Source organism: Cupriavidus oxalaticus (assembly GCF_004768545.1).
GTDB lineage: Bacteria > Pseudomonadota > Gammaproteobacteria > Burkholderiales > Burkholderiaceae > Cupriavidus > Cupriavidus oxalaticus_A.
The window spans coordinates 2942249-3055094 of the sequence record NZ_CP038635.1 but is presented as its reverse complement, the minus strand read 5'-3'; the positions used below and the strand labels follow the sequence as shown (position 1 = coordinate 3055094).

The following is a 112846-nucleotide window of genomic DNA, read 5'->3' as shown; positions in this document are numbered from 1 at the left end:
CGCTATGCCGATCCGCTCAACACCGTGACGCTGCCCGGCTACGTCACCGCCGACGCTATGGCCTGGTACCGGCGCGGCGCCTTCGAGGCGCAGCTGAACGTGTACAACCTGTTCGACAAGGGCTACATCGTGTCGGCGCACGGCACCAGCCCTAACCTGAACATGCCGGGCGCCCCGCGCAGCGTGATGGCGACGCTGCGGTACCGGATGTAAAGCGCAGCATCGAGGACAAAAAAACCGGGCGGTGAGAATCGCCCGGTTTTTTTTCGCCAGCCGCGTCGCCGCGCCATCGCATGCTGCCGGCGGTTGCGGAGAAACCCTGAGTCACATGAGCCGTCGCACGCTCAGTGATCGCGCTCCCAGGTCTGGGTGCGGCCGATCAGGCTGATGCCGATGAAGCCGCGCACGTTGAGCTTGCTGCCATCCTCGGCGAGCGACATCTTGCTCTTGTAGACCTTGCCGTTCTCGGGGTCGAGGATCTCGCCGCCGCTCCACTCGTTGTCGCCGGTCTTGCGCAGGCCGGTCAGGATGGTCATGCCGATCAGCGGCTGGTCCTTGCGCGCGTCGGTGCACTTGTCGCAGACCCTGGGCTTGCCGTCGCCTTCGACGAAGGTCTTCACCAGGCGTCCGCTGTAGACGCCGTTCTTCTCGCTGATCTCCACCAGGCCGCGCGGCTTGCCGGTGCTGTCGTCGATGGTCTTCCACATGCCGCTCGGCGAGGCCTGCGCCATCGCGGCGGCGCTGCCGAGCAGGGCGGCGGCGAGCACCGCGGCACGCAGTGCCGGACGCACCAGCGGACGGACAGCGGCGAGGTGGGATGGATTGCGCATGATGTCTCCTTTGAGGTTCGTTGCCCACCGGCAGGGTGCCGGTGCGATGCGCCGCGTGGCGATTGCCGCCTGCGTCGAAGCAGCGGAGCCTGGGCGGCGGGCGCGCACGCCAATCTACTGTCGCAGCAGCGGCACTGCAATCGCCCGGCATGCTGCGCCGGTCCCCGCGGCGGCCTGCGCGCACGCCTTGCATGCTCCCCGCAAAGCCGCATGCAGCCGTTGTTTGCGGGTTATTGTGTTGCAGCAAATCGGGCCGCCGAGCGCGCTGCCGAAGCATTCCTCTAAGCGGACGTGCGGCGCATCGCCGGGCTCTCGCGGCGAGATCGGCAAGCCTGTGGCAAGCGCTGCGAAGCGTGCCGGCACGCTCGGCATCGCGCGATGCGCGCAGCGATCTGTGGTGCGTGATCGGAGTCATCCGAATGGATGAGAGCGGCGATCGCGATGCTGTCGGCGCAGCTGTGTCCCGACAAACGATCGAAGTGTTGCCGCGATGCTTCGCACGCGTCGCCGCTTTGCTCAATCGCAACGCTTTGATGTCCTCGCGCTGTTGCTTCGATGCAAACCGTTGCGTTCGCGCATCACTCTTCGTGGGCTTGTTCGGCGTGCTTTCGCGAGGTGAGTGGCGCGAGTCGTCGCAGTCAGCCGGACGCCCTTCGCGCGTGCGCGCTGACGACTGTGTAACGCATGCAGGCGACGAAGCGCGCCACCCGTTTCCGGCGCGAGCGCTTACGTGCTCGCGCACTGCCGCGCAGGTCGCGCGCGTATCGGTGCATCGCCCGCAAAGCCTTTGTCCATGCGGCTTTTCGGAAAGCGCGATGACGTGCGCAGCAGGGCGCGCGCAATCCTGCGATGCGCGTTGCGCGGGTTGTAATCGGGTGCCGTGCGGGTGTGTAAAAGCTGCGCGTGCGCGGGTCGGGATGGAGGGCCGCGACGCGTGTGCGAACGAGCGAAGCGCGTGTTCGCATCAGCGTGCGCGCGATGCATTGCGATGCCATCGGCAACGTCTTCGTGACGACGCGCGAGAGAACTAGTTTGAGTAATGCATGCAGGCAAGTTTTTTTGCACTTTTTTCTTAACATCATCGTGCAAACGAATTATGATTCGCCTTGACAAGAGTCTCACTTCATTGCAGAGAAGCAGGAAGCAAGATTGGAACGACGAGCGCGATGCGCGCTTCGATGCAGTGATGAAGGTTGTAGCTGAGGAGCACGAGAACTTTGACGCAGACCTGGCCGAGCCGGCTTCTTAAAACGCGTGCAGTCTCCCTTGGTCCATTGACGGGTTGGACCAGCTACCACCGAATGAATGCCGCTTGCCGTGCGCGAGGCCATGCCCGCACCGCAGGCCTGCTGTCCGATATCTCCTCTTTTCAGGCCGCGCGCCGACCCGACTGGCGGGGCGGGCCGATCGAATATTCCAGGGCGCGGCAAGTGCCCCGGTCCCGCTTGCGGGTCCGCGACTGCCGCGAAGTCACCGCCATGGGCGGTGCGCCTGCAACCGAATTCATTAGCGTGCAGCCGCAGTCGGGCCGCGCGCCGATGAATCGCTCGCTCGACTGGGGCCGCGCTGTGGTATCGCGCCTCGGGTCGGTCGGGTCGCCTGACTTAGGTCATTCGATATTCACTCTCTAGTGAAGGAGTTATCCATGGCAACTGCTGCAAAGAAAAAGCCGGCGGCTAAGAAGGCCGCCAAGCCGGCCGCCAAGAAGGCCGCTCCGGCCAAGAAGGCCGCAACCAAGAAGGTAGCCGCCAAGAAGGCAGCACCGGCCGCCAAGAAGGCACCGGCCAAGAAGGCCGCCGTGAAGAAGGTCGCCGCCAAGAAGGCTGCGCCGGCCAAGAAGGCTGCGGCCAAGAAGGCCCCCGCCAAGAAGGCCGCGGTGAAGAAGGTCGCCGCCAAGAAGGTTGCAACCAAGAAGGTCGCCGCCAAGAAGGCAGCACCGGCCAAGAAGGCCGCAGTAAAGAAGGTCGCCGCCAAGAAGGCAGCACCGGCCAAGAAGGCTGCAACCAAGAAGGTCGCCGCCAAGAAGGCTGCACCGGCCAAGAAGGCTGCTGCCAAGAAGCCGGCTGCCAAGAAGGCTCCTGCCAAGAAGGCTGCTGCGAAGAAGCCGGCTGCCAAGAAGGCTGCCGCGAAGCCTGCCGCTGCCCCTGCCGTTGCTCCCGCTTCGGCTGCCAAGACCGCGCTGAACCCGGCCGCTGCCTGGCCGTTCCCGACGGGCAACCGTCCGTAAGCTGCGCCGCCACGGCGTGGGACTTACGCGTTCCGTACGGAACCACATCGGCACGCAGTGCGTGCCAGCATGACCGGATACTGCGTATCCGGTCAGCAAGACGCCAGTCTTGCAGACCCGCCGATGGCCGCTGGCCCGGCGGGTTTTTTCATTGGTGCGCGAGCAAAGAAAAAGCGCCGCGGCCCTTGCGGGCGCGGCGCCTGGATGCGCTGCATGCTGGCGCCCGCCCGGGCGCAGCGGTTCAGTGCGTGACGCGGGTGACGCCGCCCGAGGACAGCAGCCGCACGCGCTCGCCCGGGCGGAAAACCTCGTCGGCCTCCTGCGTGATCGCGCGCATCTCGCCGTTGTCCAGGCGCACGGTGATCTCCAGGCCGCGCCGCTCGTTGACCTTGTTCTCGGCAGCGCTGCCGGCGATGCCGCCCAGGATCGCGCCGAGGATGCCCGCCGCCACCGCGCCGTTGCCGCTGCCGATGGTGCTGCCAGCGGCGATGCCGCCGATGGCACTGCCGGCGAGCGTGCCCGCGCCGGTCTGGCTGCGCTGGATGGCAACTTCGCGTATGCCTTCGACCACGCCATAGCGTACGGTCTGCTCGCGCTGCGCCTGCCCGGTGCTGTAGACGCTGTTGGAGTTCGACTCCGTCGCACAGCCGGCGACCAGGGCCGCGATGGCAATGACGGCAAGCGCGCCGCCACGGAGCTGGTGGTTCATGTCAAATCCCGAAGAGGCCACGCACTGGCCGCAGGTCAGGCGTAGCGGTACCCGAATGCAGACTGGAACCGGTTGCCGATTTCCTCGCGCGACAACCAGTGGTTCTGCGGACCCTGCTGCGCGATCTTGACCGACCCCATCAGCGATGCCAGGCGGCCGGTCGTTTCCCAGTCTAAACCGTTTTCAATGCCGTAGAGCAGGCCGCCGCGGAAGGCGTCGCCACAGCCGGTCGGGTCGACGATGCGCTCGGCCCGCACGGCCGGGATCGCGTACTGCTGGCCATCGGCATAGATGCTGGCGCCGCGCTCGCCGTGCGTGACGATGAAGGCACGAACCTTGGCGGCAACCTCGGCGCTGGTCCATGCGGTACGGGACAGCAGCACCTGCGCCTCGTAGTCATTGACTGTCACGTAACTGGCGAGTTCAACGAACTCCCGCAGGTCTTCGCCGTTGAACAGCGGCATCGCCTGGCCCAGGTCGAAGATGAACGGAACACCCGCCTCGGCGAACTGGCGCGCGTGGTGCAGCATGCCTTCGCGGCTGTCCGGGGCCACGATGCCGAGCGCGGGCGCCTTGCCGCTGCCGAGCGCGTCCTTGACGTTGTTCAGCTGCGACTGGCTCATTGCGCCAGGGTGGAAGGCGGTGATCTGGTTGTTGTCCAGGTCGGTGGTGATCATGGCCTGCGCCGTGAAGCTCTCGGGCAGCACGCGGATGTGGCTGGTGGGAATCTCCAGCTTGCGCAGGTATTCCAGGTAGGGCTCGGCATCGGTGCCGACGGTGGCCATCACCACCGGATCGCCGCCCAGCATCTTCAGCGTGTAGGCGATGTTGCCGGCGCAGCCGCCGAACTCGCGGCGCATGCCGGGCACCAGGAACGAGACGTTCAGCATATGGATCTGGTCCGGCAGGATGTGTTCGCGGAAGCGTCCGTCGAACGTCATGATGGTGTCGTAGGCGACGGAGCCGCAGATCAGGCTGGCCATGCTCTCTCCAGGTGGTAGGTTGTTGGTGGATAGGTCAGATAAAGCAAAAACGGCCGCCCCGGTTGCGCGGGCGGCCGCTGCCGTCAGGCGGTGCGGATTACTTCAGCGCGGCCAGGGCGGCTTCGTAGTCCGGCTCGGTCTTGATTTCCGGGACCAGCTGGGCGTACTTGACGGTGTCGTTCTCGTCGAGCACCACCACTGCGCGCGCGGTCGCGCCGGCCAGCGGGCCGCTCTTGATGTCCACGCCGTAGTTGCCCTTGAACTCGGCGCCGCGCATCGTCGACAGCGTCACCACGTTGGCCAGGCCTTCGGTGGTGCAGAAGCGGCCCATCGCGAAGGGCAGGTCGGCCGAGATCGTCAGCACGACGGTGTTGGCCAGGCTGTTGGCGGCCTCGTTGAACTTGCGGGCCGAAGCCTGGCACACCGGCGTGTCCAGGCTCGGGACGATGTTCAGCACCTTGCGCTTGCCGGCGAAGTCGGCCAGCGTGACGTCCTTCAGGTCCTTGCCGACCAGCGAGAAGGCGGGCGCCTTGTCGCCGGCTTGCGGGAACTTGCCTGCGACTTCGATCGGGTTGCCGCCGAGGGTAACGCTGCTCATGTCTGCTCCTTGATGTCTGATGGTTTCCGGTTCAGTTTCCGGCGCCTGGCCGGCCAATGCCCCGGTGGGGGGCGCTGCCCGCCGCCGGACTCGGATTCGGTCCGGCGGCAGGCCGCGGAATTCAGGGATAAAAAATCAGCACGCGGTAGTTGGATGGCGCCTGCTGCGTCCGGAATCGTACCCGAACCGGCAGCTCCATGCCGGCGCGAAGCCCCTCTGTCGCGAAGGCCTTTTGCGAAGGGTCCAGGTAATCCGCCGGTTGCAGCACACGCCTCAGCAGCAGCTGGTCCTGCAGGTCGGTCATTACCAGCTCGATCGCTGGCAGCGCGGTGGTGGCGCGGCCGAGGTTGCGCAGCGTGACGGCGAGCATGTAGGCATCGCCGCCTTCGTCCAGGCGCTGCAGCTGCGAACTCTCGATGCGCAGTGCGTCGATGTCGCGCCACGGCGGCACGTCGCAGCCGAACGGGGCGCATGCGGCTTCCAGTGCCGGGCGCAGCATCGGGAACTGTCCGGCCAGCGGGCTGCGCGCGAGATACACGGCCTGCACCGTCGCGCCCAGGGCGAGCACCGCTGCCGCGGCGTACCAGAGCGTGCGCGGCGCCGGCGCGCGGCTGCGCGCGGGGGCACGCTCGCGCTCGCGTTCGCGGGCGTGGCGCAGGAAGTCGGGAGCGAAGACCGGGCCGGCCGGGGCTTCGGCGCGGGTCCAGCGGCGCGTGGTCTGCTCGCGTGCGACGGCTTCGCCAGTGATGCTGGCGGGCGCGCCAGTGTCGGGCGCGGGCCCGGCGTCGCGGCCGTAGCGCGTATCGCTGGTGTCGGTGCGCTCGGCAGCCTTGCTCTCGGACGGCTCGGCGGCGGACTCGGGCGTGTCTGCCGGCGCCGGATGGATCGCCGGTGGCGGGCCGATATCCGCCGACGCCGCGCGCAGGAATTCGCTGGCACTCGGGATTGCCGCGGGTGCGGGCACAGCGTCCGGCTGGGGCGCCGGCGCTTCCGCTTTCCCTCGCGCTTCTGCTTCGGGCTCCCCGGCCTTGCCGATCCGTGCCGGCTCTTCAAGCGCAGGATGATCGAGTGCGTTGTGGTTCAGTGCGGGCCATGCCGGCGCTGCAACTTCGGGTTCGGCCGGCTGAGGCGCCGCGTGCGTCGCCGTGGCCTCTGCGTCGTGCGTGGCTTTGCGCTCTGGTTCAGGCTGCGCTTCGGGTTCCGGTCCTGGTTTTGCCTCTGGCTCCGGTTCCGACTCCGCCATGGGTTCCGCTTCCCGCGCGGTCTCCGTGGCAGGCGTCTGCTGCGGCACGGGCTCGACGTCCGCCTGCCGCTCCGCATCGCGCGCGTCGCGCTGGGCGACGGCATCGTTGGCCTCGCGCAGCGCCCGTTCGATCTCGTCCTCATGCACGTCCGCGTGGGGCGGTGCCGCGACGTCGAGGTCCGCGGGCGAGGTCATGAGCATGGTAGGCGCGTCCAGCGCCGGCACGTCATAGCCGGGATCGGTGGTGGGCGTGAAGGGCGTGAAGGGGGCAGGGGCTGGCTGCGATGCCGGGGCAGACTCGCCGGGGCGCGCAGCTTCAGCTGCCGGTGCGGGCGTGGCCGCGGTCGGCGTGGTCGTTGCCGGTACGGCGGACGCCGGCGGCGTGGCACTGCCTGCCGGCACGGGGATTTCGATCAGGTGCTCGCGCGCATCGAACACCGTTTCGCAGTGGCCGCAACGCACCAGCCCCTGGCGCAGGCGCAACTGGTCGGCGACCAGCCGGAAGGCGGTGCGGCAGGCCGGGCAGCGCGTGACGAGCTTGACGGCGGCCATCTGGACTGGTCAGGGACGGGTGCCGTGCAGGCACACCCAGCCTTCCTCGGCGCGCCATACCGTCAGCGGCAGCCACGGTGCATAGGCGGCGGCAACTTCATCCGCCTGGCGCTCCAGCACGCCCGACAGCACCAGCCGGCCGCCGGGGCGCACGCGGGCGCTGAGCATGGCGGCCATCAGCTTGAGCGGGTTCGACAGGATATTGGCGACCACCAGGTCATAGGTGGCCTCCGACACCGACTCGGGCAGCGCGAACGACGCCTCGACCTGGTTGCGCTCGGCGTTGTAGCGCGACGCTTCCACGGCGTTGGGATCGATGTCGATGCCAACGGTAGCGCCCGCGCCGAGCTTGCGCGCGACGATCGCCAGGATGCCGGAGCCGCAGCCATAGTCGAGCACGGTCTCGCCCGGCACCACATGTTGCTCCAGCCACTGCATGCACAGCCGCGTGGTCGGATGGCTGCCGGTGCCGAAGGCCAGGCCGGGGTCCAGCTCCAGCACCACCGCATCGGGCTCGGGGGCGTCGTGCCACGACGGCACCACCCAGATGCGCTCGCCGATGCGGATCGGTTCGAACTGCGATTGCGTCAGGCGCACCCAGTCCTGGTCTTCCACCGCGCGCAGTTCGTATGCCGGCACCGGATCGATGCCAAGCTGGTTGGCGGCAGCGGCCACCACCACGGCGGGATCGGCATCGTCGCCGAACAGCGCCACCACGCGCGACCGGTTCCACGCGAGTTGCTTGGGTTCGAGCCCGGGCTCGCCGAAAAGCGGTTGCTCATCGGGCGTATCGGCATCGGCGTCTTCCACCGAGACCGACAGCGCACCGAGGTCGAACAGGGCCTCGGACCAGGCTTCGGCCTGGTCCTGCGCCACTTCGATCACACATTCCTGAAATGCCACGGGCTTCCTTGCTTGCTGCTTGGGGTTGCGGGTAAGTCGCGTCAGGCCTTCGCGCGCTCCGCCAGGCGATGCTCGAGATAGTGGATGCTGGTGCCGCCTTCGACGAAGTTGGCGTCCATCATGAGCTCGCGGTGCAGCGGCACGTTGGTCTGGATGCCGTCCACAACCATTTCGGACAGCGCGATGCGCATGCGGGCGATGGCCTGCTCGCGCGTGGCGCCGTATGTGATGATCTTGCCGATCATCGAATCGTAGTTGGGCGGCACGAAGTAGCCATCATACGCGTGCGAGTCCACGCGTACACCAGGGCCCCCCGGCATGTGCCAGGCGGTGATGCGGCCGGGCGACGGGATGAACTTGAACGGGTCCTCGGCATTCACGCGGCATTCGATCGCGTGGCCGCGGAATTGCACGTCCTTCTGGCGGAAACGCAGCTTCTCGCCGAAGGCGATGCGGATCTGTTCCTGCACGATGTCGATGCCGGTGATCATCTCGGTGACCGGGTGCTCCACCTGCACACGCGTGTTCATCTCGATGAAGTAGAACTCGTTGTTTTCGTACAGGAACTCGAAAGTGCCGGCGCCGCGGTATCCCATCTTCTTGCAGGCCTCGGCGCAACGGTCGCCGATGCGCTCGATCAGGCGGCGCGGGATATGCGGCGCCGGCGCTTCTTCGATCACCTTCTGGTGGCGGCGCTGCATCGAGCAGTCGCGCTCGCCCAGCCAGATCGCCTGCTTGTGCTGGTCGGCCAGGATCTGGATCTCCACATGGCGCGGATTCTCCAGGAACTTCTCCATGTAGACCTCGGGATTGCCGAAGGCGCGGCCGGCTTCCTCACGCGTCATGTTGACGGCGTTGATCAGCGCCGCTTCGGTGTGCACCACGCGCATGCCGCGGCCACCGCCGCCGCCGGCGGCCTTGATGATTACCGGGTAGCCTACGCGGCGCGCGGTCGCCAGGATTTCCTTGGGGTCGTCGGGCAGGGCGCCGTCAGAGCCCGGCACGCACGGCACGCCGGCCTTGATCATGGCCTGCTTGGCCGAGACCTTGTCGCCCATCAGGCGGATGCTGTCGGCGGTCGGGCCGATGAAGACGAAGCCGGATTTCTCCACGCGCTCGGCGAAGTCGGCGTTCTCCGACAGAAAGCCGTAGCCCGGGTGGATGGCCTGCGCATCGGTCACTTCGGCGGCCGAGATGATGGCCGGCATGTTCAGGTACGACTGCGGCGACGGGGCCGGGCCGATGCAGACGGCTTCGTCGGCCAGGCGCACGTACTTGGCCTCCTTGTCGGCCTCGGAATACACCACCACCGTCTTGATGCCCAGTTCGCGGCAGGCGCGCTGGATGCGAAGTGCGATTTCGCCGCGGTTCGCGATCAGAATTTTTTCAAACATGGTCTCTCTCTGCGAGAACGGGAGCGGTCCCGCTGCGTGCCGCCATGGCACGTCGGGCGCGCGGCCGTCAGGCTGGCCGCCGGGCCGCACGCCGGGCCGCACTAACGCGCGGAACTGCATGGAACTGCACGGAACGGGTCGCGATGCCCACAACGTCCCTGGCGTCCTGAAACGCCATAGAGGGCCGCGCCGGTGCTGTGCCTGCCGCCGCAAGGGCGGTCGTCGGCAGCGCTGGGCGCGGCATGCCTTTCAGGCTCAGCCGATGACGAACAGCGGCTGGCCGTATTCCACGGCCTGGCCGTTCTCGACCAGGATTTCCTTGATGACGCCGGCCTTGTCGCACTCGATTTCGTTGAGCAGCTTCATGGCTTCGATGATGCAGACGGTCTGGCCTTCCTTGACCGAATCGCCGACATTGACGAACGGTGCGGCGCCCGGCGACGGCGCGCGGTAGAACGTGCCCACCATCGGCGAGGTCACGATGTGGCCGGCGGGCAGTTGCGCAACCGGCTCGGCGGCCGGGGCGGCGGTGCCGACCGGGGCAGCGGCCGATGCGGCCGGCAGTGCCTGCAGCTGCGGCATGGCCATCGGCGCGGCGACGATTTGCGGCGGTTGCTTGACGATGCGTACCTTGCCGTCGCCTTCGGTGACTTCCAGCTCGGAGATGCCGGATTCGGCCACCAGGTCGATGAGCGTCTTCAGCTTGCGCAGGTCCATCTTCTTATCCTCCTGAATCAGGTTGTCCGGCCGCGGCCCCGCTGGGCTGCGGCGGAAGAAATCGTTTGGCGCCCACCACGGAGCCGCGCCCGCCGCGCCGTGCCGCAGCACGTGCAACGGGCGCGGTCCGCCGGGCGGCGCGCGCAGGTTCGTCAAAAAAATTCTGGCAGGGGTCAGCGCCCCGGGCTTCCTGGCGGCGGCTGTTCCTGGGCGAGCGCATAGTCGAGTGCCAGCAGGTATCCCTGCCAGCCCAGCCCACAGATCACTCCGACAGCGATATCGGAGAAATAGGAGTGGTGACGGAAGCTCTCGCGGCGGTGCACGTTGGACAGGTGGACCTCCACAAACGGGATGGCCACGCCGGCCAGCGCATCGCGCAGGGCCACGCTGGTGTGCGTGTAGGCCGCCGGGTTGATGATGATGAAATCGACGCCTTCCTCGCGCGCGGCGTGGATGCGATCGACCAGTGCCCCCTCATGGTTGGACTGGAACGAAGCCAGGGAAATACCGGCCTTGGATGCATGGTCGGCCAGCGCTGCGTCGATATCGGCCAGGGTGGTGTGCCCGTAGGTCTCCGGTTCGCGCGTTCCCAGCAGGTTCAGGTTAGGCCCATGCAGGACCAGCACCTTGCGGTAGCGGGCTGAGCGACGGATGGAGCGGGTTGCAGTCACGGCGGCTCGACCAGATCAACGAAATTGCGCGGAGATTACCGTAGCTTAGAGGGATTTGTCTAGCGCGGGATACAAGGCGCGGCGGCATCGGGACGATACGGCGGCGCTTTCGGCACTTTCTCGGGCCTCACATACGGAAACGGAACAAATCGCGCGAGAAATCCGAAATTGACCGGAGATACCGAAAGAACTTACTCAGGTGCGAGGCAGCACCGCGCGCAGCTCTTCCGCGGTGACGCGGCCCATCTTGCGGTACTTGACGCTGCCGTCGGGGTTGATGACCACGGTATAGGGCAAGCCGCCGGCGCTGTTGCCGAAATTGCGCGACAGCTCGGTGCCGGCGAAGCCTGCCACCGCGAGCGGATAGGCGACCGGTACCTTCCTGGTGAACTGCTGGATATTACTGGCTGAATCGATGCCGATGCCGACAAACTCGACTTGCCGGTTCTTGTATTCCTCGTGCAGCGCGGTCAGCTCGGGCATTTCTTCGACGCAGGGGCCGCACCACGGCGCCCAGAAGTTCACCACCAGTGTCTTGCCCCGCAGCGTGCCCAGGTCAAGCTCGGTGCCCGCGGGGTCCGGCAGCCGCGTCTGGAAGAACGCCTCGACGGCCTGGTCGCTGGCCGGCTTGGGCGAGAACACGAAATGGCCGGCAATCGCGCCGGCGGCGCATGCCGCCACGGCAACTGCGATCCACAGCCAGAGGCGGGAGCGGCGGACGGTCGAGGAGACGGTATCAGTCATTGGATTAGGTAGCGTGAGCGGGGCGGGCGCGGGCCGTGATTCAGGACGGCCCGGTGCCGGCATCTTCGCCGATCAGCGCGCGTACGGCCTGCAGGTCCGCGCGGGTGAGCCGCCCGGAGGCGTCGGCGCGCACGGCGCCGCGTTCGTCGACGGCATCATACAGCGCAATATGGATGCCGACCGGCGCACCCAGTTCCGCGCGCACCTCGCCGGCCAGCTGGCGGGCCGCGCGGCGGTCGGGCCACTGGCCCTTCCACAGGAAGCTGAGGGTCTCGACATCGCCGCGGCCGCCGAAGTGACGGCTTTCGCTGGTTTCGAAGTCGACCCCGGCGTTCAGCAGGTGCAGCGTGGCGTCCTTGGCGCTGTCGCAGAAGCACTGCAGGTAGATATCCGAGTGCTCGGTGGCGGTGCCGTTCAGCACGGCGCCCACCAGGTAGGGCCGGAACGGCGCGAGGTCCTCCATGGCCAGCACGGCCACGCGGCGCAGCAGGGCCAGCACGCGCGGCTGGGTGTCGCCATGGAACAGCGCCTGGTAGGCGCGCACTTCGGCCTCGACCTGGTCGTTGTCGGGCAGCCATTCGCCGGGCACGCGCTGCTCGCCCAGCACCTGGCGCGCGGCCTTGCGCTTGGCGGTGGCGTAGTCGGCGCCGTCCTCGGCGATCATGCGGGCGGCGGCCTGGGCGATTTCCTCGCGCAGGCGGGTGGGGTCGGGCGGGGTACGTCGGCTCATTGCCCCATGATACCGGAGCGCACGCGGGGCGCCGCACGCACGTGGCCGCCGGTGCCGCGGTGCAGCGAAGGCCGCCGGCGCTCGGGTACAATCAGTGGCTTCCTGCCCGGCCTGCCATCACCATGCGGCCACGCTGCCGCCGCGCGAGCGCCGGGTGCCGAGTCCCCAAGCCTGCGGGCTTCATGTCTTCCCGGGAACCCATGCATATTCATATCCTTGGCATCTGCGGCACCTTCATGGGCGGCCTGGCGGTGCTGGCCAAGCAGGCCGGCCATCGCGTCACCGGCTGCGATGCCAATGTCTATCCGCCGATGAGCACCCAGCTGGAAGCGCAGGGCATCGAGCTGATCGAAGGCTTCGACCCCGCCCAGCTGGCGCTGGAGCCTGACCTGTTCGTGATCGGCAACGTGGTTTCGCGCGGCAATCCGCTGATGGAAGCCATCCTCGATCGCAACCTGCCCTATGTGTCCGGCCCGCAATGGCTGGGCGAACACGTGCTGGCGCGCAAGTGGGTGCTGGCGGTGGCCGGCACGCACGGCAAGACCACCACCACGTCGATGCTGGCCTGGATCCTGGAGGATGCCGGCTACAACCCGGGCTTCCTGGTGGGCGGCGTGCCGCAGAACTTCGGCATCTCGGCGCGCGTGACCGAGTCCGATTTCTTCGTGATCGAGGCCGACGAGTACGACACCGCGTTCTTCGACAAGCGCAGCAAGTTCGTGCATTACCGCCCGCGCACTGCGATCCTGAACAACCTGGAATACGATCACGCCGACATCTTCCCGGATCTGGCGGCGATCGAGACGCAGTTCCACCACCTGGTGCGCATCGTACCGGGCCAGGGCCGGCTGGTCGTCAACGGCGTCGAGGAAAGCCTGGCGCGCGTGCTCGAGCGCGGCTGCTGGAGCGAGGTCGAGCAGTTCGGCGTGGGCGACTGGCGCGAGAGCGATGCCGCCCACACCGCCCACACCGCCCACACCGCCCACACCGCCCACACCGCACAGCCGGGCAAGGATGCCTTCGACGTCTGGTTCGAGGGCGCCGTGGTCGGCACCGTGGTGTGGGACCTGCAGGGCACGCATAACCGCATGAACGCGCTGGCGGCAATCGCCGCGGCGCGCCACGTGGGCGTGCCGGCGGAGCAGGCGATCGCTTCGCTGTCGCGCTTCGCCAACGTCAAGCGCCGCATGGAAGTGCGCGGCGAGGTCGGCGGCGTGACCGTCTACGACGACTTCGCCCACCATCCGACCGCGATCCAGACCACGCTGGAAGGGCTGCGCCGGCGTGTCGGCAATGCCCGCATCCTGGCGGTGCTGGAGCCGCGCTCGAACACCATGAAGCTGGGCGTGATGAAAGCCCAGCTGCCGGCAAGCCTGGAGCAGGCTGACCTGGTGTTCGGCTACGGCGCCCCGGCCGGCAAGGACGCGCTGGGCTGGGACCTGGCCGAGTCGCTGGCGCCGCTGGGCGACAAGGCTGGCGCATTCCAGGACCTGGGCGCGCTGGTGCAGGCCGTGTGCGCCGCGGCACAGCCGGGCGACCACGTGCTGGTGATGAGCAACGGCGGCTTCGGCGGCGTGCACCAGAAGCTGCTGGACGCGCTGGCCGCGGCGGCCTGAGCCGCAGGGGGCTGCCATGCTGCTGTACCTGCACGGATTCCGCTCCTCACCGCAGTCGTTCAAGGCGCGCCTGGTGCAGGAGCGCATGCGCGAGTGGGGCGTGGGCCGCTACTACGCCTGTCCGGAGCTCAATGTCTCGCCGGCGCTGGCGATCGCCCAGGCCGACGCCGCCATCCGCGCCGCCCAGGCCGGCGGCGACCAGGAAGTTGCCATCGTGGGCTCGTCGCTGGGCGGCTTCTATGCCCGCTGGCTCGGCGAGCGCCACGGCTGCAAGACCGTGCTGCTGAACCCGGCGGTCCATCCGTGGACCGACCTGGAGCAATACCTCGGGGAGCAGCCGCTGTGGCACGGCGGCGGCTCGGTCACGGTCGAGCGCCGCCACCTGCTGGAGCTGCTGGCCCTGCGGGTGGACGCCATCACGCGCCCCGAGCGCTACTACCTCCTCGCCGCCACCGGCGACGAGGTGCTGGACTACCGTGAAATGGTGGCCGCCTGCCCCGGCGCGAATATCCGCGTGATCGAGGGCAGCGACCACGGCATCAGCGAATTTGCCGACTACGTCGACGAAGTGCTCGCTTTCTGCGGCTATGGCCCGGGCGGCAAGGTGCCGGCAAGCGCGGGCGCGGCATGAGCGCGCAGTCCGCGCGCCGCTGCGGCTGGAGTTCGCACCTGGCATTCGATGCGGCGATCACGCCCAACCTGCGGCGCTGGGTCACCGGCGACGACGGTTCGCTGACCGCGCGGCTGGTGGCCGCGTCCGAGCGCTTCCGCGTGGCGCAGCTGCTGCAGCGCCCATTGCGGCCGCTGGCCGATGAATGGCAGGTGCTGGGCCAGCACGACCGCGTCCCGGCGCTGACGCGCGAAGTGCTGCTGATCTGCGACGATATCCCCGCCGTCTTCGCCCACACCGTGGTGCGGCTGCGCCATGCGCGGCGCGACTGGCCGTTCCTGCGGGGGCTGGGCGCGCGCCCCCTGGGCGGGCGGCTGTTTATCGATCCGGCCGTGACGCGCGACCCGTTCCAGTTTGCCCGGCTGCTGCCGCACCATCCATTGCGCCATGCGCTGCAGCGCGTGCTGCCGGCGATGGCGCCGCTGCCCATGCTGCCTGCGCGACGCTCCGTATTCCGGCGCGGCGACGGCGTCATGCTCGTGACAGAGGTCTTCTTGCCGGACCTTCTGGCACGGCCAGCCCCGGGGACCAAGGCGATTGCGCTACCGATGTTCCGGCGCACCACAGACCGCGGCCCCATCACTTCACACACTACCGAAATCAAGAGATAACAAGATGAAACTGCAGGGTCGGGTTGCCATCATCACCGGTGCCGCCGCTGGCATCGGCTTTGCCACCGCGCAGCGCTTCGCCGCCGAAGGCGCCGTCGTCGTGCTGTGCGACGTCAATGAAGCGCGCGTGCGCGAAGCCGCCGGCAAGCTTGCCGGCGCCGGCGCCAGCGTCTCCGCCTACCGGGTCGACGTGACCCGCCGCGAAGACGTCGATGCCATGGTGGCTGCGGTGCTGGCCGTGCACGGCCGCATCGACATCCTGGTCAACAACGCCGGCATCACCAAGGACGCGCGCCTGGCCAAGATGACCGAGGCGCAGTTCGATGCCGTGATCGACGTCAACCTGAAGGGCGTCTTCAACTGCGCCCAGGCTGTCGCCACGATCATGACCGAGCAGGGCAAGGGCGTGATCCTGAACGCTTCCAGCGTGGTCGGCCTGTATGGCAACTTCGGCCAGACCAACTATGCCGCCAGCAAGTTCGGCGTGATCGGCTTCACCAAGACCTGGGCGCGCGAGCTGGGTCCCAAGGGCGTGCGCGTCAACGCCGTTTGCCCCGGCTTCGTCAATACCGAGATCCTGCAGACCGTGCCCGACAAGGTGCTCGACGGCATGAAGTCGTCGTGCTGGCTGCGCCGGCTGGCCGAGCCGGCCGAGATCGCCAGCATCTACACCTTCCTGGCCAGCGACGACGCCAGCTATGTCAACGGCGTGGCGATCGAAGCCAGCGGCGGCATGTCGCTCTGACCCTTCCGGTTATTTCCGGCCCGGTCCCCGGCGTCCTGCGGCGCGCACCGCCCCGGGGCGCACGCCCGGGGCCGCAGCGCCGGTGCGGTATCATTCCGGGTCTGCGGCCTGGCCCTCGTGGCCACGGCGCGGCGTGCAGCGCGCCGCCGGCCGGGGCCGTTTGCACCATTTCTCCCACAGGATCCACCGCTGCGCCCGCTCCGTGGCGCCCCGAAGCGGATCCGCGCATTTCTGAAAGTACCGATCGATGCAGTTGCTGTTCGAAGAAGGCGGCGAGATCCGCGCCGGCACCGTGCTGAACCAGCAGGGCGAGGCTTACCAGGTGGAGCTGCCGGCCGGCAAGCGCACCAAGGTCAAGTCGCGCGACGTGCTGCTGCAGTTTGCGCAGCCGTCGGCGATCGAGCTGGTCCGCCAGACCGGCGACATGGTGGCCGAGATCGACCTGGACTTCCTGTGGGAATGCGCCCCCGAGGCCGAGTTCGGCTTTGCCGAGCTGGCCGCCGAGTATTACGGCGCCGAGCCTGGCGCGGTGCAGCAGGCGGCGCTTGCGATGGCGCTGCACGGCAACCCGGTGTACTTCCGCCGCAAGGGGCGTGGCCGCTACCAGCGCGCGCCCGAGGACCAGCTCAAGGCCGCGCTGGCCGCGCTCGAGCGCAAGCGCCAGCAGGCGCTGGTCCAGGCCGAATATGAAGAACAGCTCAAGGCGCTGACGCTGCCGGAATCGTTCCGCAACAAGGTGCTGCAACTGCTGTTCAAGCCGGACAAGAACAGCCTGGAATACAAGGCCATGGACGCGGCCTGCACCGCGCTCGGCATGACGCCGATGCGGCTGATGGTGGCCGTCGGCGGCGTCGCCAGCGCACGTGCGCTGCACGAGGCCAAGTTCCTCGCCGAGTGCTTTCCGAAGGGCACCGGCTTCCCCGATACCGACGTGCCCGAGCCGCCCGCCGACCTGCCACTGGCCGAGGTCGAGGCGTTCTCGATCGACGACGTCACCACCACGGAGATCGACGATGCGCTGTCGGTGACGAAGCTGCCCGATGGCAAGCTGCGCATCGGCATCCATATCGCCGCGCCCGCGCTGGGTATCCGCCGAGGCGAGGCGCTCGACGTGATCGCGCGCCAGCGCCTGTCTACGGTGTACTTCCCGGGCGACAAGATCACCATGCTGCCCGACCCGGTGGTCGAGCGCTACACGCTGCAGGAAGGCCGGGTTTGCCCGGCCCTGTCGCTGTATGTGACGGTGGACCCGACGGTCTGGCTGATCACCGGCAGCGAGACCCGCGCCGAGATGGTGCCGATCTCCGCCAACCTGCGCCACAACCTGCTCGACGATGTCATCACCGAGGCCTCGCTCGCCGACGGCACCGGCGACTACCCGTTCCGCGAGGCGCTGACCCAGCTGTGGCACTTCGCCGGCTACCTGTACGATGAGCGCCAGAAGGCGCGCCTGGCCAGCGGCCTGCGCCCCGAGACACACAACCGCGCCGACTTCAACTTCTACCTCGACGACCAGGACGACGGCAGCCAGCGCGTGCGCATCGAGCAGCGCAAGCGTGGCTCGCCCTTGGACAAGATCGTGGCCGAGCTGATGATCCTGGCCAACAGCACGTGGGGCAAGCTGCTGGCGGACAACGGCGTACCGGGCATCTACCGCACGCAGAAGGCGTGGGGCATGCACCGCACCCGCATGCAGACCTACCCGGCGCCGCACGAAGGCCTGGGCGTGCAGCAGTACGCGTGGAGCACCTCGCCGCTGCGCCGCTACGTCGACCTGGTCAACCAGTGGCAGATCCTGGCGGTGGCGCAGCACGGCGTGACCGCCAAGCTGGTGGCGCCGTTCAAGCCCAAGGACGCCGACCTGCTGGCTGCCGTGGCCGACTTCGAAGGCACTTATGCCGCCTATGCCGACCACCAGTCGACCATGGAGCGCTACTGGTGCCTGCGCTGGCTCAAGCAGGAGAACCGCGAGCGCCTGGTCGCCGCAGTGCTCAAGGAAGGCGCGGTGCGCTTTACCGAGATCCCGCTGGTCACGCGCGTACCCGAGCTGGTCCAGGCGCAGCGCGGCACCCAGGTGCTGCTGGAGATCGGCGAGACCGACGAGATCACGCTGGAAGTCTCGTGCCGCGTGCTGGAAATCTTTGCCGGCGAGGGTGTGTTGCCTGAAGAAGAGCTGGAAAGCGACGAGGAAGCCGCTGAAATGTCAGCCGAAGCCGCTGCCGAGGCTGCTGCGGAAGACGCTGCCGAGCAGGCCGCGGGGGCCTCGGAAGAGGCTGCCGCAGAAGCCCCCGCAGAAGCCGGTGGCAACGTGCCGGCGGAGCCGTCGGCTGAGCGCGACACCGGCGGCACCGCCGCGGGCTGAAGCCTTCGGAAATCGGCGGGGCTCACTTACAATGCCTAGCGGCATTCCCGGCTGGCCGGGAATGCTCGTCAACCAGTCGCCTCGCACCTTCCGAGCCAAATTCCCGCCATCGTGAACGCCGCATTCGCCGCTCCCCGCCACTGGTGGCACGCCAGGTGGCACAACAGCAGTACGCTGGCCAAGGCGCTGGCCATTTCCCTGGTTGTGCATGCGCTGCTGCTGATGGTGCGCGTCGCCGCGCCCGAGGTGTTCGAGATCAAGCGCGCCGACTCGCCGCTTGACGTGGTGCTGGTCAATGCCAAGTCGGCGCAAAAGCCGCGCAACCCGACCGCGCTGGCGCAAGCCAACCTCGACGGCGGCGGCGACCACGACCTGCAGCGCGCCACCACGCCGCTGCCCGCGCAGACCGTGACGCAGGAGGGCGACCTTGTGCGCCAGGTGCAGCGCCGCGTCGAGCAGCTCGAAATGGAGCAGCAACGCCTGCTGACACAGGCGCGCGAGGCCGCGCCCGCGGTGCACAGCCAGCCGCTCAAGCCCGGCGAGAAGCGCCAGGACAATCCCCGGCGCGGCCAGGACGAGCGCACCTCGGCCGACGAGATGGCCAAGCTCGAAGCCGAGATCGGCCGCAACCTGGACCACTACGCCAAGCGGCCCAAGCGCTTCCAGCTGACCGCGACCAGCGCGCAGGCGGTCGACTACGCGCAGTACTACGACCGGCTGCGCCGCAAGATCGAGGCGCGCGGCACCACCGATTTCCCGCAGCGCAATGGCAAGCCGCTGTACGGCCAGCTGATCCTGGTGATCAACGTGAACCGGCTCGGCAAGCTCGGCTACAACCGCGACGGCTACAACATCGACGCCATCGACGTGGTCAAGAGCTCGGGCGATCCCGCGCTGGACCGACAGGCCGTGGCGATCGTGCGCGCGGCCGCGCCGTTCGGCGCCTTCACCGCGGAAATGGCGGCACGCCAGGACATCCTGGAAGTCATTTCCACCTTCAAGTTTTCGCGCAGCGGGCTGGAAACCCGGCTGCAGGCACGCTGATGACAACTCCAGACACTACGCCCGACAGCACCCAGAACACGCCGGACCAGTATGTGGTGATCGGCAATCCGATCGCGCACAGCCGTTCGCCGGCGATCCACGCCGCCTTTGCGCGCCAGACCGGCGAAGCGGTGCAGTATGACCGGCTGGAAGCGCCGCTGGACGGGTTTGCCGATACCGTGCGCAAGTTCTTCGCCGACGGCGGTTACGGCTGCAACGTGACGGTGCCGTTCAAGCTGGAGGCCTATGACCTGGCCGACCGCCTGACCGAGCGTGCCGAAGCCGCCGGCGCGGTCAATACGCTGTGGATCGAGGATGGCCTGATCCACGGCGACAACACCGATGGCGTGGGCCTGGTGCGCGATATCCAGGACAACCTCGACACGCTGGTCGAAGGCAAGCGCGTGCTGCTGCTTGGCGCGGGCGGCGCGGCCATGGGTGCGATGCTGCCGCTGATCGAGGCGCGTCCGTCGCGCATCGTGGTGGCCAATCGCACCGCGTCGCGCGCGTCCGACATGCTTGAAGAATTCGTCGAAGCGGCCGACCAGTTCGGCGTGGAGCTGTGGGGCGGCGGCCTCGATGCGCTCGAAGGCCTGTCCGAGGACGAGGCCTGCGACATCGTGATCAACGCCTCGTCGAGCAGCCTGCATGGCGAAGTGCCGCCGCTGCCCGAGTTCCTGCTGGGCGAAGGCGTGCTGGCCTACGACATGATGTACGGTGCCGAGCCGACCGTGTTCCTGCAGTTCGCCGCGCGCTGCGGCGCGCGCACCAGCGACGGCCTGGGCATGCTGGTCGAGCAGGCCGCCGAGGCCTTCTATATCTGGCGCGGCGTGCGTCCCCGCACCGCTCCCGTGCTGGCCGAGCTGCGCGAAGCGCTGCAGGCCGAACGCAAGGGCTGAGCGGGGCGCCGCCAGCCGTGGCCATCCGCAACCGCACGGCCGGCGCTGCCCGCGGCGCTGCTTCCGCCGGCTCGGCGCTCAATCCGCTGCGCTGGCTCGGCTACCTGCTGGGCTGCGTGGTCGCGGGCGTGCTGGCGATGCAGCTGTATTTCTTCGTGCAGATTGCCAGCTGGCAGTACGTCAATCCGTCGAGCACGACCTTCATGCGAGCCGAGCGCTGGCGGCTGTGCGGCTTCAATTTTTGGAGCTGCGGGCTGGAACGCGACTGGGTGCCATACGAGCGCATCTCGCGCAACCTCAAGCGCGCGGTGATCGCCAGCGAGGATGCGGGCTTCGTCAACCATCCCGGCTACGAACTCGACGCCATGCTCGATGCCTGGGAGCGCAACAAGAAGCGCGGCCGCATCGTGCGCGGCGCGTCGACCATCACGCAGCAGCTGGCCAAAAACCTGTTCCTGTCGTCCGAGCAGCATTACCTGCGCAAGGGGCAGGAGCTGGCGATCACGTGGATGCTGGAGTTCTGGCTGGACAAGCAGCGCATCTACGAGATCTACCTGAACTCGGTGGAGTGGGGCGAGGGCGTGTTCGGCGCGCAGGCCGCGGCACAGCACTACTTCCGCACCAATGCCGACAAGCTCAGCATCGGCCAGTCCGCGCGGCTGGCGGCGGCGCTGCCGGCGCCCAAGTGCTTCGACAAGAAGGAGTACTGCGCCAACGTGCGGGTGAATTTCCGCGCCAAGGCGGGGATCATCGCGCGCCGGATGGGCGCGGCGACGCTGCCGGACTGAGGCCCGGCGGGCCTCCGGGACTCAGCTCAGCCACCCCTTGCGGCGGAAATACACCAGCGGGATCGCCGCCGACACCGCCATCAGCGCGATCGCCCACGGATAGCCCGCGGCCCAGTCCAGTTCCGGCATCACCTTGAAGTTCATGCCGTAGATACTCGCGATCAGCGTGGGCGGCATCAATGCCACCGACACCACCGAGAACAGTTTGATGATCTTGTTCTGGTTGATGTTGATGAAACCGACGGTCGCATCCATCAGGAAGTTGATCTTGTCGAACAGGAACGCGGTGTGGTTCTCGATCGAGTCGATGTCGCGCAGGATCTGGCGCGCTTCGTCCTGCTGCTCGGCCGACAGCAGCTGGCTGCGCATCAGGAAGGACACCGCACGGCGCGTGTCCATCACGTTGCGGCGGATGCGGCCGTTCAGGTCTTCCTCGCGGGCGATGGTTTCCAGCACGTCGGCCGCGGCGGCATCGGTCACGTTCTCGGCCAGCACGCGGCGGCTGGCTTCTTCCAGGCGCTCGTAGACTTCTTCGATCGAGTCGGCCGAGTATTCCGCATCGGTCGCGTACAGGTCCATCAGCACATCCTTGGCGTTGCGCACCGAGCCCGGTCGCATGCGCGCGCGCAGCCGCACCAGCCGGAACACCGGCAGGTCTTCGTCGTGGATGGAGAACAGGACGTCCTTGGTCAGCACGAAGGCCACGCGCACGTTGCGCGAGACCTCTTCCTCGGCGAGCAGGAAGTCGGTGCGGATATGGATATTTTCGTCCTCGCCCTCGAAATAGCGCGCCGACGCCTCCAGGTCGCCCAGGTCTTCCAGCTCGGGAAGGGCGACGCCGTAGGCTTCCTTGATCCAGTTCAGCTCTTCGTCGTCAGGGTTGACGACATCGATCCAGATCGGCTTGTGCTGCAGCAGCTCATTGCGCTCGTCGACTTGCTCCTGGGCAAGCCGGCCTTTCTGCAGGACGAACAGGTTGATCATCCCCGGGATTCCTTATTGCTGATTTGCGACGAAAAACAATGACAAGCGCGAAGACAAGCGCAGGCGGCTCGCCGCATCCCAGGTATTGCGTCATGCCCCGTCATGGCCCAGCGGCAAGCCGCGAAAGGCCGGGCCACGGGCAAGCGTGATCGCGCTGTCCCGCGGCTGCGCGAGAGCAGGGCGGACAAGGCGATGGCGTTTGCCTGGGTTGGCTGGCTAGCCGGGAGAGGGAAGATCCGCCACGGCAGGGCGCGCATGGAGGCGCCGCCGGTGGCACGGAAAGACACTCGCCCGCAGTTCTGACTGCGGGCAAGGCCGACGAAGCGCGGAGCCGGGTGCTCCGGGCAGGTCGTCGTTACGCAGCCCGCAGTGACATGGCATTCGCAGTGGCCGCATGACTGCGCCAACTCGAACACCCGATGCTACTGCCCACGTAATTTCTCCGGGATTGTGATGGCCGCGAGTGTAGCCCAACGAAGGGGCGCTTGTTAAGTGAAATCTCCGCGAAGTCGGCGCGGCAGGCGGCGTGGCCGTTGTGCTCCGCCCCCCAGGCGGGCTCAGCCCATGGCACCCCGCAGCCGGCGCCACAACAGCGGCGCCAGCATCACCGAGGACAGGGCCATGAACATCAGCACGATGGCGGCGTAGTCCTGCCAGTGCGGCTGCTCGCCCAGCAGCCACATGCCCGAGAAGACGCCGACCACCGGGATGAACATGATCGACAGGCTCGACACCACCGGCGGCAGGCTGCGCGCCAGCCCGAACCAGACCAGGTGGCAGAAGGCGAAGACCACCACCGCGTTGTAGGCGATCGCACCCCATTCGACGGCGGTCGGCATGCGCCACCCGTGCTCCAGCAGCAGCGTGCCGGCGAGCAGGAAGGGCACGGTTGCCAGCAGCATCCAGAAGGTCATGGCGCCGATCGGCACGTCAGTCTGGGTGCGCTTCATCAACTGGGTGCCGAAGCCCCAGCCAGCCGCGGCCAGCAGCATCAGCAGCGTGCCGGCAGGGCTGCCGGTCAGCGCGCTGATTTCGCCCGACAGCAGCAGCACCGTGCCCGCCAGCGCGCAGCCGATGCCAATCCAGGCCCAGCCGCCGATGCGTTCGCGGAAGAAGACCAGGCCCCACACCACGGCCCAGATCGGCATGGTGTAGCCGAGGATGGCGGCACGTCCCGACGACAGCATCTTGACCGCGCAGATGGCGAACAGGTGCCACACCACCATGTTGGGCAGGGCAAGGCGGAACACCGTGCCCCATTCGCGCCGCGGCACCGCCAGCGAATCGCCGCGCAGGCGCAGCGCCAGGCCCAGCGCGACCACGCCGCCGGCCATGCACAGCAGGCGGAAGCCCATCGGCGGAAAATGCGCAACCCCGACCTTCATGATGGGCCAGTTGATGCCCCAGGCGAGGGTCAGAACGACAAGCAGGAAAATACCGCGGCGATCGAGAGACATGACTGCAGGATGGCGGCTGTGCGCGATGCCGCTCTTTGTTTTGAGAGGAAGCGCAAAACGATAGCACGCAGCGGGTAAAATTGCCGGAAACGACATATGCTGCAGGGATGAAAGGTTTTCACGCCGCTGCGGCCAACCGTGCCGGCCTGGGACTTGGATGTCCCATGAGGCGCCGGCGCCACCAGGAAATTTCGAGCATCCCATGACTTTCACCGAGCAGCTTGCTGCCGCCTGGCAGCGCAACGATTCCCTTCTGTGCGTCGGGCTCGACCCTGATCCGCATAAGCTGCCGCTGTCGCTGACCGGCACGGGCGGCGCCATCTTCTCGTTCTGCCGCGAGATCGTCGATGCCACCGCCGACCTGGTTTGCGCCTTCAAGCCGCAGATCGCGTATTTCCATTCGCAGCGCGCCGAAGACCAGCTCGAGCAGCTGATCCACTACATCCACGACGCCCACCCCGGCATCCCGGTGATCCTGGACGCCAAGCGCGGCGATATCGGCTCGACCGCCGAGCACTATGCGCTGGAAGCATTCGAGCGCTACCGCGCCGACGCAGTCACGGTCAGCCCGTACATGGGCTTCGATTCGATGCAGCCGTACCTGGCCTACCCGGACCGCGGGGTGATCGTGCTGTGCCGCACTTCCAACCCCGGCGGCTCGGACGTGCAGTTCCTGCAGGTCGAGGGCAAGCCGCTGTACCAGCTGGTGGCCGAGGCCGCGCGCGAGCGCTGGAACACCACCGGCCAGATGGGCCTGGTGGTGGGCGCCACCTTCCCCAACGAGATCGCGCGCGTGCGCCAGATCGTCGGCGACATGCCGCTGCTGATCCCCGGCATCGGCGCGCAGGGGGGCGATATCGAAGCGACGGTCAAGGCCGGGCGTACCGCGGATGGCACCGGCATGATGATCAACTCGTCGCGCGCGATCCTGTACGCCAGCCGCGAGAAGGATTTCGCGGCGGCGGCGCGCAACGTGGCGCTGCAGACGCGGGAGACCATCAATCGCTACCGCCACGGCTGACTGCCGCATGCGGCAGGTTAAAAAAAAACCGCGCCAGCTGGCGCGGTTTTTTGTTGGGCTGCAGTGTGGGCTGCGGTTGGGCACCCTGGGACGGCAGGAGCCCTCAGGCCTCATTGCGCAGCAACTCCAGCAACCCCCGCATCGCGTGCTCCGCCGCCTGGCGCCGGATCTGCGCCCGGTCGCCGGGAAAGCGCTGGGTTTCCACGATGGTGGTGATGCGGTTGCTCCAGCCAAAGCACACCATGCCCACCGGTTTTTCCGGCGTGCCGCCGTTGGGGCCGGCCACGCCGGTGATCGCCAGCGAGACCTGCGCGCGGCTGTTCAGCAGCGCCCCTTCCGCCATCGCGCGCGCGACCTCTTCGCTGACGGCACCGTGGTCGCGGATCAGCTTGGCCGGCACGCCCAGCATAGTGGACTTGGCTTCGTTGGAATAGGTGACGAAGCCGCGCTCGAACCAGCCTGAAGAGCCCGAGACATCGGTGATGGCGGCGGCGACCAGTCCGCCGGTACAGGACTCGGCGGTGGCCAGCATCAGGGATTTATCGGCAAGGGCGACGCCGGACTGGACGGCAAGCTGGTCGAGCAGGCGGCTGACTGACATGATGGATTTGGGGTTTGTTGGAAGGGGCGGGACTCAGAACGAGCGCCACAGCGCGAACACCAGCAGCGTGTAGAAGGCCGCGAAGATGTCGTCGAACATCACGCCGAAGCCGCCGCGCAGGCCGGGGCCCTTGAGCGTGCGGTCGTAGTAGCCAATCGGCGCGGGCTTGGCGATATCGAACAGCCGGAACCACAGGAAGGCGGCGAACTGCCCCCAGAATCCGGTCGGCGTGACAAAGGCCAGCACCAGCCAGAACGCGATGATCTCGTCCCACACCATGCTGCCATGGTCATGCACGCCCATGTCGCGCGCGGTTTTGGCGCAGGCCCAAAGGCCCAGCAGGAAGCCGCCGCCTACCACCCATAGCCAGGTGGTCGGCTCGATCCACAGCGACACCACCACGAACGACAGCCACGCGTAGAGCGTGCCGACCGTGCCGGGGCTGACCGGCGACAGGCCCGAGCCGAAGCCGAAGGCGATCAGGTGGGCCGGATGCGCCAGCATGAAGCGCGCCGTCGGGCGCGTGACCTTGACGGTCTGGCCGGCTTCCAGGGTCATGGCGGGATCGCGGGGTGCGGCCCCGGACGGGATGGTGGACATCAAGGTTGGCTCGTGTGATGCGGATGCTGCTTATGGTTATGGCCGGCTTGCTGCGGCAACTGCTGCTTTTAGTGCTGCAAAAGGCGGGACTCCGGTTCCCGCGCGGCGCGCCGATGCCGGCATCATGACACGCCTGTGCCCCGGTGTCAGGAGGAGGCGAAGTGGTCGAAGCTGGCGCCGGTGTAGCGCGTGGGGTTGCCGGCATGGTCGACCAGGCGCAGGCCCGGCTCCGATGTGATCGCCCCGACTCGCGTCAGCGGCAACGCCAGCCGTTCGCTGATTGCGGCGAGCGCATCGCGGTTGCCCGCCGGGGCGGTGAAGCACAGCTCGTAGTCGTCCCCGCCCGCCAAGACGCATTCACGCTGGATCGCCTCCGGCTGGCTGGCCAGCACCGCCGAGCGCGGCAGGGCGTCGACATCGACCAGTGCGCCCACCTGCGAGCGTGCCAGGATATGGCCAAGGTCGCCGATCAGGCCGTCGGAGATGTCGAGTGCTGCATGCGCTACGCCGCGCAGGGCCATGCCCAGTGCCACGCGCGGTGTCGGCGTGTCCATGCGCGGGCGTACCTGGGTGAAGTCGGGCTCGGGCAGCAGCCATTCTCCACGGCAGTCGCCCAGTGCAAGGCGCGCGTCGCCAAGCGTGCCGGAGATCCAGATATCGTCGCCCGGGCGTGCCGCGTCGCGGCGCAGCGCCGCGCGGTGCGGGACATCGCCGAACACGGTCAGCGACAGCGTCAGCGGACCGCGCGTGGTGTCGCCGCCGACCAGCTCGCAGCCGTGGGCGTCGGCCAGGGCCAGCATGCCGTCGGCCAGCTCGGCCAGCCATGCCGGGTCGGCCTCGGGCAGGGCTAGCGCCAGCGTGAAGGCGCGCGGCTCGGCCCCCATCGCGGCGAGGTCGGACAGGTTGACCGCCAGCGCCTTGTGGCCCAGCGCGCGTGGCGCCACGTCGGCAAAGAAATGGCGGCCGCTGACCAGCATGTCGGTGCTGATGGCGAGGTGATGGCCCGGGCGGCCTTCGATCAGTGCGCAGTCGTCGCCCACGCCGAGTGCGGCTTTGTGCACCGGACGCGTGAAATAGCGGCGAATCAGGTCGAACTCTGAAAGGGGAGCGGTCTGGGCGTCGGACATCGCGGCGAACTGGCAGTGGACAGGTGTTTGCCCGGCCGGCAGGCACCGGAGGGACGGAAGGACTCGGATGGGCGCATCAGGATGCGGCGCCGGCAGCGTTTCAGCAAGATACTGCCGCGCACGACAGCCATGACCGCAGCGAGTCACCAGCCATGCGCCGGGCGGCGCTACGCTTGCTGGTGTTGCCCCGCTGGATGGGGCATATTGTACCGAATAGCAAAGGTGCCCCAAGCAAAAGGCTTATTGTGAAATAGTATTTCACTATATAAAATGCTGGGTTCCAAAGGAAGAGAAGGGCGGACACGTGGAGCCGGTCCGCCGATCGTCCCCGCCAGTCAATGACGGCTCCACCGATTGGAAAATGCGCCGATGACCAGCCCTCAGCAGTCCCTGTCCCAAGACGATCTGAAACAGCAGCAGCGTGAGGCGCTGCGCAAAGCGGCGCTCGAGTACCACGAGTTTCCGACCCCCGGCAAGATTTCCGTCACCCCGACCAAGCCGCTGTCGAACCAGCGCGACCTGGCACTGGCCTACTCGCCGGGCGTGGCCGCGGCCTGTGAAGAGATCGTGGTCGACCAGGCCAATTCCTTCCGCTATACCGCGCGCGGCAACCTCGTCGCGGTGATCACCAACGGCACCGCCGTGCTCGGCCTGGGCGACATCGGCGCCGCGGCCTCCAAGCCCGTGATGGAAGGCAAGGGCGGCCTGTTCAAGAAGTTTGCCGGTATCGACGTGTTCGATATCGAAATCGACGAGAAGGACCCGGAAAAGCTGGTCCAGATCATCGCCGCGCTGGAGCCCACCTTCGGCGGCATCAACCTGGAAGACATCAAGGCACCGGAGTGCTTCTACGTCGAGCGCAAGCTGCGCGAGAAGATGAAGATTCCCGTCTTCCACGACGACCAGCACGGCACCGCAATCGTGGTGGCCGCGGCCGTGATCAACGGCCTGAAGGTGGTCGGCAAGGACATCAGCAAGGTCAAGCTGGTCGCCTCGGGCGCCGGCGCCGCCGCGCTGGCCTGCCTGGACCTGCTGGTCGACATCGGCCTGCCCATCGAGAACATCTGGGTGACCGACCTGGCCGGCGTGGTCTATGAAGGCCGTACCGAGCTGATGGATCCGGAAAAGGCCCGTTTCTCGCAGAAAACCGACAAGCGCAAGCTGGGTGAGGTCATCGACGGCGCCGACATCTTCCTGGGCCTGTCCGCCGCGGGCGTGCTCAAGCAGGACATGGTCCAGCGCATGGCCGACAAGCCGCTGGTGCTGGCGCTGGCCAACCCGAACCCGGAAATCGCGCCCGAGCTGGTCAAGGAAGTGCGCCCGGACGCCGTGATGGCCACCGGCCGCACCGACTACCCGAACCAGGTCAACAACGTCCTGTGCTTCCCGTTCATCTTCCGTGGCGCGCTGGACTGCGGCGCCACCACCATCACGCGCGAGATGGAGATCGCCGCGGCCAACGCGCTGGCCGAGCTGGCGCGCCAGGAGCAGAGCGACATCGTTGCCAGCGCCTATGGCATCCAGGACCTGTCGTTCGGCCCCGAGTACCTGATCCCGAAGCCGTTCGATCCGCGCCTGATCGTCAAGGTGGCGCCGGCCGTGGCCGAAGCCGCGATGAAGTCGGGCGTGGCCGCCCGTCCGATCGAGGACATGGACGCCTACCGCCTGCAACTGCAGCAGTTCGTGTACCACTCCGGCACGCTGATGAAGCCGATCTACGCCGCCGCGCGCAAGGTCGAGATGGAGAAGAAGCGCATCGTCTTTGCCGAGGGCGAAGAAGAGCGCGTGCTGCGCGCCGTGCAGGTGATCGTCGATGAAAAGCTGGCCAACCCGATCCTGATCGGCCGCCCGGCCGTGCTGCAGCACCGCATCGAGCGCTTCGGCCTGCGCCTGCGCGCCGGCGTCGACTTCACTGTGGTCAATCCCGAGCACGACGAGCGCTTCCGCGACTACTCCGACGCGTATTACCGCATGATGGCGCGCCAGGGCATCACGCCCCAGTACGCCAAGCTGGAACTGCGCCGCCGCACCACGCTGATCGGCGCCATGCTGGTCAAGCAGGGCGAGGCCGACGGCATGATCTGCGGTACCGTCAGCACCACCGCGGCGCACCTGCGCTACATCGACCAGGTGCTGGGCGGCACTGGCAAGGTCTACGCGGCCATGAACGGCCTGGTGCTGCCGGGCCGCCAGATCTTCCTGGTCGACACCCACGTCAACGTGGACCCGACCGCCGAGGAGCTGGCCGAGATCACGCTGATGGCTGCCGAAGAACTGAAGCGCTTCGGTATCGAGCCCAAGGTCGGCCTGCTGTCGCACTCGAACTTCGGCACGTCCGAGGCGCCTTCGGCCCGCAAGATGCGCGATACGCTCGCCATCCTGCGCGAGCGCGCGCCGGAACTCGAAGTCGACGGTGAAATGCACGGCGACAGCGCGCTCGACCAGAAGCTGCGCGACCGGCTGGTACCGGACAGCACGCTGCAGGGCGAAGCCAACCTGCTGGTGTGCCCGAACATCGACGCAGCCAATATCTCGTACAACCTGCTCAAGGTTGCCGCGGGCAACAACGTGGCGATCGGCCCGATCCTGCTGGGCGTGAACGCGCCGGTGCATATCCTGACGCCGTCGGCGACGGTGCGCCGCATCGTCAACATGACCTCGCTGGTGGTGGTGGACGCTGCTGCCAAGCGTTAAGCCGGCTGCGTTGCAGCGGTTGCGGAAAAGCCGGGTTCGCCCGGCTTTTTTGTCGCTTGGCGGTGACGGTTAGTATGCGCACACATACGCTTAACATATTGAAACAATTGAAGAAATCCCGCTGCGCCGGGGCCGGGATTGATTAATTGCGTGCATGCGCGTAACCTTACGCCTTTGATACAGGCGCTCGCCATGAGCGCCCCGGTGCGGTTGGCATCCGGCGCGTGAATTGAAAGGCGCGCAAGGTTTGCCGGCCAGGGTGGCCCGGACAGATCGTCTACCCAAACAGCGGCAGGCTCGATTTCCGGTTCAACCTAGACAAGCAACGTGGTTTCCCAAGTACCCTTGATGCAGCAGGCAGCGCGGATGCTGGCCCGGTCGATGACCGGCGCGGCGTTGGTGCTGGCCCTGGCGCAGCCCGCGCTGGCGCGCCAGGCGCAGACCGAAGGCATGGGAACCATTGCGGTGCAGCAGTTGCCCAACGAAGCACGGCAGACCCTGGAGCGCATCGAAGCCGGCGGCCCGTTTCCGTATGACAAGGACGGAACCAGGTTCGGCAACTACGAACGCCTGCTGCCGCAAAAAGAACGCGGCTACTACCGCGAGTACACGGTAAAGAGCGCCAGAAGCCGGAACCGGGGAGCCAGGCGGATCGTATGCGGCGGGGAACAGCGCGCTGCCAACGATTGTTACTACACGGAAGACCACTACAACAGCTTCAAACGGATACTCAAATGATGACTGACATTTTCGGATTGGGCGACGCCCTTGCCGCCCGCGAAGAGCGCGGCGCCGGAGATGGCTGGCAGCGGGCCCAGCAGCAGGCCCAGAACCTATACGACAACGTGCTGACGATGCCGCAGCGCCAAGAGCTCACGCACAAACTCCCGCCCGCGAACGCGCCCGTGGCCATGCCGGCCGGTGCAGGCTGGGCTGACGGCACCAGCGAGGGGGCCATGAACCTGTTCAAGACGGTGCGTCCGAACATCGTCCAGTCGATCCGCGCCTTCCGCGTGCCCGAGCTGGCCCAGGCGGCCGCCGATCTCGGCCAGCATTTCCTGTATGCCAACTGCGCGCATTGCGCCAGCAAGGCCGAGGTTCTGGAAACGATCGCAACGTCGTTTATCTTCCCCAAGCATTTCGGCAAGAACTTCGATGCGCTGGCGGACTGCCTGACCGACCTGATCTACAAGGCCGGCCCGCAGCCGGGCTTTGTCATCGTTCTGGAAGGCCTGCCGATTGCGCAGAAGTTCGACAAGGAAGGGCGCGAGGTGCTGCTCGACGTGTTTCGCGATGCCGCCGAGTTCTGGGGCGAGCGTAAGGTGCAGTTCCGGGTGTTCTACTCGTTCGCCTGAGCGCCGGTACCGTTCCATACAAGCAAAAAGCCCGCAATTGCGGGCTTTTTGCTTGTATGCGCGCGGCGCGTGCCGGCCTCACTCCTGCGCAGGGACATGCCCGTGCGGCGTCAGCCGGTCGATCAGCTCGGGCAGGCCCTCGCTCAGTTGCGCTGCCACGTCCTCCTGCGACATCCCGGTCGACTGTGCCAGCGAGTCCAGCGCCCCGGTCCCGCCCAGCGCGTCGCTCAGCGCCGAAGGCGTGACCGGCTGGTTGGCGCCGGTGCCGATCCACGAATCCACCTGCTCGCCCAGCCCCGCCTGCGCCAGGATCTGCTGCAGCGCGCCGATGCCGCCTGCGGCAGCGCCCAGCGCCTGGCTGTTGGCCGGGGCGCCACCCTGGCCGCCAAGCAGCCCGCCGAGCAGGGAGCCAAGGTCGAGCCCGCCGGTGGCGCCGGGCGCGCTGGCATTGCCGCCGATCATGCCGCCTAGCAGCCCGCCAAGGCTGCCCAGTCCACCGAGCCCATCGTCGACCGGCGCTGCGGAGCCGCTTTCCTGGCTGCGGTTGCGCATGGCCAGCATTGCCAGCAGGCCGAGCGCCATCATCAGCTTCGGATTGAGCCCGCCGGCGCTGCCTTCTTCGCCGCGGGCATTGCCCAGTTGTCCGAGCACGCCGCCCAGCACGCTATCGAGTAGTCCCATGGTCGACTCCTTCAGTCAAGGTTGGCGCTGGCCGGATGGCCGCCGCCGTCAGAATCCGCCAAGCAAGGCGTTGAGCGTGGAAAGGCAGGCCAGCCCGGCGGTCTCGGTGCGCAGGATGCGCGGGCCGAGCGACACGCCGGTGAAGCCGGCTTGCCGCGCCGCTTGTTCTTCATCGGGCGACAGCCCGCCTTCCGGTCCGATCAGCAGCGTGACGCCATCGGCGAGCAGGGCGTCGCGGTGCTCGGCAATATAGGCCGGCAGCGACTGCTCGGCCCGCGGCGATACCAGCAGCCGTGCACCGGCGCCGCTGCCTGACTGCGCCAGCCACGTCTCAAAGTTAGCGACCGGGGCCACTGCCGGCAAGCGATTGCGCCCGCATTGTTCGCAGGCGGCCTGCACCAGCGCCTGCCAGTGCGCCTGGCGCTTGTGCGCGCGGTCACCGGCGAGGCGCACCACCGAGCGGTTGGCCTGCAGGGGCTGGATCGCGGCGACACCGAGTTCTACCGCTTTCTCGATCAGCCAGTCCATCTTGTCGCCGCCGGCCAGCCCTTGCGCCAGCGTGACGCGGAAGGGCAGCTCGGCCTCGGCCGCGTCGTGCGCGCCGATGCGCGCCAGCGCATGGCGCTTGCCCAGTTCAAGCAGGGTGGCGGCGTGGCTGCCGCCGCGACCGTCGAACAGCGTGATGGCGTCACCGGGCGCCAGGCGCAGCACCTGGGCGTGGCGTACCACCGGCTCGGGCAGCGGAAATTCGGCTTCGGCGGCCAGGACCGTGTCCGTGCCGCCGACAAAGAAACGCGGAGCCATCAGCTTGCCTTGCCCCCGTTCGGATCGAGCGGCTTGCCGAAGCCCCAGCGGTACCCGTCCGGGTCCTCGACCATGCAGTAGCGGTCGCCCCAGAACTGGTCGGCGGGGGCCATCAGGCTGACGGCGCCGGCGTCGACCGCGCGCTGGTGCATCGCGTCGACATCGTCGCAGTAGACATAGAAGGTTTGCGGGCATTCCACGCCCAGCGAGCGGGGCGTGCGGGCGGTGCTGCCCCAGGCGCCTTCGGGTGCGAACATTACCACCAGGTCGCCCTGGTAGTGCATTTCGGCATGGGTCGGCACGCCGTTTTCATCGACCACGTTGCCGGCGGCAAAGCCGAAGGCGCGGCTGTAGAAGTCCAGTGCGGCGCGCCCGTTGGCGACGGTCAGGTAGGGGGTGAGCCAGGGGGTGTTGGCCGGTCTGCTCATGATCGTCTCCTGTCTGCGGGAAACCCGGCGCGGTCTGTCACTCGTCTATTGCCGAGCCGGCCCGCGCGGTGCGAGTGTGCATCTTACGCGCGTGGCGGTGCGCTGTCGAAGTGCGGCGCAGCGCTACGTGCACAGCCACCCGGGTGATCCCCGAGCCATGCCCGCTGCCGGTGTCCGGGAGTCCGGAAAACCCCTTAGCTTCTGTTAAAATTGCGGTTTTCCCGCCGACAGGCTCACGCCCGCCCGCGTCCAAGCTCACGTCCAAGACCGCACGAATGTCCGCCCTAGCCCATCCCGCCACGAGTCCCTTCGCTTCCCAGCCCGCCAAGCTGATGGCCGATGCCATCCGCGTGCTTGCCATGGACGCCGTCCAGCAGGCCAATTCCGGCCACCCCGGTGCGCCGATGGGCATGGCGGATATCGCCGTGGCGCTGTGGGGCCGGCACCTGAAGCACAACCCGGCCAACCCGCACTGGGCCGACCGCGACCGCTTCGTGCTGTCGAACGGCCACGGCTCGATGCTGATCTATTCGCTGCTGCACCTGAGCGGCTATGACCTGCCGGTCGAAGAGCTGAAGAACTTCCGCCAGCTGCACAGCAAGACCGCCGGCCACCCGGAATACGGCATCACCCCGGGCGTGGAGACCACCACCGGCCCGCTCGGCCAGGGCATCACCAACGCGGTCGGCATGGCGCTGGCCGAACGCCTGCTGGGCGAAGAATTCAACCGCCCCGGTTTCGATATCGTCAACCACCACACCTACGTCTTCCTGGGCGATGGCTGCCTGATGGAAGGCATCTCGCACGAGGCCTGCTCGCTGGCCGGCACGCTGAAGCTTAATAAGCTGATTGCGCTGTGGGACGACAACGGCATCTCGATCGACGGCGACGTCGTGCACTGGTTCAACGACGACACCCCGAAGCGCTTCGAAGCCTACGGCTGGAACGTGATCCGCGGCATCGACGGCCATGACGTTACCGCCGTCGACCTGGCGATCTCGCAGGCCAAGGCCAGCGACAAGCCGACCCTGATCTGCTGCCGCACCAAGATCGGCAAGGGCGCGCCCAACAAGGAAGGCGGCCACGACGTGCACGGCGCGCCGCTGGGCGGCGCCGAAGTGCTGGCCACGCGCGAGGCGCTGGGCTGGGCCCATGCCCCGTTCGAAGTGCCGGCCGACGTCTATGACGCCTGGGACGCCAAGGCCAACGGCCAGGCGCTGGAGCGTGCCTGGACCGCGCTGTTCGACGCGTACGCCGAGCGCCACCCGTATGAAGCCGGCGAATTCACCCGCCGCATGAAGGGCGAGCTGCCAGGTTCGTTCGACGCCGCCGTCGAGGCTTTCATCGCCAAGTGCGAGGAAAAGGCCGAGACCATCGCCACCCGCAAGGCCAGCCAGAACACCATCGAAGCCTTCGGCCCGGTGCTGCCCGAGTTCCTCGGCGGCTCGGCCGACCTGACCGGCTCGAACCTGACCAACTGGTCGGGCAGCAAGGCCGTGCGCGTGGACGCCTGGGGCAACCACATCAACTACGGCGTGCGCGAGTTCGGCATGAGCGCCATCATGAACGGCATCACGCTGCATGGCGGCTACATCCCCTACGGCGCGACCTTCCTGACCTTCTCGGACTACAGCCGCAATGCGCTGCGCATGGCGGCGCTGATGAAGATCCGCTCGCTGTTCGTGTTCACCCATGATTCGATCGGCCTGGGCGAAGACGGCCCGACGCACCAGTCGATCGAGCATGTCGCCAGCCTGCGCCTGATCCCCAACATGGACGTCTGGCGTACCGCCGACACCACCGAGACCGCGGTGGCCTGGGCCGAGGCGATCCGCCGCGAGAATGGCCCGAGCTGCCTGATCTTCAGCCGCCAGAACCTGCCGTTCCAGCAGCGCGACGACGCCACCCGCGCCAATATCGCGCGCGGCGGCTACGTGCTGCGCGACAGCGTCAACGCCAGCACCGGCCGTCCGGACGCCGTGATCATGGCGACCGGCTCGGAAGTGGGCCTGGCGGTTGGCGCGGCAGACGCGCTGGCAGCGGAAGGCGTGCATGTGCGCGTGGTCTCGATCCCGGCGACCACCGTGTTCGACAAGCAGGACACCGCCTACAAGGCCAGCGTGCTGCCGGCCGGCGTGCCGCGCGTGGCGGTCGAGGCGGGCGTGACGGACTTCTGGTGGAAGTACCAGGTCCAAGCGGTAGTGGGCATCGACACCTTCGGCGAATCGGCCCCGGCCGGCGTGCTGTTCAAGCACTTCGGCTTCACCGTCGACAACGTCGTGCGTACGGTGAAAGACACCCTTATCTAAGCATCCGGGCGCTGCAACCGCGCGGTGCGCCGCGCGGCAGCAGCGGCGCCCACCGGTTTTCATCGATCCTCAGGAGAGACAGTCATGACCATCAAGATCGGCATCAACGGCTTCGGCCGCATCGGGCGCATGGTGTTCCGCGCCGCCGCCGCCAACTTCAAGGACATCGAAGTCGTTGCCATCAACGACCTGCTCGAGCCCGACTACCTGGCCTACATGCTGAAGTACGACTCGGTGCACGGCCGCTTTGACGGCGAAGTGTCGGTCGACGGCAACACCCTGGTCGTCAACGGCAAGAAGATCCGCCTGACCGCGGTCAAGGATCCGGCCGAGCTGAAGTGGGGTGAAGTCGGCGCCGACGTGGTGATCGAGTCGACCGGCATCTTCCTGACCAAGGAAGGCGCGCAGAAGCACATCGATGCGGGCGCCAAGAAGGTGATCATGTCGGCCCCGTCGAAGGACGACACCCCGATGTTCGTGTACGGCGTGAACCACGAAACGTACAAGGGCGAAGCGATCATCTCCAACGCGAGCTGCACCACCAACTGCCTGGCACCGGTGGCCAAGGTGCTGAACGACAAGTGGGGCATCAAGCGCGGCCTGATGACCACCGTGCACGCTGCCACCGCCACCCAGAAGACCGTTGACGGCCCGTCCAACAAGGACTGGCGCGGCGGCCGCGGCATCCTGGAAAACATCATCCCGTCGTCGACCGGCGCCGCCAAGGCCGTGGGCGTGGTGATCCCGCAGCTAAACAAGAAGCTGACCGGCATGTCGTTCCGCGTGCCGACCTCCGACGTGTCGGTGGTCGACCTGACAGTCGAGCTGGAAAAGTCGGCTTCGTACGAGGAAATCTGCGCCGAGATGAAGGCCCAGAGCCAGGGCGCGCTCAAGGGCGTGCTGGGCTACACCGAAGACAAGGTTGTCGCCACCGACTTCCGCGGCGATGCCCGCACCTCGATCTTCGACGCCGAAGCCGGCATCGCGCTGGACGGCACCTTCATCAAGGTCGTGAGCTGGTATGACAACGAGTGGGGCTACTCGAACAAGTGCCTGGAAATGGCCCGCGTGGTGGCCAAGTAATCCGGCTGTCCTTGCAGCCAATAAAAACGCGCCTTCGGGCGCGTTTTTTATTGGGCGCGATGGCCGTTCAGGCGCCCTCGCGCGGCGCCAGCGGGCGCGCGTCGACCGCCGCGCCGTCCACCAGGAAGTGGCCGCCGGCGACATGGTGGATCGTACGCAGCGCGTCGTGGCCCTCGAAATGCCAGCGCCCATTGCTGAACACGCGCGAATCCGCATGCGCGGCTACCACCTCACCGAGGAACAGGTCATAGGTCTGCTGCGTTGCCGGTTCCGGCAGCAGCCTGCATTCGAGCCAGGCCGCGCTGCCTTCCAGCAGCGGCGCGCCGACGACGGTGCCGGCAAAGGTGCCCAGCCCGTAGGCATCGAACTTGTCGATCCCTTCCTGCTCCAGCAGGGCCAGCCCGGAGCTGGAGCCAAGCGCTTCGGTCAGGTCGACCTGGCTGACGGTGGGCACCTGCAGCACGAATTCGCCGCTCTCTTCCAGCAGGCGCCGGGTCCAGGTGCTCTTGTCCAGCACCACCGCAACCTTGGGCGGCGCGAAATCCAGCGGCATTGCCCACGCGGCGGCCATGATGTTGCGCTTGCCGCCCGCGGCCGCGCTGACCAGCACGGTCGGGCCATGGTTGAGCAGCCGGTAGGCCTTGGGCAGTTCGACAGGAAGGCGGTAATGGTCGGTGCGGGAGTCAGGCATGATGGCGGACGCGTTCGCGGCCTGGGAAAAGAATGACAAAAATGGGATGGTGACCCCCAATATACGCCGATGCCCAAGGCTCTGCTGCGGCACGGAAAGTATGCGTATATGAGACCAACTTCATAAAAATGACCTCATTTTTCAGAAATGTGACAAGGTTTGGCGCTCCGAAAATGCCGAATTTGCTTTCCGAGCTTGTTTTTTCCTCTTACACTATCAAGATGCCGTTGAACTCTGATGTGCAGCCAGTGCAAGTGGTGGGGCCATCTTTGCTAAGAAAAATCTGACCTGGGCCTGATCATGGTGAACGTAGACACAAAGCTTTTAGTGATCTTCACCGAGCTGCTGAGTAAGCGAAACGCCACCTACGTCGCGGAGAAGATGCACATGACCGCGCCGGCGGTATCGCATTCGCTGGGCCGGTTGCGCGAGATTTTTGATGATCCGCTCTTCATCCGCGTTCCCCACGGCCTGACGCCCACCCCCCGCGCGCTGGAGCTGGGCCCCAAGATCCGCGACATGCTGGACCTGTGGTCGTCGATCAACGAAGGCGACGCCGATAATTTCGATCCCGCGGTGGCCACCGGCACGCTGAGCATCGGCTTTGCCGCCGAGCTGGGCGACACGGTGTTCAACCGCTTCGTGCTGCGCATCAAGCAGCTGGCGCCGGACCTGCATATCAAGCTGGTCGAGTCCCATTCCTGGGAAGCCGACGTGGCCTCGATGCGCGCCAATGAGCTGGACCTGGCGTTTTCCCCGTTCCCGACCCGGCATCCGGAAATCGTCGAGGAAATGGTGACGTCGCTGAACCTGTGGGTGTGCGCGCGCAAGAACCACCCGGTGCTGAAGAACCACTGCACGCTCGAGCAATACCTGGACTGCGGCCATATCTTCATGGCGCATTCCGGCGGCGCGGGCCGCCCGGCGCCGTCGCTGATCCCGCTCGACTACGCGCTGCAGCAGCGCGGCCTCAAGCGCAATGCGACGCTGACGGTGCATTCGTGGCGGGCGCAGGCCGAGATGGCCGCGCAGACCGACATGATCTTCACTGTCAATGCGCTGACCAAGGACATGGCCTGCGAAACCTACGGCCTGAAGGCGTTCCCGCTGCCGGCTGAACTCAATACCACGGTCGGCCTGAACATGTTCTGGCACCGCAGCCGCAACACCCATCCGATGCTGGTATGGGCGCGCAACCTGTTCCGCCAGGTGGTGGCCGAGTTTGTCGGCCTGTCGGCGTCGCGCCCGTCGCGCGTGGTTGCTGCAGACGACCTGCAGGCGCTGCGCGAGCCCTGAACCAGGGCATTCCCATAAAAAAACCGGCGCCTGGCGCCGGTTTTTGTTTTGCCGGATGCGCTACGCGGTGCGTGCGCCGGCTTATCGTTTGGGTCTGTGGGGACAGTCGGTCTTCGTGCAGTTGCCGTACAGCGACAGTGCATGTTCCTGCAGGGTAAAGCCGCGCTCGCGCGCAATGCTTTGCTGGCGATGCTCGATCTCGGAGTCGAAGAACTCCTCGACGCGGCCGCAATCGAGGCAGACCAGGTGGTCGTGGTGCTTGCCTTCGTTGAGTTCGAAAATGGCCTTGCCGGATTCGAAGTTGTTGCGCGACAGCAGGCCTGCCTGTTCGAACTGGGTGAGCACGCGGTAGACGGTTGCGAGGCCGATATCCATATGCTCGTTCAGCAGGATACGGTAGACGTCTTCCGCGCTCAGGTGCCGCTGTTCGCTGGTCTGAAAAATTTCAAGAATCTTCAGCCTGGGCACGGTCGCCTTCAGGCCGATATTCTTGAGGTCCGCCGGACTCGGCATGGGCGTGACTCCCTAGAGTACAATGTCTGGATAGTTGAATCATAAGGGTTTTGACAGCAAAAGTCGCCCGCGGTGCCGCATGCCATGTGGGCAACGCGCCTCAGGCATTTGCCGTCGGTCCCATGTGGTTGCCGCGGCAGGCGCCCCGTCCGCATGTGGTGTAGCCGGCTCTTGCAGCGCTTGCTGCGCCGGTCTTCCGCGGTACTTTCCGTACTTTCCCTTTCCCTCCCGGAAGCGAGATACATGCGTTATATCCGTTCGTCCGCCATGCGCCCGACGCTGGTTGTCTCCCTGCTGGCCGCGGCTCTGCTGGCCGGCGCCTGCTCGGCCTACGATTCCACCTCGCGCAAGGTAGCCAACGCCATCACGCCGTACCGGATCAATATCGTGCAGGGCAACTTCGTGTCCCGCGAGGCCGCTTCGCAACTGCGCGAAGGCATGACGCGCGAGCAGGTCAAGTTCCTGCTCGGCACGCCGCTGCTGACCGATGTGTTCCACGCCAACCGCTGGGACTATGTGTTCTCGTTCCGCCGCGGCAATACCCCGGTGGTGCAGCAGCGCCGCTATACGGTCTTTTTCGATGGCGACCGCCTGGTCAAGTTTGGTGGCGACGAACTGCCGTCCGAATACGAGCTGATCGCCGAAATTGACGGCATGAAGAAGGCGCTGAAGGACCAGACCCCGGGCAAGGTGTCCACCAGCAGCACGGCCGCTGCCCAGGCTGAGCCGCAGACCACCGTGGAAAACTTCGTGCCGCGGCAGGCGGCCGAGCCGGCCGCCGCGCCGGCACAGGCGCCCGCTGCATCTGCCGCCCCCGCGGCTGAAGCGCCGCCGGCTGCGGCCCCCGCCCCCGCCCAGGCCACCGCGCCCGCCGAAGCGTCCAAGGCCAACTGAGCCGCCATCCGCGGCTTGCCATCTGTTCCCGGGCCGGTCAGCCATGACCGGCCCATTCACTTTTCGCGTATTGCGCACATTCCGCTGAGCCAGACACCATGAACATCGCCATCGCAGGCGCATCCGGCCGCATGGGCCGCATGCTGATCGAACAAGTGCTGAACACCGAGGGCGTGAAGCTGTCGGGCGCGCTCGACCTGCCGGGCTCGCCGGCACTGGGCCAGGACGCGGGCCTGTTCCTGGGCCGCAACACCGGCGTGGCGATCACGGCGGACCTGGAAGCCGGCCTGGCCGCTGCGGATTGCCTGATCGACTTCACCCGTCCGGAAGGCACGCTGGCGCACCTGGCCGTGGCGAAGAAGCTGGGCGTCAAGATGGTGGTCGGCACTACCGGCTTCGACGACGCCGGCAAGGCCGCGCTGGCCGAAGCCGCCAAGTCCATCGGCATCGTCTTTGCCGCCAACTTCAGCGTCGGCGTCAATGCCACCTTCAAGCTGCTGGAAGTGGCGGCCAAGCTGCTGTCGACCGGCTACGACATCGAAGTGATCGAGGCCCACCACCGCTTCAAGGTCGACGCCCCGTCGGGCACCGCGCTGAAGATGGGTGAAGTGATCGCCGATGCGCTCGGCCGCGACCTGAAGACCTGCGCCGTCTATGCCCGCGAGGGCCATACCGGCGAGCGAGATCCCAATTCGATCGGCTTTGCCACCATCCGCGGCGGCGACATCGTCGGCGACCACACCGTGATGTTTGCCGGCATCGGCGAGCGCATCGAGATCAGCCACAAGTCGTCCAGCCGCCAGTCCTATGCCGACGGTGCCGTGCGTTCGGCCCGTTTCCTGGCCGACAAGCCCAACGGCCTGTTCGACATGCAGGACGTGCTGGGCCTGAAGTAAGGCGCCCCCGGCGCGGCCAGCGCCGGCGCCACGGTTATAATCGATTGCTTTAGCATTGCTCGCCGGACGGGCGCCCCAGACGGGCGCCCGCCGCCCACATTCCAACGCTTCCCCGGCTGCCGGCAGGCCAGATGCCGCGCAGGCGCTGCCCTGATCGTTGCCCTGACTGCTGTCCCGACCATGCAAGACAAATACCTTCCTTCCGCCGTTGAACAAGCCGCCCAGCAGCACTGGCAAGCCATCGACGCCTACCGCGTGTCGGAGCATGCAGCGGGCCCCGACGGCAAGGAAAAGGCCAAGTTCTACGCCTGCTCGATGCTGCCATACCCGTCGGGCAAGCTGCACATGGGCCACGTGCGCAACTACACCATCAACGATGTGATGGCGCGCTACCTGCGCATGAACGGCAACAACGTGCTGATGCCGATGGGCTGGGACGCCTTCGGCATGCCGGCGGAAAACGCCGCGCTGAACAACGGCGTGGCGCCGGCCGCCTGGACCTACGACAACATCGCTTACATGAAGAAGCAGATGCAGTCGATGGGCCTGGCCATCGACTGGTCGCGCGAGGTCGCCACCTGCAGCCCGGACTACTACCGCTGGAATCAGTGGCTGTTCCTGAAGATGCTGGAAAAGGGCATCGCCTACCGCAAGACCGGAACCGTCAACTGGGACCCGGTCGACCAGACTGTGCTGGCCAACGAGCAGGTCATCGACGGCCGCGGCTGGCGCTCGGGCGCGGTGGTGGAAAAGCGCGAGATCCCGATGTACTACCTGCGCATCACCGAGTATGCGGAGGAGCTGCTGGGCGACCTCGACGGCCTGGGCTGGCCCGAGCGCGTCAAGGTAATGCAGCAGAACTGGATCGGCAAGAGCGTGGGCGTGCGCTTCGCCTTCACGCATGACATCCCGGGCGAGGACGGCAAGCCGATCAACGACGGCAAGCTCTACGTCTTCACCACGCGCGCCGACACCATCATGGGCGTGACCTTCTGCGCGGTCGCCGCCGAGCACCCGCTGGCCACGCACGCCGCGCTGAACAACCCCGAACTGGCTGCCTTCATCGACGAATGCAAGCACGGCTCGGTCATGGAAGCCGACATGGCGACCATGGAGAAGAAGGGCATGCCGACCGGGCTGCAGGTCACGCACCCGCTGACCGGCGACAAGGTCGATGTGTGGGTCGGCAACTACGTGCTGATGAGCTACGGCGACGGCGCCGTGATGGGCGTGCCCGCGCACGATGAGCGCGACTTCGCCTTCGCCAACAAGTACAGCCTGCCGATCAAGCAGGTGATCGACGTGAAGGGCCAGCCGTACTCGACCGAAGCCTGGCAGGAATGGTACGGCGACAAGGAAAACGGCACCTGCGTCCACAGCGGCAAGTATGACGGCCTCGGCTACCAGGCCGCGGTGGAAGCCATCGCCGCCGACCTGGGCGCGATGGGCCTTGGCGAGAAGAAGACCACCTGGCGCCTGCGCGACTGGGGCATCTCGCGCCAGCGCTACTGGGGCACGCCGATCCCGCTGATCCACTGCGACAGCTGCGGCGTGGTGCCGGTGCCTGAACAGGACCTGCCGGTGGTGCTGCCCGAAGACCTGGTGCCGGACGGCACCGGCAACCCGCTGGCCAAGGACCCGCGCTTCCTGCAGTGCACCTGTCCGTCGTGCGGCAAGCCCGCGCGCCGCGAGACCGACACGATGGATACCTTCATCGATTCGTGCTGGTACTACATGCGCTATACCTGCCCGGACGCGGCCACCATGGTCGATGCCCGCAACGACTACTGGATGCCGATGGACCAGTACATCGGCGGCATCGAGCACGCGATCCTGCACCTGCTGTACGCGCGCTTCTGGACCAAGGTCATGCGCGACCTGGGCCTGGTCAAGTTCGACGAGCCGTTCACCAACCTGCTGACGCAGGGCATGGTGCTGAACGAGACCTTCTACCGCGAAGACGCCTCGGGCAAGAAGCACTGGTACAACCCGGCCGACGTCGACGTGCAGACCGACGAGCGCGGCCGCCCGGTTGGCGCTGCGCTGAAGGCCGACGGCCAGCCGGTGGTGATCGGCGGCATCGAGAAGATGTCGAAGTCCAAGAACAACGGCATCGACCCGCAGGCGCTGATCGACCAGTACGGCGCCGACACCGCGCGCCTGTTCGTGATGTTCGCCGCGCCGCCCGAGCAGCAGCTGGAGTGGAGCGGCTCGGGCGTGGAGGGCGCCTCGCGCTTCCTGCGCCGTGTGTGGAACTACGGCTACGCCAACGCCGCCGCGTTGCGCGATGGCGCCGGCAGTGCGATCACGGCCGATGACGCCGAGCTGCGCCGCGAGATCCACGGCGTGCTCAGGCAAGCCAACTACGACTACCAGCGCATCCAGTACAACACCGTGGTCTCGGCCACGATGAAGATGCTGAACGCGCTGGAAGACGCCAAGACCGCTTCGCCGGCCGCGCGCCGCGAGTGCTTCGGCATCCTGCTGCGCGTGCTGTACCCGGTGGTGCCGCACATCACCCACGGCCTCTGGGAACAGCTGGGCTTCGCCGCCGAAGCCGGCGACCTGCTCGACGCCCCGTGGCCGCAGGTCGACGAAGCCGCGCTGGTGCGCAGCGAGATCGAACTGGTGCTGCAGATCAACGGCAAGGTGCGCGGCAGCATTACCGTGCCGGCCAGCGCCGACCGCGCCGCGATCGAGGCGGCCGCCGCCGGCTGCGAGACCGTGGCCAAGTTTGCCGAAGGCAAGGCGCCGAAGAAGATCGTGGTGGTGCCGGGCCGGCTGGTGAACGTGGTGCTGTAACGGGTCAGCGGCCCGGAACCTGACTGAGGAATCGCCAAGAATGAAGCGACTGAACATGGGCCGCCGCAAGGCGCTCGCGGCGATGCTGGCGGTGCCGGCAACGGGCCTGCTGGCCGGCTGCGGCTTCCACATGCGCGGCAATTCGGACTTCGCGTTCAAGCGGCTCTATATCGGGATCCCGCCCAACTCGCTGATGGGCGCGGACCTGCGCCGCGCCATCCGCGGCGGCTCCGACACCCAGGTGGTGGCCGACCAGAAAGAGGCCGACGCGCTGCTGGACGTGCTACAGGACACCCGCACCAAGTCCATCCTGTCGATCACGACCGAGGGCGTGGTGCGCGAATACCGCCTGACGCAGCGCTTCACCTTCCGCCTGCGCGATGCCGCCGGCAAGGAACTGATCGCGCCGTCGCAGCTGGTGCTGACGCGCGACCTGACCTACAACGAAGCCAACACGCTGGCCAAGGACTACGAAGAGCAGCAGCTGTACCGCGACATGCAGCGCGACATCGTGCAGCAGCTGATGCGCCGGCTGGCCGCGGTCAAGGCCATCTGAGCAGGGCAGAGTGACGGCATGCAACTCAAGCTCGACGGGCTCGACGCGCACCTGAAGCAGGCCAGGGCCCGCGGCCTGGCGCCGCTGTATGTGGTGCACGGTGACGAGCACCTGCTGGTGCTGGAGGCCGTGGATCGCCTGCGCGCCACGGCGCGCGAAGCGGGGTTTTCCGAGCGCGAGGTGCTGGTGGCCGAGCGCGGCTTCCACTGGGGCCAGCTGGTCGAGGCGCAGCAGTCGATGTCGCTGTTCGGCGACCGCAAGATCGTCGAGCTGCGCATCCCTTCGGGCAAGCCCGGCAAGGACGGCGGCGAGGCGCTGCGCGCGGTGGCGGCGCAGCCGTCGCCGGACGTGGTGATGCTGGTGACGCTGCCGCGGCTGGATTTCGCCACTTCCAAGTCGGCGTGGTTCCAGGCGCTGGAAGGCGCCGGCGTGTCGATCAAGGTCGACACGGTGGACCGCACCCGGCTGCCGGCCTGGGTCGGCGAACGGCTGGCACTGCAGCAGCAGCGCGTCGAGGGCGGCGAGCCTGGGCGGCGCGCGCTGCAGTTTGTCGCCGACAAGGTCGAGGGCAACCTGCTGGCGGCGCACCAGGAAATCCAGAAGCTGGGCCTGCTGTACCCGCCGGGGGAACTGAGCTTCGACCAGGTCCACGACGCGGTGCTGAACGTGGCCCGCTACGACGTTTTCAAGCTGTCCGAGGCGATGCTGTCGGGCGACGTGCCGCGCCTGGTGCGCATGCTCGAAGGGCTGCGCGGCGAGGGCGAGGCGACGGTGCTGGTGCTGTGGGCGCTGACTGAGGAAATTCGCGTATTATCCAAGGTCCGGCAAGGCCTTGCGGCCGGCAAGCCGGCGGGCGTGCTGATGCGCGAACTGCGCGTCTGGGGACCGCGCGAGCGGCTGGTGCCACAGGCCGCGCAGCGGCTCCAGCTGCCCCGGCTGGAAGCGGCGCTGGCACTGGCGGCGCGGCTGGACCGGCAGGTCAAGGGCCTGTACGACCTGCCGCCACCGGGCGGCGCGCCGCTGCCGGCCGAGCCATGGGACGGTTTGCAGCAGCTGGCGCTGATGATTGCGCGCTAGGGTTTGCTTCCCTGAGGGTTTGCTCCCCTCTCCCGCTTGCGGGAGAGGGGCCGGGGGAGAGGGCAGGCAGGCGGGAAATCTTGCGATATCGCCCGTTGATGCACCGGCCCGCTCCCCCAACCCCTCTCCCGCGCGCGGGAGAGGGGAGGAACACACACTGACGGCCTTCCCCCGGCCACTGACATGAACGAGCTCGACCTCAACCAATACATGGACCGCGTCGGCCGCCAGGCCCGCGCGGCGTCGCGCGCGATGGCGCGTGCCTCCACGGCGGACAAGAACCAGGCGCTGCTGACCATTGCCGCCGCCATCCGCCGCGATGCCGACAAGCTCAAGGCCGTCAATGCGCGCGATGTGGAACGTGCCCGCGCCAACGGCCAGGATGCCGCCTTCGTCGACCGCCTGACGCTGTCGGACAAGGCCATTGCCACCATGGCCGCCGGCCTGGAGCAGATCGCCGCGCTGGCCGACCCGATCGGCGAGATCTCAAACATGAAGTTCCGCCCGACCGGCATCCAGGTCGGCCAGATGCGCGTGCCGCTGGGCGTGATCGGCATCATCTACGAGTCGCGCCCCAACGTGACCATCGATGCCGCGGCGCTGTGCCTGAAGTCGGGCAACGCCACCATCCTGCGAGGCGGATCCGAAGCGATTGAATCCAACACCGCGCTGGCCGCGCTGGTGGCAGAGGGCCTGGCCGCCGCCGGCCTGCCGCCGGAAGCCGTGCAGGTGATCGAGACCACCGACCGCGCCGCGGTCGGCCGCCTGATCACCATGACCGAATTCGTCGACGTGATCGTGCCGCGCGGCGGCAAGAGCCTGATCGCGCGCCTGATGGAAGAAGCGCGCGTGCCGATGATCAAGCACCTGGACGGTATCTGCCACGTCTACATCGACGCCGCCGCCGACCTGGACAAGGCCGTGCGCGTCTGCGACAACGCCAAGACCCAGCGCTACGCGCCATGCAACACCATGGAAACGCTGCTGGTGTCGCGGGACATTGCCGCCACCGCGTTGCCGCCGCTGTGCCGCATCTACCAGGAGAAGGGCGTCGAACTGCGCGTCTGCCCGGCCACCCGCGCCACGCTGGAAGCCGCCGGCTTCAGCGGCCTGGTCGATGCCGCCGAGGAAGACTGGCGCCTGGAATACCTGGCCCCGATCCTCGCCATCAAGACCGTCGCCGGCCTGGATGACGCCGTCGCGCATATCAACGAATACGGATCGCACCACACCGATTCGATCATCACCGAGGACTACTCGGCGGGCATGCGTTTTATCCGCGAGGTCGATTCGGCCAGCGTCATGATCAACGCCTCGACCCGCTTCGCCGACGGTTTCGAATACGGCCTGGGCGCGGAGATCGGCATCTCCAACGACAAGCTGCACGCACGCGGCCCGGTCGGGCTGGAAGGGCTGACCTCGCTCAAGTACGTGGTCTTCGGGCACGGCGAGATCCGGACCTGAAGCTGGACCTGAGGCCGGACCTCAAGCCGGCCCGCCAACAACAATAACAACCGCAAGCCAACGTCTGTCCGCCGATGCTCTGGGTCAAAGCGCTGCATATCGTCTTCGTCGTTTCGTGGTTCGCCGGCCTGTTCTACCTGCCGCGCATCTTCGTCAACCTGGCGATGGAGACCGACGCCGCCAGCACCCAGCGCCTGCTGCTGATGGCGCGCAAGCTGTTCCGCTTCATGACCATGCTGGCGGTGCCGGCGGTGGTGTTCGGGCTGTGGCTGTACCTGGGCTACGGCATCGGCCGCGGCACCGGGCAGGGCTGGATGCATGCCAAGCTGGCGCTGGTGCTGGTGCTGATCGGCTACCACCACGGCTGCGGCGTACTGCTGCGCAAGTTCGAAGGCGGGCGCAATACGCGCTCGCACAAGTTTTATCGCTGGTTCAACGAGCTGCCGGTGCTGGTGCTGCTGGCTGTGGTGATCCTGGTGGTCGTCAAGCCGTTCTGAGCAGGGCGACCGCTCCACAAATTGCGAGATCGAGATGAGCAAGCTGGTTGACTACTACCTGACGCCGCAATCGCCGTTCGTCTACATGGGCCATGCGCGCTTTGCCGCCATGGCCGAACGCCACGGCGTGCAGGTGAACCTGAAGCCCTGCGACATGGGCAAGGTATTCTCCGTCTCCGGCGGACTGCCGCTGGCGCAGCGCCCGCCGCAGCGCCAGGCTTACCGGCTGGTCGAGCTCAAGCGCTGGAGCGCATTCCTGGACCTGCCGCTGAACCTGGAGCCAACCTTCTTCCCGGTCTCCGGCGACGCGGCCAGCAAGCTGATCATCGCGGCGCAACTGGCGCACGGCACCGCGCGCGCGATGCAGCTGACCGGCGCGATCGGCGCAGCGGTGTGGGCGCAGCAGCGCAATATCGCCGATGCCGCCACGCTGGCGCAGATCGCCGACGAGGCCGGCCTGGATGGCGCTGGCCTGCTCAAGGCCAGCGAGGCCCAGTCGGTCCAGGCGGCCTACGCGCAGAACACGCAGGATGCGATCTCGGCCGGCGTGTTCGGTGCGCCGTGGTATGTGTTCGACGGCCAGCCGTTCTGGGGCCAGGACCGGCTCGACTTCCTCGAGCGCGCGCTCGCCGCCGCTTGAACTAAGCTATCGGATATCTCCCGTCCGCTACGGCGGACGTTTTTGTTTGCAGGAAACCTGACCCATGACCCAAGCCTTTTTTGCCCCTTGCCCGCGCGGCCTGGAGGGCGCCCTCGCCGAAGAACTGCGCGAGATCGCCGCCCGGCCGGGCATGGCCGCGCTGGCGCCGTTCACGGTGCACCAGGAGGTGCCGGGCGGGGTCAATTTCTCCGGCGAGATGGCCGCAGCCTATGCGGTCAACCTGCATTCGCGCATTGCCAGCCGCGTGCTGCTGCGCGTGGCCGCGCGCGGCTACCGGCACGAGGACGACATCTACAACCTGGCGCGCGGCGTGCGCTGGGAGCAGTGGTTCTCGCCGGACGAATCGCTGCGCGTCGATATCACCGCGCACAAGTCGCCGCTGCGCAGCCTGAATTTCATCGCGCTGCGGGTCAAGGACGGCGTCTGCGACGCCATGCGCGAACGCCTCGGCGCGCGCCCGAGTGTCGATACCGTCAGCCCGGATGTGCGCGTCTATGCCCACCTGACCGAGCGCGACTGCACGCTGTACCTGGACACCACCGGCGAGCCCCTGTTCAAGCGCGGCTGGCGCACCGAGAAGGGCGAGGCGCCGCTGAAGGAAAACCTGGCCGCCGGCATCCTGCGCCTGGCGGGCTGGGTCCCTGGGCAGACCTTCCGGCCGTTCTACGACCCGATGTGCGGCAGCGGCACGTTCCTGATCGAAGCCGCCCAGGTGGCGCTGGGCATTGCCCCGGGCGGCAGCCGCAGCTTTGCCTTCGAATGGCTCAAGGGCGTCGACCGCAAGGCGTGGCAGAAGCTCAAGGACGACGCCCAGCGCGCGCGCATGCTGGCCTCGGCGGATGAGCTGCAGGTGGTGGGATCGGACATCTCAACCGACATGCTGGCCATCACGCAGGCCAACTGGCAGCGCGCCGGCCTGCCGGGCGAGGCGCGCACCAAGCAGGTCGATGCGCGCTTCGTGCAGCCGCCCTACGACGAGCCGGGCCTGCTGCTGATGAACCCGCCATACGGCGAGCGCATCGCGGTCCGCGGGCAGCGCCGCATGGCGGAGGAGGAGATGCCGCGCGACGAGGTGGAGGAGGCGGCCGCCAACCAGTTCGCCAACGCCTTTGCCACGACGCTCAAGCAGAACTTCGCGGGCTGGCAGGCGTGGGTCTTTACCGGCGACCTGGGCTTTCCGCGCCGGCTGCGGCTTAAAGAATCGCGCCGCACGCCGCTCTACAACGGCAATATCGAATGCCGGCTGTTCCGCTTTGACATGGTGCGCGGCACCAACCGGGTGCCGCAGGCGGACTGAGCGCCTCTCTGTCCTGGCAGTGCCCGGCCGGTGTCAGAGGCGCTTGCGCCCCGTCAAGGCCTCGGAATGGCGCGAAAAATCGGCCAGGAAGCCCTGCAGGCTGACCACCGGCTCCTGCAGCAGGTGGCGCGGCAGGTCGAACAGGGCGTAGAAGAACTCTTCGTTGCCCTCGCAGCGCTCGGCCGGCAGGCAGTATTGCTCCCAGTCGATGCAGGCGGGCGTGTACATGCCGTTGCCCGGCCAGAAAAACGGTATCAGGCGGCCCTCGCGCAGGCCTTCGATCAGCGCGGCGGGCGCATCGTAGGCTTCGGCCGATTCCACCTGGCTCATAAGGCCGGCGCGGGTCTCGATCACCATCAGCGTGGCGTGGCCTTGCGCAGTCAACAGCAGGATGCCGGCCGGGTTGGGGTACAGGTAGTACTCGACAAAGCCGTAGCGCGCCGTGAGCTGGCGCACCCGCTCGGTCATGGCCGGGTCGGACAGGAACGAGAACGAATGCCGCGTCAGCAGCTCGCGCAGCGTGCGCGACAGCGTGGCGAAGTATGCCTGCTGCATGGCCTCGATTTCCTGGTCCAGCCGCTCCACCATATTGCTGTCGTGCTTCTTGACGTAGCGGTCGATCAGCCCGTGGTTGAAGCCCTGCACGGCGATGCTTTCGTCAGCCGTGCCGGTCAGCAGGATGGTCTTGCACGGCAGGTCCTGCAGCGCCTGGCAGAACTCCAGTCCGTCCATTTGCGGCATCGAGTAGTCCACCACGATCACGCCCGGCTGCAGGAAGCGGTTGACATCGTGGATTTGGCGGTAAATCCGGTCGATGTCGAGCTGGACGGTGCGGCGCTCGGTCAGGAAGGTCAGGTCGTCATGCGTGACCCGCACCGGCAGGAAGCCGGGGAAGCGGGTGGCATAGGCCTCGCGGATCCATTGCAGTGCTTCACGCGGATCGGTAAAGGTGATGACCGCGCGCGAGGCATCCATCTGGAAGGCCAGGCTGTCGATGAACGATTTGCTGTCGTCGACCAGGACGGTCAGGACCGGGTGATGGAAGACCGACAGGTTCCGGTCATGCGGGTTGAAGGTCATGATGCGTTGGCGTCGGGGCCGGCGGGCAGGGGTTCGGCGCATTCGGCAAGCCGGCGTGCGCATTCGCAGGCCAGTATAGCGCGCCGTGGCTGCCTTGCAAGGCACGGCGCCGCAGGCGGCCGGGACGGCCCGGCCGCCTGCGGGCACGGCGGTCTTAGTCGACCGCCTTGAACATGTCCTCGACCACCTTCTTGGCGTCGCCGAACACCATCATGGTCTTGTCCATGTAGAACAGCTCGTTGTCCAGGCCGGCGTAGCCGGCCGCCATCGAGCGCTTGTTGACGATGATGGTCTTGGCCTTGTACGCCTCCAGGATCGGCATCCCGGCGATCGGCGACTTGGGATCGGTCTTGGCCGCCGGGTTGACCACGTCGTTGGCGCCCAGCACCAGCACCACGTCGGCCTGGCCGAACTCGCTGTTGATGTCTTCCATCTCGAAGACCTGGTCGTACGGCACCTCGGCCTCGGCCAGCAGCACGTTCATGTGGCCGGGCATGCGGCCCGCCACCGGGTGGATCGCGTACTTCACGGTCACGCCCTTTTCGGCCAGCTTTTCGGTCAGTTCCTTCAGCGCGTGCTGCGCGCGCGCCACCGCCAGGCCATAGCCGGGGACGATGATCACGGTCTCGGCGTTGCCCATCAGGAAGGCGGCATCGTCGGCCGAGCCGGACTTCACGTTGCGCTGCGCCTGCGCGCCGGCGGACGCGCCAGCCGACGCATCGCCGCCGAAGCCGCCCAGGATCACGTTGAAGAACGAGCGGTTCATCGCGCGGCACATGATGTACGAGAGGATGGCACCGCTTGAGCCCACCAGCGAGCCGGCGATGATCAGCATCGGGTTGTTCAGCGAGAAGCCGATGCCCGCCGCCGCCCAGCCCGAGTACGAGTTCAACATCGACACCACCACCGGCATGTCGGCGCCGCCGATCGGGATGATGATCAGCACGCCCAGCACGAACGCGATCGCCAGCATGATCAGGAACGGCAGCCAGTCCTGCGACATGAAGAAGATCACGCCGAAGCCGACCATCGCCACCGCCAGCAGCAGGTTCAGCCAGTGCTGGCCGGCGAACACCACCGGCGCGCCCTGGAACAGGCGGAACTTGTAGCGCCCGGCCAGCTTGCCGAAGGCGATCACCGAACCGGAGAAGGTGATGGCGCCGACGAAGCAGCCGATGAAGAGCTCGATGCGGTTGCCCAGCGGGATCAGGTGCGAGCCTGCCGGCGTGATGCCAAACGCGGCCGGCTCGGCCACCGCGGCCACCGCGATGAACACCGCCGCGAGACCGATCAGCGAGTGCATCGCCGCGACCAGCTCGGGCATCTTGGTCATCTGCACCTTGCGCGCCACGTAGGCGCCGATGCCGCCGCCGACCACCAGCGCGCCGAAGATCAGCGCCAGGCCGGAGCCCACCGACGACTGCGCCGTGCCGGCCGCCAGGAACTCATTCTTGAGCTTGATGATCAGGACCAGCGTGGTGACCACCGCGATCGCCATGCCGATCATGCCGAAGGCATTGCCCTTGCGGGCCGAGGCCGGGTGCGACAGCCCCTTGAGCGCCTGGATAAAGCAGACCGAGGCCACCAGGTAGAGCAGGGTGACGAGGTTCATGCTGACGAGGCCGGCTGCCATTACGCGCCCTCCCTGGCCAGTGCCTGCTTGGGTTCGGCCGCCTTGGCCTTCGGCTCCTTCTTCTTGAACATTTCCAGCATGCGCTGGGTGACCAGGAAGCCGCCGAACACGTTGACCGCGGCCAGTGCCACCGCCAGCGTGCCCATGATGCGGCCCGTGGCGCCTTCGGTCAGGCCCGCGGCGAGCATCGCGCCGACGATGATGATGGCCGAGATTGCGTTGGTTACCGCCATCAGCGGCGTATGCAGGGCTGGCGTGACCGTCCAGACCACGTGGTAGCCCACGTAGATTGCCAGCACGAAGATGATCAGGTTGATCACCGTGTGGTTCACCATCTCCATCGACTTCTCCTCCTTTGCTTTGAAACCGGGATGCTGCGTGTCGCTATGTTGTTCTTTGCAGTATTACGGTCAGGGCACGTCAAGGGCCAGTGGCTCTGGAAGACCGTTGCGTGCCCCCTCTCCCGCTTGCGGGAGAGGGGCGCAGACTCAAACCTTCTTGATTTCCTCGCGCGCGGCGCCCGCGGGCATTACGCAGCCTCGCGCACGACTTGGCCGTCCCGGCACATCAGGCAGGCGGCGACGATGTCGTCTTCGAGGTTGAGCGTGAACTGGCCATCCTTGTCGACGACAAGCTTGAGGAAATCCAGCACGTTGCGCGCATAGAGCGCCGAGGCGTCGGCCGCCACCATGCTGGCCAGGTTGGTATGGCCGATGAGGGTGACGCCATGGCGCTCGACCACTTCGTCGGCCACCGTCAGCGGGCAGTTGCCGCCCTGCGCGGCGGCCAGGTCGACCACCACCGAGCCCGGCTTCATCTGCTGCACGGTCGCTTCCTGCAGCAGCACCGGCGCCTTGCGGCCCGGGATCAGCGCGGTGGTGATGACGATGTCGGCCTGGATCGCGCGCTGGTGCACCAGCTCGGCCTGGCGCTTCATCCAGTCCGGCGGCATCGGCCGCGCATAGCCGCCCACGCCCTGCGCGATCTCGCGCTCTTCGTCGGTCAGGAACGGCACGTCGAGGAACTTGCCGCCGAGCGATTCGATCTGCTCCTTGACCGCGGGGCGCACGTCGGACGCTTCGATCACCGCGCCCAGGCGCTTGGCGGTGGCAATCGCCTGCAGGCCGGCGACGCCGGCGCCCAGGATCAGCACGCGTGCGGCCTTGACGGTGCCGGCGGCGGTCATCAGCATCGGCATGAAGCGCTGGTAGTGGTGCGCGGCCACCAGCACGGCCTTGTAGCCGGCGATGTTGGCCTGCGACGACAGCACGTCCATGCTCTGCGCGCGCGTGGTGCGCGGCGCGGCCTCGAGTGCGAACGCGATCACGTTGGCTGCCGCCATGCGCGCGTTGTTCTCGGCATCGAAGGGATTGAGCATGCCCACCAGTACGGCCCCCGGCTTCATCTGTGCCAGTTCCGCGTCGTCGGGCGCGCGCACCTTGAGCACCAGCTGTGCCCCCAGCGCTTCGGCAGCGGTGCCGATGGTGGCGCCGACCGCTTCATACGCGCCGTCGGGCTGGCTGGCGCGAACGCCGGCGCCGGCCTGCACGACCACCTTGTGGCCCTGGGCGACGTATTTCTTGACCGTCTCGGGGGTGGCGGCGACGCGAGTTTCGCCTGCCCGCGTCTCCTGCGGGATGCCGATGTACATCGTCGATTTCTCCTTTAGCTGGCGTCGTAATCTGGTTGGTCGGACCGACGTCTGGCCCGTTGCTCGCCGTGCCGGTTTGGCCGCAGCGCACAATTTTTTCGCAGCTTACAGCAATCTGACGCGCTATGGTGTGACCGCGCGGTCGGTTATTGCTGCACTGCGGTGCCGGATTTCCGGACAGTTCCGAACAGTTACGCAGCGCTGGGCGGCCGGCAAGCCCATGGCGCTGCACGATGGCCCGGCAACCGGTAGAATGCGAGATTGCCTAAAAATTGAGCATCATGCCACGTGATTGGAATGCCAGCGTGACCGTTGCCGCCGTGATCGAGCGTGGTGGACGTTTCCTGCTGGTCGAAGAGGAAACTGCGGACGGGCTGCGCCTGAACCAGCCGGCCGGCCACCTGGATCCGGGCGAGAGCCTGATCCGCGCCGTCATCCGCGAAACCCTGGAAGAAACCGCGCACACCTTCGAGCCGCGCGCGTTGCTCGGCTGCTACATGGGCCGCTCGCTGTCGTCGCGCACCGGTACGGATGTCACATACGTGCGCTTTGCCTTTACCGGCGACCTGGGCTCGCTCGACGCCGGCCGACAGCTCGACACCGGTATCGTCCGCACCGTGTGGATGAGCGCCGACGAGATCCGCGCCTGCCCGGAACGCCACCGCTCGCCGCTGGTGATGGCCTGCATCGACGACTACCTGGCCGGCAAGCGCTTCGCGCTGGACGCGCTGTACACGCACCCTTCGGCGTTGTCCATGGGAGCACAGCTGTGAGCGCGAACGGCAACGGAAGCGCGAACGGGAAGCGCGTGGTCGTGGGCATGTCGGGCGGGGTCGATTCGTCAGTGACCGCGTGGCTGCTCAAGCAGCAGGGCTACGAGGTCATCGGCCTGTTCATGAAGAACTGGGAAGACGATGACGACAGCGAGTACTGCTCCACGCGCCAGGACTGGCTGGACGTGGTGTCGGTGGCCGACCTGATCGGCGTCGACGTCGAGGCGGTCAACTTTGCCGCCGAGTACAAGGACCGCGTCTTTGCCGATTTCCTGCGCGAGTACTCGGCCGGCCGCACGCCCAACCCCGATGTGCTGTGCAATGCCGAGATCAAGTTCAAGGCCTTCCTCGACCATGCGATGACGCTCGGCGCCGAGACCATCGCCACCGGCCACTACGCGCGCGTGCGCCAGAACGCGGCAGGGCGCTTCGAGCTGCTCAAGGCACTCGACCACACCAAGGACCAGAGCTATTTCCTGCACCGGCTGAACCAGGCGCAGCTGTCGCGCACGCTGTTCCCGCTGGGCGAGATCCCCAAGACCCGCGTGCGCGAGATCGCCGCCGAGATCGGCCTGCCGAACGCGAAAAAGAAGGACTCGACGGGCATCTGCTTTATCGGCGAGCGGCCGTTCCGCGATTTCCTGAACCGCTACCTGCCGACCAAACCGGGCCCGATGAAGACGCCCGAGGGCAAGGTCGTGGGCGAGCATATCGGGCTGGCGTTCTATACGCTGGGCCAGCGCAAGGGCATTGGCCTGGGCGGCAGCCGCGACGGCAACGGCGATGCCTGGTACGTGGCACGCAAGGATATGGCGAATAACACGCTGTACGTGGTGCAGGGCCACGACCACCCGTGGCTGCTGACGCCGGTGCTGACCGCGTCGGACTTGTCGTGGGTGGCGGGCGAGGCACCGGCGGCGGGCGCGGCGATGGCGGCCAAGACCCGCTATCGCCAGAGCGATGCCGCCTGCACCGTGCAGGCGGCGGACGGCGACACGCTGCAGCTGGGGTTTGCCGAGGCGCAATGGGCCGTCACGCCGGGGCAGTCGGCAGTGCTGTATGACGGCGAGGTGTGCCTGGGCGGCGGCATCATCCAGTAGGCGCTGCCGTCGGCCGAATAAAAAACACCCACTGCGTGCGGGTGTTTTTTATTGAGGCAGGCGGGTTTCAGCCGCGCGGCGGCGCGGTATCGATGAACGACTGCCGCTTCGACAGCTTTTCTTCCAGCGCCGCCAGATTGGGATGGCGCTCGCGCCAGGCGATGTCGGGGAAGCGGAAATCCAGGTAGGACAGCGCGCAGCCTACCGCGACGTCGGCCAGCGAATAGTGCGTGCCGGTGCAGAACGGGCGGTCGGCCAGGCCCTGGGCCATGGCGGCCAGCGCCGTGTCGATCTTGCCGAGCTGGCGCTTGACCCAGCGCTCGCTGCGCTCGTGCGGCTCGCGCTGCGTCACTTCCAGGCGAGCCAGCAGGGCCGCGTCGAGCAGGCCGTCGGCCAGCGCTTCCCAGCAGCGCACTTCCAGCCGCTCGCGCCCGCCCTGCGGGATCATCCGGCTGACCGGCGTCAGCGTGTCGACATACTCGACGATCACGCGCGAATCGTAGATGGCACTGCCGTCTTCCATCACCAGGCAAGGCACCTTACCCAGCGGGTTGTACTGGACGATCTTCGATTCCGGCGACCAGACGTCCTCTTCAACCAGCTGGTAGTCGATCTTCTTTTCCGCCATCACCACGCGCACCTTGCGCGCGTAGGGACTGGTATGGGACGCATACAGCTTCATGTTCTCCCCTTGAGCTTGTTATGAAGTGCATCGCCTGCCGCGTGGCAACGGCGCCGGGGTGCGCTGCTGCCCGATGCACTTCATAACAGGCTACTGGAACGGCGTGCGCGAGTATACCTGCGGTACCGGACGAATGCGGGGTCGCGCACCGATGCCCCGCGGGCGCACTGGACCGCTGCCCCGGAGCCGGGGCAGGGGTGGTAAAATCCCGCGTTGCGCAGCGCCGGGTGCCGGTGCGGCGCATCGGGCGCTTCGCCCTTGTTGCCGGCGCTTCAGGCGCCTCCGCCCATCCGACGCTGATTTCGCGCCAGCCCCCGCGGCGCGCACCGTACGTCCCCTATTTCCTTCCTTTCCCCGGTTTCCAGCATGACCACCTCTTCGCTTTCGCCGCTCACCGCTCTTTCCCCGATCGATGGCCGCTACGCCGCCAAGGCCGACGCGCTGCGCGAATGGCTGTCCGAGGCGGCCTTCATGCGCAACCGCGTCAAGGTCGAGGTGCACTGGCTGATCGCGCTGGCCCAGACCGGCCTGCCCGACATGCCGAAGTTCTCCGCCGCCTCCGAAGCCGCGCTGCTGGCGCTGGTGGACAAGTTCTCCGAAGCCGATGCCGCCCGCATCAAGGAAATCGAAGCCGTCACCAACCATGACGTGAAGGCCGTCGAGTACTGGCTCAAGGAGCAGGTCAAGGGCAATGCCGAACTGGAAGCGGCCAGCGAGTTCATCCACTTCGCCTGCACCTCGGAAGACATCAACAACACCTCGCACGGCATGATGCTCAAGGGCGCCCGCGACGGTGTCATCGTGCCGGCGCTCAAGCGCGTGCACGCCCGCCTGGTGGAGCTGGCCAGGCTCAATGCCACCCAGCCGATGCTGTCGCGCACCCACGGCCAGCCGGCCAGCCCGACCACGCTGGGCAAGGAAATGGCCAACGTGGCCGCGCGCCTGGCGCGCGCGATCCAGCGCATCGAGCAGGTCGAGCTGCTGGGCAAGATGAACGGCGCGGTGGGCAACTACAACGCGCACCTGTCGGCGTATCCGGCGTTCGACTGGGAAGCGTTCTCGAAGCAGGTGATCGAGACCCGCCTGGGCCTCGCCTTCAACCCGTACACCATCCAGATCGAGCCGCACGACTACATGGCCGAGCTGTTCGACGCGGTCGCCCGCGCCAACACCATCCTGCTCGACCTGAACCGCGACATCTGGGGCTATATCTCGCTGGGCTACTTCAAGCAGAAGACGAAGGCCGGCGAAATCGGCTCGTCGACCATGCCGCACAAGGTCAACCCGATCGATTTCGAGAACTCGGAAGGCAACGTCGGCCTGGCCAACGCGGTGCTGCGCCACCTGTCGGAAAAGCTGCCGGTGTCGCGCTGGCAGCGCGACCTGACCGATTCGACCGTACTGCGCAACATCGGCGTGGCCTTCGGCTACAGCCTGCTGGCCTACGAGGCCTGCCTGCGCGGCCTGGGCAAGCTGGAAACCAACCCCGAGCGCCTGGACGAAGACCTCGACAATTGCTGGGAAGTGCTGGCCGAGCCGGTGCAGACCGTGATGCGCCGCTTCGGCGTGCCCAACCCGTACGAGCAGCTCAAGGAGCTGACCCGCGGCAAGGGCATCTCGCGCGAGGCGCTGCAGACCTTCATCAACGGCCTGGCCATCCCGGACGATGCCAAGAAGCTGCTGCTCGACATGACGCCCGGCAGCTACATCGGCAAGGCGGTTTCGCTGGCCGAGCGCATCTAAAGGCACATTTGCCGGCCGCTGGGTCGGCATAGCCGAAAAAGCCATCCGCAGGATGGCTTTTTTGTTTTTGTGGCAACGGGTTGCGCCAACTGGCCGGCCGCCTGCGGCGTTGTGGCGTATGCGGCAGAATGACACTTCAAAGCATTTGAATAACTTAATGAAGGACTGTCCTGCATGGGCGCACTTCCCGCCGCAATAATGCGAGAATCTTCAGCGGCCCGGCGGATCCAATTGCTGGGTGCGTCCCCAAATTTGTGAAATGCCCATGACCACGGGCGAGAGGAAACAGATGCGTTCTACCGCCAATGCCCCGGCCGGCTACGGTGCCACCGCCATCGCGCTGCACTGGATCGTCGCCCTGGCGATCTTCGGCGCGTTCGGGCTCGGCCTGTACATGACCGGCATCCCGGGGCTGACGCCGACCAAGCTGAAGCTGTATTCGTGGCACAAGTGGCTGGGCGTGACGATCTTTGCCGTGGCGCTGCTGCGCGTGCTGTGGCGCGCCACGCACGCGGCGCCGCCGGTCGCGCCGGGCACGCCCGTGTGGCAGGCCAGGGCCGCAGCCGGCGCGCATCACCTGCTGTACCTGCTGATCGTGATCGTTCCCATCAGCGGCTATCTCTACAGCTTGGCGGCTGGCGTGCCGGTGGTCTACCTCGGCCTGTGGAAGATGCCGGTGCTGATCGAGAAGAACGACGAACTGAAGGAAGTGCTCAAGTTTGCGCATGCCTGGCTGAACTATCTGATGGCCGCCGTGGTCGTTGTCCATGCGGCGGCGGCGGTGAAGCACCAGTTCGTCGACCGCGACGGCACGCTGGGCCGGATGCTGCCGTTCTTGCGCTGAACTTCTGCGCTGACATTACCGTTACCGCGGCGCCTTGCGCCAAACCCCGAACCTGACAGGAGTCATTGAAGATGAATCGCCATTCCCGCCGCGGCTCGCTGGCCCTCAACGCCACCGTGGCAGCCGTGCTGGCCGCCGCCGGCATCGCCGCCAACCTGGCCTGGGCCCAGGTCGACGCGGCCAAGAGCTCGGTGACCGCCGTGGCGCGCCAGATCGGCGTGCCGATGGAAGGCAAGTTCAGGAAGTTCGACGCGCAGGTCAGTTTCGATCCCGCCAAGCTGGCCACCTCGTCGGCCAAGGTCGAGATCGACGTCGCCAGCTTCGAGATCGGCGATGCCGAGACCACCAAGGAAGTGAAGGGCAAGGACTGGTTCGACGCGGCCAAGTACCCCAAGGCCGTGTTCCAGTCCACCAGCATCAAGAACGGCACGCCGGGCAAGTACGACGTCGCCGGCAAGCTGACCATCAAGGGCAAGACCGTCGACGTGGTGGTGCCGGCCACCTACCGCCAGGAAGGCGCCAGCCAGGTGTTCGAGGGCGCGCTGCCGATCAAGCGCACCGTCTTCAATATCGGCGACGGCGAGTGGAAGGACACGTCGGTGGTGGCCGACGATGTCCAGATCAAGTTCCGTATCGTGCAGGCCAGGAAGTAAGGCCGGCAATCCGCTGACGTACCAGGACGTTAATAATCAAGAACGTTCCGCTTAACCTGTTTAACCTGATTTTGTCGGGAGATCCCATGAAACTGCGTTCCGTCGTTGCCGCCGTCGCGGCCATTTCCGCAACCGCCGCCTTCGGCGTGGCTTCGGCCAATACCGTGACGTACAACCTCGATCCGACCCATACCTACCCGAGCTTCGAGGCCGACCACCTGGGCGGCCTGTCGACGTGGCGCGGCAAGTTCGACAAGTCCAGCGGCACCGTCACGCTGGATCGTGCCGCCAAGGCCGGTACCGTCGAGGTCAAGATCGATCCGTCCTCGATCGATTTCGGCAATGCCAAGCTGAACCAGCACGCCAAGGGCCCGGACATGTTCAACGTGGAAGCCTTCCCCGAGGCGACCTACAAGGGCAAGTTCAGCAAGTTCAAGGGCGACGTGCCGACCGAAGTCGACGGCGTGCTGACGCTGCGCGGCGTGTCCAAGCCGGTCAAGCTGGAAATCCGCGAGTTCAAGTGCATCCAGCACCCGATGCTCAAGCGCGAAGCCTGCGGCGCCGACGCCGTGGGCGAGTTCAACCGCGCCGATTTCGGCCTGGACTACGGCGTGAAGATGGGCTTCAAGCCCGAAGTCAAGCTCGCCATCCAGGTGGAAGGCGTGCGCGCCGAGTAAGAGCGCGCCCATGGGCTGGCTCCGCAGGGGCCGCTCACATGAAGCGACAAAAGGCCGGCGATCGCCGTAATGCCGTTCAGTTAAGTCTGAACGGCATTTTTCTTTGCAGGGGTTGTAAACAAGGTGTCGAGCTGTTAACTTGCCGTTCCGATGCTATCGGAACAAGTCCACGCCACCCTTGAGCTTAGTGAGCCGGCCAGTTTTGCCCGGCTCAGCGAGCACCTGCCGATGGCTTGGATTGAGCAAGCGCTGGCAGCCTCGGGGACAGCGTCCGTTCGCCGGCGCCGACTGCCAGCAGAGCAGGTGGTCTGGCTGGTCATCGCGCTGGCGCTCTATCGGCACCAATCGATTCCCGATGTGCTGGAGACGCTGGACCTGGCACTGCCCAACGATGCCAACGCCTGTGTCAGCAAGAGCGGGATCGCCCAAGCCCGCGAGCGGCTTGGAGACAAGCCTCTGTTGTGGCTGTTCGAGCAGACCGCACGGGCGTGGGTGGCTCAGGATGCTGCGCACTACAAATGGAAGGGCTTGGCGCTTTACGCCATGGATGGGACCACCTTCCGCACTGCCGATAGCCCTGAGAATCGCCTCCACTTTGGCGCGCAGAGCTACGCCAGCGGCAAGGTCGCCAGCTATCCACAAGTCCGCGGGGTCTCGCTCACGGCTGTTCCCACCCATCTTGTTGCCGATATCGCCTTTGGCTGCTATGGGCGCAACGAGATGCTCTATGCCAAGGAGCTCATTGAGCGGATCCCGGATCATTCGTTAACGATCTTTGACAAGGGCTTTCTGGCCGCAGAGATCCTGTGGGGCTTGCGCATGGGCGGCAGCGAGCGCCACTTCCTGATCCCCGCTAAGAAGAATCTGCAGTGGGAGTTGCTCTCAGGCAACGAGGGCGATGGCATCGTCCAGATGAAGGTCTCGCCTCAGGCTCGCCGCAAGAATCCTGCCTTGCCAGAGACTTGGACAGCTCGCGCGATCCGGGACGAGGACTCAGACCGCGTCCTGTTGACCTCGTTGACAGACCGTCGGCGCTTCAAGGCAGCCGACATCATTGGGTGCTACAAGCGCCGTTGGGAAATCGAAACCAGCTATCGGGAACTGAAGCAGACGATGCTCGGGGCCGAACTGACCTTGCGCAGCCGCCAGCCTGAGGGCGTGCATCAGGAAATCTGGGGGGCACTGATTGCGTACAACCTGGTGCGTCTGGAGATGGCCAAGGCTGCGCTCGAGGCCCGCGCCGAGCCCACCGACTTGAGCTTTGTGCTGGCCTTGCGCCTGATACAGGGCGAGTTGATCTGGGCAGCCGGCATGGCCCCAGGCAAGCTGCCGGCCCACCTGCAGCGCATGCGCGCCAAACTTCAGTTGGCGATCGTCCAAAAGCGACGGGGGCGTAAGTGCCCCCGTGAAGTCAAAGCCCTGCCTAAGCGCTACACCGTCCGGTTCCTCAGAAAGGACCTTAACTGAACGGCATTACGGCGATCGCCGGCCTTTTTTCATGGTTTTGGGTATCCTGTAGCCGATCCCGCCGCAAGAGGGGACGGAAAGGCACTTGGTTGTACGCGCCGCAATTGCCACAGTACAATGGGCCGCGGCAATTCCACACGATCCGGGCTTGTCGGTGCTCTCCCGCACAGGGCGGGACCGCCACCCTCCCAACAGGCTATAGCGCATCCCTATGAGCATTCGCTGCACATCCCGATACCGGTAGCCTTCCCCGCGATTCCCTCGCCCCTCCTGCTGTACCCGGCCGTTCCGCCCAGGCAGTATGGCCCGCAGCGTTTCTCGGATTTCCCTGGCGCAATACCGTGTATTCCAAAACGCAAATCGATCCGGTAGTTAGTTTCCGCAACTCGCAGGGCGAGCAGGTGCGGGGCACGATCATCAATCTCCAGAGAAAGTCTCTGGTGATGGAAATCTACAATCCGTATTCGATCGTGCAGGTCAGCGAGGTGCTGAGCGAGCTCAGTGTCCGCATGGGCGCCAAGAATGCCTACCTGGGCAAGGCCGTGGTGATGAGCCTGGTGAATACCGGCCTGACCGCGGTGGTATCGCTGACGCTGATCGACGAGTGGCGCGAGCTGACCGACCTGAACAACGAGCCCAAGTCGGTGGCACGCGAAGCCGAGCTGTTCGTGCAGGACTGGGATACGCGCTTCAATATCCGGCGCGACTACCAGATCGTGGTCAACGAAATGCGCGCCTTCCTGTCCGAAGTATCGCGCTGGGTCGAGCAGGTCGACCTGACCGAATCGCTGCCGAAGAAGGACGGCAAGCTGCGCGAGGACGTGTTCTACGAGCTGGCCACGCCGATCATGGTCAAGACCAAGACCTACCTTGACTGGCTCGAGGGCGAGGCCGAGCGCGTGGACCCGGAAATCGCGCCGGTGCACCGCACCTATGCCCAGTCGGCGCTGCACCCGCTGCTGCTGCGCGCGCCGTTCGTGTACCGGACCTTCACCAAGCCGCTCGGCTACGCCGGCGACTACGAGATGGTCAACCAGATCCTGAGCGATCCGCAGCAGGGCCCGACCACTTACTTCCAGATCGTCAACACCGCCTTCCTGAAGGCGGCGGTGGCGACCGCGCACCGCAACCGCATCGACCTGCTGGTGGATTTCCTGACGCGCCAGGCCGAGCGCGCGCGCGCCGCCGGCCGCCCGTTCCGCGTGCTCAACGTGGGTTGCGGGCCAGCCTTCGAGATCCAGCGCTTCGTGCGGGAGTATCCCAATCCCGAGCTGCTGTCGTTCCAGCTGGTCGACTTCAGTGAAGAAACGCTGGAATACACGCGCAGTTCGATCGAGCGGGCGGCCTCTGGCGCCGGGCGCAAGGTGTCGGTGGAGATGGTGCACCAGTCGGTGCACGATCTGCTCAAGCGCCGCATCTCGCCTGACGATATCAGTGCCCGGGAGTTCGACGCGGTCTACTGCGCGGGGCTGTTCGATTACCTGTCGGACAAGGTCTGCACGCGGCTGCTGGCGTATTTCGCCTCGCGTTCGCGTGCGGCCGGCCAGGTGCTGGTCACCAACGTGCATGCCAACAATCCAGAGAAATTCGGCATGGAGCACCTGCTGGAGTGGTACCTGATCTACCGCGACGACGCCGGCATGGCGCAGCTGCTGCCGGAGAATTCGCACTCGCACCGCATCTACGTCGACGCCACCGGCGTCAACGTCTTTGCCGAAGCCACCATTGAATGAGGCTGTCCGCGCGGACCACCCCATGAGCACCAACCAACTCTACGCCGGTTACCAGTCCGAACTGGCCGACTTCCGCCTGGCGTTCAGCCGCGGCGGCGCCTATACCGCGATCGTGCTGGTCCTGCTCGGCGTCGGGCTTGACTACGGCCAGTATCCGCAGCAACAGCTGGCGTTCGCAGTGGCGCGCGTGGTGGTGTCGCTGCTGATCGCGGGCGTGGTGGTGATGCTGTACAGCGCGATCGGGCGCCGGTTTGCGCCGTGGCTGACGCTGACCTGGCTGCTGCTGCCGCAGATCATGATCGCGTGGATGATCTCGCAGACCGAAGGCGTGCAGTCGCCTTACTACGTCGGCCTGAACCTGGCGATCTTCGCCTCGGGCATCGCGCTGCCGTTCGGGCTGTGGCAGAACCTGGTCTTCGGTCTGCTTTCCTACCTGCTGTACGTGCTGGCGTGCCTGTTCCACGCAGGGGGCATCGAGCCGATGGGGACGTTTATCGTCAACTCGCTGTTCCTGCTATTCGCGGCCGCCGCCAGCGGCGTCTATACCTTCTTCAACGAGCGCGCGCGTTTCATGCTGTTCCGGCTGAAGGCGGAGGTGGCCGAGACCAACGCCGAGCTGGAAGTCATCAACCGCAAGCTGGTCGACATCAAGGGCCAGATGCTGCAGCAGGAAAAGATGGCCGCGATCGGTACGCTGGCGGCCGGGCTGCTGCACGAGGTCAACAACCCGGTCAACTTCTGCCTGATGGCGATCGAGGTGGCGATGGAAGAGCCGCAGGCCAAGGAGAGCGAGTCGCTGACCGAATGCCTGGTCGATGCCAAGCAGGGCATGCAGCGCATCCAGCATATCGTGTCCGACCTGAAGACCTTCGCCTACCGCAAGCCGGGTGCGGAGGTGGAGGGCACGCCGTTCCTGTTCGAGAAGGCGCTGGATTCCTCGATCCGCCTGACCGCGCACGAGCTGCGCGGCGTCAAGGTGACGCGCGAGCTGCCGGCCGACACGCTGGTGCTGGGCGACGAGGCCGCGGTCATCGGCGTGCTGATCAACCTGTTCTCCAACGCCGCGCTGGCCATGCGCAAGGCCGGCACGGCCGCGCCGGCGATCCATACCACGGTGCGCTGGGCCGACGGCCGGCTCCACGTCACGGTGCGCGACAATGGCCCCGGCATCGCCGAGGAAAACCTGGCGCGCGTGTTCGAGCCCTTCTTCACCACGCGCGACGTGGGGCAGGGCCTGGGGCTGGGGCTGTCGATCAGCTACGCGGTGATCGAGCGCCATGGCGGCCAGCTCTTCGCCGAGAGCGAGCTGGGGCAGTGGGCCGCGTTCAGCTTCGACCTGCCGCGCGCGGAGTAAGCCGTCATGAGTACCATGACCGAGGTGCAGCAAGCGCGGCCGACCCTGCTTTACGTCGACGACGAAGACATGGCGCGCAAGTATTTCGCGCGCGCGGTGGGCTCGGAGTATGAGGTACTCCTGGCCGCCAGTGCCGAGGAGGCGATCGCCACGCTCGCCACGGATGGCGCGCGCATTGCCGTCCTGGTAACCGACTTTCGCATGCCCGGCCGCGATGGCGGCGAGCTGCTGCGCGAAGTGGCGCAACTGTACCCGCAGATCGTGCGCATCCTGGTGACGGCGTATGCCGACAAGGACATGCTGCTGCAGACGGTCAACAGCGGCGAGGTGTTCCGCATCCTGGAGAAGCCGCTGAGCGTGGCGCAGGTGCGCGAAGTGCTGCGCCTGGCCGGCGAGCGCCACCGCGAACGCGCGCTGCGCCAGCACCGGCTGATGGCGATCGACGAGACCCTGGCCTTCCTGGCGCACGAACTGAACACGCCGCTGGCGGCGATCGCCAACTTCGCGCGCGGCATCGAAAGCCGGGTCGCGGGCGAGTACAGCGAGCAGCGCCAGGGCGAGATCGGCCAGGCCGCCAGCGCCATGCATGACAACGCGCAATATTGCCTGGCGGTGCTGTCGTCGTTCCTGCAGTCGGTGCGCAGCAGTGCCGGCAGCAAGGCGGCGCGGCCCGAGCCCGGTGCCGAGGTCAGCGCGGGTGCGCTGGTGGCGTCGCTGCTCGATACCTATCCGTTTTCCGGCGACCAGCGCCAGTGGGTGCAGGTCGAGATGCACGGCGATTTCCCGGTGCAGACGCTGCCCAACTGCGTGGCGCTGGTGCTGTCCTCGGTGATGAGCAACGCGCTGCGCGCGCTTGCCGGCACGCCGTCGCCGGCGCTGCGCTTCGTGGTGATGGCCCACCCGCACCAGGAAATCCATATCAGCGACAACGGACCCGGCATCCCGCCCGAGGTGATGGAGCGCCTGCTGGTCGATCCCGTGACCACCCACGCCAGCGCCGGCGGCAGCGGCCTGGGCATGATTTTCTGCAACCGCGTCATGCAGTCCTTTGGCGGCGGCATCCGGATCGCATCCGCGTCCGGCGCCGGCACGACCGTGACGCTGGACTTTCCAAGTTTCAAGAATCGAATGATTAGGAGTGACCGATGAGCGAACCGAATGCCACCCAGGCACCACCCCCGGCGATTCTGTTCGTCGATGACGAAGCCACCGCCGTCAAGTATTTCCAGCGCGCCATCGGGGCGCTGGCACCGGTGGTGACCGGCGGTTCGGTGGAAGAGGGCAAGGCTCTGCTGGACGCGCACGCCGACAGCCTGGCGGTGCTGGTGTCGGACCAGCGCATGCCCGGTGAATACGGCAACGAGCTGCTGCGCTATGCGCGCGAGCGCTATCCGCACATCGTGCGCATCCTGACCACGGCTTATTCCGAGCTGGACCAGACCGTCGAGGCGGTCAACCAGGGGCAGATCCACCGCTATATCAAGAAGCCGTGGGACATCACCGCGCTGCGCATGGAGCTAAAGCAGGCGCTGGAGCTGTCCGGGCTGCGCAAGGAGCGCGACCAGCTGGTGCGAGAGAAGCTGGCGGTGCTGCAGACGCAGACCGTGGCCACCCGCATCGGCATGCTGCATGCGCTGTGCGCGAGCCTGATCGGCCCGGGCCGTTTCCAGCCGGTGGAGACCTACCTGGCGGCGGTCGACCTGGCCGGCGCACGCAATGCCGACCCGGACTGGCAGCGCATGGATTATGCCGACCTCGTGCGTGCCGAGGCCGAGCGCAGCGGCACCTTCGGCCATGCAGTGGCCACGCGCCTGGCGGCGCTGCGCAGCGCCAACGCGGGCAAGGGCGCGGCCGATGCGGTCGCGGTCATTGCCGACACGCTCGGCAGCGACGTGGTGCGCCGCGATGGCGACTCGGTGGTGTGGACCACGCCGGCCACGCTGGCGGAGTTCCTGGCGCAGCCGGTAGGTACGCCGGTATCGCCGCATCATGCGGCCTGGCTGGCGAGCCTGCTGTGGCTTGACGAGGTTGGCGGCGCGGTGCAGTTCGCGCGCGATGGCGACACTATCCTGTGCCGGACAGCGCCGCGCACCGAGACCTTCGCGGCTGACCGGCTGGCGGCGTGGATCGAGCGATTTTCGGAACCGGTTTGATCCGTCTGTATCTGCTCCAATAAAAATGGCGCCCCGCAGGGCGCCATTTTTTTTACCGGGGCTGCAGGGCGTCAGGCCTGCGCACCGAAGTTCGGATCGTTGCGGTCGGTCGACTCGCCTTTCCTGTCGGTCTTGACCAGGTCCTCGCGCTTCACGCCCAGCCACATCGCCAGCGCCGCGGCCACGAACACCGACGAATAGATACCGAACAGGATACCCACCGTCAGCGCCAGCGCGAAGTAGTGCAGGGTCGGGCCGCCGAAGAAGAACATCGACAGCACCATCATTTCGGTCGAGCCGTGGGTGATGATGGTCCGCGACATCGTGCTCGTGATCGCGTGGTCGATGACCTCATGCGTGGTCATCTTGCGGTACTTGCGGAAGGCCTCGCGGATCCGGTCGAAGATCACCACCGACTCGTTTACCGAGTAGCCCAGCACCGCCAGGATCGCCGCCAGTACCGACAGCGAGAACTCCCACTGGAAGAAGGCGAAGAAGCCCAGGATGATGACGATATCGTGCAGATTGGCGATGATGCCGGCCACCGCGAATTTCCATTCGAAGCGGAACGACAGGTAGATCACGATGCCGGCCACCACGAACAGCAGCGCCAGCAGTCCGTCGGTGGCCAGCTCCTTGCCGACCTGCGGGCCGACGAACTCGACGCGCTGCAGCTTGACGTCAGGCGACGCCGCGGTCAGCGCGCCCATCACCTGCTCGCTCTGCTGGGCCGAGGTGGCGGGCTTGCCGTCCGGGCCCTTCTGCAGCGGCAGGCGGATCATCACGTCGCGCGAGGTGCCGAAGTTCTGCACCTGCACGTCGGTATAGCCCAGCTTGCTTACCTGGCCGCGGATCTTTTCCAGGTCGGCCGCCTGCTGGTAGCTGACCTCCATCACCGTGCCGCCGGTGAATTCGATCGACAGGTGCAAGCCTTTTTGCCAGAGGAAGAACACGGCCGCGGCAAACGTCACGAAGGAGATCACGTTGAAGATCAACGCGTGCTTCATGAACGGAATGTCGCGCCGGATGCGGAAGAATTCCATGTTGAATCCTGTTCTGTACTGCTAGTTTGCTGATCGACTGTCCTGGCCGCTTACTTGGCGACCGGGGTGTCAGAGGCGTTGCCCGGCTTCCAGATCTGGCCGATGGCCACGCTCTGCAGCTTCTTCTTGCGGCCGTACCAGAGGTTGACCAGGCCGCGGTTGAAGAACACCGCCGAGAACATCGAGGTCAGGATGCCCAGGCAGTGCACCACGGCAAAGCCGCGCACCGGGCCCGAACCGAAGGCCAGCAGCGCCAGGCCGGCGATCAGCGTGGTCACGTTCGAATCCAGGATGGTGGCCCAGGCGCGGTCGAAGCCGACCGCGATGGCCATCTGCGGCGACGCGCCGGCGCGCAGTTCCTCGCGGATGCGCTCGTTGATCAGCACGTTGGCGTCGATGGCCATGCCCAGCACCAGCGCGATAGCGGCGATGCCCGGCAGCGTCAGAGTGGCCTGCAGCATCGACAGCACCGCAATCAGCAGCAGCAGGTTCACGCCCAGCGCCACCACCGAGAACACGCCGAACAGCATGTAGTACAGGATCATGAACACGCCGATGGCGGCAAAGCCGTAGGCGACCGAGTCAAAACCCTTCTGGATGTTGTCGGCACCCAGCGACGGGCCGATGGTGCGTTCTTCGATGATCTCCATCGGCGCGGCCAGCGAGCCGGCGCGCAGCAGCAGCGCCAGGTCGTTGGCGGCTTCGGTGGAGTAGGAGCCGGTGATCTGGAAGCTAGAACCCAGTTCGGACTGGATCGTCGCCACCGTCAGCACTTCGCCCTTGCCCTTTTCGAACAGCACGATCGCCATCGGCTTCTTCAGGTTCTCGCGCGAGACGTCGCGCAGCACGCGGCCGCCCTGGGCGTCGAGCTTGATGTTGACCGAAGGCTGCTGGTTCTGGTCGAAGCCGGCGGAGGCGCTTTCGATGCGGTCGCCGGAGAAGATGACCTGCTTCTTCAGCACCACCGGGGCGCCGTTGCCTTGCGTGAACAGCTCGCTGCCGAACGGGACCGGGTCGCCCGGGCGCGGGCTGCGCGGCGCGTCGTTGTCGACCAGGCGCGCTTCCAGCGTGGCGGTGCGGCCGATGATGTCCTTGGCCTTGGCGGTGTCCTGCACGCCCGGCAGCTGCACCACGATGCGGTCGGCGCCTTGTTGCTGGATCACCGGCTCGGCCACGCCGAGTTCGTTAACGCGGTTGTGCAGCGTGGTGATGTTCTGCTTGACCGCGGCATCCTGCACGGCCTTGCGGGCCACTTCGGTGAAGGTGCCGACGACGTTGTTGCCGTCCATGGCGAAGGCCACTTCGCGCAGGTTGTCGGCCAGCAGGGCACGTGCGCGGTTGCCTTCGTCGGCGTTGTTGAAGCGCACCGTCAGGCGTTCGCCGTCGCGGTCGATGCCGCCGTGGCGCATGTTCTTGTCGCGCAGCAGCGTGCGCGCGTCGCCGGCCAGGCTGTCGAGCTTCTTGTCGACGGCGCCCTTCATGTCGACCTGCAGCAGGAAGTGCACGCCGCCGCGCAGGTCCAGGCCCAGGTACATCGGCAGCGCGTGCAGCGAGGTCAGCCAGCGCGGCGAGCCCGACAGCAGGTTCAGCGCGACCACATAGGTAGGATCGGCGGCGTCCGGGTTGAGCGCGCGCGACAGCACGTCCTTGGCCTTGAGCTGCTCGTCGGTGGTGCGGAAACGCGCCTTGACCGAGCCGGACTGGCCGGAAATGTCGAAGAACACGCCGTCAGGCTGCAGCTGGTTCTGCGCCAGGATCTCTTCGACCTGCTTCTGCATCGACAGGTCGACCTTGACCGTGGCCTTGCCCGAAGACACCTGCACGGCGGGTGCCTCGCCGAAGAAGTTCGGCAGGGTATAGAGGATGCCGATGGTCAGCGCCACCAGGATCACGAGGTATTTCCAAAGCGGATAACGATTCATCTCGGGCCAGTCATTCAGCGGTTGGCGGGGCCGGCGCAGGCGTGGCGCGCCACGTCGGCGGGGCCGAACCGGTTTGGCAAACAGCCGCCTGGCAGCCACGGAACGGAGCCACGAGGCTCCGGCGGGCTGGATCAGGCGGCTGCCGGGGCATGCGCGAACGGGCATGCCGGAAAAGACAAAGGCGGGAGTCGCTTAGTCGATCGGGGCGATCGGCGGATCAGAGCGCCTTCAGCGAACCCTTCGGCAGCACCGCGGTCACGGCATTCTTCTGCACGGTAATCTCGGTGCCTTCCGAGATTTCCAGGCTGACGTACTGGTCGGTGACCTTGGTCACGCGGCCCAGGATACCGCCGGCGGTGACGACTTCGTCGTTCTTGGCCAGCGCTTCGAGCATTGCCTTCGCTTCTTTCTGGCGCTTCATTTGCGGGCGGATCATGATGAACCACAGCACCGCAAACATCAGGATGATGGGCAGGAAGCTCATCAGGCCGCCAGCCGCGCCGCCGGCACCGGCGGTCTGGGCATATGCGTTAGAAATCAGCACGTTGATTCTCCGTCACAAAAGTCAGTCAAGTAATCGATCATTCTACCATTCGCATTCCGCCCGCCTTTGGCATTCTAGGGCGGAATACGGGTTTCTTCGGGGTGCCTTCGGGGCGACTCGCGGCTGATGCCGGCGAGCACAGCGCGGGATGCCGGATGTCGTCTCCGGGCAACCCCGGTATTCGACCGGCAGCGGCACGAAAGTTCGCGCCGCTGCACGGATTTCACTGCGTGCCGCGGGCGCGGTCAGACGCAAACTGGCGGCGGAAGTCGGCGAAGCGGTGATGCTCGATCGACTCGCGCACCTCGCGCATCAGCTGCAGGTAGTAGTGCAGGTTGTGGATGGTATTCAGGCGCGCGCCCAGGATTTCGCCGACCCGGTGCAGGTGGTGCAGGTAGGCGCGCGAGAAGTTGCGGCAGGTGTAGCAGGCGCAGCTTTCGTCGAGCGGGCGCGGGTCGTTGCGGTGCGCGGCGTTCTTGATCTTGACGTCGCCGTAGCGGGTGAAGAGCCAGCCGTTGCGCGCATTGCGGGTCGGCATCACGCAGTCGAACATGTCGACCCCGGCGGCCACGCCAGCGACCAGGTCCTCGGGCGTGCCCACGCCCATCAGGTAGTGTGGCTTGTTGGCCGGCAGGCGCGGTGCCACGTGCTCGAGCACGCGCATCATGTCTTCCTTGGGCTCGCCCACCGACAGGCCGCCGATGGCGAAGCCGTGGAAGTCCAGCTCGGACAGGCCCGCCAGCGATTCATCGCGCAGGTCCTCGTACATGCCGCCCTGGACGATGCCGAACAGCGCATTGGGGTTCTCCAGCCGCTCGAACTCGTCGAGGGAGCGCTTGGCCCAGCGCAGGCTCATGCGCATCGACTTGGCCGCTTCCTCGTGCGTGGCGGGGCGGCCGTCGATCTCGTACGGCGTGCACTCGTCGAACTGCATCACGATGTCCGAGTTCAGCGTGCGCTGGATCTGCATCGAGATCTCGGGCGAAAGGAAGAGCTTGTCGCCATTGACCGGCGACGCGAAGGTGACGCCATCCTCGGTGATCTTGCGCAGATCGCCCAGCGAAAACACCTGGAAACCGCCGGAATCGGTCAGGATCGGCTTATCCCAGCCGATAAACTTGTGCAGGCCGCCATGGGCGTTGACCACGTCCAGTCCCGGGCGCAGCCACAGGTGGAAGGTATTGCCCAGGATGATGTGCGCGCCGATCTCGTTCAGTTCCAGCGGCGACATGGCCTTGACCGAGCCATAGGTGCCCACCGGCATGAAGATCGGGGTCTCGACCACGCCGTGGTTCAGCGTGACGCGGCCGCGGCGGGCGTTGCCGTCGGTGGTAATGAGTTCGAAGTTGAGCATGCTTATGTCAGGGTTCAGGCCGCGGTTTCTGCGGGTTCCGCGGTATCGGCATCATTCCGGCGGGTCAGCAGCATGGCGTCGCCATAGCTGAAGAAGCGGTAGCGCTGCTCGACCGCATGGCGGTAAGTGGCGCGGATGGCTTCCACGCCGGCCAGCGCCGACACCAGCATCAGCAGCGTCGACTTGGGCAGGTGGAAGTTGGTGATCAGGGCATCGACCAGCCGGAAACGGTAGCCCGGGGTGATGAAGATATCGGTGTCGCCGCTGCCGGCGGTGAGCGTTCCATCAGGCTGCGCCGCCGATTCCAGCGCGCGCAGCGAAGTGGTGCCGACCGCGATCACGCGGCCGCCGCGGGCGCGCGTCTCGCGCACGGCCTGGGCCAGTTCCTCGGAGACGGCATACCACTCCGAATGCATCTTGTGCTCGGCCAGGTTCTCGGTGCGCACCGGCTGGAAGGTGCCGGCACCCACGTGCAGCGTCAGGAAGGCGCGGCGCACGCCGGCGGCATCCAGCCGCGCGAACAGCGCGTCGTCGAAGTGCAGGCCCGCGGTCGGCGCGGCCACGGCGCCAGGATTGCGCGCGTAGACGGTCTGGTAGCGGGTCTCGTCGTAGGCGTCGGGGTCGTGCGTGATATACGGCGGCAGCGGCAGGCGGCCGTAGCGCTCGATCAGGTCCAGCGCCGGCTCGGGGAAGCGTAGCGTGAAGAACTGGTCCACGCGTGGTCCGACCGTCACCGTGAAGGCGTCTTGGGCCAGGTGCAGAGCGCTGCCCTCGCCGGGCGTCTTCGAGGCGCGCACCTGGGCCAGCACGGTATGCGAGTCCAGCACGCGCTCGACCAGCACCTCGACCTTGCCGCCGCTGGGCTTGTGGCCGAAGAAGCGTGCCTTGATCACGCGCGTGTCGTTGAAGACCAGCAGGTCTTCGCGGCGCAGGTAGTCGACGATGTCGCTGAAGGCGCGGTCGACCAGGCGCACCGCATCGGCGGTGTCGGCGGGCGCGAGCCGTTCCACCACCAGCAGCCGGCTGGCGCTGCGGTCGGGCAGCGCGCTCTGGGCGATCAGTTCTGGCGGCAGCGGAAAATCGAAATCGGAAAGCGTCAACATCGTGGAAACGGCGCGCGGGGCCCGCGACGGGTCGGAAAGCGAGGCACAAAGCGGCACTCGCCGCCCGTAGTGGCGGCCGGCATGGGTACAATCGGCGAATCCGATATTGTAAGGCCACGGGCGTGCTTGCCGCCGGGCCGGGCGTGATACCGGCTATTTCGGCTATTTGCCGGCGTTCCTGCCCATGCCCGCTGCCCCAGCCGTCCCTGCCGCCTGTCTTCGCTGCCGATGCCCGGAACCGCCACCGAAACGAACGACCTGTCCGCCGATGCCGCCAAGGAGGCGGCCGCACCCGCGCGTGGCAAGGCGGGGGAGGGCAAGGGCAAGCCCGCATCGTCCACCACCTCGTCCGCCACCTCGTCGGCGGCAGCGCGCCTCGCCAAGCTCGGCCTGCGCCGCCCGGTCGACCTGGTGCTGCACCTGCCGATGCGCTACGAGGACGAGACCACGCTGGCGCCGATCGCCGATGCGATCCGCCGCGCGGGGCTCGGCCAGCCGGCGCAGGTGGAAGGCGAGGTCATCTCCAACGAAGTCACGTTCCGTCCGCGCCGCCAGCTGGTGGTCAAGATTGCCGACGCGTCCGGCGAGCTGACGCTGCGCTTCCTCAACTTCTACGGCAGCCAGACCAAGCAGATGGCCGAAGGCGTGCGGCTGCGCGTGCGCGGCGAGATCCGCGGCGGCTTTTTTGGTGCCGAGATGGTCCATCCGACGGTGCGGCCGGTGGTGGAGGGCGAAGCGCTGCCGGACCGGCTGACGCCGGTGTATCCGTCCACCGCGGGCATCGCGCAGGCCTACCTGCGCAAGGCCATCGGCGGCGCGCTGTCGCGCACGCCGATGCCGGAGACGCTGCCGCGCCCGGTGCTGCAGGGTCCGCTGGCGCGCCTGCACCTGCGCCCGCTGGCCGACTGCCTGCGCCTGCTGCATGCGCCGCCTCCTGAAGAAAGCGAAGCGGCGCTGGCCGACCGCACGCATCCGGCCTGGCAGCGCATCAAGTTCGACGAACTGCTGGCGCAGCAGATCTCGCTGCGGCGCGCGCACGCGGCGCGGCGCGAGAAGACCGCGTCGACCATGCCGCGCCGCGAAGGCGGCCTGCTGACGCGCTTCCTGGCGGCGCTGCCGTTCCGGCTGACCGGCGCGCAGGAACGCGTGGTGGCCGAGATCGCCGCCGACATGGCGCGCCCGCACCCGATGCATCGGCTGCTGCAGGGCGATGTGGGCAGCGGCAAGACCATCGTCGCCGCGCTGGCGGCGTGCCAGGCGATCGACGCCGGCTACCAGGCCGCGCTGATGGCGCCGACCGAAATCCTGGCCGAGCAGCACTTCCGCAAGCTGTCGGCCTGGCTGGAGCCGCTCGGCGTGCCGGTGGTCTGGCTAGCCGGCAGCCTGAAGGCGCGCGACAAGCGCGTGGCCGCGGCACGCGTGGAGTCGGGCGAGGCGCAACTGGTGATCGGCACCCATGCGCTGATCCAGGACACGGTGCGCTTCGCGAAGCTGGGCCTGTCGGTGGTCGACGAACAGCACCGCTTTGGCGTGGCGCAGCGCCTGGCCTTGCGCGGCAAGGCGGGCGCGACCGATGTGCCGGCGCCCGATGTGCCGGCGACCGACACCGTGCCGCACCAGCTGATGATGTCGGCCACGCCGATCCCGCGCACGCTCGCCATGACGTATTACGCGGACCTGGACGTATCCGTGATCGACGAACTGCCGCCGGGCCGCACGCCGATCGTCACGCGCCTGGTCAACGACGAGCGGCGCGACGAAGTGATCGCGCGCATCCATCACGCCGCTGCAGAAGGCCGCCAGGTCTACTGGGTTTGTCCGCTGATCGAGGAAAGCGAGGCGCTGCAGCTGCAGACCGCGGTCGAGACCTATGAAACGCTGGTGGCCGCGCTGCCCGACCTGCGCGTCGGGCTGGTGCACGGCCGTCTGCCGCCTGCCGAAAAGGCCTCGGTGATGGATGACTTCAGCGCCAACCGCATGCAGGTGCTGGTCGCCACCACGGTGATCGAGGTGGGCGTGGACGTGCCCAACGCCTCGCTGATGGTGATCGAGCACGCCGAGCGCTTTGGCCTGGCGCAACTGCACCAGCTGCGCGGCCGCGTAGGGCGGGGCAGCGCCGAATCGGTGTGCCTGCTGATGTACCAGGCGCCGCTGTCGCCGACCGCGCGCGAGCGGCTGGCGACCATGCGCGAGACCACCGACGGTTTCGAGATCGCGCGCCGCGACCTGGAAATCCGCGGCCCGGGCGAGTTCCTCGGTGCGCGCCAGTCGGGCGAGGCCATGCTGCGCTTCGCCGACCTGCAGACCGACGCGTGGCTGGTGGAGTACGCGCAGGAAGCGGCCGAGCTGATGCTGGCACAGTTCCCCGAAGCGGTGGAAGCACACCTGTCGCGCTGGCTCGGCGGGCGCGAACACTACCTGAAGGCCTGATTGCGCCGGTGCTTGTGCCGCATCGTACGCATGCCGCACAAATCCCGGGGGCGCTCTGACAGATCCCGGAATCGAAGGTAAAATCTATCGCCTACCCGGAATTGATAAGTCATGACGCTCACTGAACTGAAGTACATCGTCGCCGTGGCGCGCGAGCGCCATTTCGGCCGGGCCGCCGAAGCCTGCTTCGTGTCGCAACCGACGCTGTCGGTGGCCATCAAGAAGCTGGAAGACGAACTCAACGTGCAGATCTTTGAGCGCGGCACCTCCGAGGTGTCGGTGACCAACATCGGCGAGCAGATCGTGGCGCAGGCCCAGCGCGTGCTCGAGCAGACCATGGCCATCCGCGAGATCGCCAAGCAGGGCAAGGACCCGCTGGCCGGGCCGCTGCGCGTGGGCGTGATCTACACCATCGGGCCATACCTGCTGCCATCGCTGGTCAAGCAGATGATCGGGACCGTGCCGCAGATGCCGCTGATGCTGCAGGAGAACTACACGCACAAGCTGATCGAGCTGCTCAAGCAGGGCGAGATCGATTGCGCGGTAATGGCCGAGCCGTTCCCCGATTCCGGCCTGACGGTGCGTCCGCTGTACGACGAGCCCTTCGTGGTCGCCGTGCCGCGCGGCCACCAGCTCGCCGAGGCGCGCGCGATCGACCCGGACGAGCTGAAGCGGCAGACCATGCTGCTGCTGGGCAGCGGCCACTGCTTCCGCGACCATGTACTGGGCGTGTGCCCGGAGCTGTCGCGCTTCTCGCAGGCCGCGGATGGCATCCAGAAGACGTTCGAAGGCTCCTCGCTGGAAACCATCCGGCATATGGTGGCCAGCGGCGTCGGCATTACCGTGCTGCCGCGTACCTCGGTACCCGACCTGAAGGCCAAGGGCGACATGCTGTCGTACGTGCCGTTCGCCGATCCGGTGCCTGACCGCCGCGTGGTGCTGGCCTGGCGCAAGAGCTTCACCCGCCTGCCGGCGATGGAAGCACTGGCCAATGCCGTGGCCGCCTGCGAGCTGCCCGGCGTGCGCAAGCTCGATGCCAAGGAGCTCGCGGAAGCCGCCTGATCCTCCAACCAGACGCAAGCCAGAGGCCGCAACGGGCTGTCCGTTGCGGCCTTTGTTTTTCTGTCCCCGCAGTACGGCATTTTCGGAGCCTGCCTTCGCTCCATCACTTTGCGCCGGCATGAAACCGCGGCAAGTCGAATAGATTTGACCTAATACATAGGTATAAATAATTAAATTCTCAGCGTAATAGTTTGTTTGTAGACTGCCTTCTACCATGCCGACTGGCATCGAACCAGGCAAGGAGCCGATCATGAGCACCAGTGCCCAGTCCATTTCCGGCACAACGATCAAGCGCCCGTTCTCTCTCCGCATGGGGCGCTACCTGCTCGATTGCCTTGCCTGCTACGCCGCCGCCAACTGAGGCGGAATTCTCTTCCAGCCCACCCACAACAAGAGGAATAGATGAGCAAGAAGGACACTCTCACCACGGCAGCCGGCGCACCCGTTGCCGACAACCAGAACTCGCAGACCGCCGGCCCGCGCGGCCCGATGCTGCTGCAGGACGTCTGGTTCCTCGAAAAACTGGCCCACTTCGACCGTGAAGTCATTCCGGAGCGCCGCGTGCATGCCAAGGGCTCCGGTGCCTACGGCACGTTCCGGGTCACGCACGACATCACGAAATACACCAAGGCCTCGATCTTCGCCGAAATCGGCAAGGAAACGCCGCTGTTTATCCGCTTTTCGACCGTCGCCGGCGAGCGTGGCGCGGCCGATGCCGAGCGCGACGTGCGCGGGTTCTCGGTCAAGTTCTATACCGATGAAGGCAACTGGGACGTGGTGGGCAACAACACGCCGGTGTTCTTCGTGCGCGATCCGCTCAAGTTTCCCGACTTCATCCACACGCAGAAACGCAACCCGCGCACCAACCTGCGGGACCCGATCGCGGTGTGGGACTTCTGGTCGCGCCATCCGGAATCGCTGCACCAGGTCACCATCCTGATGAGCGACCGGGGCCTGCCGCAGAACTATCGGCAGATCCACGGCTTCGGCTCGCATACGTATTCGTTCATCAACGCCAGCAACGAGCGCTTCTACGTCAAGTTCCACTTCAAGTCGCAGCAAGGCATTGCCAACTGGACCAATGAAGAGGCGGCCAAGGTGGTGGCGAACGACCGCGAGAGCGCGCAGCGCGACCTGTTCGGGAATATCGAGCAGGGCAACTTCCCGCGCTGGAACCTGCGCGTGCAGATCATGCCGGAGGCGGACGCGGTCAGGTACCACATCAACCCGTTCGATTTGACCAAGGTCTGGCCGCACAAGGACTACCCGCTGATCGACGTAGGCGTGCTGGAGTTGAACCGCAACCCGGACAACTATTTTGCCGAGGTCGAGCAGGTGGCGATGAATCCCGCCAATATTGTGCCGGGCATCGGCTTTTCGCCCGACAAGATGTTGCAAGGCCGCCTGTTCTCGTACGGCGACACGCAGCGCTACCGGCTCGGCATCAACCACCACCAGATCCCCGTGAATGCGCCGCAATGCCCGTTCCACAATACCTTCCACCGCGACGGTGCGATGCGCGTGGACGGAAACCAGGGCGGCAAGCTGAACTACGAACCGAACCGCGAAAGCGCCTACAGCGCCAGCGAACGCGCGATCGAGCCGCCGCTCGCGCTCGACGGCGCGGCCGACCGCTGGGACCACCGCGTCGACACGGACTACTACAGCCAGCCCGGCGCGCTGTTCCGGTTGTTCGACGAGGGCCAGCGCCAGCGTCTGTTCGCCAATATCGCGGCGGCAATGCAGGGCGTGCCGGAAGAGATCGCGCGCAAGCAGATCGAGCACTTCACCAAGGCCGATCCGGCCTACGGCGAGGGCGTGAAGCGCGCGCTTGACCTGAAGTAACCGTCTGGCGCGGCTGGCATGGCCGCCGCGCCTGGGAGAACCACCATGGCAATGATCCGGTTCTTTATCGACGAGTGGCGCAAGCTTTGGCATGACGGCCATGACAAGCCCGAGCGCCCCGATGCCGCGCGGCTGCGCCACAAGCTGTGGCGCAAGGAAGTCGGCGTCGGCGTGATCCTGATCGGCGCCGCGGTGGTCTTTATCGAGATAGTCCGGGGTTTGTCCGGGATCGCCGGCTAATGCAATAATGCGGGTAACGCGCCGCCCGGAACCGTGTTTTCAGCAATTCCGGCGGCGCTCCTCGTGCTTTACCAGAACGGAGCGTACCTACCATGGCAAAGAAGAATGAGATGAGCGTGAACATCGGTATTTCCGACAAGGACCGCAAGAAGATCGCGGAAGGCCTGTCCAAGCTGCTGGCAGACACCTACACCCTCTACCTCAAGACCCATAACTTCCACTGGAACGTGACGGGGCCCATGTTCAATACGCTGCATCTGATGTTCGAGACGCAGTACACCGAACTGGCGCTGGCCGTGGATTCGATCGCCGAGCGCATCCGCGCGCTGGGCTATCCGGCACCGGGCACCTACAAGGAATACGCCCGCCTGTCGTCGATCGCCGAAGAAGAGGGCGTGCCCGAGGCGACCGAGATGATCCGCAAGCTGGTCGAAGGCCAGGAAGCCGTGGTGCGCACCGCACGCTCGCTCTTCCCGGTGATCGACGCCGCCGGCGACGAGCCGTCGGCCGACCTGCTGACCCAGCGCATGCAGACGCACGAGAAGACCGCGTGGATGCTGCGCGCGATGCTCGCCTGACGCCTTTGAGCGACTTCCGGCCGCGGCCACGCGGCGGCCGGCATTGCGCGCTGCAGCCATCCGGGCTGTGGCGCGTTTTCATTGACTCTTCCTTCCCGGATCCCCGCCGTGCAGTCCCTGTCGCCATTGCCTCCTCCTCCCATGCTTGAACGCCTTTCCCTCTACGCGCGCCTGGTGCGCATCGACAAGCCGATCGGCACGCTGCTGCTGTTGTGGCCGACGTTGTGGGCCATGTGGATGGCAGCCGGCGGGCCGCCGTCGTGGGGATTGTTCTGGATCTTCGTGGCAGGGACGTTTTTGATGCGCTCGGCGGGATGCGCGATCAATGACTGGGCGGATCGGGATTTTGACAGGCATGTGAAGCGGACCAAGGAGCGGCCGCTGACTGCCGGCAAGATCGCCGCCTGGGAAGCGCTTGCTGTTGCTGCGGTGCTGGCGCTGGTGGCGTTTACGCTGGTGCTGCCGCTTAATGCCTTGACCAAGTGGCTCGCCGTGGTGGCGGCGGTAGTGGCGGGGACTTATCCGTTCTTCAAGCGGTTCTTTGCGATTCCGCAGGCTTATCTCGGGATTGCATTCGGGTTTGGCATTCCGATGGCGTTTGCCGCGATCCAGGATCAGGTGCCGCCGGTGGCGTGGCTGATGTTGCTGGCCAATGTGTTTTGGGCGGTGGCTTATGACACGGCTTATGCGATGGTGGATCGGGATGATGATCTGCTGATCGGGATGAAGACTTCGGCGATTACGTTTGGTCGCTTTGATGTCTTTGCGATTATGGTTTGCTATGCGGCGTTTCTGGTGCTGATGGCTTTGGCAGGATTAATGCTGGGACTTGGGTGGCCGTATTGGGTTGGGCTGGCTGCGGCGGGTGTTTGTGCGGGGTATCACTACACGCTGATCCGGGGGCGGGATCGGATGAGGTGTTTTGCTGCCTTTCGGCATAACAATTGGCTGGGGGCGTGTGTTTTTGTTGGGACGGCGTTGGCTTATTTGATTGTGTGATTCTTGATTGATGGCCGACGGCTCATGCTATTGATGACATGTTGTCGGCTGTTTTAGTGCTCGCATATCGCTGCTTGTGACATGCTGTCGGCCGTTGAACCGCCTGGTTCCGCCCTCCTGGGCGGGTCACTTTTTGCCCGAGCGGCAAAAAGTAACCAAAAAGCGCGTTACGGCCCTGCGGGCGGCCACTCTTACGTAGTGTGCCGGGGCTTTCGTACGGGGCTTTGCTTCGTTGCGGGGCAGGACTGCCTGACGCCGTGGTGCGCCACGGTGGCTCTGGATTGACGCGATGTTTGAACGAGCCCAGAGCTGTGAGTGGCCCCTGCTGCGGGCGTTCCTGTGTTGACGCCTGCAGCAGGCGGCCTACGCCCGGCATGGGGATAGTTCAATAGTGGGTCGACGTAGCCGCTATCCCAGACTCACCTGGCGTAGCAGGTCCGAACCACTAGCCACATCGAACGGAAATCACCACCGCCCGAACCACCCACGCCGATAACTTGATAGCCAGCCGCTCAGGCGACACGTTTTTTGGTTACTTTTTGTCGCTCGGACAAAAAGTGACCCGCCCAGGAGGGCGGAACCAGGCGCTTCAACGGCCGCAGCATGTCACCAACGGCGACAGCGGACACCTAAACGCCCGACAGCATGTCATCAGCAGCGAAAGCCCACGAGCACTAGTCCTTCCCAAACTCCCCCCCCATCTCCGCCCCCCGAGCCGCGGCAGCATGCATCGCGCGCACGAAAGCATCACCAATCCCAGCCGCCTCCATTGCCGTCAGCGCGGCATAAGTCGTACCGCCCTTTGAAGTCACCCGTTCCCGCAGCGTCGAAACCGCCTCCGAAGACTGCCCAGCCAGCGCCGCAGCACCGCGAAAAGTCTCAACCGCCAGCTCGCGCCCCTGCTCCGCACTCAGTCCCAGCTCAGTAGCTGCCCGCTGCATCGCCTCGATGAAATAGAAGACATAGGCCGGGCCACTACCGGAGATGGCGGTGACGCCATCGATCTGCGCATCATTCTCGACCCACACACACTTGCCCACAGCCTGCGCCACGGCGCTGGCAACATCCCGGTCAGCCGACGACAATCCTTCCGCCGCCGCCAGGCCAGTCATCCCCATCCCCGCCAGTGCCGGCGTATTCGGCATCGCCCGCACCAGCCGGTTGCGTCCACCCAGCCACCGCTGCATGTCCTGCAACCGGATCCCGGCCGCCACGCTGATCACCAGGTTGCCATCGCCCGCCGGCAGGTATGGCAGCAGCTGCGCCGCAGCCTCGCGGAACTGCTGCGGCTTGACCGCCAGCACCAGCACGTCACTGGCGCCGAATGCCGCATCCGGCGCCCCCGCGGCATGGACGCCGAGATCGCGCGACAGGCGCTGCTGCGCCTCCGGGAAAGGATCGACCACGCGGATCGAACCAGCGGGAACGCCGCGGGCGATCAGGCCGCCGATCAGCGCGGAGGCCATATTGCCGCCGCCGAGAAAGCCGAAGGTGAGGGTATCGAGCATGGGTGTCTCTGCAGTGTCTGGATTGATATTGGCGCCGGCTCAGCCGCGCGCACCGAAGATCGCGGTGCCGATCCGCACCAGGTTGGCGCCCTCGGCGATGGCGGCTTCCATGTCGCCCGACATGCCCATCGATAGCGTGTCGAGGTCCAGGCCGTTCTCCCGTAGCCCGCCCAGCAGCGCGCGCATGGCGGCAAACGGCCGCCGCTGGGCAACGGGATCGTCTTCAGGTTCGGGAATCGCCATCAGGCCCCGCAGCCGCAGGCCGGGCAGCGCGGCCACGGCCTGTGCCAGCGCCGGCACCTCAGCCGGCGCGACGCCGCTCTTGCTGGCTTCGCCACTGATATTGACCTGGAGGCAGACCTGCAGCGGCGCCATCCCGGCCGGGCGCTGCGCCGACAGCCGCTCGGCGATCTTGAGCCGGTCGATGGCATGCGCCCAGTCGAAATGCTCCGCCACCGGTCGCGTCTTGTTGCTTTGCAGCGGGCCGATGAAATGCCACTGCAACCGGCCCCGCAAATCGGCCAGCGCGGCGATTTTCTCCACCCCTTCCTGGACATAGTTCTCGCCAAAGGCGAACTGACCGGCCTCGGCGGCGGCGCGTACGCGGTCAGCGGATACGGTCTTGGAAACGGCCAGCAGGGCGATGTCGCCGGGCTGCCTGCCAGCCTGTTGTGCGGCCGCCGCAATGCGCTGGTTCACGGCTTGCAAGTTGGCGGCAATCACAGACATAATCCGGCGGACATATAAGAAGTACTTAAAGTACTGATAACTATTTCAGGGTGGGGTCATTATAGATGGACATCGCGCAGCTATTGGCTTTCGCCGTCAAGAACAAGGCGTCCGATCTTCATCTGTCATCGGACATGCCGCCGATGGTCCGGATCCACGGCGACATGCGCCGGATCAATGTCGCGGCGATGGCGCACAAGGATGTCCACGCCATGGTGTACGACATCATGAGCGACACCCAGCGCAAGCTCTACGAAGAACGGCTGGAAATCGACTTCTCGTTCGAGATTGCCGGCCTGTCGCGCTTCCGGGTCAATGCCTACAACACGCAGCGCGGCGCCGCCGCGGTGTTCCGTACCATTCCCTCCAAGGTCCTGACGCTGGAAGAGCTGCGCGCGCCGGCGGTGTTCGCCGACCTGTGCATGAAGCCGCGCGGACTGGTGCTGGTGACGGGGCCGACCGGTTCAGGCAAGTCCACCACGCTGGCGGCGATGGTCGACCATCGCAACGAAAACGACATGGGCCACATCCTGACGGTGGAAGACCCGATTGAATTCGTCCACAACTCCAAGAAAAGCCTGATCAACCAGCGCGAGCTGGGGCCGCACACGCATTCGTTCGCCAACGCGCTGCGCTCGGCGCTGCGTGAAGATCCGGACGTCATCCTCGTGGGCGAATTGCGCGACCTGGAAACCATCCGCCTGGCGCTGACCGCGGCCGAAACCGGCCACCTCGTCTTCGGCACGCTGCACACCAGTTCCGCGGCCAAGACCATCGACCGTGTGGTCGACGTGTTCCCGCCGGAAGAAAAGGACATGGTGCGCACCATGCTGTCCGAATCGCTGGAAGCGGTGATCTCGCAGACGCTGCTGAAGACCCGCGACGGCAACGGCCGCACGGCCGCGCACGAAATCATGATCGCCACGCCGGCAATCCGGCACCTGATCCGCGAGAACAAGATCGCGCAGATGTACTCGATGATGCAGACCAGCAGCGGGCTGGGCATGCAGACGCTGGACCAGTGCCTGTCGGACCTGATCAAGCGCAGCGCCATCAGCTACAACGACGCGCGCGCCATTGCCAAGAACCCCGACGCATTCATGGGCTGAGGCCCGCACCGACGCTTGCCTCCTGGCCGCCGCACGCATGCGGCTGCCGCACTCCTGCAGGACACCGCCATGCTCGATCGCGAATCCGCCGCCAAGTACATCAACGACCTGCTGGAGCTGATGGTCAGCAACCGCGGCTCGGACCTCTTCATCACCGCCGACTTCCCGCCGGCGATCAAGGTCGACGGCAAGATCACTCCGGTGTCGCAGCAGCCGCTGAACCCGACGCAGGCGCTGGGCCTGGTGCGCTCGGTGATGAACGAGCGGCAGGTGCAGGACTTCGACACCAGCCGCGAATGCAACTTCGCCATCACCGCGCCCAAGGCGGGGCGCTTCCGGGTGTCGGCGTTTATCCAGCAGGGGAAGGCCGGCATGGTGGTGCGGACCATCAATACGCGGATTCCGTCGGTGGCGGACCTGGACCTGCCCCCGACGCTGCATGACATCGTGATGTCCAAGCGCGGCCTGGTGATCGTGACCGGCGCGACCGGGTCGGGCAAGTCGACCACGCTGGCGGCGATGCTCGACCACCGCAACGCGCATTCCTACGGCCACATCATCACCATCGAGGACCCGATCGAATACGTGCATGCGCACCAGAACTGCGTCGTCACGCAGCGCGAGGTCGGCATCGATACCGAGTCTTGGCACGTGGCGCTGAAGAACACGCTGCGCCAGGCGCCCGACGTGATCCTGATCGGCGAAATCCGCGACCGCGAGACCATGGAGTACGCGATGCAGTACGCGGAAACCGGCCACCTGTGCCTGGCCACGCTGCACGCCAACAACGCCAACCAGGCGATCGATCGCGTGGTCAACTTCTTCCCCGAGGAAAAGCGCCAGCAGTTGCTGATCGACCTGTCGCTGAACCTGAAGGCGATGGTGTCGCAGCGGCTGCTGCCGCGCGCCGGGCGCAAGGGCCGCGTGCCGGCGGTGGAGATCATGATCGGCACGCCGCTGGTGGCCGACCTGATCTTCAAGGGCGAGATCCACGAGCTGAAGGAAGTCATCAAGAAATCGCGCGAGCAGGGCATGATCTCGTTCGACCAGGCGCTGTTCGACCTGTACGAGGAAGGCAAGATCACCTATGAGGATGCGCTGCGCAATGCCGACTCGCTCAATGACCTGCGCCTGATGATCAAGCTGCACAGCGCGCGCGCCAAGGACACCGACCTGGGCGCCGGCACCGAGCACCTGAACGTGATCTAGAGTCCGGCTGCCGTGCACGCCAGCGCGCATGGGCGTATGCTTCGGCCACGAGCAAGCAGTCCGCAGGAGTCTGCCATGAGCAATATCTACCAGTTCGATGCCAATTCGCTGTCGGGGCAACCCGTGCCGCTGTCGCAGTTCCACGGCAAGGTGCTGCTGGTCGTCAATACCGCCAGCGAATGCGGCTTTACGCCGCAGTATGCCGGCCTGCAGAAGCTGTATGAGGAGTATCGCGAGCGCGGGCTGGAAGTGCTGGGCTTCCCGTGCAACCAGTTCGGCAAGCAGGAGCCGGGCGATGCGCAGCAGATCGGCCAGTTCTGCGAATCGCGCTTCAGCGTGAGCTTCCCGATGTTCGCCAAGATCGACGTCAACGGCGAGCAGGCGCATCCGCTGTACCGCTGGCTCACCACCGAGAAGCGCGGCGTGCTGGGCACGCAGGGCATCAAGTGGAATTTCACCAAGTTCCTGGTGCGGCGCGATGGCACGGTGTACGAACGCTACGCCCCGACCACCAAGCCGGAAGAGCTGCGCAAGGATATCGAGACGCTGCTGTCCGATCCGGCGGCCTGAGCTACGCGCCGCTGGCGCGCACCGCGCGCAGGAAGCCGTTGAGCGACCGGTCCGGGGTTTCATGGAAATGGTCGTCCAGCATGCGGATGGCGCGGCAGCGGTCGAGGCGGAAGCTGCGGTAGTCCGAGCGCGTGCTGCACCACGCCGCCAGCAGCCACGCATTGCCCCAGAAGAACAGGCCCAGCGGCATCACCACGCGTTCGGTGATGCGCTGCTGCGCGTCGCAGTAGTCGAGCAGCAGCAGCTTCTGCTCGCCCAGCGCGCCGTGCACCACGTCGAAGGCCTCGCGCACGTGCGACTGGTTGACGTACTCGGGTGCGAACACGCGGCTTTGTTGCGCCGCCAGCCGGCGCGGCGGGGGCAAGGCGGCGACCAGCTTCTCCAGCGCCGGATCGGCCGCGGCGGCGAGCGCGCCGCCGCCCCAGGCTTTCAGCAGCCGCAGGCCGGCCACCAGCGCTTCCACTTCCATGGCACTGAACATCAGCGGCGGGACATCGAAATCGGCGCGCAGCCGGTAGCCGATGCCGGCCTCACCCTCGACCGGCACGCCTGACAGCGACAGCGCCTGGATATCGCGATAGACCGTGCGCTCCGACACGCCGAGCCGCTGCGCCAGCAGCGCCGCCGTGGTCAGGCGGCGGCCGCGCAGGACCTGGACGATCTGGAAGAGGCGATCGGCGCGGCGGCTCATCCGTGGCGGCTTCCCTTATGTGGCACAGGTTCCCTTATCCGGCAAATGGCTCGTGCAGCCCGATGCGGTTGCCTTCGCTGTCGATGATATGCGCGATGCGGCCGATCTCGCCCGGCAGGCGCAGCGGCCCGAACACGGTCTTGCCGCCGGCGCGCGCGGCGCGCTCCAGCAGCGCGTCCAGCTCGGGTGCGTGCAGGTAGGGCACCGTGCCGTAGTAGTTGCTGGGACGGTAGCCTTCGCCGGCAACCAGCGCGCCGCCGGGATCGGGGTGCGGGAATACGGCCATGTCGACCTGGCTCATGGTCTCGCGGCGCAGCCTGGTATCGAAGACTTGTTCGTAGAATCCGATGGCGCGGACCATGTCGACGACAGGGATCTCCAGCCAGTTGATCAGACGGTTGCTCATGACGGGCTCCTTGGTTCCGGTTGATGGGGAGTGAGGAGCTCGCATCATGCGCGGGGGCTGCTGACAGCGTGCTGTCAGGAGGCTGTCAGTGTGGCATCCACGCCGCCATCACCGGCACCAGGATCGCGGTCAGCACGCCGTTCAGCCCCATGCCGAGCGCGGCGAAGGCGCCGGCTTCCTGGTTCACCTGGAACGCGCGCGCGGTGCCGATGCCATGCGCAGCCACGCCGGTGGCAAAGCCGCGCACGCTGTAGTCGCGGATGCGCAGCAGGTTCAGCAGGCTGGTGGCGCTGACCGCGCCGATGATGCCGGTTGCCATCACCAGCACCGCGGTCAGCGACGGCAGGCCGCCGATCTTCTCAGCCACGCCCATCGCAATCGGGATGGTCACGGATTTTGGCGCCAGCGAGCGCACGGTCTCGGGCGAGGCACCCAGCAGCCAGGCGATGCCGACCGCCGATACCACCGCGACCACCGAGCCGGCCACCAGGCCGGCCAGCAGCGGGAACACATGGGTGCGCAGCTTGGGCAGCTGCATGTACAGCGGCACCGCCAGTGCCACGGTGGCCGGCCCGAGCAGGAAGTGCACGAACTGCGCGCCGTCGAAGTAGGTCTTGTACGGCGTGCCGGTGACGGTCAGCACCGTGACCAGCAGCGCCACCGCGATCATCACCGGGTTGGCCAGCGGCGAGAACCGCGACTTCTCGTAGATGCGGAAGGCAAAGACGTAGGCGAGCAGCGTGGCGGTCAGCCCGACCAGCGGGCTCGCGGCCAGGTAGACCCAGATCTCGTTGAGGCGTGGCGTCATCATGCCTGCTCTCCCTCCGCACCGGCGTTGGGCGCGCCGGTGCGCTTGCGCATCAGCATGCGCGTGACTACCGCGGTGGTGGCGATGGCGAGCCAGGTGGAAATCACCAGCGCCACCAGGATCGGCATCCATTCGCCTTCGATGCGGTTGGCGTGCACCATGATGCCGACGCCGGCGGGGACGAACAGCAGCGACAGGTGCTTGAGCAGTTCGCTGGTGGTGCCCTGGATGATGGGCAACAGGCGGTCGTCGAAGACGAGCCAGCCGAACAGCAGGATCATGCCGAGCACGGGGCCGGGTACGGGAAGGCGCAGCGCGTAGCTGATCACCTCCCCGACGGATTGGAAAACCAGCAGGATGGCAAAGGTCTGGAGCATGGGGGCGGTCGTGGTTGCGCATTTCGCCCCTCTCCCGCAAGCGGGAGAGGGGAGACAACCACGGCCTTGCTCCGGCCGGGGGATGTTATCCCAGCATCCGGTCGACCAGTTCGACCCAGTGCATCACCGGCGTATCGGTACCGCTTTGCAGGTGCGTGATGCAGCCGATATTGGCTGACACGATGGCTTCGGGCTGCGTGGCCTGCAGTTTGCCGAGCTTGTCGTCGCGCAGGCGGTAGGCCAGTTCCGGCTGCAGCACTGAATACGTGCCCGCCGAGCCGCAGCACAGGTGGCTGTCAGCGCAGAGTTTGACCTCCACGCCGAGGTCGGTCAAGAGTGCCTCCACCTTGCCGCGGATCTGCTGGCCGTGCTGCAGCGTGCAGGGCGGGTGGTAAGCGACGCGCCGGCTGTCGCGCGGCACCGCGCCGGCCAGGGCGTGCAGGTCGTCGGCAAAGTCCGGCAGGATCTCGGACAAGTCGCGCGTCAATGCGGAAACGCGTCGCGCGCGCTCCGCGTACTTTGGATCGTTGCGCAGCAAATGCCCGTAGTCCTTGACCATCGCGCCGCAGCCGGAGGCGGTCATCACGATAGCCTCGGCGCCGGCTTCGATATGCGGCCACCACGCATCGATATTGCGGCGCATATTGTCGAGGCCGCCGTCGTGGTCGCCGGTGTGGAAACGGATTGCCCCGCAGCAGCCCGCCTCGCGCGCCACCACCAGTTGCACGCCGACACGGTCGAACACGCGCGCGGTCGCGGCATTGATGTTGGGCGACATCGCCGGCTGCACGCAACCGTCGAGCAACAACATCTTGCGTGCGTGGACATTGCGGGGCCAGGTGCCGGCTTCGGCGGCTTGCGACAGCGCCGGCACCTTGTTGCGCAGCGCGCCCGGCAGCATCGGCCGCACCATCTGGCCAAGCCGCAGCGCGGTGCTGAACAGCTTCGGGCGCGTCAGCCCCTCGCGCAGCACCCAGCGCGCCATGCGCTGGCCGGCGGGGCGCTGGATGCCTTCGGCTTCGAGCTTGTCGTCGACCACCTTGCGGCCGATGTCGACCAGGCGCCCGTAGCGCACGCCCGACGGGCAGGTCGACTCGCAGTTGCGGCAGGTCAGGCAGCGGTCCAGGTGCAGGCGCGTGCTTTCGGTGATGGCATTGCCTTCCAGCACCTGCTTCATCAGGTAGATGCGCCCGCGCGGCCCGTCGAGTTCGTCGCCGAGCAGTTGATACGTCGGGCACGTGGCGGTGCAGAAGCCGCAATGCACGCATTTGCCGACGATGGATTTGGCTTCCTCGCCTTCGGGCGTGTTGCGGAGAAAATCGGCCAGGGTCGTTTGCATGGTGTGGGGAGGTCTTTGCCTGGGCGTGGGAACGCTTGGGTGGTCCGGATCAGAGTCCGGGATACATGCGCTGCGGATTGAAGATGCCGGCCGGGTCGAAGGTCGCCTTCAGGCGGCGGTGGATTGCCGCCAGCGGCGAGGCCAGCGGCGTGAACACGCCCACCGACTTGTCGCCGTTGCGGAACAGCGTGGCATGGCCGCCGGCGGCCTGGGCCACGGCGCGCACGCTTTCGGCATCGGTCCTGGTGGCGCCATCGGCGGGCAGCCACCAGCGCTGGCCGCCGCCCCATTCCACCAGTTGCTGGCCCGGCAGGTCCAGCGGCGCGGCGACCGGCGGCACCGCCAGGCGCCACAGCGCGCGGCCCGCGTGCGCCGGCGCGAAGAAGGCATGGGTCTGCTCGCGCAGCGATTGCCACAGCGCGGTGGCCACGGCGGCATCGACACGCTCGCCACCCAGTCGTGCGCATGCGGCGCGCACCGCCGCGGTGGCGCCTGCCAGGCGCACGTGCAGCACGCCGTCATGCCAGGCTGACGCGGCCAGCGGCAGCGGCTGGCCGCCCCACTGGTTCAGCTGCCGGATCGCATCGGCCTGCGCCAGCTCGAAGCGCAGCGTGGCTTCGTCGAACGGCGCGGGCAGCACCTTGAGCGACACTTCCAGCACCAGCCCGAGCGTGCCCAGCGAGCCCGCCAGCAGCCGCGAGACATCGTAGCCGGCCACGTTCTTCATCACCTGGCCGCCGAAGTTCATCACCTCGCCCTTGCCGTCCATCAGCTGCGCCCCCAGCACAAAGTCGCGCAGCGCGCCGACCGACTGCCGGCGCGGGCCTGACAAGCCGGCGGCCACCGCGCCGCCCAGCGTGGCCGCGCTGGCCTGGCCGGGCAGCGCGAAGTGGGGCGGCTCGAAGGCCAGCACCTGGCGCTTCCCGGCCAGCGCGGCTTCGACTTCCGCCAGCGGCGTGCCGCAGCGCGCCGTGATCACCAGCTCGGCCGGGTCGTAGTCGACGATGCCGGCGTAGGCGCGCGTGTCCAGCACCTGGCCTTCAGGTGCCTGGCCGTAGAAGTCCTTGCTGCCGCCACCGCGCAGCCGCAGCGGCGTGCGGGTTTCGGTGGCTTGCCTGACGGCGTCGCGGAAGGCGTCGAGGGTGGCTTGCATATGCGTGGGTGGTGCGTGGCTGATGAGGAGGAGATTGTTTCCGTCGCGGCTCAGGATCCGGGCTTGCCGTCGCGGCCGCCGGGGACTTCAGGCCTGTCGTTCTGGTAATCCGGCAGCGCGCTGCCGCAGTGCTTGCAGTACATCGCGTCGGGCTCGTGGCCCTCGGTCAGGCAATGGGTGCAGGTGCGCGTGGTCAGCGGCTTCTTCAGGATGCTTGCGGCCAGCTCGGCGCCGACGATGCCGGTGGGGAAGGCGATGATGCCGTAGCCCAGCAGGATCGTCAGCGAGGTGATGAACTGGCCCAGCGGCGTCTTCGGCACCATGTCGCCGAAGCCGGTGGTGGTGAGCGTGACCACCGCCCAGTACATGGCGAGCGGAATGCTGTGGAAACCGTGCTCGGGACCTTCGACCACATACATCACCGTGCCCAGGATCACGGTGATGATGAACACCGTGCCCAGGAACACGAAGATCTTGCGCCGGCTGTTGATCAGCGCGTTGTACAGGATCTCCGCTTCCTCGAAATACACCGTCAGCTTGAGGATCCGGAAAACGCGCAACAGCCGCAGCAGGCGCACGTCGATCAGGAAGTGCAGTTCCGGCACGAAGAACGCGAGCCACGTCGGCATGATCGAAATGAAGTCGATGATGCCGTAGAAGCTGAAGACATAGCGCCATGGCCTGCGCACCACGAGGATGCGCATCACGTACTCGGCCGTGAAGATCAGCGTGAAGCCCCACTCCAGCACGGTGAACAGCGTGCCGAGCCGGTCATGGACGGCGGGCAGGCTGTCGAGCATCACCACCATTACGCTGGCGACGATCGCGATCAGCAGCGCGACGTCGAAGATGCGCCCTTCGCGCGTGTCGGCCTCGAAGATGATGGTGTACCAGCGCTGGCGCCAGCCGGTCTCGGGCTGGCCCAGGCGCTGGCGGACCACCGCTTCCTGGTACTGGCGTCGGCGTTCGTTGGCCATGGCGCGGGCTTCAGAAGCGCGGCAGGTCCGGATGCGGCAGCAGTCCCTTCCTGACGTGCATCTTGCCGTATTCCGCGCAGCGCGCCAGCGTGGGGATGGCCTTGTCGGGGTTCAGCAGGCGGGCCGGGTCGAAGGCTGCCTTGACGCCGAAGAACGCCTCGCGCTCGCTGGGCGAGAACTGCACGCACATCGAGTTGAGCTTCTCCACGCCCACGCCATGCTCGCCGGTGACGGTGCCGCCGAGCTCGACGCACGCTTCCAGGATGTCGGCGCCGAACAGCTCGGCACGGTGCCATTCGTCCTGGTCCGAGCCATCGAACAGGATCAGCGGGTGCATGTTGCCGTCGCCGGCATGGAACACGTTGATGCAGCGCAGGCCGTACTTGCGCTCCATCTCTTCGATGCGGCGCAGCAGCGTGCCGATGTGCTTGCGCGGGATGGTGCCGTCCATGCAGTAATAGTCCGGCGAAATGCGGCCCGCGGCGGGGAAGGCATTCTTGCGCCCGCTCCAGAAGCGCAGGCGCTCGGCTTCGTTCTGCGAGACCACGATGCGGGTGCAGCCCGACGCCTTCAGCACCGCGCTCATGCGCTCGATCTCTTCCGCCACTTCCTCGGGCGTGCCATCGGATTCGCACAGCAGGATGGCGGCGGCATCGAGGTCATAGCCCGCGTGCACGAACTCTTCCACCGCGGCGGTGGCGGGCTTGTCCATCATCTCCAGCCCGGCCGGGATGATGCCGGCGGCGATCACGTCGGCCACCGCATTGCCGCCTTTCTCGACGTCGTCGAAGCACGCCATGATGACTTGCGCCAGCTGCGGCTTGGGGATCAGGCGCACGGTCACCTCGGTGACCACGGCCAGCATGCCTTCGGAGCCGATCACCGCGGCCAGCAGGTCCAGGCCGGGCGAATCGGGCGCATCCGAACCGAACACCACCACCTCGCCTTCCATGGTCACGGCGCGCACGCGCAGCACGTTGTGCACGGTCAGGCCGTACTTCAGGCAATGCACGCCGCCGGAGTTCTCGCTGACGTTGCCGCCTATGGTGCAGGCGATCTGCGAGGAGGGATCGGGCGCGTAGTAGAGGTTGTGGGGCGCGGCGGCATCGGAGATGGCCAGGTTGCGCACGCCGGGCTGGACCACCGCGGTGCGCGAATACGGGTCGACCGACAGGATGCGCTTGAACTTGGCCAGCGACAGCACCAGGCCCTCGGCGATCGGCATGGCGCCGCCGGACAGGCTGGTGCCGGCGCCGCGCGGCACCACCGGCACGCCCAGCTTGTGGCACAGGCGGAGGATTGCGCAGACCTGTTCCTCGGTGTCGGGCAGGGCCACGGCCATCGGCACCTGGCGGTACGCGGCGAGGCCGTCGCACTCGTAGGGCACGGTGTCCTCCGGCCTGGACAGCAGCGCGGCGTCCGGCAGGATCTGCGCCAGGCCGGCTAGCAGCGCATTACGGCGGCCTTCGGCGGTGGCCTGCGCGCCTGCGGTGCCTTCGGTGGCGAGGGTGCGGGCTTCGTGCGGGGCATTCATGGCGACTCCTGGACTCTGGTCGGGCCGGCGGGCGGCCCGCCGTGGGGACGGCTGACGGGACGGCTGACTATAGCGCAGCCCTCATGCCGCGGGCACCACCAGGCACGTGAATTCCGCATGGCAAGCCGATCAAAAATGCTCATCATGGCCAGGCAGGCACCGGCCCCGGTTTCAGCGTAGCACCGGCCGGCGAGTGCAGGAAATGCGGCGCCCCCGCCTCAGCGTGCCGGGGCCGGCAGCCGCAGCACCATGTCGAGCTTGTCGTAGAAGTGCGGCGCGACATACAGCGCGTCGGGCTCCAGGCCGAAACGCTCGAAGCCAAGCGATTCGTACAGCCGCACCGCACCGGCGCTGCCGGCATTGACGCACAGGATCACCTGGCGCACGCCTTCCATGGCGGCGGCCTGCTCCAGCACGCGCTCCATCAGCGCGCGCCCGAGCTTCCTGTCGCGCCAGCCCGGCGCCACATACATACCGAAGATCGATGCCTTGTGCCAGTGCTTGCGGCGCGGCTCGCGCATGATGCCGACCACGCCGGCCAGTGCGGTGCCGTCGAAGGCGCCGTATACGGCCTTGTCGGCGCTCGGCGCGAGGCGCTGCGCCACCACTTCCGGCGACAGGTCCCGTTCTTCTTCCAGGCTGGCGGCAAAGGCTTCCGGCGCCTCGGCCAGGCCCTGCAGGCGCAGCGCATGGAAGGCTTCGGCATCGGCGGGGGTCAGCAGCCGGATCTCCAGGTTCTGCATACGTGCGGTCTCCTACCAGTCCAGGCTTAGCAGCCAGTCGACGAAATAGCGTGCCTCGGGCTTCAGCGGCGCCTGCTCGCGCTCGACGATGTAATAGCCGTGCGGCGATACCGACTCGATATCGAGCAGCCGCACCATCTGCCCCAGCGACAGCCAGTGCCGCGCCATGCGCTGGCGCACCAGCGCCACGCCCTGGTTGGATGCGATCGCTTCCAGCATCAGGCCGATGTCGTTGAACTGCGGCCCGGTCTGCGGCTCGGGCCAGTCCAGTCCGGCGGTCTCGAACCACGGCTTCCACGGCTCCAGCGGGCTGCGCAAAAGCACCAGGCCATGAAGGTGCTCGGGTTTGGTGATGGCGCGGCCGTTGACGCGCTCGTAGTATTCGCGCCCGCATGCCGGGAACACCGGTTCGACCAGCAATTTCGTGGTCTTCAGGTCGGGGTAGCGGCCGGTGCCGTAGCGGATCTCGACGTCGGTGTCCTCGGCCTTGACGTCGAGGAACGGGATCGCCAGGTGCAGTTCCAGGTCGATATGCGGGTACAGCGCGCCGAACTCGGGCAGCCGCGGCACCAGGTGCTGGCGCCCGAACGTCGGCGGGATCGCCACGCGCAGCCGCGTGCGCAGCTTGTTGTACTCGGGCCGCGCCAGCTCGTTCAGCGACTTGAGCGCGTCCTGCACGTTACGCAGGTAGCGCGTGCCGGCCGCGGTCAGCCGCAGCGCGGCGTTGGCGCGCACGAACAGGTCTTCGCCCCACAGCTCCTCGAGGTTCTTGATGCGGTGCGATACGGCGCTGGGCGTGACCGACAGCTCCTCGGCCGCGCGCGCGAAGCTGCCCAGGCGCGCGGCGGCCTCGAAGGCGATCAGCAGGTGCAGCGGCGGGACGCGGTTGAACATGGAAGCCATGCCGGCCGGTTCAGTGCGCGCCGCCGCGCGTGGCACTGAAGATCTTGCCCGGGTTGAGGATATGGTTGGGATCGAGCGCGTCCTTGATCACGCGCATCAGGTCGAGCGCATCCTCGCCGTGCTCCTTCACCAGGAAGCGCTGCTTGTGCAGCCCCACGCCGTGCTCGCCGGTGCAGGTGCCGCCCATCGCCAGCGCGCGTTCGACGATGCGCTGGTTGATGGCCTCGGCCTCGGCCATTTCCTCCGGCTTGTCCGGGTCGACCAGGATCGCCACGTGGAAATTGCCGTCGCCGACGTGGCCGACGATCGGGCAGGGCAGGGCGGAGGCGTTGAGGTCCTTTTCGGTTTCGGTCACGCACTCGGCCAGGCGCGAGATCGGCACGCACACGTCGGTGGTGACCGACTTGCAGCCGGGCTTGAGCTGCAGCATCGCAAAGTACGCGGTATGGCGCGCGTTCCACAGCCGGCTGCGGTCCTCGGGGCGCGTGGCCCACTCGAAGCCCTGGCCGCCGTGCTCGGCGGTGATCTGCTGCACGGTCTCGGCCTGCTCGCGCACGCCGGCCTCGGTGCCGTGGAATTCGAAGAACAGGTGCGGCGTCTCCGGCAGCGTCAGGTTGTCGTGGCGGTTGATGGCGCGGATCGCCAGCGCATCGACGAATTCAACACGCGCCACCGGCACGCCAAGCTGAATGGTCTGGATCACGGCCTGCACCGCGCTGCCCATGCTGGGGAAGGCGCACACCGCGGCCGAGATCGCCTCCGGCTGCGGGTAGAGCCGCACCGTGACCTCCGTGATGATGCCGAGCGTGCCTTCGCTGCCGATGAAGAGGCGGGTCAGGTCATAGCCGGCCGACGACTTGCGCGCGTGCGTGCCGGTGCGGATCACGCGGCCATCGGCGGTTACCACGGTCAGCGCCAGCACGTTCTCGCGCATGGTGCCGTAGCGCACCGCGTTGGTCCCGGAGGCGCGCGTCGCGCACATGCCGCCCAGCGACGCGTCCGCGCCCGGGTCGATCGGGAAGAACAGGCCGGTGTCCTTGATTTCCTGGTTCAGCTGCTTGCGCGTGACACCGGGCTGCACGGTCACGGTCAGGTCCTCGGGCTGCACCGCCAGCACGCGGTTCATCTGCGACAGGTCGAGGCTGACGCCGCCGGCGACGGCCAGCAGGTGCCCTTCCAGCGACGAGCCGGCGCCGTAGGGAATGAGCGGCACGCCGTGGTGGTTGCACAGGCGCGCCACCTCGGCGACTTCGTCGGTGCTGTGGGCGAACACGACCGCATCCGGCGCGGCCGGCGGGAACGGCGATTCATCGCGCCCATGGTGCTCGCGCACGCCCGCCGAGGTGGTGAAGCGCTCGCCGAAGCGCGCCGCGAGGGCTTCGCTGAAGGCGGGCGGCAGGGGGCGGCGTTCGAGCGCGGCGGGCGGCGTGGGGTGGTTCATGCGGGTCTCCGGCGGGTCGGCGCGGCGAGGTTGCCGGCGGTGGCGTTCCGGTTTTGTGGTCCGGAAAGGCAGGCGGGGCGCGACCCGGTTGGCGAATGGACGAATAACGGCATTCTACGCCGCGCGGCGGCTCATGCACCCTTGGCCGGCGCCGGGCTGGCCGATAGCCGCACAAGCGGGCGGAAGCGGGGGCAGCCCCTCGCGCGCATGGCGCATCCCTGCGCTCCGGCGCGATAATGCCCCATTTCCCCCCCACACGCTTACCAGCCAAGAGGAGACCGGCATGGGCAACCGCCTGTCCAAGATTGCCACCCGCACCGGCGATGCCGGCACCACCGGCCTGGGCGACGGCACCCGCACCGGCAAGGACAGCCTGCGCATCGCCGCCATCGGCGACGTCGACGAACTGAACTGCCACGTCGGCGTGCTGCTGACCGAGACGCTTCCCGACGACGTGCGCGCCGCGCTGCTGCATATCCAGCATGACCTGTTCGACCTGGGCGGCGAGCTTTCCATCCCCGGCTACACCCTGCTCAAGCCCGAGCAGGTGGCGCAGCTCGACACCTGGCTGGCGGACTACAACGCCAACCTGCCGCGGCTGGCCGAATTCATCCTGCCCGGCGGCAGCCGCGCCGCGGCCCAGGCCCACGTGTGCCGCACCGTGTGCCGGCGCGCCGAGCGCGCGCTGGTGGCGCTGGGCGCGGCCGAGCCGCTGAACGAGGCGCCGCGCCAATACCTGAACCGGCTGTCTGACCTGATGTTCGTGCTGGCGCGGGTGCTGAACCGGGCCGGCGGCGGCTCCGACGTGCTGTGGCAGCGCGACCGGCAGGGAGGCTGAGTCGCGGCCAATTACGCAGCAAGCCAGGCAGGAAGCCAGGCGGCAAGTTAAGTCGGCGGCATTTTTTTGTCGCCGGCCGAGGGCTTGGGCTCAAGCCCCGGCCGCAAATGCCGTTGAGGAAACGCAAAATCCGAGAAATTTACTCGGATTTGCCGTTTCTGCCCTTGAAAAGACCCCGGGCGGCCACATTTCGGCCTCAGGTTGAATTGCAGCCGCGCGGATGGCGATGGCTCAAGAGGAGAGAATAATGGGTAAGATCATCGGTATCGACCTCGGTACCACCAATAGCTGTGTGGCGATCATGGAGGGCAATACCCCCAAGGTCATCGAAAACTCGGAAGGTGCTCGCACCACCCCGTCGATCATCGCCTACATGGAAGACGGCGAGATCCTGGTCGGCGCGCCCGCCAAGCGGCAGGCCGTGACCAACCCGCGTAACACGCTGTACGCGGTCAAGCGCCTGATCGGCCGCAAGTTCGAAGAGAAGGAAGTCCAGAAGGACATCGGCCTGATGCCGTACTCCATCGTCAAGGCCGACAACGGCGACGCATGGGTGTCGGTGCGCGACCAGAAGCTGGCGCCGCCGCAGGTGTCGGCCGAAGTCCTGCGCAAGATGAAGAAGACGGCCGAGGACTACCTCGGCGAGCCGGTGACCGAAGCCGTGATCACGGTGCCGGCGTACTTCAACGACTCGCAGCGCCAGGCGACCAAGGACGCCGGCCGCATCGCCGGCCTGGACGTCAAGCGCATCATCAACGAGCCGACCGCGGCCGCACTGGCTTTCGGCCTGGACAAGAACGAGAAGGGCGACCGCAAGATCGCCGTGTATGACCTCGGCGGCGGTACCTTCGACATCTCGATCATCGAGATCGCGGACGTTGACGGCGAGAAGCAGTTCGAAGTGCTGTCGACCAACGGCGACACCTTCCTGGGCGGCGAAGACTTCGACCAGCGCATCATCGACTACATCATCGCCGAGTTCAAGAAGGACCAGGGCGTCGACCTGTCCAAGGACGTGCTCGCGCTGCAGCGCCTGAAGGAAGCCGCGGAAAAGGCCAAGATCGAACTGTCGAGCTCGCAGCAGACCGAGATCAACCTGCCGTACATCACGGCCGATGCCTCGGGTCCGAAGCACCTGAACCTGAAGATCACCCGCGCCAAGCTGGAGTCGCTGGTCGAAGAGCTGATCACCCGCACCATCGAGCCGTGCCGCACCGCGATCAAGGACGCCGGCGTCAAGGTCAGCGACATCGACGACGTGATCCTGGTCGGCGGCATGACCCGCATGCCCAAGGTGCAGGAGCAGGTCAAGGAGTTCTTCGGCAAGGAAGCGCGCAAGGACGTGAACCCGGATGAAGCCGTGGCCGTCGGTGCCGCGATCCAGGGCTCGGTGCTGTCGGGCGACCGCAAAGACGTGCTGCTGCTGGACGTGACGCCGCTGTCGCTGGGGATCGAGACCCTGGGTGGCGTGATGACCAAGATGATCACCAAGAACACCACCATCCCGACCAAGCATGCGCAGGTGTTCTCGACCGCCGACGACAACCAGCCGGCCGTGACCATCAAGGTGTTCCAGGGCGAGCGTGAAATGGCCTCGGGCAACAAGCTGCTGGGCGAGTTCAACCTGGAAGGCATTCCGCCCGCAGCGCGCGGCACGCCGCAGATCGAAGTCTCGTTCGACATCGACGCCAACGGCATTCTGCACGTGGGCGCCAAGGACAAGGCCACCGGCAAGGAAAACCGGATCACCATCAAGGCGAACTCGGGCCTGTCGGAAGACGAGATCCAGCGCATGGTCAAGGACGCCGAGGCCAACGCCGAGGAAGACAAGAAGGCCCGCGAGCTGGCTGATGCCCGCAACCAGGCCGACGCGCTGATCCACTCGACCAGGAAGGCCGTCACCGAATACGGCGACAAGCTGGAAGCCGGCGAGAAGGAAAAGATCGAAGCCGCGATCAAGGAACTGGAAGACGCCGCCCGCGGCGGCGACAAGGCCGAGATCGATGCCAAGGTCAACGCGCTGTCGGAAGTCAGCCAGAAGCTGGGCGAGAAGGTCTACGCCGACATGCAGGCCAAGGCCGGCGAGCAGGGCGCAGCGGGTGCGGCAGGTGCCGGCGCGCAGCAGCAGGCCCAGCCGCAGGACGACAACGTTGTGGACGCCGAATTCAAGGAAGTCAACGACAAGAAGTAATCGGGACACGCGGGCGGCGGTGCAGGCACTGGCCGGCACCGCTCCCGCCCCGACGCCGGGCGCGGCCATCGGACCCAGCGGGAAACCGCCGTCGGATGCCTCGCTCGGCTTTTTTGCTATTCGCCGGTGGAGCGCCGCATGCGCGTGCCGGCCAAAAAGGTTTGAGCCACCATGGCAAAACGTGACTATTACGAAGTGCTCGGGGTAGGCAAGAACGCGAGCGACGACGAAATCAAGAAGGCTTATCGCAAGCTCGCGATGAAGTACCACCCGGACCGCAATCCGGAGGGCAAGGACGGCAAGGTCGCCGAGGAAAAATTCAAGGAGGTCAAAGAGGCCTACGAGATGCTTTCCGACTCGGAGAAGAAAGCGGCCTATGACCAGTACGGCCACGCCGGCGTCGACCCCAACATGGCCGGCGGCTTCGGCGGCGCGCAGGGCTACGGCGGTTTCGCCGAAGCCTTCGGCGACATCTTCGGCGATATCTTCGGCCAGCAGCAGGGTGGTCGCCGCGGCGGCGGCGGCCCGCAGGCCTATCGCGGCGCCGACCTGCGCTACAGCATGGAGATCAGCCTGGAGCAGGCCGCGCACGGCCACGAGGCGCAGATCCGCGTGCCGCACTGGGACGACTGCGACCACTGCCACGGCAAGGGCGCGGAGCCGGGCTCCAGCGTCGAGACCTGCCCGACCTGCCACGGCGCCGGCCAGGTGCGCGTGTCGCAGGGCTTCTTCACCATGCAGCAGACCTGCCCGAAGTGCCACGGCAGCGGCAAATTCATTCCCAAGCCGTGCACCAAGTGCCACGGCCAGGGCAAGCTGAAGTCGCAGAAGACGCTGGAAGTGAAGATCCCGGCGGGCATCGACGAAGGCATGCGCATCCGCTCGTCGGGCAACGGCGAGCCGGGCATCAACGGCGGGCCGCCGGGCGACCTGTACGTGGAAGTCCACATCAAGCAGCACGCGGTGTTCGAGCGCGACGGCGACGACCTGCATTGCCAGATGCCGATCTCCTTTGCCACCGCGGCGCTGGGCGGCGACCTGGAAGTGCCGACGCTGAACGGCAAGGCCACCTTCCCGGTGCCCGAGGCGACGCAATCGGGCAAGACCTTCCGCCTGCGCGGCAAGGGCATCAAGGGCGTGCGCTCGGGCTATCCGGGCGATCTCTACGTGCATGTGAACGTGGAGACGCCGGTCAAGCTGACCGAGTCGCAGAAGGAACTGCTGCGCCAGTTTGACCGCTCGGTGCACGAGGGCGGTTCGCGGCATAGCCCGCAGGAGCAATCATGGCTGGATAAGGTGAAGAGTTTCTTCAGCTGATCCGGCCTGGCGGTATGAGACCGGCCACGTGAGAGCGTGGCCGGTTTTGTTTTTGGTGCGGCGCTGTCCCTCAAAAAGCCGCCGGTTTTCTCCCCTCTCCCGCCTGCGGGAGAGGGGCCGGGGGAGAGGGCAGGCGCCTCCATCGCCCACCACCCCGTCGCGCGCGATAATGCATCCTAGTACTTCATGCCGGCCGTGCCGGCAGTCCAGTTTTCCCTGACGATTTCCCGTGGTAGCCAGCATCCAGCCCCCGCTCTTACCCCTGGCCCCTCTCCCGCAAGCGGGAGAGGGGAGCACGCCCTCAGCCCAAGGAGAGGTCTTCGTCCTTCTCGATGACGCCACTGCCCCGGTGCCACAGGCCGCATCGCGTCTCTACACCAGCTTCCTCCACGAAGACGTACTGCCCGCTGGCAGCGATACCGCCCGGCTCGACGCGATGCTCGCCGAAGGTTGGCGACAAGGCTGGCACGCCACGCTGTTCGCCCCTTACGAGTTCGGCGGCGCGCTGGTCGACGCCCCGGTCCACACCGGCGGGACGATGCCGTGCCATGACGGTGCGCTGCGCCTGCTCTGGTTCCGCGAGCTGCGCCACCTCGACGGCGCGGCCGTGACTGAATGGCTCCAGGGTAACGCCACACCTGCGCCTGCCGGCCTGATGGACGTCGCCTCCGATACTCCGCGCGAAGCCTTCGACGACGCCATCGCCCGCATCCACCAGTGGATCGAGGCCGGCGACACCTACCAGGTCAACTACACCCAGCGCCTGCGCTTCCATGCCTTCGGCGATCCGCTGGCGCTGTACGCCGCGCTGCGCGCTGCGCAGCCGGTGCCCTACGGCACGCTGGCACGGCTGCCGGGCGACGCCTGGGTGCTGTCGCTGTCGCCGGAGCTGTTCGTGCGCCACGACGGCGGCGGCCACCTGCTGACGCGCCCGATGAAGGGCACCGCGCCGCGTTCGGGCGATGCGCAGCGCGACGCGCAGGCCGCGGCCGCGCTCGCCGCCGATGCCAAGAACCGCGCCGAGAACGTGATGATCGTCGACCTGCTGCGCAACGACCTGGGCCGGATCGCGCAGCCGGGCAGCGTGGCGGTGCCCGAGCGCTTTGCCGTGCAGCCGTTCGGCGCGGTACTGCAGATGACCTCGACGGTCACCGCCACGGCGCGTCCAGGGACCGGCTTCGGCGCGCTGATGGCGGCGCTGTTCCCATGTGGCTCGATCACCGGCGCGCCCAAGCGCCGCACCATGGAGATCATCGCCGCGCTGGAAGGCACGCCGCGCGGCCTCTACACCGGCGCGATCGGCTGGATCGATGCCCCGCAAGCCGGTGCCGCCATGGGCCCGTTTGCGCTGTCCGTGGCAATCCGCACCCTGGTGCTGGCGCCGCCAGCGGCCAGCGGGCTGCGTTCCGGCGAGATGGGCGTCGGCGGCGGCATCGTCCACGACAGCGTGGCCGCCGAGGAATTCGCGGAATGCGGCTGGAAGGCGCGCTTCCTGACGCGGCTCGATCCCGGCTTCACGCTGTTCGAGACCATGCGCGTGCAGGACGGTGAATGCCTGCACGCGGACCGCCACCTTGCGCGCCTCGGAAATTCGGCGCGTGCGTTCGGGTTTGCCTTCGATGCCGACGCTGCACGGGCAGCGGCGGTGACGCAGGCCGGGCAACTTGGCGCCGGTACCTGGCGCCTGCGCATGGCGCTGGACAAGGCGGGCACGCTGTCCTTCTCCAGCGGCGCGGTTGTGCCGTTGCCGGTGCCCGTCACGGTCGACCTGGCGCCCGAAACATTGCCCGACGTCGATCCGTTGCGCCGCCACAAGACCAGCGCCCGCGCCGTCTACGACGCCGGCTGGCAAGCCGCGGAGCGCGCCGGCGGCTTCGACCGCCTGTTCTTCAATACCCGTGGCGAGTTGCTGGAAGGCGGGCGCAGTTCGGTCTTCGTCCGCATCGATGGCCGCTGGCTGACGCCGCCGCTGTCGGCCGACATCCTGCCCGGGGTGATGCGCGCGGTCGTGCTGGAGCAAGGCGGCGCGGCACTTGGCGCGCCCGGTGAAACGGTAGAGGAGGGCGTCATCACTCGTGCCATGCTGGCGCGTGCCGACGCCGTCGTGGTAGTCAGTGCACTGCGCGGCGCAATGCCGGCAACGCTCATCTAGGCGCTACGGGTGATGCGTGTCCAGCACGCCGTCGCCCAGCTTCCAGCGCACCACGCCCGGCAGGTTGATCAGCTCGCGGTCGTGGCACACCATGATCACGGTGCGGCCTTCGGTGGCGAGGTCGCGCACCAACGCAATCACCTGTTCGCGTGCATGGCCGTCGAGACTCGAGGTCGGTTCGTCGAGCAACAACAGCTCCGGCTCCAGCACCTTGGCGCGCGCCAGCGCCACGCGCTGGATCTCGCCGCCCGACAGGTATTCGGGCGCGGTGTCCTGCAGGTGTGACACGCCGGCCCAGCCCAGCGCCTCGCCCACGCGCCGCGCGATCTCGTCGTGCGGCAGGCGGCGCGCATGCAGGCCGTAGGCGATGTTCGCGCGCACCGAAGTGCGGAACAGGTAGGGGTGCTGGTGCAGATAGGCAATGCGCTGGCGCACCGCCAGCGGCAGCGGATCGAGCGGCGCGCCATGGGTCTGGCCGTTGGCATCGGTCCATTGCACGGTGGCGCCGGGCGCGCGTTCCAGCCCGGCCAGCATGCGCAGCAGCGTGGTCTTGCCGGCGCCATTCATGCCGGTCAGCACGATCGCGGTGGCGCGCGGGATCAACAGCGTGTCGATGGCAAACAGGCGGCGCAGGCCGATGGTGCGGGCCAGCCCGCGCACGGTCAGCAACGGGGAGGCCGGTGGTTGGGATGCCGCTGTCATCGCCGGAACCCTCCTGCGCCCTGCAGCCACGCCATGCCGATATTGACCAGCAGCGCCAGCGCCACCAGCACGATGCCCAGCGCGATGCCCTGCGCGAATTCGCCCTTGCTGGTTTCCAGCGCGATCGCGGTGGTGATGGTGCGGGTCGAGCCTTCGATATTGCCGCCGATCATCAGCGCCGAACCGACCTCGGCGATCACGCGCCCGAAGCCCGCCACCACCGCCGCCATCAGCCCGAAGCGCAGCTCGCGCAGCACGGTAAAGAAGGTGCGCCAGCGCCCGGCGCCCAGCACCCACGCGGTTTCGCGCAGGCGTACATCGGCACCCTGCAGCGTCGACAGCGCAAACGCCAGCACCACCGGGAAGCCGATCACCGCCTGCCCCAGCACCATGCCCGACGGCGTGAACAGCAGGTGCAGGCTGCCCAGCGGCCCCTGGCGCGTCAGCAAGAGATAAAGGATCAGCCCGACCAGCACGGTCGGAAACGAGAGAAAAGCCTGCACCACCACCACCACCGCGCGCCGCCCCGGGAACTGCCGCGTGGCGATCAGCCAGGCGGCGGCGATGGCGGGCACGGTGGCGAGCGCCAGTCCCAGCACCGCGATGGCCAGCGAGGTCCAGACGATGAACCACAGCCCCGCGTCGCCGCTGCCGAGCAGGCGGAATGCGGCGGCGGTGGCGGCAGCGATCTCCACCGGGTCAGGCGGAGAAGGTGTGCTCGGGAGCGGGGAAGCTGCCGTCCTTGACCGCGGCCACGTAGGCACGCACGGCGCCTTCGAGCGAGGTCTGGCCTTCCATGAAGTTGCGCACGAACTTTGCCTTGCGGCCGGGGTAGACGTTGATCATGTCCTGCAGCACCAGCACCTGGCCGGTGCAGTCGGCGCCGGCGCCGATGCCGATGGTCGGCACCTTCAGCAGCTGCGTGATCTCGCCGGCGAGCTTGGCCGGCACCGCTTCCATCAGCACCACCTGCGCGCCCGCTTCCTGCAGCGCCAGCGCGTCGCGCTTGAGCTGCGCGGCGCCCGCGTCGGTCTTGCCCTGCACCTTGAAGCCGCCCAGCGCATGCACCGACTGCGGCGTCAGGCCGATATGCGCGCACACCGGGATGCTGCGCTCGACCAGGAATTTGACGATAGGCGCGAGCCAGTCGCCGCCTTCGAGCTTGACCATCTGCGCGCCGGCCTTCATCAGCGTGACGGCGCTGGCAAACGCGGTTTCCGGCGTTGGGTAGGTGCCGAATGGCAGGTCGGTCACCAGCATGGCGGTCTGGTTGCCGCGCGCCACGCATTCGGAGTGGTAGGCCATGTGTTCCAGCGTCACCGGCAGCGTGGTCTGCTGGCCCTGCATCACGTTGCCCAGCGAATCGCCGACCAGGATCATCTCGACGCCGCAGTAGTCGAGCAGCGCCGCGAAGCTGGAGTCGTACGCGGTCAGCATGGCGATTTTCTCGCCGGCGTCGCGCATCGCCTGCAATTTGGGGATCGTGATGGTCTTGCGGGAGGGGTCGAGGAGGTAACTCATGGCAGTGCCCGAAGGTGACGGCGGGTTGTGCCGCTAAACCACCCGCGATACCACGCAGGGCAACGGCTGCCGTCGTTATTGTGTTGTGGCTGGCAGGCGGGGCCTGTCAGGGCGCAGCGAGATTGAGAAAGGCCTTGCGGCCGCGCATGATTTCAATGCGCGACAGTAGTGTACGGAAATCGTCATCGTTGTCCACCGGATTGAAGTGGGCGGTATCGACGACCAGTACCGGGGCCTCGTCGTAGCGGTGGAACAGTTCGCCGTAGGCGTCGGCCAGCCGCTGCAGATAGTGTTCGTCGATGCCGGCCTCGCCCGGCTCGCCGCGGCGCACGATGCGCTCGCGCAGCAGCGACGGCGTGGCCTGCAGCACGATGACCAGGTCGACCCGCTGCGGCGGCAGGCTGAAACGCGCGGTAATGGCGTCGTACAGCGCCAGTTCGTCAGGCGCCAGCGTCAGGGCCGCGTGCAGGCGGTCCCTGGCCATCAGGAAATTGCTGACCATGCGCTGGCCGGCCAGCAGCGCGGCCTGCCATTGCTGCAGCTGCACGGCGCGCTGCGTCAGGCACCACAGCTGCATTGCCAGCGCGTGGCGCGCGGGATCGCGGTAGAACGGTTCCAGGAAGGGGCTGCGGCGCGCGCAGTCAGGCAGCTCGTGCGCCTGCAGCGTGTGCGCCAGGCGCTGGGCCAGCGAGGTCTTGCCCGATCCGACGGGGCCTTCGACGACGATGCGGCGCAGGTGGTCGAGCATGGCGCTTTGCGCGGATGACCCGGGAGCCTCAGCCGTTGCTGCCGGCCCTGCCTTCGGCCTGCAGGCGCAGGCACTTGCAGGTGGAGACTTTCTCGATGCGCTGGGACGTCACGCCGGCCAGGAAGTCGGCGGCGCGGCCGCGCCCGGGGATCGACAGTTCGGCGTCCAGCTCCACCAGCGGCACCAGCGTGAAGGCGCGCTCGGTCACGCGCGGATGCGGCACGGTCAGGTGCTCGTCGTCGTATTGTTCGTTGCCGAACACAAGGAGATCCAGGTCGAGCGTGCGCGGCGCGTTGCGGAACGGGCGCTCGCGCCCGAACTGGTCCTCGATGTGGTGGCAGATGCGCAGGAGCTGCGACGCGGTGAACGAGGTCTGCACCTTGACCACCGCGTTGTAGTAGTCGTCGCCGCCGGCATCGACTGGCGCGGTGCGATAGAGCGAGGAACGCGCCAGCACCGTGATGCCGACCTGCTGGGCCAGGCACACGATGGCGTCCTTGATGGCCTGGCGGGCATCGCCCAGATTTGCGCCGATGCCGATGAAGGCGAGAGTCATTTACGTTTCCTCCGGCTGGCCGGGGCCGGCATGTGCTGCCTGGCCCGCGTCCGAGTCGCTCCGGGAAGAAACTTTATCCGATTTCCGCGGACTGCGTCGGCGGCGCTTCTTGCGCGCCGGGCCTTCGCCTTCCGCACCCTGGGCTCCGCCCTGGCCGCCACCCTGGCCCCGCGCGCCGCGCACGGCGTCGATCAGGTCTTCGCGCTCATGTGGCTCGGCGTTCTGGAAGTCCTGCCACCAGGCGGCCAGCTCTTCCGGCAGCTCGCCGGACTGGCAGCGCAGCTGCAGGAAATCGTAGCCGGCACGGAAGCGCGGCGACTCCAGCAGGCGGAACGGCATGCGGCCGACGCGCTTCTCGAAGCGCGGCTGCATGCCCCAGATATCGCGCATGTCGGTGACGAAACGGCGCTGGATCGCCAGCTGGCCGGTCTGCTTTTCGAGCACCGAATCCATGGCGCTGTTGAGCGCGGCGATGGCGTGCTCGCCTTCGTCGCGCAACTGGTTCCAGCGCTGCAGCACGTGGTGCCACAGCAGCGCGGCAAACAGGAAGCCCGGCGACACCGGCTTGCCGGCCTGCACGCGGCGGTCGGTGTTATCCAGCGCCAGCTGCACGAAGCGCTGGCCCATGGGCTGCTCCAGCGCCACGTCCAGCAGCGGCAGCAGGCCCTTGTGCAGGCCCGCCTTGCGCAGCTCCTGCAGCGAGGCCCAGGCGTGGCCGGACATCAGCAGCTTGAGCATCTCGTCGAACACGCGTGCGCTGGGCACGTTGTGGATCAGCTCGGCCAGGCTGGCGACCGGATGGCGCGTGGCCTCGTCGATATCGAAGCCGGTCTTGGCAGCAAAGCGCACCACGCGCAGCATCCGCACCGGGTCTTCGCGGTAGCGCGTGGCCGGGTCGCCGATCATGCGCAGCGTGCGGGCGCGGATGTCTTCCATGCCGTGATGGTAGTCATGCACGGTCTGCGCGGCCGGGTCGTAGTACATCGCGTTGATGGTGAAGTCGCGGCGTTCCGCGTCTTCGGCCTGCGAGCCCCACACGTTGTCGCGCAGAACGCGGCCCGAGGCGTCGATCGCATGGGTCTTGCTGTCGAGCTCGGCGCGCTTCAGGCGGCGGCCTTCGGGCAGGGTCTCGCTGGCGATGGCGTCGACCAGCGCACGGAAGGTCGAGACCTCGATGATTTCCTGCTCGCGCCCGCCGTAGAAGGTCACGTGCACGATCTGGAAGCGGCGGCCGATGATGCGCGAGCGGCGGAACAGCGACTGCACCTGCTCGGGCGTGGCATTGGTGGCGACGTCGAAATCCTTGGGCTTGATGCCGAGCAGCAGGTCGCGCACGGCGCCGCCGACGATATAGGCCTGGTAGCCGGCCTGCTGCAGCGTCGAAGTGACCTTGACGGCATTGCGCGACAACAGCGTGGGGTCGATCTGGTGCTCGTCCACGTTGACGATGCGCGGCGTATGGGCGCGGCCGGTGCGGCGCTGCTTGGGGCCGGGCTTGCCCAGCAGCCTGGTAATGAGCTTCTTGATCACGTCAGAACAGATCCATGATGCGCCAGCCGGCCGCGGCGGCGTGGTGGCGCAGGCGATCGTCCGGATTGGTGGCGATCGGCTCGGAGACTTTTTCCAGCAGGGGCAGGTCGTTGGCCGAGTCGCTGTAGAAGGTGGTGGTCTCGAAGTTGTCCCAGGTCGCGCCCTGGGCCTTGAGCCAGGCTTCGACGCGGGTGATCTTGCCTTCGCGGAAACTCGGCACGCCGAAGACATCGCCGGTGAACTGGCTTTCCGGCTTGCCGTCGACGGTGGCGGGCTCGGTCGCGATCAGGTGCTTGATGCCGAAGGCGGCGGCGATCGGCGCCGTGACGAAGCTGTTGGTGGCGGTCACCACCGCGCACAGGTCGCCGGCCTCGATGTGCTTGTAGACCAGCGCGCGCGCCTGCGGCGTGATCACCGGGTCGATCACCTCGTGCATGAACTGCGCGCGCATGGCGTCGAGCTTGTCGCGCGGGTTGGCCGCCAGCGGCCCCAGCGCAAAGCGCAGGAACGCCTGGATGTCCAGCGTGCCCGCCTTGTAGTGGTTGTAGAACTCGTCGTTCTTCTGCCGGTAAATTTCCTCGTCGACGATGCCCAGGCGGACCAGGAAGCGGCCCCATTCGTGGTCGCTGTCGGTCGGGATCAGGGTGTGGTCGAGGTCAAAGAGTGCCAGATTCATGGGGCGCGATTTTACCTTAAGGCAGGATGGGGTAAGGGAGCGGGCGGGGCGGGGCCGTCGCCTAGTCCCGGAATTCAGCGAACATCTCGCGCAGCAGCGGCAGCGTGACCGGCCGCTTGCGTTCGAGCGAGTAGGTATCGAGCGCGTCGAGCAGCGCCATCAGGCTGGGCATGTCGCGGTAGTGGCGCGTGACCAGCCAGTGCGTGATCTCGGGCGACAGCTGCAGGCCGCGCTCGCGTGCCGCTTGCAGCACTGCGGCCTTCTTGTCGTCGTCGGACAGCGGCGCGACCTGGTACACCAGGCCCCAGCCCAGCCGGGTGCGCAGGTCTTCCCGCACTGGCATGGCGCGCGGGGCCAGGCCGCCGGCGACCACCAGCGCGGTGCGCACGTGGGCGCGCACCTCGTTGTACAGCGAAAACACCGCGATCTGGCGCGCTTCGTCCAGCAGCTCGACATCGTCGACGGTGTAGAGCTGGCACCACGGGTCGAACAGGAAGTCGGACAACGGGTGGTGCGGGCTCAGGTAGCGCGAGCGGATGCCATGCTGTGGCGCTGCCTCGCAGACCGCGTGCAGCAGGTGGGTGCGGCCGCAGCCGACCTCGCCCCACAGGTAGACCAGCCGGTCGGTGGCGCGCTCCTGCGCGACCGCGGCGGGCAGCTCCTGCAGGCGCTGCACCGGCTCGCGGTTGGCCGCCACCACGAAATTCTCGAAGGTCGAAGGCGGCGGACTGCCCAGTTCGAGCGACAGTTGCTTGTTGGGACGCGGGGACATGACGTATGGCTAACTTGCGGGGTGGCGTCTGGGGGATGGGGTCGGGATAGTGGCAGCCGTTATTTTCGGTACAGGTCGCTGGCCACGTAAACCCGGCGCAGCTGCCGCGCGCCGACCAGCAGCACGGCGCACGTCGGCAGCGCCAGCAGCACGCCAAAGAAGCCGAACAGCTGGCCGAAGGCAAGCAGCGCGAAGATCACCACCAGCGGGTGCAGCCCGATGCGCTCGCCCACCAGGCGCGGCGTCAGGTAGAAGCTCTCGATGAACTGGCCGAAGCCGTACACCACCGCCACCGCACCCAGCCCATACCAGTTGCCGAACTGCAGCATCGCCGCCAGGATCGCCATGACCAGCCCGACACCGAAGCCGATATACGGGATAAAGACCGCCAGCCCGGTGAAGACCCCGACCGGCACGCCGATATCGAAGCCGGCAATGGTCAGCCCGATCGAGTAGATCGCCGCCAGGATCACCATCACCAGGATCTGGCCGCGCAGGTATTGCGACAGCAGGGCATCGGTCTCGTTGGTCAGCTCGCGCACCTTGGGCACCCAGCGGCGCGGCACCACGCCCTCGATGCGGCGCATCACCATGTGCCAGTCCATCATCAGGTAGAACATGACGATGGGCACGATAAAGATGATGCCCGCCACCTCGATCAGTGCCGAACCCGACATCTTGACGTAGTTCAGCAACACCACCAGCAGGTCTTCCGGGCTGGCCGAGAAGCGGTCCGACAGCATGCTGCGCAGCCCCGGGAAGTCAAAGCGCACGCGCACGCCGAACTCCGCCAGCCGCGGCGCCACCACGGAATTGAGCTTTTTCAGCAGGATCGGCAACTGCTCGCGCACCTGCGGGATCTCGCGCTGGAGCACCGCGATCAGCAGCAGCACCAGCATCACGCAGATCACCGTCAGCAGCAGGATCATCAGCGTCACGCCGATGGCGCGCGGCACCCGGCGCCGTTGCAGCCAGTCCACACCCGGGTTCAGGATATAGGCGAAGATGAACGCGAACAGGAACGGCGTCAGCACCGGCGCCAGCGCGATGATCGCGGCGAACAGCGCGGCGGCCACTGCGATCCAGAGCAGGATGCGTTTGGTCTCGTGGTTCAGCAGCGGGGCGTTCATCAAATAATCTGGGCAAGAGGCGGCAGGGCGGGTTTTCGGCATAGTTGGCCGGAAACTGGAAGCCGGGGGCCTCTATCCGTTAAAATTGCGATTCTACTGGACTCGCGCCCGCCTTCCGATGCCAAGCGGCGGAAGCTGCAACGGAAGCCCCGACTGCGCGAGCGCCGGATTTGTCACTTTAGTTCCTCCCTTTATTCCTCCAGGACAAGCAGGTTCCCATGAGCGCATCCCCGACCGACGGCCAGGCCGGCCTTTCCTACCGCGACGCCGGTGTTGACATCGATGCCGGCGACGCGCTGGTCGACCGCATCAAGCCGTTTGCCAAGCGCACCATGCGCGAAGGCGTGATGGCCGGCATCGGCGGGTTCGGTGCGCTGTTCGAGCTGTCGAAGAAATTCCAGGAGCCCGTGCTGGTGTCGGGCACCGACGGCGTGGGCACCAAGCTCAAGCTGGCGTTCCAGCTGAACCGCCACGACACCGTCGGCCAGGACCTGGTCGCAATGAGCGTCAACGACATCCTGGTGCAGGGCGCCGAGCCGCTGTTCTTCCTGGACTACTTCGCCTGCGGCAAGCTGGACGTCGACACCGCCGCCACCGTGATCCAGGGCATCGCCCGCGGCTGCGAACTGGCCGGCTGCGCGCTGATCGGCGGCGAGACCGCTGAAATGCCGAGCATGTACCCGGACGGCGAATACGACCTGGCCGGCTTTGCCGTCGGCGCGGTCGAGAAGAAGAAGATCATCGACGGCAGCACCATCACCCCGGGCGACGTGGTGCTGGGCCTGGCGTCGTCGGGCGCGCATTCCAACGGCTATTCGCTGGTGCGCAAGATCATCGAGGTGGCCAAGCCGGACCTGAATGCCGACTTCCACGGCCAGCGCCTGCAGGACGCCATCATGGCGCCGACGCGCATCTACGTGAAGCCGCTGCTGTCTCTGATCGAGACCCTTCCGGTCAAGGGCATGGCCCACATCACCGGCGGCGGCCTGACCGAGAACGTGCCGCGCGTGCTGGCGCAGAACGTGACTGCCGTGCTGCATCGTGATGCCTGGACCCTGCCGCCGCTGTTCCAGTGGCTGCAGGCGCAGGGCCGCGTGGCCGACGACGAAATGCACCGCGTCTTCAACTGCGGCATCGGCATGGTGGTGATCGTGGCCAAGGAAGACGCCGAACGCGCCATCCGCCACCTGCAGGCCGCCGGCGAAGCCGTGTGGGAGATTGGTGAGATCCGCGAACGTGCCGAGGGCGAGGCCCAGACCATCGTGATCTGACGCGACCTCAGCGTTTCACACATACAGAAAACGGCGCTTGCCTTCGGGCATGCGCCGTTTTTTTTTCGTCCGTGCCCTGGCGGATATGGTGACTAGTTGTTTACCCGAACCCGCTGCCACCATTTGTGGCAGATATCGCTTTAGTGCATTGCACCAAATTCCAGCATGCATATGCACCATATCTGACAAACAATATTTTGCTTGATTGTATGGCGGTTTATGGCCTAATGTACTGAGCAAAGGCGAGGCGCATGCATGCCCCGTCGGAGACAACCCCGCGCGCAACCGGCGACCGATGCGCAGCGGGCAGGCCAGGGACCATTGGAGGAACACCATGCAAGCAGTCAGCATCGACGCCGCGGGAAAAGGCGCGTCGGCCAAGAAACAGTCAGTCGCGCGCGTCGCCGGGGCCAGCCTGGCCGGCACTACGCTGGAGTTCTACGACCACTTCATCTACGGATCGGCCGCGGCGCTGGTCTTCCCCAAGCTGTTCTTCCCGCAGAGCGATCCGCTGACCGCGACGCTGCTGTCCTTCGCCAGCTATGGCGTGGCATTCGTGGCGCGGCCGCTGGGCGCGGCCATCTTCGGCCACTTCGGCGACAAGATGGGCCGCAAGTCGATCCTGATCATCACGCTGCTGATGATGGGCCTGGCCACCTTCGGCATCGGCCTGCTGCCGACCTATGCCGCGGCTGGCGCGCTGGCGCCGCTGCTGCTGGTGCTGCTGCGCGTGGTGCAGGGCCTGGCGCTGGGCGGCGAGTGGGGCGGGGCCGCGATCATGGTCAACGAGCTTGATCCCGAAGGTAAGCGGCGCGGCATCCTCGGCAGCCTGGTGCAGCTGGCGGCGCCGATCGGCTTGCTGCTGGCCAACGGCATCTTTGCGCTGGTGACGTGGCAGGTGTCCGAAGAAGCCTTCCTCAGCTGGGGCTGGCGCGTGCCGTTCCTGCTGTCGGCGCTGCTGGTCGGGGTCGGGCTCTATATCCGCTCCAACGTGCGGGAATCCGGCATGTTCGAGAAGCTGGAGGAATCGCATGCCGAAGCGCGCGCGCCCATCATGGAAGTGCTGCGCAACTACAAGAAGCAGCTGTTGATCGCCTTCGGCGCGCGGCTGGGCGGCGACATCGCCTTCTATGTGTTCACGCTGTTCCTGCTGTACTTCGTGCCGACCAAGCTGGGCCTGCCCAAGAGCATCGCGCTTAACGCCGTGCTGCTGGGCGCGGTGGCGCAGATCCTGTTCATCCCGATCGCTGGGCTGCTGGCTGACCGCATCGGGCGCCGCCCGGTGCTGATGATCGGCGGTATCGGCGGCGCGGTGTGGGCCTTTGTCTTCTTTGCCATGGTCAAGACCGGCAGCCCTGCGCTGATTATGCTGGCCTCGTTCGTCGGCATGGTGCTGGTGTCGTTCATGTTCTCGCCGCTGGCCTCGTTCCTGCCCGAGCTGTTCGCCACCCGGGTGCGCGTCACCGGTGCCTCGCTCGGCTTCCAGTTCGCCGGCGTGTTCGGCGGCGCGCTGGCCCCGCTGATCGCGATCGGCCTGCTCGACCGCTTCGGCAGCACCGCGCCGGTGGCGATCTACCTGGCGGTGGTGTGCGCGCTGATCGCGGTCGCCGCGGCCGCCGCACGCGAAACCGCGCGGATGCACCTGTCCGACGCAGACCGTTGAAGACAACCTCGGGGGCGCCCGGCGCGCCCCTTCTTTTCCTTACGTGACGAACATCGTGAAACAGTTTGACCTGATCATCCGCAACGGCACCGTGGTGACTGCCAGCGACACCATGCAATGCGACATCGCCGTCAGGGACGGCCGGATCGTGCAGCTCGGCCTTGACCTGGGCGAAGCCACGGAGGTCATCGACGCCAGCGGCAAGCTGGTGCTGCCGGGCGGCGTCGATGCGCACTGCCACCTGGACCAGCCCATGCCGGACGGCCTCAGGATGGCCGACGACTTCCGCACCGGCTCGGTCTCGGCCGCGTGCGGCGGCACTACCACCGTGATCCCGTTTGCCGCGCAGGAAAAGGGCCATTCGCTGCGCGCGGCGGTGGACGACTACCATCGCCGCGCCGGCGGCAAGTCGGTGGTCGACTATGCCTTCCACCTGATCGTTGCCGACCCGACCCATGCCGTGCTGCAGGACGAACTGCCGGGGCTGATCCGCGAGGGCTATTCGTCGTTCAAGATCTACATGACCTACGACGACCTCAAGCTTAACGACCGCGAGATCCTCGAGGTGCTGTCGGTGGCGCGCCAGGAAGGCGCACTGGTGATGGTGCATGCCGAGAATTCCGACTGCATCGCGTGGCTGACCGACAAGCTCGAGGCCGCCGGCAACACCGCGCCGCGCTTCCATGCGCTGGCCCGGCCGATGGCGATCGAGCGCGAGGCCACGCACCGCGCCATCACCTTCTCCGAGCTGGTCGATGTGCCGATCCTGATCGTCCACGTCTCCGGCAAGGAAGC

The 112846-nt window shown here is 66.8% G+C and carries 107 protein-coding genes (2 of these 107 cut by a window edge); 54 read left to right on the top strand and 53 right to left on the bottom strand.

Going from position 1 to position 112846, the window contains the following annotated elements; all coding sequences use genetic code 11:
• A protein-coding gene (locus E0W60_RS24990) for a TonB-dependent receptor (protein ID WP_135705928.1) crosses the window boundary here: on the top strand, positions 1 to 213 show its 3' end. It extends 1911 nt beyond the left edge of the window; only the last 213 of its 2124 coding nucleotides appear in the window; its start codon lies off the left edge, out of view; its stop codon occupies positions 211 to 213.
• Positions 214 to 344: 131 nt separating this feature from the next.
• On the opposite strand, the gene E0W60_RS24985 is transcribed toward E0W60_RS24990, so the two are convergent.
• Positions 345 to 830, bottom strand: coding sequence for a DUF2147 domain-containing protein (locus E0W60_RS24985; protein ID WP_133092341.1), 486 nt, complete (start codon positions 828 to 830; stop codon positions 345 to 347).
• 1645 nt (positions 831 to 2475) lie between these two features.
• Here E0W60_RS24985 and E0W60_RS24975 point away from each other — a divergent pair.
• Positions 2476 to 3057 carry a histone H1-like DNA-binding protein gene (locus tag E0W60_RS24975; RefSeq protein WP_133092340.1) on the top strand — a complete coding sequence of 194 codons (582 nt, stop codon included), beginning with the start codon at positions 2476 to 2478 and terminating at the stop codon, positions 3055 to 3057.
• Positions 3058 to 3298: 241 nt separating this feature from the next.
• On the opposite strand, the gene E0W60_RS24970 is transcribed toward E0W60_RS24975, so the two are convergent.
• The 10 genes from E0W60_RS24970 to E0W60_RS24925 form a co-directional block, all read right to left on the bottom strand.
• Entirely contained in the window at positions 3299 to 3766 is a 468-nt protein-coding gene (locus E0W60_RS24970) for a hypothetical protein (protein WP_133092339.1), read from the bottom strand.
• 35 nt (positions 3767 to 3801) lie between these two features.
• On the bottom strand, positions 3802 to 4749 hold the full coding sequence (locus tag E0W60_RS24965; protein ID WP_135705927.1) for a carbohydrate kinase family protein: 948 nt from the start codon (positions 4747 to 4749) through the stop codon (positions 3802 to 3804).
• A 97-nt stretch (positions 4750 to 4846) separates the two neighbouring features.
• Complete coding sequence (gene tpx, locus E0W60_RS24960; protein WP_133092337.1) at positions 4847 to 5347, bottom strand: thiol peroxidase; 501 nt, start codon at positions 5345 to 5347, stop codon at positions 4847 to 4849.
• Between the two features lie 121 nt (positions 5348 to 5468).
• Positions 5469 to 7142, bottom strand: coding sequence for a zinc-ribbon and DUF3426 domain-containing protein (locus E0W60_RS24955; protein ID WP_135705926.1), 1674 nt, complete (start codon positions 7140 to 7142; stop codon positions 5469 to 5471).
• A gap of 9 nt (positions 7143 to 7151) precedes the next feature.
• On the bottom strand, positions 7152 to 8045 hold the full coding sequence (gene prmA, locus E0W60_RS24950) for a 50S ribosomal protein L11 methyltransferase (RefSeq protein WP_135705925.1): 894 nt from the start codon (positions 8043 to 8045) through the stop codon (positions 7152 to 7154).
• A gap of 41 nt (positions 8046 to 8086) precedes the next feature.
• Positions 8087 to 9439 (bottom strand): acetyl-CoA carboxylase biotin carboxylase subunit, encoded by a 1353-nt coding sequence (gene accC, locus E0W60_RS24945; protein ID WP_133092335.1) that lies wholly within the window; start codon positions 9437 to 9439, stop codon positions 8087 to 8089.
• 255 nt (positions 9440 to 9694) lie between these two features.
• Complete coding sequence (gene accB, locus E0W60_RS24940) at positions 9695 to 10156, bottom strand: acetyl-CoA carboxylase biotin carboxyl carrier protein (protein WP_135705924.1); 462 nt, start codon at positions 10154 to 10156, stop codon at positions 9695 to 9697.
• A gap of 173 nt (positions 10157 to 10329) precedes the next feature.
• Positions 10330 to 10827 (bottom strand): type II 3-dehydroquinate dehydratase, encoded by a 498-nt coding sequence (gene aroQ / locus E0W60_RS24935; protein ID WP_133092333.1) that lies wholly within the window; start codon positions 10825 to 10827, stop codon positions 10330 to 10332.
• A 195-nt stretch (positions 10828 to 11022) separates the two neighbouring features.
• Positions 11023 to 11571 (bottom strand): TlpA family protein disulfide reductase, encoded by a 549-nt coding sequence (locus E0W60_RS24930; protein ID WP_135705923.1) that lies wholly within the window; start codon positions 11569 to 11571, stop codon positions 11023 to 11025.
• A 40-nt stretch (positions 11572 to 11611) separates the two neighbouring features.
• Complete coding sequence (locus E0W60_RS24925) at positions 11612 to 12301, bottom strand: UDP-N-acetylmuramate--alanine ligase (protein ID WP_135705922.1); 690 nt, start codon at positions 12299 to 12301, stop codon at positions 11612 to 11614.
• Positions 12302 to 12501: 200 nt separating this feature from the next.
• Here E0W60_RS24925 and mpl point away from each other — a divergent pair, with 200 nt between their 5' ends.
• The 8 genes from mpl to mtgA all read left to right on the top strand — a co-directional run bounded on the left by mpl (position 12502) and on the right by mtgA (position 21036).
• On the top strand, positions 12502 to 13917 hold the full coding sequence (gene mpl / locus E0W60_RS24920) for a UDP-N-acetylmuramate:L-alanyl-gamma-D-glutamyl-meso-diaminopimelate ligase (protein ID WP_135705921.1): 1416 nt from the start codon (positions 12502 to 12504) through the stop codon (positions 13915 to 13917).
• A gap of 16 nt (positions 13918 to 13933) precedes the next feature.
• On the top strand, positions 13934 to 14548 hold the full coding sequence (locus tag E0W60_RS24915) for a YqiA/YcfP family alpha/beta fold hydrolase (RefSeq protein WP_133092329.1): 615 nt from the start codon (positions 13934 to 13936) through the stop codon (positions 14546 to 14548).
• Positions 14545 to 15198, top strand: a complete 654-nt coding sequence (locus E0W60_RS24910; protein WP_135705920.1) for a chorismate--pyruvate lyase family protein — start codon at positions 14545 to 14547, stop codon at positions 15196 to 15198. Before E0W60_RS24915 ends, E0W60_RS24910 begins: the two co-directional genes overlap by 4 nt.
• A 4-nt stretch (positions 15199 to 15202) precedes the next feature.
• Positions 15203 to 15943 carry a 3-oxoacyl-ACP reductase FabG gene (fabG, locus tag E0W60_RS24905; RefSeq protein ID WP_135705919.1) on the top strand — a complete coding sequence of 247 codons (741 nt, stop codon included), beginning with the start codon at positions 15203 to 15205 and terminating at the stop codon, positions 15941 to 15943.
• Between the two features lie 247 nt (positions 15944 to 16190).
• On the top strand, positions 16191 to 18305 hold the full coding sequence (locus E0W60_RS24900; RefSeq protein ID WP_135705918.1) for a ribonuclease catalytic domain-containing protein: 2115 nt from the start codon (positions 16191 to 16193) through the stop codon (positions 18303 to 18305).
• Between the two features lie 111 nt (positions 18306 to 18416).
• On the top strand, positions 18417 to 19349 hold the full coding sequence (locus tag E0W60_RS24895; protein ID WP_135705917.1) for an energy transducer TonB: 933 nt from the start codon (positions 18417 to 18419) through the stop codon (positions 19347 to 19349).
• Positions 19349 to 20248, top strand: a complete 900-nt coding sequence (gene aroE, locus E0W60_RS24890) for a shikimate dehydrogenase (RefSeq protein ID WP_133092324.1) — start codon at positions 19349 to 19351, stop codon at positions 20246 to 20248. The genes E0W60_RS24895 and aroE overlap by 1 nt, the downstream gene beginning before the upstream one ends.
• An 86-nt stretch (positions 20249 to 20334) precedes the next feature.
• Positions 20335 to 21036: a monofunctional biosynthetic peptidoglycan transglycosylase gene (mtgA, locus tag E0W60_RS24885; protein WP_133092386.1), complete on the top strand. Its 702-nt coding sequence runs from the start codon at positions 20335 to 20337 to the stop codon at positions 21034 to 21036.
• A 21-nt stretch (positions 21037 to 21057) separates the two neighbouring features.
• Here the strand turns inward: mtgA and corA are convergent, their stop codons facing one another.
• Both corA and E0W60_RS24875 read right to left on the bottom strand, forming a co-directional pair.
• Positions 21058 to 22020 carry a magnesium/cobalt transporter CorA gene (corA, locus tag E0W60_RS24880; protein WP_133092323.1) on the bottom strand — a complete coding sequence of 321 codons (963 nt, stop codon included), beginning with the start codon at positions 22018 to 22020 and terminating at the stop codon, positions 21058 to 21060.
• A gap of 557 nt (positions 22021 to 22577) precedes the next feature.
• The gene (locus tag E0W60_RS24875) at positions 22578 to 23477 is read right to left on the bottom strand and encodes a DMT family transporter (protein ID WP_135705916.1); all 900 of its coding nucleotides are present in this window, start codon (positions 23475 to 23477) and stop codon (positions 22578 to 22580) included.
• Between the two features lie 202 nt (positions 23478 to 23679).
• Here E0W60_RS24875 and pyrF point away from each other — a divergent pair, with 202 nt between their 5' ends.
• Entirely contained in the window at positions 23680 to 24498 is an 819-nt protein-coding gene (gene pyrF / locus E0W60_RS24870) for an orotidine-5'-phosphate decarboxylase (protein ID WP_135705915.1), read from the top strand.
• Positions 24499 to 24601: 103 nt separating this feature from the next.
• Here the strand turns inward: pyrF and E0W60_RS24865 are convergent, their stop codons facing one another.
• The 3 genes from E0W60_RS24865 to thiL all read right to left on the bottom strand — a co-directional run bounded on the left by E0W60_RS24865 (position 24602) and on the right by thiL (position 26826).
• Positions 24602 to 25099, bottom strand: coding sequence for a CinA family protein (locus E0W60_RS24865; RefSeq protein WP_133092320.1), 498 nt, complete (start codon positions 25097 to 25099; stop codon positions 24602 to 24604).
• Between the two features lie 33 nt (positions 25100 to 25132).
• A complete protein-coding gene (locus tag E0W60_RS24860; protein ID WP_133092319.1) occupies positions 25133 to 25699 on the bottom strand; it encodes a phosphatidylglycerophosphatase A family protein in 567 nt (188 codons plus the stop codon).
• A gap of 146 nt (positions 25700 to 25845) precedes the next feature.
• Positions 25846 to 26826, bottom strand: a complete 981-nt coding sequence (thiL, locus tag E0W60_RS24855; protein ID WP_133092318.1) for a thiamine-phosphate kinase — start codon at positions 26824 to 26826, stop codon at positions 25846 to 25848.
• A gap of 369 nt (positions 26827 to 27195) precedes the next feature.
• On the opposite strand from thiL, the gene E0W60_RS24850 reads away from it, so the two are divergent.
• From E0W60_RS24850 to E0W60_RS24840, 3 genes are all read left to right on the top strand, one after another.
• Positions 27196 to 29520 (top strand): NADP-dependent malic enzyme, encoded by a 2325-nt coding sequence (locus E0W60_RS24850; RefSeq protein ID WP_135705914.1) that lies wholly within the window; start codon positions 27196 to 27198, stop codon positions 29518 to 29520.
• A gap of 366 nt (positions 29521 to 29886) precedes the next feature.
• Complete coding sequence (locus E0W60_RS24845; RefSeq protein WP_133092385.1) at positions 29887 to 30258, top strand: ribonuclease domain-containing protein; 372 nt, start codon at positions 29887 to 29889, stop codon at positions 30256 to 30258.
• Positions 30255 to 30875, top strand: coding sequence for a barstar family protein (locus E0W60_RS24840; protein ID WP_029047850.1), 621 nt, complete (start codon positions 30255 to 30257; stop codon positions 30873 to 30875). Before E0W60_RS24845 ends, E0W60_RS24840 begins: the two co-directional genes overlap by 4 nt.
• A gap of 78 nt (positions 30876 to 30953) precedes the next feature.
• On the opposite strand, the gene E0W60_RS24835 is transcribed toward E0W60_RS24840, so the two are convergent.
• From E0W60_RS24835 to E0W60_RS24825, 3 genes are read right to left on the bottom strand one after another with little or no spacing between them, the layout of a single operon-like run.
• On the bottom strand, positions 30954 to 31556 hold the full coding sequence (locus E0W60_RS24835; protein ID WP_133092316.1) for a YidB family protein: 603 nt from the start codon (positions 31554 to 31556) through the stop codon (positions 30954 to 30956).
• Positions 31557 to 31604: 48 nt separating this feature from the next.
• Positions 31605 to 32360 (bottom strand): 16S rRNA (uracil(1498)-N(3))-methyltransferase, encoded by a 756-nt coding sequence (locus E0W60_RS24830; RefSeq protein WP_133092315.1) that lies wholly within the window; start codon positions 32358 to 32360, stop codon positions 31605 to 31607.
• Positions 32360 to 32788 carry a VOC family protein gene (locus E0W60_RS24825; RefSeq protein WP_133092314.1) on the bottom strand — a complete coding sequence of 143 codons (429 nt, stop codon included), beginning with the start codon at positions 32786 to 32788 and terminating at the stop codon, positions 32360 to 32362. The genes E0W60_RS24830 and E0W60_RS24825 overlap by 1 nt, the downstream gene beginning before the upstream one ends.
• A 275-nt stretch (positions 32789 to 33063) precedes the next feature.
• On the opposite strand from E0W60_RS24825, the gene tkt reads away from it, so the two are divergent.
• Both tkt and gap read left to right on the top strand, forming a co-directional pair.
• Entirely contained in the window at positions 33064 to 35097 is a 2034-nt protein-coding gene (gene tkt / locus E0W60_RS24820) for a transketolase (protein ID WP_195431272.1), read from the top strand.
• 84 nt (positions 35098 to 35181) lie between these two features.
• On the top strand, positions 35182 to 36180 hold the full coding sequence (gene gap / locus E0W60_RS24815) for a type I glyceraldehyde-3-phosphate dehydrogenase (protein ID WP_011298986.1): 999 nt from the start codon (positions 35182 to 35184) through the stop codon (positions 36178 to 36180).
• Between the two features lie 67 nt (positions 36181 to 36247).
• On the opposite strand, the gene E0W60_RS24810 is transcribed toward gap, so the two are convergent.
• Positions 36248 to 36871 (bottom strand): flavin reductase family protein, encoded by a 624-nt coding sequence (locus E0W60_RS24810; protein ID WP_135705913.1) that lies wholly within the window; start codon positions 36869 to 36871, stop codon positions 36248 to 36250.
• Between the two features lie 300 nt (positions 36872 to 37171).
• On the opposite strand from E0W60_RS24810, the gene E0W60_RS24800 reads away from it, so the two are divergent.
• Positions 37172 to 38167 (top strand): LysR family transcriptional regulator, encoded by a 996-nt coding sequence (locus E0W60_RS24800; RefSeq protein ID WP_133092312.1) that lies wholly within the window; start codon positions 37172 to 37174, stop codon positions 38165 to 38167.
• An 81-nt stretch (positions 38168 to 38248) separates the two neighbouring features.
• On the opposite strand, the gene fur is transcribed toward E0W60_RS24800, so the two are convergent.
• Positions 38249 to 38680 (bottom strand): ferric iron uptake transcriptional regulator, encoded by a 432-nt coding sequence (gene fur / locus E0W60_RS24795; protein ID WP_010813212.1) that lies wholly within the window; start codon positions 38678 to 38680, stop codon positions 38249 to 38251.
• A 243-nt stretch (positions 38681 to 38923) separates the two neighbouring features.
• Here fur and E0W60_RS24790 point away from each other — a divergent pair, with 243 nt between their 5' ends.
• From E0W60_RS24790 to E0W60_RS24745, 9 genes are all read left to right on the top strand, one after another.
• Positions 38924 to 39574 (top strand): outer membrane protein assembly factor BamE, encoded by a 651-nt coding sequence (locus E0W60_RS24790; RefSeq protein WP_133092311.1) that lies wholly within the window; start codon positions 38924 to 38926, stop codon positions 39572 to 39574.
• A gap of 98 nt (positions 39575 to 39672) precedes the next feature.
• Complete coding sequence (gene dapB / locus E0W60_RS24785; protein ID WP_135705912.1) at positions 39673 to 40470, top strand: 4-hydroxy-tetrahydrodipicolinate reductase; 798 nt, start codon at positions 39673 to 39675, stop codon at positions 40468 to 40470.
• Between the two features lie 180 nt (positions 40471 to 40650).
• Positions 40651 to 43272 (top strand): leucine--tRNA ligase, encoded by a 2622-nt coding sequence (gene leuS / locus E0W60_RS24780; protein WP_135705911.1) that lies wholly within the window; start codon positions 40651 to 40653, stop codon positions 43270 to 43272.
• A 40-nt stretch (positions 43273 to 43312) separates the two neighbouring features.
• Positions 43313 to 43828: an LPS assembly lipoprotein LptE gene (gene lptE, locus E0W60_RS24775; RefSeq protein ID WP_116318117.1), complete on the top strand. Its 516-nt coding sequence runs from the start codon at positions 43313 to 43315 to the stop codon at positions 43826 to 43828.
• Between the two features lie 18 nt (positions 43829 to 43846).
• The gene (gene holA, locus E0W60_RS24770) at positions 43847 to 44905 is read left to right on the top strand and encodes a DNA polymerase III subunit delta (protein WP_133092308.1); all 1059 of its coding nucleotides are present in this window, start codon (positions 43847 to 43849) and stop codon (positions 44903 to 44905) included.
• Positions 44906 to 45088: 183 nt separating this feature from the next.
• Entirely contained in the window at positions 45089 to 46369 is a 1281-nt protein-coding gene (locus tag E0W60_RS24760) for a glutamate-5-semialdehyde dehydrogenase (RefSeq protein ID WP_135705909.1), read from the top strand.
• Between the two features lie 74 nt (positions 46370 to 46443).
• Complete coding sequence (locus E0W60_RS24755) at positions 46444 to 46866, top strand: CopD family protein (RefSeq protein WP_063241672.1); 423 nt, start codon at positions 46444 to 46446, stop codon at positions 46864 to 46866.
• Positions 46867 to 46900: 34 nt separating this feature from the next.
• Positions 46901 to 47506, top strand: coding sequence for a 2-hydroxychromene-2-carboxylate isomerase (locus E0W60_RS24750; RefSeq protein WP_135705908.1), 606 nt, complete (start codon positions 46901 to 46903; stop codon positions 47504 to 47506).
• A 64-nt stretch (positions 47507 to 47570) separates the two neighbouring features.
• Positions 47571 to 48824, top strand: coding sequence for a THUMP domain-containing class I SAM-dependent RNA methyltransferase (locus E0W60_RS24745; RefSeq protein WP_135705907.1), 1254 nt, complete (start codon positions 47571 to 47573; stop codon positions 48822 to 48824).
• Positions 48825 to 48857: 33 nt separating this feature from the next.
• Here the strand turns inward: E0W60_RS24745 and E0W60_RS24740 are convergent, their stop codons facing one another.
• From E0W60_RS24740 to E0W60_RS24725, 4 genes are all read right to left on the bottom strand, one after another.
• The gene (locus E0W60_RS24740) at positions 48858 to 49904 is read right to left on the bottom strand and encodes a response regulator (RefSeq protein ID WP_135705906.1); all 1047 of its coding nucleotides are present in this window, start codon (positions 49902 to 49904) and stop codon (positions 48858 to 48860) included.
• Between the two features lie 154 nt (positions 49905 to 50058).
• The gene (locus tag E0W60_RS24735; protein ID WP_133092302.1) at positions 50059 to 51537 is read right to left on the bottom strand and encodes an NAD(P)(+) transhydrogenase (Re/Si-specific) subunit beta; all 1479 of its coding nucleotides are present in this window, start codon (positions 51535 to 51537) and stop codon (positions 50059 to 50061) included.
• The gene (locus E0W60_RS24730; protein ID WP_133092301.1) at positions 51537 to 51878 is read right to left on the bottom strand and encodes an NAD(P) transhydrogenase subunit alpha; all 342 of its coding nucleotides are present in this window, start codon (positions 51876 to 51878) and stop codon (positions 51537 to 51539) included. Before E0W60_RS24730 ends, E0W60_RS24735 begins: the two co-directional genes overlap by 1 nt.
• Before the next feature lie 188 nt (positions 51879 to 52066).
• The gene (locus E0W60_RS24725) at positions 52067 to 53188 is read right to left on the bottom strand and encodes a Re/Si-specific NAD(P)(+) transhydrogenase subunit alpha (protein ID WP_133092300.1); all 1122 of its coding nucleotides are present in this window, start codon (positions 53186 to 53188) and stop codon (positions 52067 to 52069) included.
• Here E0W60_RS24725 and E0W60_RS24720 point away from each other — a divergent pair.
• Genes E0W60_RS24720 through mnmA form a run of 3 tightly spaced genes read left to right on the top strand, consistent with a single transcriptional unit; the run spans position 53181 to position 55061 of the window.
• Positions 53181 to 53480 carry a hypothetical protein gene (locus E0W60_RS24720; RefSeq protein ID WP_135705905.1) on the top strand — a complete coding sequence of 100 codons (300 nt, stop codon included), beginning with the start codon at positions 53181 to 53183 and terminating at the stop codon, positions 53478 to 53480. The genes E0W60_RS24725 and E0W60_RS24720 overlap by 8 nt on opposite strands.
• Positions 53470 to 53961: an NUDIX hydrolase gene (locus E0W60_RS24715; protein ID WP_133092298.1), complete on the top strand. Its 492-nt coding sequence runs from the start codon at positions 53470 to 53472 to the stop codon at positions 53959 to 53961. The genes E0W60_RS24720 and E0W60_RS24715 overlap by 11 nt, the downstream gene beginning before the upstream one ends.
• Positions 53958 to 55061 carry a tRNA 2-thiouridine(34) synthase MnmA gene (mnmA, locus tag E0W60_RS24710; RefSeq protein ID WP_276609598.1) on the top strand — a complete coding sequence of 368 codons (1104 nt, stop codon included), beginning with the start codon at positions 53958 to 53960 and terminating at the stop codon, positions 55059 to 55061. The genes E0W60_RS24715 and mnmA overlap by 4 nt, the downstream gene beginning before the upstream one ends.
• A 67-nt stretch (positions 55062 to 55128) precedes the next feature.
• Here mnmA and E0W60_RS24705 read toward each other — a convergent pair whose 3' ends face one another.
• Positions 55129 to 55743 carry a glutathione S-transferase family protein gene (locus E0W60_RS24705; protein WP_133092297.1) on the bottom strand — a complete coding sequence of 205 codons (615 nt, stop codon included), beginning with the start codon at positions 55741 to 55743 and terminating at the stop codon, positions 55129 to 55131.
• A 366-nt stretch (positions 55744 to 56109) separates the two neighbouring features.
• On the opposite strand from E0W60_RS24705, the gene purB reads away from it, so the two are divergent.
• From purB to E0W60_RS24660, 9 genes are all read left to right on the top strand, one after another.
• Positions 56110 to 57486 (top strand): adenylosuccinate lyase, encoded by a 1377-nt coding sequence (gene purB, locus E0W60_RS24700; RefSeq protein WP_133092296.1) that lies wholly within the window; start codon positions 56110 to 56112, stop codon positions 57484 to 57486.
• 289 nt (positions 57487 to 57775) lie between these two features.
• Entirely contained in the window at positions 57776 to 58330 is a 555-nt protein-coding gene (locus E0W60_RS24695) for a cytochrome b (RefSeq protein WP_135705904.1), read from the top strand.
• Positions 58331 to 58401: 71 nt separating this feature from the next.
• Positions 58402 to 58983, top strand: a complete 582-nt coding sequence (locus E0W60_RS24690) for a YceI family protein (RefSeq protein ID WP_133092294.1) — start codon at positions 58402 to 58404, stop codon at positions 58981 to 58983.
• 86 nt (positions 58984 to 59069) lie between these two features.
• The gene (locus E0W60_RS24685) at positions 59070 to 59660 is read left to right on the top strand and encodes a YceI family protein (RefSeq protein WP_133092293.1); all 591 of its coding nucleotides are present in this window, start codon (positions 59070 to 59072) and stop codon (positions 59658 to 59660) included.
• 150 nt (positions 59661 to 59810) lie between these two features.
• Positions 59811 to 61127 carry an IS4 family transposase gene (locus E0W60_RS24680; protein ID WP_135704128.1) on the top strand — a complete coding sequence of 439 codons (1317 nt, stop codon included), beginning with the start codon at positions 59811 to 59813 and terminating at the stop codon, positions 61125 to 61127.
• A gap of 341 nt (positions 61128 to 61468) precedes the next feature.
• Complete coding sequence (locus E0W60_RS24675) at positions 61469 to 62860, top strand: class I SAM-dependent methyltransferase (protein ID WP_133092292.1); 1392 nt, start codon at positions 61469 to 61471, stop codon at positions 62858 to 62860.
• Positions 62861 to 62882: 22 nt separating this feature from the next.
• Positions 62883 to 64214 (top strand): sensor histidine kinase, encoded by a 1332-nt coding sequence (locus E0W60_RS24670; RefSeq protein WP_133092291.1) that lies wholly within the window; start codon positions 62883 to 62885, stop codon positions 64212 to 64214.
• Between the two features lie 15 nt (positions 64215 to 64229).
• Positions 64230 to 65363, top strand: coding sequence for a hybrid sensor histidine kinase/response regulator (locus tag E0W60_RS24665; RefSeq protein WP_135706306.1), 1134 nt, complete (start codon positions 64230 to 64232; stop codon positions 65361 to 65363).
• The gene (locus E0W60_RS24660) at positions 65360 to 66367 is read left to right on the top strand and encodes a response regulator (protein WP_133092290.1); all 1008 of its coding nucleotides are present in this window, start codon (positions 65360 to 65362) and stop codon (positions 66365 to 66367) included. The genes E0W60_RS24665 and E0W60_RS24660 overlap by 4 nt, the downstream gene beginning before the upstream one ends.
• A 71-nt stretch (positions 66368 to 66438) precedes the next feature.
• Here the strand turns inward: E0W60_RS24660 and secF are convergent, their stop codons facing one another.
• From secF to queA, 5 genes are all read right to left on the bottom strand, one after another.
• Positions 66439 to 67410, bottom strand: a complete 972-nt coding sequence (gene secF / locus E0W60_RS24655; protein WP_133092289.1) for a protein translocase subunit SecF — start codon at positions 67408 to 67410, stop codon at positions 66439 to 66441.
• Positions 67411 to 67460: 50 nt separating this feature from the next.
• Entirely contained in the window at positions 67461 to 69332 is a 1872-nt protein-coding gene (secD, locus tag E0W60_RS24650; RefSeq protein WP_133092288.1) for a protein translocase subunit SecD, read from the bottom strand.
• 217 nt (positions 69333 to 69549) lie between these two features.
• Complete coding sequence (gene yajC / locus E0W60_RS24645; protein ID WP_133092287.1) at positions 69550 to 69876, bottom strand: preprotein translocase subunit YajC; 327 nt, start codon at positions 69874 to 69876, stop codon at positions 69550 to 69552.
• Between the two features lie 223 nt (positions 69877 to 70099).
• On the bottom strand, positions 70100 to 71230 hold the full coding sequence (gene tgt / locus E0W60_RS24640) for a tRNA guanosine(34) transglycosylase Tgt (RefSeq protein WP_133092286.1): 1131 nt from the start codon (positions 71228 to 71230) through the stop codon (positions 70100 to 70102).
• Between the two features lie 14 nt (positions 71231 to 71244).
• The gene (queA, locus tag E0W60_RS24635) at positions 71245 to 72333 is read right to left on the bottom strand and encodes a tRNA preQ1(34) S-adenosylmethionine ribosyltransferase-isomerase QueA (RefSeq protein WP_135705903.1); all 1089 of its coding nucleotides are present in this window, start codon (positions 72331 to 72333) and stop codon (positions 71245 to 71247) included.
• A gap of 228 nt (positions 72334 to 72561) precedes the next feature.
• On the opposite strand from queA, the gene recG reads away from it, so the two are divergent.
• The 6 genes from recG to ubiA all read left to right on the top strand — a co-directional run bounded on the left by recG (position 72562) and on the right by ubiA (position 79487).
• On the top strand, positions 72562 to 74763 hold the full coding sequence (recG, locus tag E0W60_RS24630; RefSeq protein ID WP_135705902.1) for an ATP-dependent DNA helicase RecG: 2202 nt from the start codon (positions 72562 to 72564) through the stop codon (positions 74761 to 74763).
• 111 nt (positions 74764 to 74874) lie between these two features.
• Positions 74875 to 75825, top strand: a complete 951-nt coding sequence (locus E0W60_RS24625; protein WP_133092283.1) for a LysR substrate-binding domain-containing protein — start codon at positions 74875 to 74877, stop codon at positions 75823 to 75825.
• A gap of 402 nt (positions 75826 to 76227) precedes the next feature.
• Positions 76228 to 77670 carry a catalase gene (locus E0W60_RS24620; protein WP_135705901.1) on the top strand — a complete coding sequence of 481 codons (1443 nt, stop codon included), beginning with the start codon at positions 76228 to 76230 and terminating at the stop codon, positions 77668 to 77670.
• Between the two features lie 45 nt (positions 77671 to 77715).
• Positions 77716 to 77910: a hypothetical protein gene (locus E0W60_RS24615; RefSeq protein ID WP_135705900.1), complete on the top strand. Its 195-nt coding sequence runs from the start codon at positions 77716 to 77718 to the stop codon at positions 77908 to 77910.
• 92 nt (positions 77911 to 78002) lie between these two features.
• Positions 78003 to 78488, top strand: coding sequence for a Dps family protein (locus E0W60_RS24610; RefSeq protein WP_010815054.1), 486 nt, complete (start codon positions 78003 to 78005; stop codon positions 78486 to 78488).
• Between the two features lie 141 nt (positions 78489 to 78629).
• Positions 78630 to 79487 carry a 4-hydroxybenzoate octaprenyltransferase gene (ubiA, locus tag E0W60_RS24605; RefSeq protein WP_133092381.1) on the top strand — a complete coding sequence of 286 codons (858 nt, stop codon included), beginning with the start codon at positions 78630 to 78632 and terminating at the stop codon, positions 79485 to 79487.
• A gap of 674 nt (positions 79488 to 80161) precedes the next feature.
• Here the strand turns inward: ubiA and proC are convergent.
• Positions 80162 to 80995 (bottom strand): pyrroline-5-carboxylate reductase, encoded by an 834-nt coding sequence (proC, locus tag E0W60_RS24600; RefSeq protein ID WP_135705899.1) that lies wholly within the window; start codon positions 80993 to 80995, stop codon positions 80162 to 80164.
• Positions 80996 to 81034: 39 nt separating this feature from the next.
• Positions 81035 to 81724 carry a YggS family pyridoxal phosphate-dependent enzyme gene (locus tag E0W60_RS24595; RefSeq protein WP_133092278.1) on the bottom strand — a complete coding sequence of 230 codons (690 nt, stop codon included), beginning with the start codon at positions 81722 to 81724 and terminating at the stop codon, positions 81035 to 81037.
• A 65-nt stretch (positions 81725 to 81789) separates the two neighbouring features.
• Between E0W60_RS24595 and E0W60_RS24590 the strand changes: the two genes are divergently transcribed.
• From E0W60_RS24590 to E0W60_RS24580, 3 genes are all read left to right on the top strand, one after another.
• Positions 81790 to 82833: a type IV pilus twitching motility protein PilT gene (locus tag E0W60_RS24590; protein WP_063240245.1), complete on the top strand. Its 1044-nt coding sequence runs from the start codon at positions 81790 to 81792 to the stop codon at positions 82831 to 82833.
• A gap of 69 nt (positions 82834 to 82902) precedes the next feature.
• Positions 82903 to 84042, top strand: coding sequence for a PilT/PilU family type 4a pilus ATPase (locus E0W60_RS24585; RefSeq protein ID WP_133092277.1), 1140 nt, complete (start codon positions 82903 to 82905; stop codon positions 84040 to 84042).
• Positions 84043 to 84117: 75 nt separating this feature from the next.
• Complete coding sequence (locus E0W60_RS24580) at positions 84118 to 84612, top strand: glutathione peroxidase (protein ID WP_135705898.1); 495 nt, start codon at positions 84118 to 84120, stop codon at positions 84610 to 84612.
• A 1-nt stretch (position 84613) separates the two neighbouring features.
• Here the strand turns inward: E0W60_RS24580 and E0W60_RS24575 are convergent, their stop codons facing one another.
• From E0W60_RS24575 to E0W60_RS24525, 11 genes are all read right to left on the bottom strand, one after another.
• Positions 84614 to 85303: a helix-turn-helix transcriptional regulator gene (locus E0W60_RS24575; RefSeq protein WP_135705897.1), complete on the bottom strand. Its 690-nt coding sequence runs from the start codon at positions 85301 to 85303 to the stop codon at positions 84614 to 84616.
• Positions 85304 to 85337: 34 nt separating this feature from the next.
• Entirely contained in the window at positions 85338 to 85709 is a 372-nt protein-coding gene (locus E0W60_RS24570; protein ID WP_205751636.1) for a VOC family protein, read from the bottom strand.
• 85 nt (positions 85710 to 85794) lie between these two features.
• Positions 85795 to 86520 carry an LrgB family protein gene (locus E0W60_RS24565; protein WP_116318081.1) on the bottom strand — a complete coding sequence of 242 codons (726 nt, stop codon included), beginning with the start codon at positions 86518 to 86520 and terminating at the stop codon, positions 85795 to 85797.
• Entirely contained in the window at positions 86517 to 86894 is a 378-nt protein-coding gene (locus E0W60_RS24560) for a CidA/LrgA family protein (protein ID WP_133092272.1), read from the bottom strand. The genes E0W60_RS24565 and E0W60_RS24560 overlap by 4 nt, the downstream gene beginning before the upstream one ends.
• 85 nt (positions 86895 to 86979) lie before the next feature.
• Entirely contained in the window at positions 86980 to 88233 is a 1254-nt protein-coding gene (glcF, locus tag E0W60_RS24555) for a glycolate oxidase subunit GlcF (protein WP_135705895.1), read from the bottom strand.
• Positions 88234 to 88282: 49 nt separating this feature from the next.
• The gene (gene glcE, locus E0W60_RS24550) at positions 88283 to 89386 is read right to left on the bottom strand and encodes a glycolate oxidase subunit GlcE (RefSeq protein ID WP_133092270.1); all 1104 of its coding nucleotides are present in this window, start codon (positions 89384 to 89386) and stop codon (positions 88283 to 88285) included.
• A 50-nt stretch (positions 89387 to 89436) separates the two neighbouring features.
• Positions 89437 to 90363 (bottom strand): ion transporter, encoded by a 927-nt coding sequence (locus tag E0W60_RS24545; RefSeq protein WP_135705894.1) that lies wholly within the window; start codon positions 90361 to 90363, stop codon positions 89437 to 89439.
• A 10-nt stretch (positions 90364 to 90373) separates the two neighbouring features.
• The gene (locus E0W60_RS24540) at positions 90374 to 91897 is read right to left on the bottom strand and encodes an FAD-linked oxidase C-terminal domain-containing protein (RefSeq protein ID WP_135705893.1); all 1524 of its coding nucleotides are present in this window, start codon (positions 91895 to 91897) and stop codon (positions 90374 to 90376) included.
• Between the two features lie 218 nt (positions 91898 to 92115).
• Entirely contained in the window at positions 92116 to 92631 is a 516-nt protein-coding gene (locus E0W60_RS24535; protein ID WP_135706305.1) for a GNAT family N-acetyltransferase, read from the bottom strand.
• A gap of 21 nt (positions 92632 to 92652) precedes the next feature.
• On the bottom strand, positions 92653 to 93543 hold the full coding sequence (locus E0W60_RS24530; protein ID WP_022536516.1) for a LysR substrate-binding domain-containing protein: 891 nt from the start codon (positions 93541 to 93543) through the stop codon (positions 92653 to 92655).
• A gap of 10 nt (positions 93544 to 93553) precedes the next feature.
• Positions 93554 to 94984, bottom strand: a complete 1431-nt coding sequence (locus E0W60_RS24525; RefSeq protein ID WP_133092265.1) for an FAD-binding oxidoreductase — start codon at positions 94982 to 94984, stop codon at positions 93554 to 93556.
• A 283-nt stretch (positions 94985 to 95267) separates the two neighbouring features.
• Here E0W60_RS24525 and E0W60_RS24520 point away from each other — a divergent pair, with 283 nt between their 5' ends.
• From E0W60_RS24520 to E0W60_RS24505, 4 genes are all read left to right on the top strand, one after another.
• A complete protein-coding gene (locus E0W60_RS24520; RefSeq protein ID WP_135705892.1) occupies positions 95268 to 95822 on the top strand; it encodes a cob(I)yrinic acid a,c-diamide adenosyltransferase in 555 nt (184 codons plus the stop codon).
• 247 nt (positions 95823 to 96069) lie between these two features.
• The gene (gene dnaK, locus E0W60_RS24515) at positions 96070 to 98013 is read left to right on the top strand and encodes a molecular chaperone DnaK (RefSeq protein WP_133092263.1); all 1944 of its coding nucleotides are present in this window, start codon (positions 96070 to 96072) and stop codon (positions 98011 to 98013) included.
• 171 nt (positions 98014 to 98184) lie between these two features.
• Positions 98185 to 99330, top strand: a complete 1146-nt coding sequence (gene dnaJ, locus E0W60_RS24510; RefSeq protein ID WP_135705891.1) for a molecular chaperone DnaJ — start codon at positions 98185 to 98187, stop codon at positions 99328 to 99330.
• A 229-nt stretch (positions 99331 to 99559) separates the two neighbouring features.
• Positions 99560 to 101482 (top strand): chorismate-binding protein, encoded by a 1923-nt coding sequence (locus E0W60_RS24505; protein ID WP_135705890.1) that lies wholly within the window; start codon positions 99560 to 99562, stop codon positions 101480 to 101482.
• Positions 101483 to 101485: 3 nt separating this feature from the next.
• Here E0W60_RS24505 and E0W60_RS24500 read toward each other — a convergent pair whose 3' ends face one another.
• From E0W60_RS24500 to E0W60_RS24460, 9 genes are all read right to left on the bottom strand, one after another.
• Positions 101486 to 102184 (bottom strand): ATP-binding cassette domain-containing protein, encoded by a 699-nt coding sequence (locus E0W60_RS24500; RefSeq protein WP_133092260.1) that lies wholly within the window; start codon positions 102182 to 102184, stop codon positions 101486 to 101488.
• On the bottom strand, positions 102181 to 102879 hold the full coding sequence (locus E0W60_RS24495; protein ID WP_133092259.1) for an ABC transporter permease: 699 nt from the start codon (positions 102877 to 102879) through the stop codon (positions 102181 to 102183). Before E0W60_RS24495 ends, E0W60_RS24500 begins: the two co-directional genes overlap by 4 nt.
• Positions 102880 to 102883: 4 nt before the next feature.
• Complete coding sequence (gene panB, locus E0W60_RS24490) at positions 102884 to 103705, bottom strand: 3-methyl-2-oxobutanoate hydroxymethyltransferase (RefSeq protein ID WP_135705889.1); 822 nt, start codon at positions 103703 to 103705, stop codon at positions 102884 to 102886.
• A 106-nt stretch (positions 103706 to 103811) separates the two neighbouring features.
• On the bottom strand, positions 103812 to 104453 hold the full coding sequence (locus tag E0W60_RS24485; RefSeq protein WP_135705888.1) for a deoxynucleoside kinase: 642 nt from the start codon (positions 104451 to 104453) through the stop codon (positions 103812 to 103814).
• A gap of 28 nt (positions 104454 to 104481) precedes the next feature.
• Positions 104482 to 105009, bottom strand: coding sequence for a 2-amino-4-hydroxy-6-hydroxymethyldihydropteridine diphosphokinase (gene folK, locus E0W60_RS24480; protein WP_133092256.1), 528 nt, complete (start codon positions 105007 to 105009; stop codon positions 104482 to 104484).
• Positions 105010 to 106539, bottom strand: a complete 1530-nt coding sequence (gene pcnB / locus E0W60_RS24475) for a polynucleotide adenylyltransferase PcnB (RefSeq protein ID WP_135705887.1) — start codon at positions 106537 to 106539, stop codon at positions 105010 to 105012.
• Between the two features lies 1 nt (position 106540).
• Positions 106541 to 107215, bottom strand: a complete 675-nt coding sequence (locus tag E0W60_RS24470) for an HAD family hydrolase (protein ID WP_133092254.1) — start codon at positions 107213 to 107215, stop codon at positions 106541 to 106543.
• A 61-nt stretch (positions 107216 to 107276) separates the two neighbouring features.
• A complete protein-coding gene (hda, locus tag E0W60_RS24465) occupies positions 107277 to 107987 on the bottom strand; it encodes a DnaA regulatory inactivator Hda (RefSeq protein WP_133092253.1) in 711 nt (236 codons plus the stop codon).
• Positions 107988 to 108046: 59 nt separating this feature from the next.
• Positions 108047 to 109117 (bottom strand): AI-2E family transporter, encoded by a 1071-nt coding sequence (locus tag E0W60_RS24460; protein ID WP_133092252.1) that lies wholly within the window; start codon positions 109115 to 109117, stop codon positions 108047 to 108049.
• 218 nt (positions 109118 to 109335) lie between these two features.
• Between E0W60_RS24460 and purM the strand changes: the two genes are divergently transcribed.
• The 3 genes from purM to hydA form a co-directional block, all read left to right on the top strand.
• A complete protein-coding gene (gene purM / locus E0W60_RS24455) occupies positions 109336 to 110388 on the top strand; it encodes a phosphoribosylformylglycinamidine cyclo-ligase (RefSeq protein ID WP_135705886.1) in 1053 nt (350 codons plus the stop codon).
• 334 nt (positions 110389 to 110722) lie between these two features.
• Positions 110723 to 112051 carry an MFS transporter gene (locus E0W60_RS24450; RefSeq protein ID WP_133092250.1) on the top strand — a complete coding sequence of 443 codons (1329 nt, stop codon included), beginning with the start codon at positions 110723 to 110725 and terminating at the stop codon, positions 112049 to 112051.
• Positions 112052 to 112106: 55 nt separating this feature from the next.
• Positions 112107 to 112846, top strand: the 5' portion of a protein-coding gene (hydA, locus tag E0W60_RS24445; RefSeq protein ID WP_135705885.1) for a dihydropyrimidinase. The gene runs 697 nt beyond the window's last position; only the first 740 of its 1437 coding nucleotides appear in the window; its start codon is at positions 112107 to 112109; its stop codon lies off the right edge, out of view.

Bases quoted from the DNA above. Each gene is read 5' to 3' on its own strand.
- E0W60_RS24740 (WP_135705906.1), bottom strand. From the start codon at position 49,904: ATGACCTTCAACCCGCATGACCGGAACCTGTCGGTCTTCCATCACCCG.
- E0W60_RS24715 (WP_133092298.1), top strand. From the start codon at position 53,470: ATGCCACGTGATTGGAATGCCAGCGTGACCGTTGCCGCCGTGATCGAG.
- secD (WP_133092288.1), bottom strand. From the start codon at position 69,332: ATGAATCGTTATCCGCTTTGGAAATACCTCGTGATCCTGGTGGCGCTG.
- tkt (WP_195431272.1), top strand. From the start codon at position 33,064: ATGTCCGCCCTAGCCCATCCCGCCACGAGTCCCTTCGCTTCCCAGCCC.
- E0W60_RS24875 (WP_135705916.1), bottom strand. From the start codon at position 23,477: ATGTCTCTCGATCGCCGCGGTATTTTCCTGCTTGTCGTTCTGACCCTC.
- queA (WP_135705903.1), bottom strand. From the start codon at position 72,333: ATGTTGACGCTTTCCGATTTCGATTTTCCGCTGCCGCCAGAACTGATC.
- E0W60_RS24520 (WP_135705892.1), top strand. From the start codon at position 95,268: ATGGGCAACCGCCTGTCCAAGATTGCCACCCGCACCGGCGATGCCGGC.
- E0W60_RS24755 (WP_063241672.1), top strand. From the start codon at position 46,444: ATGCTCTGGGTCAAAGCGCTGCATATCGTCTTCGTCGTTTCGTGGTTC.
- glcE (WP_133092270.1), bottom strand. From the start codon at position 89,386: ATGCAAGCCACCCTCGACGCCTTCCGCGACGCCGTCAGGCAAGCCACC.
- E0W60_RS24460 (WP_133092252.1), bottom strand. From the start codon at position 109,117: ATGAACGCCCCGCTGCTGAACCACGAGACCAAACGCATCCTGCTCTGG.
- E0W60_RS24705 (WP_133092297.1), bottom strand. From the start codon at position 55,743: ATGAAGCTGTATGCGTCCCATACCAGTCCCTACGCGCGCAAGGTGCGC.
- secF (WP_133092289.1), bottom strand. From the start codon at position 67,410: ATGGAATTCTTCCGCATCCGGCGCGACATTCCGTTCATGAAGCACGCG.
- proC (WP_135705899.1), bottom strand. From the start codon at position 80,995: ATGCTCGATACCCTCACCTTCGGCTTTCTCGGCGGCGGCAATATGGCC.
- E0W60_RS24915 (WP_133092329.1), top strand. From the start codon at position 13,934: ATGCTGCTGTACCTGCACGGATTCCGCTCCTCACCGCAGTCGTTCAAG.
- dnaK (WP_133092263.1), top strand. From the start codon at position 96,070: ATGGGTAAGATCATCGGTATCGACCTCGGTACCACCAATAGCTGTGTG.
- E0W60_RS24610 (WP_010815054.1), top strand. From the start codon at position 78,003: ATGGCAAAGAAGAATGAGATGAGCGTGAACATCGGTATTTCCGACAAG.
- E0W60_RS24570 (WP_205751636.1), bottom strand. From the start codon at position 85,709: ATGAGCAACCGTCTGATCAACTGGCTGGAGATCCCTGTCGTCGACATG.
- holA (WP_133092308.1), top strand. From the start codon at position 43,847: ATGCAACTCAAGCTCGACGGGCTCGACGCGCACCTGAAGCAGGCCAGG.
- E0W60_RS24560 (WP_133092272.1), bottom strand. From the start codon at position 86,894: ATGCTCCAGACCTTTGCCATCCTGCTGGTTTTCCAATCCGTCGGGGAG.
- E0W60_RS24910 (WP_135705920.1), top strand. From the start codon at position 14,545: ATGAGCGCGCAGTCCGCGCGCCGCTGCGGCTGGAGTTCGCACCTGGCA.
- E0W60_RS24735 (WP_133092302.1), bottom strand. From the start codon at position 51,537: ATGGCAGCCGGCCTCGTCAGCATGAACCTCGTCACCCTGCTCTACCTG.
- fur (WP_010813212.1), bottom strand. From the start codon at position 38,680: ATGCCGAGTCCGGCGGACCTCAAGAATATCGGCCTGAAGGCGACCGTG.
- lptE (WP_116318117.1), top strand. From the start codon at position 43,313: ATGAAGCGACTGAACATGGGCCGCCGCAAGGCGCTCGCGGCGATGCTG.
- E0W60_RS24830 (WP_133092315.1), bottom strand. From the start codon at position 32,360: ATGGCTCCGCGTTTCTTTGTCGGCGGCACGGACACGGTCCTGGCCGCC.
- E0W60_RS24580 (WP_135705898.1), top strand. From the start codon at position 84,118: ATGAGCAATATCTACCAGTTCGATGCCAATTCGCTGTCGGGGCAACCC.
- E0W60_RS24485 (WP_135705888.1), bottom strand. From the start codon at position 104,453: ATGCTCGACCACCTGCGCCGCATCGTCGTCGAAGGCCCCGTCGGATCG.
- E0W60_RS24975 (WP_133092340.1), top strand. From the start codon at position 2,476: ATGGCAACTGCTGCAAAGAAAAAGCCGGCGGCTAAGAAGGCCGCCAAG.
- folK (WP_133092256.1), bottom strand. From the start codon at position 105,009: ATGACTCTCGCCTTCATCGGCATCGGCGCAAATCTGGGCGATGCCCGC.
- aroE (WP_133092324.1), top strand. From the start codon at position 19,349: ATGACAACTCCAGACACTACGCCCGACAGCACCCAGAACACGCCGGAC.
- dapB (WP_135705912.1), top strand. From the start codon at position 39,673: ATGAACATCGCCATCGCAGGCGCATCCGGCCGCATGGGCCGCATGCTG.
- leuS (WP_135705911.1), top strand. From the start codon at position 40,651: ATGCAAGACAAATACCTTCCTTCCGCCGTTGAACAAGCCGCCCAGCAG.
- E0W60_RS24720 (WP_135705905.1), top strand. From the start codon at position 53,181: ATGTACATCGTCGATTTCTCCTTTAGCTGGCGTCGTAATCTGGTTGGT.
- dnaJ (WP_135705891.1), top strand. From the start codon at position 98,185: ATGGCAAAACGTGACTATTACGAAGTGCTCGGGGTAGGCAAGAACGCG.
- corA (WP_133092323.1), bottom strand. From the start codon at position 22,020: ATGATCAACCTGTTCGTCCTGCAGAAAGGCCGGCTTGCCCAGGAGCAA.
- tgt (WP_133092286.1), bottom strand. From the start codon at position 71,230: ATGCTCAACTTCGAACTCATTACCACCGACGGCAACGCCCGCCGCGGC.
- E0W60_RS24725 (WP_133092300.1), bottom strand. From the start codon at position 53,188: ATGTACATCGGCATCCCGCAGGAGACGCGGGCAGGCGAAACTCGCGTC.
- E0W60_RS24845 (WP_133092385.1), top strand. From the start codon at position 29,887: ATGCTGGCCCGGTCGATGACCGGCGCGGCGTTGGTGCTGGCCCTGGCG.
- E0W60_RS24900 (WP_135705918.1), top strand. From the start codon at position 16,191: ATGCAGTTGCTGTTCGAAGAAGGCGGCGAGATCCGCGCCGGCACCGTG.
- E0W60_RS24585 (WP_133092277.1), top strand. From the start codon at position 82,903: ATGCTCGATCGCGAATCCGCCGCCAAGTACATCAACGACCTGCTGGAG.
- E0W60_RS24690 (WP_133092294.1), top strand. From the start codon at position 58,402: ATGAATCGCCATTCCCGCCGCGGCTCGCTGGCCCTCAACGCCACCGTG.
- E0W60_RS24545 (WP_135705894.1), bottom strand. From the start codon at position 90,363: ATGGCCAACGAACGCCGACGCCAGTACCAGGAAGCGGTGGTCCGCCAG.
- purB (WP_133092296.1), top strand. From the start codon at position 56,110: ATGACCACCTCTTCGCTTTCGCCGCTCACCGCTCTTTCCCCGATCGAT.
- E0W60_RS24930 (WP_135705923.1), bottom strand. From the start codon at position 11,571: ATGACTGATACCGTCTCCTCGACCGTCCGCCGCTCCCGCCTCTGGCTG.
- tpx (WP_133092337.1), bottom strand. From the start codon at position 5,347: ATGAGCAGCGTTACCCTCGGCGGCAACCCGATCGAAGTCGCAGGCAAG.
- accC (WP_133092335.1), bottom strand. From the start codon at position 9,439: ATGTTTGAAAAAATTCTGATCGCGAACCGCGGCGAAATCGCACTTCGC.
- E0W60_RS24595 (WP_133092278.1), bottom strand. From the start codon at position 81,724: ATGTCTGTGATTGCCGCCAACTTGCAAGCCGTGAACCAGCGCATTGCG.
- E0W60_RS24665 (WP_135706306.1), top strand. From the start codon at position 64,230: ATGACCGAGGTGCAGCAAGCGCGGCCGACCCTGCTTTACGTCGACGAC.
- E0W60_RS24750 (WP_135705908.1), top strand. From the start codon at position 46,901: ATGAGCAAGCTGGTTGACTACTACCTGACGCCGCAATCGCCGTTCGTC.
- mpl (WP_135705921.1), top strand. From the start codon at position 12,502: ATGCATATTCATATCCTTGGCATCTGCGGCACCTTCATGGGCGGCCTG.
- fabG (WP_135705919.1), top strand. From the start codon at position 15,203: ATGAAACTGCAGGGTCGGGTTGCCATCATCACCGGTGCCGCCGCTGGC.
- E0W60_RS24575 (WP_135705897.1), bottom strand. From the start codon at position 85,303: ATGAGCCGCCGCGCCGATCGCCTCTTCCAGATCGTCCAGGTCCTGCGC.
- gap (WP_011298986.1), top strand. From the start codon at position 35,182: ATGACCATCAAGATCGGCATCAACGGCTTCGGCCGCATCGGGCGCATG.
- E0W60_RS24860 (WP_133092319.1), bottom strand. From the start codon at position 25,699: ATGTCCACCATCCCGTCCGGGGCCGCACCCCGCGATCCCGCCATGACC.
- accB (WP_135705924.1), bottom strand. From the start codon at position 10,156: ATGGACCTGCGCAAGCTGAAGACGCTCATCGACCTGGTGGCCGAATCC.
- E0W60_RS24670 (WP_133092291.1), top strand. From the start codon at position 62,883: ATGAGCACCAACCAACTCTACGCCGGTTACCAGTCCGAACTGGCCGAC.
- E0W60_RS24760 (WP_135705909.1), top strand. From the start codon at position 45,089: ATGAACGAGCTCGACCTCAACCAATACATGGACCGCGTCGGCCGCCAG.
- E0W60_RS24530 (WP_022536516.1), bottom strand. From the start codon at position 93,543: ATGGCTTCCATGTTCAACCGCGTCCCGCCGCTGCACCTGCTGATCGCC.
- E0W60_RS24970 (WP_133092339.1), bottom strand. From the start codon at position 3,766: ATGAACCACCAGCTCCGTGGCGGCGCGCTTGCCGTCATTGCCATCGCG.
- E0W60_RS24825 (WP_133092314.1), bottom strand. From the start codon at position 32,788: ATGAGCAGACCGGCCAACACCCCCTGGCTCACCCCCTACCTGACCGTC.
- E0W60_RS24680 (WP_135704128.1), top strand. From the start codon at position 59,811: ATGCTATCGGAACAAGTCCACGCCACCCTTGAGCTTAGTGAGCCGGCC.
- E0W60_RS24985 (WP_133092341.1), bottom strand. From the start codon at position 830: ATGCGCAATCCATCCCACCTCGCCGCTGTCCGTCCGCTGGTGCGTCCG.
- E0W60_RS24685 (WP_133092293.1), top strand. From the start codon at position 59,070: ATGAAACTGCGTTCCGTCGTTGCCGCCGTCGCGGCCATTTCCGCAACC.
- thiL (WP_133092318.1), bottom strand. From the start codon at position 26,826: ATGTCCGACGCCCAGACCGCTCCCCTTTCAGAGTTCGACCTGATTCGC.
- E0W60_RS24835 (WP_133092316.1), bottom strand. From the start codon at position 31,556: ATGGGACTACTCGATAGCGTGCTGGGCGGCGTGCTCGGACAACTGGGC.
- purM (WP_135705886.1), top strand. From the start codon at position 109,336: ATGAGCGCATCCCCGACCGACGGCCAGGCCGGCCTTTCCTACCGCGAC.
- E0W60_RS24745 (WP_135705907.1), top strand. From the start codon at position 47,571: ATGACCCAAGCCTTTTTTGCCCCTTGCCCGCGCGGCCTGGAGGGCGCC.
- E0W60_RS24625 (WP_133092283.1), top strand. From the start codon at position 74,875: ATGACGCTCACTGAACTGAAGTACATCGTCGCCGTGGCGCGCGAGCGC.
- E0W60_RS24965 (WP_135705927.1), bottom strand. From the start codon at position 4,749: ATGGCCAGCCTGATCTGCGGCTCCGTCGCCTACGACACCATCATGACG.
- E0W60_RS24620 (WP_135705901.1), top strand. From the start codon at position 76,228: ATGAGCAAGAAGGACACTCTCACCACGGCAGCCGGCGCACCCGTTGCC.
- E0W60_RS24590 (WP_063240245.1), top strand. From the start codon at position 81,790: ATGGACATCGCGCAGCTATTGGCTTTCGCCGTCAAGAACAAGGCGTCC.
- E0W60_RS24955 (WP_135705926.1), bottom strand. From the start codon at position 7,142: ATGGCCGCCGTCAAGCTCGTCACGCGCTGCCCGGCCTGCCGCACCGCC.
- recG (WP_135705902.1), top strand. From the start codon at position 72,562: ATGCCCGGAACCGCCACCGAAACGAACGACCTGTCCGCCGATGCCGCC.
- E0W60_RS24850 (WP_135705914.1), top strand. From the start codon at position 27,196: ATGACCAGCCCTCAGCAGTCCCTGTCCCAAGACGATCTGAAACAGCAG.
- E0W60_RS24865 (WP_133092320.1), bottom strand. From the start codon at position 25,099: ATGTCAGTCAGCCGCCTGCTCGACCAGCTTGCCGTCCAGTCCGGCGTC.
- E0W60_RS24500 (WP_133092260.1), bottom strand. From the start codon at position 102,184: ATGACAGCGGCATCCCAACCACCGGCCTCCCCGTTGCTGACCGTGCGC.
- glcF (WP_135705895.1), bottom strand. From the start codon at position 88,233: ATGCAAACGACCCTGGCCGATTTTCTCCGCAACACGCCCGAAGGCGAG.
- E0W60_RS24470 (WP_133092254.1), bottom strand. From the start codon at position 107,215: ATGAATCTGGCACTCTTTGACCTCGACCACACCCTGATCCCGACCGAC.
- E0W60_RS24800 (WP_133092312.1), top strand. From the start codon at position 37,172: ATGGTGAACGTAGACACAAAGCTTTTAGTGATCTTCACCGAGCTGCTG.
- E0W60_RS24660 (WP_133092290.1), top strand. From the start codon at position 65,360: ATGAGCGAACCGAATGCCACCCAGGCACCACCCCCGGCGATTCTGTTC.
- ubiA (WP_133092381.1), top strand. From the start codon at position 78,630: ATGCTTGAACGCCTTTCCCTCTACGCGCGCCTGGTGCGCATCGACAAG.
- E0W60_RS24540 (WP_135705893.1), bottom strand. From the start codon at position 91,897: ATGAATGCCCCGCACGAAGCCCGCACCCTCGCCACCGAAGGCACCGCA.
- E0W60_RS24525 (WP_133092265.1), bottom strand. From the start codon at position 94,984: ATGAACCACCCCACGCCGCCCGCCGCGCTCGAACGCCGCCCCCTGCCG.
- E0W60_RS24615 (WP_135705900.1), top strand. From the start codon at position 77,716: ATGGCAATGATCCGGTTCTTTATCGACGAGTGGCGCAAGCTTTGGCAT.
- E0W60_RS24790 (WP_133092311.1), top strand. From the start codon at position 38,924: ATGCGTTATATCCGTTCGTCCGCCATGCGCCCGACGCTGGTTGTCTCC.
- panB (WP_135705889.1), bottom strand. From the start codon at position 103,705: ATGAGTTACCTCCTCGACCCCTCCCGCAAGACCATCACGATCCCCAAA.
- E0W60_RS24925 (WP_135705922.1), bottom strand. From the start codon at position 12,301: ATGAGCCGACGTACCCCGCCCGACCCCACCCGCCTGCGCGAGGAAATC.
- pyrF (WP_135705915.1), top strand. From the start codon at position 23,680: ATGACTTTCACCGAGCAGCTTGCTGCCGCCTGGCAGCGCAACGATTCC.
- E0W60_RS24810 (WP_135705913.1), bottom strand. From the start codon at position 36,871: ATGCCTGACTCCCGCACCGACCATTACCGCCTTCCTGTCGAACTGCCC.
- E0W60_RS24450 (WP_133092250.1), top strand. From the start codon at position 110,723: ATGCAAGCAGTCAGCATCGACGCCGCGGGAAAAGGCGCGTCGGCCAAG.
- hda (WP_133092253.1), bottom strand. From the start codon at position 107,987: ATGTCCCCGCGTCCCAACAAGCAACTGTCGCTCGAACTGGGCAGTCCG.
- E0W60_RS24840 (WP_029047850.1), top strand. From the start codon at position 30,255: ATGATGACTGACATTTTCGGATTGGGCGACGCCCTTGCCGCCCGCGAA.
- E0W60_RS24695 (WP_135705904.1), top strand. From the start codon at position 57,776: ATGCGTTCTACCGCCAATGCCCCGGCCGGCTACGGTGCCACCGCCATC.
- E0W60_RS24730 (WP_133092301.1), bottom strand. From the start codon at position 51,878: ATGGAGATGGTGAACCACACGGTGATCAACCTGATCATCTTCGTGCTG.
- E0W60_RS24565 (WP_116318081.1), bottom strand. From the start codon at position 86,520: ATGATGACGCCACGCCTCAACGAGATCTGGGTCTACCTGGCCGCGAGC.